General features: G+C 65.0%; 92 protein-coding genes. 47 read left to right on the top strand and 45 right to left on the bottom strand.

Annotated features, from left to right (window positions below; genetic code table 11):
- Positions 1-232 (bottom strand): transposase (locus tag G404_RS0113855; protein ID WP_028641622.1); only part of this gene is annotated, 232 nt, incomplete at its 3' end.
- A gap of 89 nt (positions 233-321) precedes the next feature.
- Between G404_RS0113855 and G404_RS20125 the strand changes: the two genes are divergently transcribed.
- The 5 genes from G404_RS20125 (at position 322) to G404_RS0113835 (ending at position 4004) form a co-directional block, all read left to right on the top strand.
- A complete protein-coding gene (locus tag G404_RS20125) occupies positions 322-474 on the top strand; it encodes a hypothetical protein (RefSeq protein WP_211230789.1) in 153 nt (50 codons plus the stop codon).
- Positions 471-686: a DUF2283 domain-containing protein gene (locus tag G404_RS0113850; RefSeq protein WP_028641621.1), complete on the top strand. Its 216-nt coding sequence runs from the start codon at positions 471-473 to the stop codon at positions 684-686. Before G404_RS20125 ends, G404_RS0113850 begins: the two co-directional genes overlap by 4 nt.
- Before the next feature lie 4 nt (positions 687-690).
- Positions 691-3051, top strand: a complete 2361-nt coding sequence (gene hsdR / locus G404_RS0113845) for an EcoAI/FtnUII family type I restriction enzme subunit R (protein WP_028641620.1) — start codon at positions 691-693, stop codon at positions 3049-3051.
- 201 nt (positions 3052-3252) lie between these two features.
- Positions 3253-3435: a Flp family type IVb pilin gene (locus G404_RS0113840; RefSeq protein ID WP_028641619.1), complete on the top strand. Its 183-nt coding sequence runs from the start codon at positions 3253-3255 to the stop codon at positions 3433-3435.
- Between the two features lie 386 nt (positions 3436-3821).
- Positions 3822-4004 carry a Flp family type IVb pilin gene (locus G404_RS0113835; protein WP_028641618.1) on the top strand — a complete coding sequence of 61 codons (183 nt, stop codon included), beginning with the start codon at positions 3822-3824 and terminating at the stop codon, positions 4002-4004.
- Between the two features lie 108 nt (positions 4005-4112).
- Here the strand turns inward: G404_RS0113835 and mutM are convergent, their stop codons facing one another.
- Positions 4113-4925: a bifunctional DNA-formamidopyrimidine glycosylase/DNA-(apurinic or apyrimidinic site) lyase gene (mutM, locus tag G404_RS0113830; protein WP_028641617.1), complete on the bottom strand. Its 813-nt coding sequence runs from the start codon at positions 4923-4925 to the stop codon at positions 4113-4115.
- 85 nt (positions 4926-5010) lie between these two features.
- On the opposite strand from mutM, the gene G404_RS0113825 reads away from it, so the two are divergent.
- Genes G404_RS0113825 through G404_RS0113815 form a run of 3 tightly spaced genes read left to right on the top strand, consistent with a single transcriptional unit; the run spans position 5011 to position 8482 of the window.
- Entirely contained in the window at positions 5011-5760 is a 750-nt protein-coding gene (locus G404_RS0113825; RefSeq protein WP_028641616.1) for a class I SAM-dependent methyltransferase, read from the top strand.
- Positions 5761-5771: 11 nt separating this feature from the next.
- Complete coding sequence (ubiB, locus tag G404_RS0113820) at positions 5772-7343, top strand: 2-polyprenylphenol 6-hydroxylase (RefSeq protein WP_028641615.1); 1572 nt, start codon at positions 5772-5774, stop codon at positions 7341-7343.
- Positions 7344-7348: 5 nt separating this feature from the next.
- Positions 7349-8482: an acyltransferase family protein gene (locus G404_RS0113815; RefSeq protein ID WP_245584533.1), complete on the top strand. Its 1134-nt coding sequence runs from the start codon at positions 7349-7351 to the stop codon at positions 8480-8482.
- Here G404_RS0113815 and G404_RS0113810 read toward each other — a convergent pair.
- A complete protein-coding gene (locus G404_RS0113810) occupies positions 8479-8883 on the bottom strand; it encodes a hypothetical protein (protein ID WP_028641613.1) in 405 nt (134 codons plus the stop codon). The two genes, G404_RS0113815 and G404_RS0113810, sit on opposite strands and share 4 nt — an antisense overlap.
- Positions 8884-8964: 81 nt before the next feature.
- Here G404_RS0113810 and coaBC point away from each other — a divergent pair, with 81 nt between their 5' ends.
- Both coaBC and dut read left to right on the top strand, forming a co-directional pair.
- A complete protein-coding gene (gene coaBC, locus G404_RS0113805) occupies positions 8965-10146 on the top strand; it encodes a bifunctional phosphopantothenoylcysteine decarboxylase/phosphopantothenate--cysteine ligase CoaBC (protein WP_028641612.1) in 1182 nt (393 codons plus the stop codon).
- The gene (gene dut / locus G404_RS0113800; RefSeq protein ID WP_028641611.1) at positions 10133-10603 is read left to right on the top strand and encodes a dUTP diphosphatase; all 471 of its coding nucleotides are present in this window, start codon (positions 10133-10135) and stop codon (positions 10601-10603) included. Before coaBC ends, dut begins: the two co-directional genes overlap by 14 nt.
- A gap of 37 nt (positions 10604-10640) precedes the next feature.
- Here dut and G404_RS0113795 read toward each other — a convergent pair whose 3' ends face one another.
- From G404_RS0113795 to secB, 4 genes are all read right to left on the bottom strand, one after another.
- The gene (locus tag G404_RS0113795) at positions 10641-11288 is read right to left on the bottom strand and encodes a DUF4136 domain-containing protein (protein ID WP_084601339.1); all 648 of its coding nucleotides are present in this window, start codon (positions 11286-11288) and stop codon (positions 10641-10643) included.
- 176 nt (positions 11289-11464) lie between these two features.
- Positions 11465-12484, bottom strand: coding sequence for a tryptophan--tRNA ligase (trpS, locus tag G404_RS0113785; protein WP_028641610.1), 1020 nt, complete (start codon positions 12482-12484; stop codon positions 11465-11467).
- A gap of 24 nt (positions 12485-12508) precedes the next feature.
- A complete protein-coding gene (gene murJ / locus G404_RS0113780) occupies positions 12509-14074 on the bottom strand; it encodes a murein biosynthesis integral membrane protein MurJ (RefSeq protein ID WP_028641609.1) in 1566 nt (521 codons plus the stop codon).
- 58 nt (positions 14075-14132) lie between these two features.
- A complete protein-coding gene (gene secB / locus G404_RS0113775; RefSeq protein WP_028641608.1) occupies positions 14133-14669 on the bottom strand; it encodes a protein-export chaperone SecB in 537 nt (178 codons plus the stop codon).
- A 303-nt stretch (positions 14670-14972) separates the two neighbouring features.
- Here secB and G404_RS0113770 point away from each other — a divergent pair, with 303 nt between their 5' ends.
- Positions 14973-15650, top strand: coding sequence for a Tim44/TimA family putative adaptor protein (locus G404_RS0113770; protein ID WP_028641607.1), 678 nt, complete (start codon positions 14973-14975; stop codon positions 15648-15650).
- Between the two features lie 4 nt (positions 15651-15654).
- Positions 15655-16833 (top strand): murein transglycosylase A, encoded by a 1179-nt coding sequence (gene mltA, locus G404_RS0113765; RefSeq protein WP_028641606.1) that lies wholly within the window; start codon positions 15655-15657, stop codon positions 16831-16833.
- Between the two features lie 73 nt (positions 16834-16906).
- On the opposite strand, the gene G404_RS21010 is transcribed toward mltA, so the two are convergent.
- Complete coding sequence (locus G404_RS21010; protein ID WP_425411649.1) at positions 16907-17053, bottom strand: hypothetical protein; 147 nt, start codon at positions 17051-17053, stop codon at positions 16907-16909.
- Between G404_RS21010 and G404_RS21005 the strand changes: the two genes are divergently transcribed.
- Entirely contained in the window at positions 17052-17408 is a 357-nt protein-coding gene (locus G404_RS21005) for a Smr/MutS family protein (RefSeq protein WP_425411648.1), read from the top strand. The two genes, G404_RS21010 and G404_RS21005, sit on opposite strands and share 2 nt — an antisense overlap.
- Positions 17409-17415: 7 nt before the next feature.
- On the opposite strand, the gene dapE is transcribed toward G404_RS21005, so the two are convergent.
- Both dapE and G404_RS0113750 read right to left on the bottom strand, forming a co-directional pair.
- Positions 17416-18564 (bottom strand): succinyl-diaminopimelate desuccinylase, encoded by a 1149-nt coding sequence (dapE, locus tag G404_RS0113755; RefSeq protein ID WP_036521459.1) that lies wholly within the window; start codon positions 18562-18564, stop codon positions 17416-17418.
- 15 nt (positions 18565-18579) lie between these two features.
- A complete protein-coding gene (locus tag G404_RS0113750; RefSeq protein ID WP_028641603.1) occupies positions 18580-19236 on the bottom strand; it encodes a glutathione S-transferase family protein in 657 nt (218 codons plus the stop codon).
- A 154-nt stretch (positions 19237-19390) separates the two neighbouring features.
- Here G404_RS0113750 and G404_RS19115 point away from each other — a divergent pair, with 154 nt between their 5' ends.
- Complete coding sequence (locus tag G404_RS19115) at positions 19391-21358, top strand: putative bifunctional diguanylate cyclase/phosphodiesterase (protein ID WP_051280702.1); 1968 nt, start codon at positions 19391-19393, stop codon at positions 21356-21358.
- On the opposite strand, the gene yihA is transcribed toward G404_RS19115, so the two are convergent.
- From yihA to G404_RS0113715, 6 genes are all read right to left on the bottom strand, one after another.
- Positions 21359-22027, bottom strand: a complete 669-nt coding sequence (gene yihA, locus G404_RS0113740; protein ID WP_036521456.1) for a ribosome biogenesis GTP-binding protein YihA/YsxC — start codon at positions 22025-22027, stop codon at positions 21359-21361.
- Between the two features lie 3 nt (positions 22028-22030).
- Positions 22031-23878 (bottom strand): membrane protein insertase YidC, encoded by a 1848-nt coding sequence (gene yidC / locus G404_RS0113735; RefSeq protein WP_028641601.1) that lies wholly within the window; start codon positions 23876-23878, stop codon positions 22031-22033.
- 75 nt (positions 23879-23953) lie between these two features.
- A complete protein-coding gene (gene yidD, locus G404_RS0113730; protein ID WP_028641600.1) occupies positions 23954-24163 on the bottom strand; it encodes a membrane protein insertion efficiency factor YidD in 210 nt (69 codons plus the stop codon).
- Entirely contained in the window at positions 24160-24558 is a 399-nt protein-coding gene (gene rnpA, locus G404_RS19110) for a ribonuclease P protein component (RefSeq protein WP_342663719.1), read from the bottom strand. The genes yidD and rnpA overlap by 4 nt, the downstream gene beginning before the upstream one ends.
- Before the next feature lie 56 nt (positions 24559-24614).
- A complete protein-coding gene (gene rpmH, locus G404_RS0113720; protein WP_028641598.1) occupies positions 24615-24749 on the bottom strand; it encodes a 50S ribosomal protein L34 in 135 nt (44 codons plus the stop codon).
- 320 nt (positions 24750-25069) lie between these two features.
- Positions 25070-25849 carry a universal stress protein gene (locus tag G404_RS0113715; RefSeq protein ID WP_028641597.1) on the bottom strand — a complete coding sequence of 260 codons (780 nt, stop codon included), beginning with the start codon at positions 25847-25849 and terminating at the stop codon, positions 25070-25072.
- Positions 25850-25987: 138 nt separating this feature from the next.
- On the opposite strand from G404_RS0113715, the gene G404_RS0113710 reads away from it, so the two are divergent.
- The 5 genes from G404_RS0113710 (at position 25988) to G404_RS20765 (ending at position 29291) form a co-directional block, all read left to right on the top strand.
- Positions 25988-26641: an HAD-IA family hydrolase gene (locus G404_RS0113710; RefSeq protein WP_211230788.1), complete on the top strand. Its 654-nt coding sequence runs from the start codon at positions 25988-25990 to the stop codon at positions 26639-26641.
- An 89-nt stretch (positions 26642-26730) separates the two neighbouring features.
- Positions 26731-27441 (top strand): CoA transferase subunit A, encoded by a 711-nt coding sequence (locus G404_RS0113705; RefSeq protein WP_028641595.1) that lies wholly within the window; start codon positions 26731-26733, stop codon positions 27439-27441.
- Entirely contained in the window at positions 27441-28076 is a 636-nt protein-coding gene (locus G404_RS0113700; protein WP_028641594.1) for a 3-oxoacid CoA-transferase subunit B, read from the top strand. Before G404_RS0113705 ends, G404_RS0113700 begins: the two co-directional genes overlap by 1 nt.
- The gene (locus G404_RS0113695; RefSeq protein WP_028641593.1) at positions 28073-28759 is read left to right on the top strand and encodes a glutathione S-transferase family protein; all 687 of its coding nucleotides are present in this window, start codon (positions 28073-28075) and stop codon (positions 28757-28759) included. Before G404_RS0113700 ends, G404_RS0113695 begins: the two co-directional genes overlap by 4 nt.
- A 151-nt stretch (positions 28760-28910) precedes the next feature.
- Complete coding sequence (locus G404_RS20765) at positions 28911-29291, top strand: PilZ domain-containing protein (protein WP_028641592.1); 381 nt, start codon at positions 28911-28913, stop codon at positions 29289-29291.
- Between the two features lie 23 nt (positions 29292-29314).
- On the opposite strand, the gene G404_RS19105 is transcribed toward G404_RS20765, so the two are convergent.
- Positions 29315-29674, bottom strand: a complete 360-nt coding sequence (locus tag G404_RS19105; protein ID WP_084601338.1) for a DUF983 domain-containing protein — start codon at positions 29672-29674, stop codon at positions 29315-29317.
- A 112-nt stretch (positions 29675-29786) separates the two neighbouring features.
- On the opposite strand from G404_RS19105, the gene G404_RS0113680 reads away from it, so the two are divergent.
- Positions 29787-30422, top strand: a complete 636-nt coding sequence (locus G404_RS0113680; protein ID WP_245584532.1) for a lysophospholipid acyltransferase family protein — start codon at positions 29787-29789, stop codon at positions 30420-30422.
- Here G404_RS0113680 and G404_RS19100 read toward each other — a convergent pair.
- The 5 genes from G404_RS19100 to G404_RS0113655 form a co-directional block, all read right to left on the bottom strand.
- Positions 30406-30801, bottom strand: coding sequence for a (2Fe-2S) ferredoxin domain-containing protein (locus tag G404_RS19100; RefSeq protein WP_051280699.1), 396 nt, complete (start codon positions 30799-30801; stop codon positions 30406-30408). The genes G404_RS0113680 and G404_RS19100 overlap by 17 nt on opposite strands.
- Entirely contained in the window at positions 30798-31232 is a 435-nt protein-coding gene (locus tag G404_RS0113670; RefSeq protein ID WP_028641590.1) for an acyl-CoA thioesterase, read from the bottom strand. The genes G404_RS19100 and G404_RS0113670 overlap by 4 nt, the downstream gene beginning before the upstream one ends.
- The gene (locus G404_RS0113665) at positions 31232-31699 is read right to left on the bottom strand and encodes a DUF2497 domain-containing protein (RefSeq protein WP_028641589.1); all 468 of its coding nucleotides are present in this window, start codon (positions 31697-31699) and stop codon (positions 31232-31234) included. The genes G404_RS0113670 and G404_RS0113665 overlap by 1 nt, the downstream gene beginning before the upstream one ends.
- An 84-nt stretch (positions 31700-31783) precedes the next feature.
- Entirely contained in the window at positions 31784-33262 is a 1479-nt protein-coding gene (locus tag G404_RS0113660; RefSeq protein ID WP_051280689.1) for a TolC family outer membrane protein, read from the bottom strand.
- A 2-nt stretch (positions 33263-33264) separates the two neighbouring features.
- On the bottom strand, positions 33265-33855 hold the full coding sequence (locus G404_RS0113655; RefSeq protein ID WP_028641587.1) for a protein-L-isoaspartate O-methyltransferase family protein: 591 nt from the start codon (positions 33853-33855) through the stop codon (positions 33265-33267).
- A 173-nt stretch (positions 33856-34028) separates the two neighbouring features.
- Between G404_RS0113655 and G404_RS0113650 the strand changes: the two genes are divergently transcribed.
- The 3 genes from G404_RS0113650 to G404_RS0113640 all read left to right on the top strand — a co-directional run bounded on the left by G404_RS0113650 (position 34029) and on the right by G404_RS0113640 (position 37725).
- Positions 34029-35552 carry a fumarate hydratase gene (locus G404_RS0113650; RefSeq protein WP_028641586.1) on the top strand — a complete coding sequence of 508 codons (1524 nt, stop codon included), beginning with the start codon at positions 34029-34031 and terminating at the stop codon, positions 35550-35552.
- Positions 35553-35725: 173 nt separating this feature from the next.
- Positions 35726-36979 carry a sensor histidine kinase gene (locus G404_RS0113645; RefSeq protein ID WP_245584531.1) on the top strand — a complete coding sequence of 418 codons (1254 nt, stop codon included), beginning with the start codon at positions 35726-35728 and terminating at the stop codon, positions 36977-36979.
- Positions 36976-37725: a LytR/AlgR family response regulator transcription factor gene (locus tag G404_RS0113640; protein ID WP_028641584.1), complete on the top strand. Its 750-nt coding sequence runs from the start codon at positions 36976-36978 to the stop codon at positions 37723-37725. Before G404_RS0113645 ends, G404_RS0113640 begins: the two co-directional genes overlap by 4 nt.
- Positions 37726-37801: 76 nt before the next feature.
- Here the strand turns inward: G404_RS0113640 and G404_RS0113635 are convergent, their stop codons facing one another.
- The 9 genes from G404_RS0113635 to G404_RS20400 form a co-directional block, all read right to left on the bottom strand.
- On the bottom strand, positions 37802-39103 hold the full coding sequence (locus G404_RS0113635; protein WP_036521477.1) for an MFS transporter: 1302 nt from the start codon (positions 39101-39103) through the stop codon (positions 37802-37804).
- Between the two features lie 46 nt (positions 39104-39149).
- Positions 39150-40136, bottom strand: a complete 987-nt coding sequence (locus G404_RS0113630) for an alcohol dehydrogenase catalytic domain-containing protein (protein WP_245584530.1) — start codon at positions 40134-40136, stop codon at positions 39150-39152.
- Positions 40137-40147: 11 nt separating this feature from the next.
- A complete protein-coding gene (locus tag G404_RS19095; RefSeq protein WP_084601334.1) occupies positions 40148-40528 on the bottom strand; it encodes an SDR family oxidoreductase in 381 nt (126 codons plus the stop codon).
- Entirely contained in the window at positions 40525-41592 is a 1068-nt protein-coding gene (locus G404_RS0113620) for an aromatic ring-hydroxylating oxygenase subunit alpha (RefSeq protein WP_051280687.1), read from the bottom strand. Before G404_RS0113620 ends, G404_RS19095 begins: the two co-directional genes overlap by 4 nt.
- Positions 41593-41604: 12 nt before the next feature.
- Positions 41605-42129 (bottom strand): 2,4'-dihydroxyacetophenone dioxygenase family protein, encoded by a 525-nt coding sequence (locus tag G404_RS0113615; RefSeq protein WP_245584529.1) that lies wholly within the window; start codon positions 42127-42129, stop codon positions 41605-41607.
- Positions 42130-42148: 19 nt separating this feature from the next.
- Complete coding sequence (locus tag G404_RS0113610) at positions 42149-42685, bottom strand: 2,4'-dihydroxyacetophenone dioxygenase family protein (protein ID WP_028641579.1); 537 nt, start codon at positions 42683-42685, stop codon at positions 42149-42151.
- 125 nt (positions 42686-42810) lie between these two features.
- Positions 42811-45366, bottom strand: a complete 2556-nt coding sequence (locus G404_RS0113605) for a TonB-dependent receptor (protein ID WP_245584528.1) — start codon at positions 45364-45366, stop codon at positions 42811-42813.
- Between the two features lie 120 nt (positions 45367-45486).
- The gene (locus G404_RS0113600) at positions 45487-46725 is read right to left on the bottom strand and encodes an MFS transporter (protein ID WP_028641577.1); all 1239 of its coding nucleotides are present in this window, start codon (positions 46723-46725) and stop codon (positions 45487-45489) included.
- A 118-nt stretch (positions 46726-46843) separates the two neighbouring features.
- The gene (locus tag G404_RS20400; protein ID WP_156906303.1) at positions 46844-46984 is read right to left on the bottom strand and encodes a hypothetical protein; all 141 of its coding nucleotides are present in this window, start codon (positions 46982-46984) and stop codon (positions 46844-46846) included.
- A gap of 161 nt (positions 46985-47145) precedes the next feature.
- On the opposite strand from G404_RS20400, the gene G404_RS0113590 reads away from it, so the two are divergent.
- From G404_RS0113590 to G404_RS0113570, 5 genes are read left to right on the top strand one after another with little or no spacing between them, the layout of a single operon-like run.
- Positions 47146-48360, top strand: a complete 1215-nt coding sequence (locus G404_RS0113590; protein ID WP_028641575.1) for a Tm-1-like ATP-binding domain-containing protein — start codon at positions 47146-47148, stop codon at positions 48358-48360.
- Entirely contained in the window at positions 48357-48818 is a 462-nt protein-coding gene (locus tag G404_RS0113585) for an acetyl-CoA carboxylase biotin carboxyl carrier protein (protein ID WP_084601332.1), read from the top strand. The genes G404_RS0113590 and G404_RS0113585 overlap by 4 nt, the downstream gene beginning before the upstream one ends.
- A complete protein-coding gene (locus G404_RS0113580; RefSeq protein ID WP_028641573.1) occupies positions 48815-50149 on the top strand; it encodes an acetyl-CoA carboxylase biotin carboxylase subunit in 1335 nt (444 codons plus the stop codon). The genes G404_RS0113585 and G404_RS0113580 overlap by 4 nt, the downstream gene beginning before the upstream one ends.
- The gene (locus G404_RS0113575) at positions 50146-51615 is read left to right on the top strand and encodes an acetyl-CoA carboxylase (protein ID WP_028641572.1); all 1470 of its coding nucleotides are present in this window, start codon (positions 50146-50148) and stop codon (positions 51613-51615) included. The genes G404_RS0113580 and G404_RS0113575 overlap by 4 nt, the downstream gene beginning before the upstream one ends.
- Positions 51612-52454 (top strand): HAD-IIA family hydrolase, encoded by an 843-nt coding sequence (locus G404_RS0113570; protein WP_028641571.1) that lies wholly within the window; start codon positions 51612-51614, stop codon positions 52452-52454. The genes G404_RS0113575 and G404_RS0113570 overlap by 4 nt, the downstream gene beginning before the upstream one ends.
- A gap of 48 nt (positions 52455-52502) precedes the next feature.
- On the opposite strand, the gene dxs is transcribed toward G404_RS0113570, so the two are convergent.
- Positions 52503-54425: a 1-deoxy-D-xylulose-5-phosphate synthase gene (dxs, locus tag G404_RS0113565; protein WP_028641570.1), complete on the bottom strand. Its 1923-nt coding sequence runs from the start codon at positions 54423-54425 to the stop codon at positions 52503-52505.
- Between the two features lie 97 nt (positions 54426-54522).
- On the opposite strand from dxs, the gene G404_RS0113560 reads away from it, so the two are divergent.
- Entirely contained in the window at positions 54523-55056 is a 534-nt protein-coding gene (locus G404_RS0113560; RefSeq protein WP_028641569.1) for a GNAT family N-acetyltransferase, read from the top strand.
- A 4-nt stretch (positions 55057-55060) separates the two neighbouring features.
- Here G404_RS0113560 and G404_RS0113555 read toward each other — a convergent pair whose 3' ends face one another.
- The 5 genes from G404_RS0113555 to G404_RS0113535 all read right to left on the bottom strand — a co-directional run bounded on the left by G404_RS0113555 (position 55061) and on the right by G404_RS0113535 (position 57557).
- Complete coding sequence (locus tag G404_RS0113555) at positions 55061-55525, bottom strand: Fur family transcriptional regulator (protein ID WP_028641568.1); 465 nt, start codon at positions 55523-55525, stop codon at positions 55061-55063.
- Positions 55526-55568: 43 nt separating this feature from the next.
- Positions 55569-55712, bottom strand: a complete 144-nt coding sequence (locus tag G404_RS20665) for a hypothetical protein (RefSeq protein WP_169719710.1) — start codon at positions 55710-55712, stop codon at positions 55569-55571.
- A gap of 255 nt (positions 55713-55967) precedes the next feature.
- A complete protein-coding gene (gene xth, locus G404_RS0113545) occupies positions 55968-56765 on the bottom strand; it encodes an exodeoxyribonuclease III (RefSeq protein ID WP_028641567.1) in 798 nt (265 codons plus the stop codon).
- Positions 56762-57094, bottom strand: a complete 333-nt coding sequence (locus tag G404_RS0113540; RefSeq protein WP_028641566.1) for a HesB/IscA family protein — start codon at positions 57092-57094, stop codon at positions 56762-56764. The genes xth and G404_RS0113540 overlap by 4 nt, the downstream gene beginning before the upstream one ends.
- A 31-nt stretch (positions 57095-57125) precedes the next feature.
- The gene (locus G404_RS0113535; protein WP_028641565.1) at positions 57126-57557 is read right to left on the bottom strand and encodes a CBS domain-containing protein; all 432 of its coding nucleotides are present in this window, start codon (positions 57555-57557) and stop codon (positions 57126-57128) included.
- Between the two features lie 129 nt (positions 57558-57686).
- Here G404_RS0113535 and G404_RS0113530 point away from each other — a divergent pair, with 129 nt between their 5' ends.
- Positions 57687-57986 (top strand): hypothetical protein, encoded by a 300-nt coding sequence (locus G404_RS0113530; RefSeq protein ID WP_028641564.1) that lies wholly within the window; start codon positions 57687-57689, stop codon positions 57984-57986.
- Here the strand turns inward: G404_RS0113530 and G404_RS0113525 are convergent.
- Complete coding sequence (locus tag G404_RS0113525) at positions 57983-58705, bottom strand: hypothetical protein (protein ID WP_211230787.1); 723 nt, start codon at positions 58703-58705, stop codon at positions 57983-57985. The genes G404_RS0113530 and G404_RS0113525 overlap by 4 nt on opposite strands.
- Positions 58706-58885: 180 nt before the next feature.
- On the opposite strand from G404_RS0113525, the gene G404_RS0113520 reads away from it, so the two are divergent.
- The 3 genes from G404_RS0113520 to G404_RS0113510 all read left to right on the top strand — a co-directional run bounded on the left by G404_RS0113520 (position 58886) and on the right by G404_RS0113510 (position 62283).
- Positions 58886-60391: a YifB family Mg chelatase-like AAA ATPase gene (locus G404_RS0113520; protein WP_028641562.1), complete on the top strand. Its 1506-nt coding sequence runs from the start codon at positions 58886-58888 to the stop codon at positions 60389-60391.
- A gap of 94 nt (positions 60392-60485) precedes the next feature.
- A complete protein-coding gene (locus G404_RS0113515; RefSeq protein WP_028641561.1) occupies positions 60486-61187 on the top strand; it encodes a superoxide dismutase in 702 nt (233 codons plus the stop codon).
- Between the two features lie 82 nt (positions 61188-61269).
- A complete protein-coding gene (locus tag G404_RS0113510; protein ID WP_245584527.1) occupies positions 61270-62283 on the top strand; it encodes a zinc-dependent alcohol dehydrogenase family protein in 1014 nt (337 codons plus the stop codon).
- A gap of 2 nt (positions 62284-62285) precedes the next feature.
- On the opposite strand, the gene G404_RS0113505 is transcribed toward G404_RS0113510, so the two are convergent.
- Entirely contained in the window at positions 62286-62978 is a 693-nt protein-coding gene (locus G404_RS0113505; protein ID WP_028641559.1) for an NnrU family protein, read from the bottom strand.
- Between the two features lie 148 nt (positions 62979-63126).
- Complete coding sequence (locus tag G404_RS0113500) at positions 63127-64917, bottom strand: peptide MFS transporter (RefSeq protein ID WP_028641558.1); 1791 nt, start codon at positions 64915-64917, stop codon at positions 63127-63129.
- Positions 64918-65237: 320 nt separating this feature from the next.
- Between G404_RS0113500 and G404_RS0113490 the strand changes: the two genes are divergently transcribed.
- A complete protein-coding gene (locus G404_RS0113490; protein WP_028641557.1) occupies positions 65238-65525 on the top strand; it encodes an integration host factor subunit beta in 288 nt (95 codons plus the stop codon).
- A 169-nt stretch (positions 65526-65694) separates the two neighbouring features.
- Here the strand turns inward: G404_RS0113490 and G404_RS21000 are convergent, their stop codons facing one another.
- The gene (locus G404_RS21000; protein WP_084601330.1) at positions 65695-66645 is read right to left on the bottom strand and encodes a c-type cytochrome; all 951 of its coding nucleotides are present in this window, start codon (positions 66643-66645) and stop codon (positions 65695-65697) included.
- Positions 66646-66965: 320 nt separating this feature from the next.
- On the opposite strand from G404_RS21000, the gene G404_RS0113475 reads away from it, so the two are divergent.
- The 7 genes from G404_RS0113475 (at position 66966) to G404_RS0113445 (ending at position 74382) form a co-directional block, all read left to right on the top strand.
- The gene (locus G404_RS0113475) at positions 66966-67856 is read left to right on the top strand and encodes a prephenate dehydratase (RefSeq protein ID WP_028641556.1); all 891 of its coding nucleotides are present in this window, start codon (positions 66966-66968) and stop codon (positions 67854-67856) included.
- Positions 67857-67925: 69 nt separating this feature from the next.
- The gene (locus G404_RS0113470; RefSeq protein ID WP_245584526.1) at positions 67926-68591 is read left to right on the top strand and encodes a hypothetical protein; all 666 of its coding nucleotides are present in this window, start codon (positions 67926-67928) and stop codon (positions 68589-68591) included.
- Positions 68588-69994: a hypothetical protein gene (locus G404_RS0113465; protein ID WP_028641554.1), complete on the top strand. Its 1407-nt coding sequence runs from the start codon at positions 68588-68590 to the stop codon at positions 69992-69994. The genes G404_RS0113470 and G404_RS0113465 overlap by 4 nt, the downstream gene beginning before the upstream one ends.
- Complete coding sequence (locus tag G404_RS0113460; RefSeq protein WP_028641553.1) at positions 69991-70947, top strand: AAA family ATPase; 957 nt, start codon at positions 69991-69993, stop codon at positions 70945-70947. The genes G404_RS0113465 and G404_RS0113460 overlap by 4 nt, the downstream gene beginning before the upstream one ends.
- A 2-nt stretch (positions 70948-70949) precedes the next feature.
- Positions 70950-72308, top strand: a complete 1359-nt coding sequence (locus G404_RS0113455) for a DUF58 domain-containing protein (protein ID WP_036521448.1) — start codon at positions 70950-70952, stop codon at positions 72306-72308.
- On the top strand, positions 72305-73387 hold the full coding sequence (locus tag G404_RS0113450) for a stage II sporulation protein M (RefSeq protein WP_028641551.1): 1083 nt from the start codon (positions 72305-72307) through the stop codon (positions 73385-73387). Before G404_RS0113455 ends, G404_RS0113450 begins: the two co-directional genes overlap by 4 nt.
- The gene (locus tag G404_RS0113445; protein ID WP_245584525.1) at positions 73384-74382 is read left to right on the top strand and encodes an RDD family protein; all 999 of its coding nucleotides are present in this window, start codon (positions 73384-73386) and stop codon (positions 74380-74382) included. Before G404_RS0113450 ends, G404_RS0113445 begins: the two co-directional genes overlap by 4 nt.
- A gap of 2 nt (positions 74383-74384) precedes the next feature.
- On the opposite strand, the gene G404_RS0113440 is transcribed toward G404_RS0113445, so the two are convergent.
- The 3 genes from G404_RS0113440 to G404_RS0113430 all read right to left on the bottom strand — a co-directional run bounded on the left by G404_RS0113440 (position 74385) and on the right by G404_RS0113430 (position 77046).
- Positions 74385-75317: an isoaspartyl peptidase/L-asparaginase family protein gene (locus G404_RS0113440; RefSeq protein ID WP_028641549.1), complete on the bottom strand. Its 933-nt coding sequence runs from the start codon at positions 75315-75317 to the stop codon at positions 74385-74387.
- A gap of 174 nt (positions 75318-75491) precedes the next feature.
- Positions 75492-76760: an ATP-grasp domain-containing protein gene (locus G404_RS0113435; protein ID WP_028641548.1), complete on the bottom strand. Its 1269-nt coding sequence runs from the start codon at positions 76758-76760 to the stop codon at positions 75492-75494.
- Positions 76761-76860: 100 nt separating this feature from the next.
- Positions 76861-77046 (bottom strand): hypothetical protein, encoded by a 186-nt coding sequence (locus G404_RS0113430; RefSeq protein WP_156906302.1) that lies wholly within the window; start codon positions 77044-77046, stop codon positions 76861-76863.
- 176 nt (positions 77047-77222) lie between these two features.
- Here G404_RS0113430 and G404_RS0113425 point away from each other — a divergent pair, with 176 nt between their 5' ends.
- From G404_RS0113425 to G404_RS0113400, 6 genes are all read left to right on the top strand, one after another.
- On the top strand, positions 77223-79481 hold the full coding sequence (locus tag G404_RS0113425) for a TonB-dependent receptor (RefSeq protein WP_036521445.1): 2259 nt from the start codon (positions 77223-77225) through the stop codon (positions 79479-79481).
- A 302-nt stretch (positions 79482-79783) separates the two neighbouring features.
- The gene (locus G404_RS19085; RefSeq protein ID WP_051280683.1) at positions 79784-80062 is read left to right on the top strand and encodes a hypothetical protein; all 279 of its coding nucleotides are present in this window, start codon (positions 79784-79786) and stop codon (positions 80060-80062) included.
- The gene (locus G404_RS0113415; protein WP_028641545.1) at positions 80059-81117 is read left to right on the top strand and encodes a type III polyketide synthase; all 1059 of its coding nucleotides are present in this window, start codon (positions 80059-80061) and stop codon (positions 81115-81117) included. Before G404_RS19085 ends, G404_RS0113415 begins: the two co-directional genes overlap by 4 nt.
- Complete coding sequence (locus G404_RS0113410; protein WP_028641544.1) at positions 81114-81602, top strand: isoprenylcysteine carboxyl methyltransferase family protein; 489 nt, start codon at positions 81114-81116, stop codon at positions 81600-81602. Before G404_RS0113415 ends, G404_RS0113410 begins: the two co-directional genes overlap by 4 nt.
- Positions 81599-83128: a DHA2 family efflux MFS transporter permease subunit gene (locus G404_RS19080; protein ID WP_051280681.1), complete on the top strand. Its 1530-nt coding sequence runs from the start codon at positions 81599-81601 to the stop codon at positions 83126-83128. The genes G404_RS0113410 and G404_RS19080 overlap by 4 nt, the downstream gene beginning before the upstream one ends.
- A gap of 85 nt (positions 83129-83213) precedes the next feature.
- A complete protein-coding gene (locus G404_RS0113400) occupies positions 83214-83813 on the top strand; it encodes a tetratricopeptide repeat protein (RefSeq protein ID WP_028641543.1) in 600 nt (199 codons plus the stop codon).
- 29 nt (positions 83814-83842) lie between these two features.
- On the opposite strand, the gene G404_RS0113395 is transcribed toward G404_RS0113400, so the two are convergent.
- Positions 83843-84251, bottom strand: a 409-nt coding sequence (locus G404_RS0113395) for an FAD-binding protein (protein WP_028641542.1), incomplete at its 5' end; no start/stop codon positions are given.

Raw genomic sequence — 84251 nt, 5'->3', positions numbered from 1 at the left:
GGCGCTTGCCGGCCTCCATGAACTCTTTCGACCAAGTGTAATACAGGCTCTGCGCAATACCTTCCTTGCGGCACAGCTCGGCGATGCTGTCCTCGCCACGCAGGCCATCGAGCACGATACGGATCTTGTCTTCAGCGGAGAAATGTCGGCGGGTCTGGCGCCGAATGTCCTTCACCACCTGCTCGGCAGGGGCTTTCGCGGGCAATTTTCTCGAGGAGGGTTGGGGCTTCATCTGCGTTCCTTCGTCACTACGACGAAGCCCCAACCCTCCTCAAATCTCAACCCCTAATCTGTGCCAAAGGCGCTGACGGGGGACAGCGCGTGGTGCAGGACGATGGCCGTATTCGCCATTGGGGCACGGTAACCTTGCCCGATGAAGCAGAATCGCGCATCTTGCGAGTGGTAACGCTGGACGACGGGGAAACGTTGCACAACGCGTTCCTTGACCGCAATTTCCGCAAGGACGAGCCATGAAGATTTTCTACTACGCCGAAACCGACAGCCTCTATATCGAATTGAAGGCCGGACCGGGCACGGAAACGCGCGAAATTGCCGATGGGCTGAATGTCGATTTCGATGCCGATGGTGCGGTCGTCGGGCTGGATATCGATCACGCATCGACCAAGCTTGATCTTGCCACGTTGGAAACCCGGGCGCTGCCGCTGGCCAATCTGAAGGCGGCATAGCCTTTTGAACGAAGCCGAAACCCGTGCCGAACTGATCGACCCGGCGCTCGAACTTGCCGGCTGGGGCACGGTGGGTGACAGCCGCACGCGGCGCGAGGTGATTGCGCCGGGGCGGCTGATGGGTCTGGGCAAGCGGGCCAAGGCGCGGGCGGCCGACTATGTGCTGGTCTATCGCAACACCAAGCTCGCCACGGTAGAGGCCAAGCGCGTCGGGCTGGACGTGGGCGAAGGCGTGGGGCAGGCCAAGGACTATGCCGAGCGGCTGCAGACCCGCTTTGCCTATGCCACCAATGGCCGCGCGATCTATCGCATCGATATGCACACCGGCCACGAGGGCCTGATCGACCGCTGGCCCACGCCGCACGAGCTGTGGGCTGAAACCTTTGCCCACGCCAATGCCTGGCGCGATCGGTTCGCCGCCGTCCCTTATGAAACCGGCGGCAAGTTCGATCCGCGCTATTACCAGTACAACGCCATCGAAAAGACGCTGGCGGCGATTGCGGCGGGCAAGGGCCGCATCCTGCTGACGCTCGCCACGGGCACGGGCAAGACCGCCGTGGCGTTTCAGATCGCGTGGAAGCTGTTCCAATCGCGCTGGAACCTGCACGATTGGCGCAGCGGGGCTGACCCTGCCCGCCGCCCGCGCATCCTGTTTTTGGCAGACCGCAACATTCTGGCCGATCAGGCCTACAACAGTTTCTCCGCCTTCGATGCCGATGCACTGGTGCGAATCACGCCCGCCGAAATCCGCAAGAAGGGCCGCGTGCCCAAGAACGGCAGCGTGTTTTTCACGATCTTTCAATCGGTGCTGACCGATGGCGGCACCGAAGAAGAACCGGCCTTCAACTATGCGGATTATCCGCCCGATTTCTTCGATTGCGTGATGATCGACGAATGCCACCGCGCCGGGGCCAGGGATGGCAGCGAATGGCGCGGCATTCTGGAATACTTCGCACCCGCCGTGCAGATCGGCCTGACCGCCACGCCCAAGCGCCGCGACAATGTCGATACCTATGCCTACTTCGGCGATCCGGTTTACACCTATTCGCTGAAAGAGGGGATCAACGACGGCTATCTGACCCCGTTCAAGGTGGTGGAGCTGGGCACCACGATCGACGATTATGTCTACACACCCGGCGACGAGGTGCAGTCTGGCGAGGTGGAGGAAGGCAGGCGCTACACCGAGGCCGACTTCAACCGGACAATCGAGATCGAGGCGCGCGAACGGTATCGCGTGAAGATTGTCCTGGAGCGGATCAACCAGCGCGAAAAGACGCTGGTGTTCTGCGCGACGCAAACCCACGCCGCGATGGTCCGCGATCTGATCAACCAGACCAAGACCAGCGCCGACCCGAACTATTGCGTGCGCGTGACCGCAAACGACGGGGCCAAGGGCGAGGAATGGCTGCGCGTGTTTCAGGACAACGAAAAGTCGATCCCGACGATCCTGACAACCTCGCAAAAGCTGTCCACCGGGGTGGATGCGCGCAATATCCGCAACATCGTGCTGATGCGCCCCGTGACCAACATGATCGAGTTCAAGCAGATCATCGGGCGCGGCACCCGCCTGTTCGACGGCAAGGACTATTTCACGATCTACGATTTCGTGAAGGCCTATGAGCTGTTCAACGACCCCGACTGGGATGGCGAGCCGCAACCACCCGATCCGCCTGGCAAGCCACGTGGCGGCAAGGACGACGGCGAGGGCGAGGGCGACAACGCAAGTGACCCGCACGGTGGTGAAGAGGGTGAGGCAGACCCGCCTCCGCAAAAGCTGGTCATCAAGCTGGCTGACGGCAGGGAGCGCGTGTTTCAGCACATGAGCGCGTCCACCTTCTGGGATGCATCGGGCAAGCCGATTTCCGCCGCGCAATTCGTGGAAAGCCTGTTCGGCAAACTGCCCGAACTGTTCCGGGACGAATACGAACTGCGCCAGATCTGGAGCGAACCGGAAACCCGTGCCGCGCTGATCGCGGGCCTTGCCGATCGGGGCTTCGACGGCGAACAGCTGTTGCAGGTGCGCACAATGATCGACGCGGATGAATCCGACCTGTTCGACGTGCTGAACTACATCGCCCACACCCGTCACCCGCTGAGGCGCGAAGAACGCGCGAACACGCATCGGGCGGGCATCCTTTCAGGCCGCGATGCCAAGAGCCAGGCGTTCCTTGACTTCGTGCTGGCGCAATATGTGGCGCAAGGCGAAGACGAACTGGGCATGGACAAGCTGCCCGATCTGCTCGAACTGAAGTATGGCTCTCCACGCGATGCGGTGCGCGAACTCGGTAGCGTAAGCGAAATCCGCAAGACGTTTCGGGGCTTTCAGCGTCAGCTCTACGACGCCGAGAATGGGCCCCAGGCATAAGTCTTGCGGACGGGTCCTGCCATGGACGACATAGCAACCCGTGCCGCCGGCCCGCACTGGAAAGCCGCGTGGCCGCCTCACCACCCCGCAGAAACACCGATGGCGGTGTTGCAGTGCCGTTAACCGCAGTTTTACGGGTTTCCCTTATCACTGTGCCCAGGATCACTGCATGGCCGTCTTACGACGCAGAGGAACCATATCATGACGCTGTTCAATCGGATTATGAAGGATGAAGCCGGCGCGACGGCGATTGAATATGGCCTGATGGCTGCGCTGATCAGCGTTGCGGCGATCACCGCGATGGGGTCGCTGGGCAATTCGCTGTCGAACACGTTCAACTTTGTGTCGGGTCAGATGACCAACGCGCAAAGCGGCAAGCTGTAGTCAGCACCGCCGTGGCCCCCGCGGGGCCGCAGTACCAGGGCACACCCGACAAGGGGGCAGGGAAACCTGCCCCCTTTGTCATGCGCACACAATCGGCATTGAATTGCGGGTGACCATTATTGTCATCGGTTCAAAATAGTGTGCGAATCGGTTGAACAGGTATTTCACCAAATACGTGCCCGGCAGAAGAATTCACCAAAACGTCCTGCTTTGGCACGAAAAACCACCAGCGCTGCAGCATTTACCCCTGCGCACCGCGCACCAAATGAAAACGTCTTGTAAAAAAGCCATGCCGGCCCGCCGTCTTTAACCAGTGGTTTACGCCCTGCGGTTAAACCCGGTCTTGCCACTCCGGGGACAACGAGCGGCATCTAAGGGGAATTGACATGAAGCTGATCAACCGCATTCTCAATGACGAAGCCGGCGCCACCGCAATCGAATACGGCCTGATTGCCGCTCTGATCGCCGTCGCCGCGATCACCGCGATGGGTTCGCTGGGCAACTCGCTCTCGAACACGTTCAACTTCGTCTCGGGTCAGATGACCAACGCGCAGAGCGGCAAGCTCTAAGTCGTACATCGAGACTACGACGTTTAAGGGGGGCAGGGAAACCTGCCCCCCTTTTCGTATGCGCCGGCCGGGCGCCGCCTGCCGCCCGGACAAGCGGCCCTGGTGCGGCTATGTCTGGCACCTGGCGCAGAAAAACGTCGATCGCCCGCCCTGCGGGATACGCTGCACCACCTGGCCGCACGCGCACGCATCGCCTTCGCGGCCATAGACCCGCCAGTCTTTGGCGAAATAGCCCAGTTCGCCGTCGGGGCGCGCATAATCGCGCAAGGTCGATCCGCCCGCGGCAATCGCTTCGTCCAGCACGGCGCGGATTTCGGGCACCAGCCGCGTCAGCGCCGCGCGCGACACTTTTCCGCCTTCGCGCGCAGGATGGATGCGCGCGCGGTGCAGCGCCTCGCACACGTAGATATTGCCCAGGCCGGCCACGATCCGCTGATCCAGCAGCAGCAGCTTGACCGCCGCGAATCGCCCCGCAAAGGCGTGCGCCAGATGCGCCACCGTCAGGCCGGGCCCCAGCGGTTCGGGCCCGAGCGCGGCAAACGGTGCAAACGTGTCCAGCGCGCCTGTGTCGACCAGATCGACCGAGCCGAATCGCCGCGCATCGTTCAGCACCAGCATGTGGCCGCGCGCGGTTTCGATCTCCAGGTGATCATGCCGATCGATCTGCGCCGGATCGATGCGCCACCGGCCCGACATGCCCAGGTGAAACACCATGGTCTGGCCGCGATCGGTGTGGATCAGGCCATATTTTGCGCGCCGTGCCAGCCCGACCACGCGCGCGCCGGTCATTGCCTGCACCAGATCCACCGGAAACGGACGGCGCAGATCGGGGCGATTGACCGCCACGCGCACCAGCCGGTCGCCATCCAGCACCGTGGCCAGGCCGCGCACGGTGGTTTCAACTTCGGGCAATTCGGGCATGCTGGGCAATTCTCTTGTACAGACAACGGGGCAAACCGACCTATCAGGCTTTGCCGCGCGCACAAACTTCACTAGAGGATCGGGCATGACCAGCAGCGATGGCACCCACGAAACCGCCTCATTCGGGTACGAGGACATTCCGGCCGAGGAAAAGGTGGCGCGCGTGGGCGCGGTGTTTTCCAATGTCGCCAAAAAATACGACGTGATGAACGATGCCATGTCGGGCGGGATGCACCGGCTGTGGAAGGATCGTTTTGTTGCGCGGGTCAAACCGCGCGAGGGCGAAGCCATCCTCGACATGGCAGGCGGCACCGGCGATATCGCGTTTCGCCTGGCGCGTGCGGGGGCCCGCGTTACCGTATCCGATATCAATCAGGATATGCTCGATGTCGGCATCGAACGCGCCGAAAAGCGCGACATTCAGGGGCTGACCTGGTCGTGCCAGAATGCCGAAACGCTCGATTTCGGCGATCGCGTGTTCGATGCCTATACGATCGCGTTCGGCATCCGCAACGTCACGCATATCGATCGCGCGCTGGCCGAGGCGCACCGCGTGCTGAAATTTGGCGGGCGGTTCTTTTGCCTGGAATTTTCGACCACGACCTGGCCCGGCTTTGCCCAGGCCTATGACCTGTATTCGCACCATGTGGTGCCGCAGATCGGCAAGATGATCGCCGATGACGCAGATTCCTACCGCTATCTGATCGAATCGATTCGCCGTTTTCCGCCGATGCCCGCCTTTGCCGCGATGCTGCGCGAGGCCGGGTTTGCCCGCGTAAAGGTCGAACCGATCCTGGGCGGGCTGGTCGCGATCCATTCCGGCTGGAAAGTCTGAAGGGCCGGTCCATGGCGCTGACAGACCTTCGTCACATTGCCCGCCTGCTGGGATGGGGCCGCGTGCTCGCCCGCCACGGCGCGCTGCGCGGGATCGAGCGCGATGCCAACACGCCGGCGGCGGTGCGGCGGCTGTGCCGGATCGCCCGGTTCGGCACGTTTCAGCCGGCGGTGCCCGATTATGCCGGGGCATTCGGCGCGATCGGCCCGGCTGCGATCAAACTGGGCCAGACGCTTGCCACCCGGCCCGATCTGGTCGGCGATGCCGCGGCGCACAATCTGCTGGCGCTGCAGGACCAATTGCCGCCGGTTGATTTCGCGCTGATCCGCCAGGCCATCGAATCGAGTTTCGAACGTCCGCTGGAAAGCGTGTTTGCAACGTTTGACCCGGTGCCGGTGGGCGCCGCGTCGATCGCGCAAGTGCACCGCGCCACCACCCGCGATGGTCGTGATGTGGCGGTCAAAGTGCTGCGCCCCGGTGTGCGCGAACGCTTTGCCCGCGATATTGCGACGTATGAATGGGCGGCCGCGCATCTTGAGGCGCTGGGCGGGCCCGAAGTGCGCCGGTTGCGCCCGCGCATGGTCATCGCCAATCTGCGCCGCTGGACCATGCGCGAGCTGGATCTGCGGCGCGAGGCGGCCTCGGCCTCGGAACTGGCCGAGGCGATGCACGCGTTTGACGGCTATCGCGTGCCCGCGATCGACTGGGACCGCACCAATGGCCGGGTGATGACGCTCGACTGGATCGACGGGATCAAGATCAGCGATGTGGCGGCACTCGATGCGGCCGGCCACGATCGCAAGGCACTGGCCAAGCGGCTGGTGCTGGCATTCCTGACCCAGGCGATCAGCGGCGGGTATTTCCATGCCGACATGCACCAGGGAAATCTGTTCGTCACCGCCGATGGCACGATCGTCGCGATCGATTTCGGCATCATGGGGCGGATCGACCGGCGCGCGCGGCAATGGCTGGCCGAAATCCTTTATGGCCTGACCACCGGCAATTACCGCCGCGTCGCCGAAATTCATTTCGAGGCACAATATGTGCCCAGTTTTCATTCGGTTGATGAATTCGCAACCGCCTTGCGCGCCGTGGGCGAACCGATGCGCGGCAAATCGGTGTCCGAACTGTCGGTCGGGCAGATGCTCGACGGGTTGTTTGCGATCACCCGCGATTTTGACATGCAGACCCAGCCGCACCTGCTGCTGCTGCAAAAATCGATGGTCATGGTCGAAGGCATCGCCACGCAGCTCGATCCCACGATCAACATGTGGGAAACCGCCGCACCCTATGTGCGCGCGTGGATCCGCGACGAACTGGGCCCCGAGGCGGCGATTGCCGAACGCCTGCGCGAAGATACCGCCACGTTGCTGCGCGTGCCCGATCTGATCCGCCGCATCGAAGACCGGTTTCCGCCCCGTGGCGGCGCGCCCGAGGCCCCCCCCCTGCCCGATGTGCCGCTGATGTGGGACCGCGCGCCGCGCGCGCCTTCGCGGCTGGGTGCATTGGCCAGCCACGCACTGGCGCTGGCCGCAGGCGCGGGCATCATGGTGCTGGCGCTGGCCCGGCACTGGTGGGGATGACAGGCGTGAACGCGCGTCTGCCCAAGCGTCATTTCAACGCGCTCGACCTGTCGCGCCTGCTGGCGGCGTGCGCGGTGCTGTTCTGGCATTATCAGCATTTCTTTGTGCCGCCGGTTGATTTCGAATTTCACGTGCGCCGCTCGATCGCGCCGTTCTATCACCAGCTGGCCTGGGCCTATGATTATGGCCATGTCGCGGTCGAATATTTCTGGGCGGTATCGGGGTTCGTGTTTGCGCATGTCTATCTGGCCGATCCTGCGGCGCGCGGCCGGTTCTGGCCCGCGCGGCTGGCGCGGCTATGGCCGCTGCACCTGATTACGCTGGGCGTGGTGGCGGTGTTGCAGGCGGTCTATACCGCGTCCAACGGCACCGCGTTTATCTATCACCATCAGGACTGGTGGCATTTCACGCTCAACCTGTTCATGGCCCAGACCTGGGGCTGGCAGGTCAACCAGTCGTACAATGGCCCGACGTGGTCGCTGTCGACCGAAATTCTGGCCTATGCCGCGTTCTGGGCGCTGTTGCCGATGCTGCGCCGGATGCCCGCGCTGCTGGCGCTGCCGGTGGCGGTGGCGATGTTTGCGCTGGTGTTCGGCAATGTGCTGCCGCCGGGCGCGCGCGCCGAAACAATGGGCGCCAAAATGGCCACGGTGGTCAACTGCATCGGCTATTTCTTTGCCGGCGTCGCGGTTTATGGCGCGGCGCTGCACGGCTGGCTGAATACGCGGCGACTGTTTGTGCTGGCCCCGCTGCTGGCGATCGCCGGGTGGGAATTGTCGGGGCTGAAAGTGCACGGGCACGATGCCGCGATCCTGCTCGGCACGCTGGCAGTGCTGGCGGCGACGCTGGCCATCGATCTGACCGACCGCGACGATGCCTTGCGCTTTGGCCGGCAGTTGGGCGATGCGTCCTATGGCATCTATCTGTGGCATTTCCCGCTGCAACTGGCGCTGGTGCTGCTGGTCGATGCGACGCTGGGCACGCGCATGGTGTTTCGCCAGCCGGTGTTCCTGGTGATTTTTGTCGGCGCGTCGGTCCTGGCCGGCTTTGCCTCGCACCGCTGGATCGAACGCCCGGCGCAGCGCATGGTGATGCGCTGGATCGATCGGTTGCGGCACGTGCGCGCGGTTGCCGCCTAGTCCACCAGTTCGGCAATGGGGTGATGCGGCAACAGGCGCCAGCCTGCCAGCAACAGGATCACCTCCACCGCTTCGACCAGCATCGGCGTCGGCCAGCCGGGATAGGGCCCGGTCAACACCAGGTCGATCGCGCGCCCGGTCAGCGTGACGGCAAACAGCAACATCGGCACCAGCAGCAGATCGGCATTGCGCCGCCATGCACCCCACAACATGGCAAACCCGGCCACCCCGAAAAACGACGTGAAATCGCCGCGGATGGTCGAAAGCCCCGCGCCAACGCCGGCATAGGGCGCCACGCCCAGCGATTGTCCGGCGGTCAGCGGTGTCAGCAGAAATGACGATGCCATCATCAGGTCGAACAGACCGATCACGAAAATCAGCGCAGTCAGGACAAATCGCATCGCGGGGCACCTCGTGGGTTTTGCAGCGGGGATGCAAAAGGATTGCGCCCTAACCCGCGCCAATGCAAGAAGCGCACGACCATGCGAATCCTGCTGATCATCGGTGGCGGCATCGCTGCCTACAAGGCGTCGGAACTGGTGCGCCTGATCCGTCGCGACGGGGGCAGCGTAACCTGCGTTCTGACCGAGGGGGGATCGCGCTTTGTCACCCCGCTGACACTGGCCGCGCTTAGCGAAAATCAGGTGCACACCACGCTGTGGGATCTGAAAAACGAAGTCGAGATGGGGCATATCCGCCTGTCGAGAGAGGCGGACCTGGTGGTGGTATGCCCCGCGACCGCCGATCTGATGGCGCGCATGGCCGCCGGCATGGCCGATGATCTGGCCACCACGCTGCTGCTTGCCACCGACAAGCCGGTCCTGGCGGTGCCCGCGATGAACGTGCGCATGTGGCAGCACGCCGCGACCCAGGCCAATCTGGCCACGCTGCGCGCGCGCGGTGTTACGGTGCTGGACCCCGATGAAGGCGCAATGGCCTGCGGCGAAGTGGGCCCCGGCCGCCTGCCCGAACCCGATGCGATCATGGCGGCAATCCGCACCGCGCTGGCGCCCGCCACGCGCCCGCTGTCGGGCCGCCATGTCGTAATCACCGCCGGTCCCACGCATGAACCGATCGATCCGGTGCGCTATATTGCCAACCGCTCGAGCGGCCGGCAGGGCTTTGCGCTGGCCGCGGCCGCCGCGCGCGCCGGGGCCACGGTCACGCTGATCGCGGGGCCGGTCCATCTGCCGACGCCGCCCGGCGTGCACCGCATCGATGTCGAAACCGCGCGCCAGATGGCCCACGCGGTCGAGGCTGCGCTGCCTTGCGATGTGGCGATCATGGTGGCCGCGGTGGCCGACTGGCGCGTGGCCGATACGGCCGCACACAAACGCAAAAAGGACGGATCCGGCCAGATCGCGCCGATCGCGCTGATCGAAAACCCCGATATTCTGGCCGGGCTTGGCCATGGCGCGGCGCGCCCGCGCCTGCTGATCGGCTTTGCCGCCGAAACCTGCGATGTGATCGCCCATGCCCGCGCCAAGCTGGCGCGCAAAGGCGCCGACTGGATCATTGCCAACGATGTGTCGGGCGATGTGATGGGCGGCGCAGACAACACCGTGCACATCGTGTCGGCCGCCGGGGTGGAAAGCCTGCCGCGCATGGCCAAGACCGACGTTGCCACCGCCCTTATCCGAAAGATTGCCGATGCATTCGCCTGATCCTGTTCCTGTCCGCGTGCGCCGTCTGCCCGGCAATGCCGATCTGCCGCTGCCCGCCTATGCCACCGCAGGCGCCGCCGGGATGGACGTGGTGGCCGCTGAACAGGTGACGATTGCGCCGGGTGCGCGCCATGCAGTGGCCACCGGCCTGGCCATGGCGATCCCGCCGGGGTTTGAAATCCAGGTCCGCCCGCGTTCGGGATTGGCGCTGAAGCACGGCATAACCGTGCCCAACACCCCGGGCACGATCGACAGCGATTATCGCGGCGAACTCAAGGTGATCCTGATCAACCACGGCCACGCGCCGTTTGACGTGCAACGCGGTGACCGCGTGGCCCAGTTGGTGCTGGCACCCGTGACCCAGGCGCAATGGCTGGAATCCGACGAACTGGATGAAACCGCGCGCGGCGCGGGTGGCTTTGGCTCGACCGGCGGGCTGTCCGCCCTGCCGGGTTGAAAATCCTCCCCGCAACGGGGAGGACCATCACGAGCAATTATTTCTTTTCCGCCGGGATCGAGATGCGCACGGTCTGGCCCGACTGCCCCGGGAATCCCTTGAACAGTGCCTCGACCAGATTGGGTACCAGATAGGACAGGCGGTTCGATGGCGACACGGCCTGCGCCTTGCCTTCGAACACGCGCTGGCCATCGCTGCGCCGTTTGATCTTTACATCGATGCTGCTGGTATAGACCGTCGTCACATCGACGTCGTTGAACCACGGGTTGTACAGCCCGTACCCCCAGCGATGGCCGTAAAAGCCGCCGCCGTAAAACCCGCCGCGATACCCGTGCCACGGACCCCAATAGGGATCGGGGCCAAACATGCTGATCTTGTCACGGCCCTTGTCGACGCCGTAATCGAATTCAACCACCAGGTTTGACGTCGCCGGATCACCCGCAACATAGCCAAGCTGGCGCAGCTGTTCGGACACCACTTGCGCATATTGGCCGAATTCCAGGCCGCCGGCGTTGCGCGGATCTTCCGCCACCACGGCAAAGGTCTGGCCCGCAGGCGCCGGCAATTCGTGGCTGAACCGCGACACGCTGGCATCGAACGGCTGGGCACAGCCGCCCAGCGCACCGGCCAGGCCGAAGGCCAGCGCCAGTGCCGCAATCCGGCCGGCAGAAAACACGTTTTTCATCGGCATGTCATCAAGCTCCCTTTCGACCCGGCGTTTGTGCCGTACCGGGCCGCTGTGCCCACCCTGCACCTTGGCAGGGTGCGCATTTTGGCCTGAACAGCGGTTGAACGCTGTCCTTGTGCACCCTGTCCACAAGGGCAGATCTGCAACAGCTTATACCGTTTGGCCAGCCCCGATCACGACCGGACCAGGCCCAGCGCGGTGTATGTGGCATCGAGCGTGGGCCGTGCCAGCGTACGCGCTTTTTGCGCGCCCGCAGCCAGGATGGTGTCCAGCGTGGTACGGTCATCGCGCAAGGTGCGGTACCGCGCGGCGATCGGCGCCAGCCGTTCGACCAGCAGTTCACCCAGTGCCGGCTTGAACCGGCCAAATCCCTGGCCCGCAAATTCGGCCAGCACCGACGCCACATCGCGCCCGGCCATCGCCGCATAGATGCCGACCAGATTGCGCGCCTCGGGCCGCGCGTCCAGACCGGCCACTTCGCCGGGCAAGGGTTCGGGATCGGTGCGCGCCTTTTTCACCTTTTGCATGATGATGTCGGCATCGTCGGTCAGGTTGATGCGGCTCTGGTCCGACGGGTCGGACTTGCTCATTTTGGCGCTGCCGTCACGCAGGCTCATGATCCGCGCGGCTTCGGGCGGGATGATAGGATCTGGCAGGGTGAACACCGGGGCGGCTTCGCTGGCGAAATCGTTGTTGAATTTCTGCGCGATGTCGCGCGCCAGTTCCAGATGCTGTTTCTGATCCTCGCCCACCGGCACGTGCGTCGCCTGGTACAGCAGCACGTCGGCAGCCTGGAGCACGGGATAGGTAAACAACGCCACCGACGCGCCTTCGCGGTTCTTGCCCGCCTTGTCCTTCCACTGGGTCATGCGGTTCAGCCAGCCCATCCGCGCGGTGCCGCTGAGCAGCCATTGCAGTTCGGCATGCGCCGGCACTTGCGCCTGGTTGAACAGCACCGACCGATCGGGATCGATGCCGCAGGCGACAAGTGCTGCCACCATGTCACGCGTGCTGGCGCCCAGATCGGCTGGCACATGCGGCATCGAAATGGCGTGCAGATCGGCCAGGAAATAGAGGCAGGTCGCGCCCTTTGCCGTCCATTCGTCCTGCATCGCCACCCAGTTGCGGATTGCGCCCAGATAATTGCCAAGGTGCAGATTGCCGGTGGGCTGGATGCCGGAAACGATACGCATGGGTCGCAAACCTTATCAACGAAATCAGCGGCGGCGCCGCAACAACAGGGCAATGTCATCGCGGGAAAATGCCCCCATGATGACAGTGGCCAGGCCATAGACGACCATTCCGCCCGAAACCAGCGCGGCCAGTGCGCCAAAGCGCATGAACCACGATCCATGGACATAGGGCATCATGTAGATCTGCCCGCGCCACAGCACCGCCCCCATCGCCAGCGCCGCCAGCACCAGCCGCGGTGCGCGCCGACGCAAACGCCGGTCGGCAATGAAATGCCCGCGCCGCACCAGCCGGTGATACAGCAGCCAGACATTGACCCACGAGGCGATCGCCGTTGCCAGCGGCGGCCCGACATGGCGCAGCGGCAGGATCAGGATCAGATTGCCCACCAGATTGATCGCGATCGAAATCATCGCAAAGCGCACCGGGGTCTGCGTATCCTGCCTGGCATAGAACCCGGGCGTCAGCACTTTGACCAGGATATAGCTTGGCAGGCCGATCGAAAACGCGGCCAGCGCCTGCGCAGTATAATGCGTGTCGGCAGCGGTGTACCGGCCATAGCCGAACAGCGCCGCCGCGATCGGTTCGCCGCACACCACCAGTGCGACCGTTGCCGGCAGCGCCAGCAGCAGCGCCAGTTCCATCCCGCGGTTTTGCGTATCAAGCGCTGCCAGGTCATCGCCTGCGCCCAGTTGCCGCGAGATCGTCGGCAACAGCACGGTGCCAAGCCCGATTCCGATCAGCCCCAGCGGCAATTGGTTCAGCCGGTCGGCCATATAGATGTACGTAACCGATCCGTGGCTGAGCAGCCGTGCCGCCAGCGCCGAGGATATCACCAGATTGATCTGCGCCGCGCCGGCGCCGGCCGCGGCCGGCACGATCAACGCCAACAGTCGCTTCACATCGGGATTGAACCGCGGCAGGCGCAGCCGCAGGCTGACCCCGTTGTGCCAGCATGACCAGCCGAGCCAGGCCAGCTGCAACGCGCCCGACACCGATACGGCAATCGCCTGGTTGCGCGCGGTGCCAAGCGGATCGGACGCGTGAAACACCACCAGCGCCACGATCAGTGTCAGATTGAGCAGGATCGGCGCGGCAGCGTTGACCCAGAACTTGTGCAGCGAATTCAGGATCCCGCCAAACAGCGATACCAGGCTGATCAGCATCAGATACGGGATCGTGAACCGCGACAGGGTCACGGCAAAGGCAAACTGGGCGGGTGTGACATCGTTGAACCCGCCCGACAGGACCATCGTCACCGGCCAGGCCAACAGTTCGAGCGCCACCGTCATCGCCAGCAGGATCGGCAGCAGCACCGCCTGCGCCTGTTCGGCAAAGGCGATGCCATCGGCCAGGCCGCGCCCTTGTGGATCGGCCACTTTCTGGTTGAACATCGGGATGAACGCCGATGCAAACGCGCCTTCGGCAAACAACGCGCGAAACATGTTGGGCAGGCGAAACGCGATCAGAAACGCGTCAGAGGCAAAACTGGCGCCGACAAAACGCGCAAACAGGCTGTCGCGCACAAGGCCCAGCACGCGGCTGATCAGGGTCAGCCCGCCGATGGTTCCTGTGGCCTTGAGAAGGTTCATGCGGCCTTCCGGATGCAGAAGCCCGGCAGACCATGGCCTGGCCGGGCTTCTGCCATGATCAGGCTTCGCCCATCGGGTTGGCAACGGCAGCCGCAACGGCATCGGCCTGCTGCTGCTGCAACTGTGCGAAATAAAGGCCGTTGAAATCGATCGGTTCGAGCATCAGCGGCGGGAAACCGGCATCGCGCACGGCATCGGCAATGACGCGGCGTGCAAACGGGAACAGCAGCCGCGGTGCCTCGGCAAACAGGAACGGATGGGCCTGGTCGTCGGGCACGTTGCGCATCGCGATCAAGCCGCAATAGGCCAGCTCGACAATGAACGCGACGCCTTGCGCGGTTTTGGAATTGGCGCGGATCTTCAGTTCGATCTCGTGCACATCGGGGCCCAGATTGCGCGCCGCGATATTGAAATCCACTGTCATTTCAGGGGTTTCTGCCCACTGAAAGCTGTCGGGCGCGTTGGGGTTCTCAACCGACAGGTCTTTTACATATTGCGAAATGAACCCGATGGCAGGCGTGGTGTCTTCGCCATTGGCGGCAGGGCCGCCCGCATCGAGGTTGATATTGCTGATGATGTTGCCTTCGTCGGCCATGGATCGTGCTTTCGTGGACATTGAACGGGACGGGCCGGCGGCACCAGCCTCCGCCCTAGGGCGCGCGACTAGCACCTGTGCCCGATCACGGCAACCGGCAGGGGCGGCGGGCCGGCGGGTGGCGGATTCCCCGATCGACACACCTTCCCATAGGGGCTTTTTTGCCTCGGAAATGCAACATTGCGTCGTCCATCGGTTGTTCATTTGTAAATCGTATCTATCTCGGGCACTATAGACAGCGGCGTAATGGCAGGACCGTTCGATTCCTGCCTTTGCCCAGGCCACCGATGCGGGAATTGACGCGTGATTTTAGAAATTGTCATCCTGGGTATGATCGCCGTGTTTCTGGGGCTGAGGCTTTACGCCGTGCTCGGCCGGCGCCAGGGAGACAGCGACGAACCGCTGCGCCGCCGCCTTGAAACCACTGACCCGCAGGCAACCCCGCGCGCCATGCCCTCAAAACTGCCCGAAAAGGCGCCGATCGCGCCGCGTACGACCAGCATCGCCGCCGAACCCACCGGTTTTGACACGAGTGCAGAGGCCGGCATTCGCGCCATCATCAACGCCGACCGCCGGTTTGACGTCACGCTGTTCCTGACGGGCGCCAAATCGGCCTATGGCATGGTGCTTGACGCGTTTTGGCGCGGCGACAAGGACGCGCTGGCGCAATTGTGCGAACGCGCTGTCTATGACAGCTTTGCCGTGGCCATCGATGCGCGTGGCGCAGCGGGCGAAACGGTCGATGCCCGCCTGATCCGCGTGAACGATGCACGGATCATATCTGCTGAATTTGCCGCCCCGCTTGCGCGGATCGCGGTGCGCTTCGTGGCCGATATTGCCACCGTTACCCGCAACGGCGATGGGACGGTGGTTGCCGGATCGCTTGACGATGCGCTGGAAAGCCGGGATCTGTGGACCTTTACGCGCGATCTGACCTCGCGCGACCCGGACTGGCAGCTCGACGAAACAGACCAGGGCTGAATTCATGCACTGGCGTGCCGTGGCCCTGGCGGGCCTGGCGCTGCTGTCGGCCTGCGGCCGGGCGGTGCCTCCTGCAACGCATGTGCCACCGGCGCGGCCGGCGGGTGCCAATGCCGCAAGCGTTGGCGTCCACCATGGTCCGCCGATCGGCGCGCTGACGCAGGCCAACGCCCGTGCCGCGCTGGTGGCGTTTGCCGCAAGTTGCCCCAGGCTTGCCCTGCGTGGCGACAGCAGCGGCCTGACCCAGCCATCCGACTGGGTCGCGCCGTGCCAGGCCGCCACCGCCTGGCCACGCAATGACGCGGCGCGCTTTTTTGCCACATGGTTCGACACGGTCGAAGTCGGCACCGGCGCCAGCTATGTCACCGGCTATTTCGAACCGGAAATCGCCGGGGTTCGCAATCATCAACCCGGGTTTGACGTCCCGATCTATCGCCTGCCGCCCGATCTGGTGCGCGCCAAGCCTGGCGATGCACGGCCGAACGCCGATGGCCGAATGCCGCTGGGGCGGTACGATGCCAACGGGCTGTTCGTGCCCTATTGGGATCGCACGCAGATCGAAAACGGCGCGCTGGCGGGCCGGGGGTTGGAAATAGCCTGGGCCGCCGACCCTGCCGAGTTGTTCTTTCTGCAGGTGCAGGGTTCGGGGCGGCTGCGGGCACCCGACGGCACGATCATGCGCATCGGCTATGCCGGGGAAAACGGCTGGGCCTATACCGGCATCGGCAGCGTGATGAATGCGCAAGGATTGATCGGCGGGGGCCCCGGCCAGTATTGGGGTTCGATGCAGGGCATCTTGCGCTACATTCGCGATCATCCCGATCAGGGGCGTGCGCTGATGCGGCAAAACCGCAGTTACATTTTCTTTCGCGATACCACCGCGATCGCCGGTGACCCGTCAACCGGGCCGGTCGGCGCGCTGGGCGTGGCGGTTACGCCGCGTGTGACGCTTGCGGTCGATCCCGCGTTCGTGCCGCTGGGCGCACCGGTGTTCCTGACCACCGACCGCCCCGAACTGGGCGGACTGTGGGTGGCGCAGGACACCGGAGGCGCGATCAAGGGCGCCAACCGGTTCGACAGTTTCTGGGGCGCGGGTGCCGAGGCGCGCCGCGTGGCCGGCGGGATGAGCGCGCACGGTCATGCGCTGATCCTGCTGCCCAAAGGCATTCCCCAACGGCGATGAGACAGGCCCCGCGCGGACTGAGCGCCGATGAGGCGGCCCTGTGGCGCAAAGTTGCGGCGACTGTTACCCCGCTTCACCCGCAGGTCCCGGTTGCGGGCGCCGCGCCGCCCGCCCCCCCGCCGACGCCCGCACCCCCTGCCCCACCGGCAAAGCGCGTGCGTGGGCGGGTGCCGGCACCGCTGCCGCCGCCGCCACCACCGCCGCCGCCTGTACGTGCCATGACCCGCGACGGGCTTGACGGCAGTTGGGATCGCAAACTGGCGCGCGGCACGATCGTGCCCGACGTCACCATCGATCTGCACGGGATGAACCTGGATTCGGCGCATGCCCGGCTGATCGGGGGAATTGCGCAAGCGCTGGCGATGGGCGCACGGGTGATCCTGCTGATCGCGGGCAAGCCGCGTCCGCACGGCGATCACGATGCGCGCGGCGAACGGCGCGGTGCGATCCGGGCAAAATTGCTCGACTGGCTGGCGCACAGCCCCCATGCCGGTCAGATCGCCGCCGTGCGCGGCGCCAGCCCGCGCCACGGCGGATCAGGCGCGGTCTATATCGTGCTCAGGAAAACGCGCTGACGGCGCATCACGCCAGCGAACGCTGCGACAGGCAACTGAGCGCGATGCGGCGATAGATCCGCGTCAGCACCGCAAGATCGGCCATCGCCACCGCCTCGTCGGTCTTGTGCATCGTCGCGTTGCACAGGCCGAATTCGATCACCGGACACACCGCGCGCAGAAACCGCGCATCGGACGTGCCGCCGGTGGTGGACAATTCGGGCACAATCCCGGTTTCGGCCAGAACCGCCTCGGACACCAGCGACGAAAACGCGCCCGGCAGCGTGATGAACGCCTCGCCCGAGATCACCGCGCGGGTCTGGATGCGGTGGCGTTCGGCCATCGCGGTGACTTGCGCAACCAGGTCGGCCCCCGCCTGCAGGTCGTTGAACCGGATTGACAGGCGCGCGCGCGCCTCGGCCGGGATGACATTGGTGGCCGGATTGCCGACGCTGATATCGGTCACTTCCAGGTTTGATGGCTGGAACCAGTCGCTGCCGTGATCAAGGTGCCAGGCATCGAGTTCGGACAACAGCGCCACCAGCCGCGGGATCGGATTGTCCGCCAGATGCGGATAGGCGACATGACCCTGGGCGCCCGGTGCGGTCAGCCAGATATTGACCGACCCGCGCCGGCCGATCTTGGCCATATCGCCCAGCCGCCGTGCCGAGGTCGGTTCGCCCACCAGGCACAGATCGGGCATCTGCCCGGTTTCGCGCAAGGCCCTGATGATTTCGACCGTGCCAAAGCGCGCCGGCCCTTCCTCATCGCCGGTGATCAGGAAACTGATCGTGCCCGCATCGGCAGGCGTCTGCGCCACCGCGGCCACCATCGCCGCAATCGCCCCTTTCATGTCGACCGCGCCCCGCCCGTACAGCAGATCGCCGCGCCGTTCAGGCGCAAACGGCCCGCTGGACCAGCCCTGCCCCGGCGGAACCACATCAAGGTGCCCGGCAAAGGCGAAATGGCGGCTGCCTGCGGGGCCGGTGCGCAGGGCGATCAGATTTTCCACTGGGCCATCGGGCGCCGCGCCGGCCACAAAGCGATGCACCGCAAAGCCCAGCGGTTCGAGCATGGCCGCCAGTTCGGCAAAGACCGCGCCCGTGGCGGGGGTTACACTGTCACAGGCAATCAGGCGTTCGGTCAGCGCAACGGGATCAAGCGTATCGGCAATCATCAACTCGCACTTTCGCTAAAATTCGTATCGTTCGATCCGCCAGACCTCCTGTGCGGCATCGGCGCGCCACTGGACGATCCAGGGGTGCTCGTTCACAGCATCGGCATAGGCCGCGGCAAAACCGGGCAGATCGACGCCATAGCTGATCAGGCGCAGCGCGACAGGGGCAAAGGCAATGTCGGCGGCGCCAAACGCACCGAACAGGAACGGCCCGCCCTGGCCAAACCGCGCGCGCGCCGCGGCCCACAGCGTCAGCACGCGATCGATATCGGCAATCACCGCGGCATCCATCGCCACCGGGGCCTGATGCCGGCCCAGATTGAACGGCAGTGCGCTGCGCAAGGGCGCGAACCCGCCGTGCATTTCCGCCACCACCGAACGCGCCAGCCCGGCCGCTGCGGCATCGCGCGGCCAGAACCGGTCCCGCCCGACCTGGTCGGCCAGATAGTCGAGAATGCCCAGGCTGTCCCACACCACCGTATCGCCGTGCCACAGCACCGGCACTTTGCCCGCAGACGGCGCGATCAGCGGCAGCGTCGCGCGCACCTGGTGCCAATCGGGCCCGAACAGCGGCACGACCGCGCAATCAAACGGCAGGCCCGATTGGCGGCAGGCCAGCCAGCCGCGCAGCGACCAGCTTGAATAACGCCGGTTGCCGATCACCAGTTTCATCGTCCGCGCTGCGTCCATGCGTATCGCCCTGGTTCGTGGATACCGGAAATTTCAACCATTTTCCTGCAGGAACCGTTTATGCGCAAGGCTTAAGCGCAAACCCGCAGGTGCGACACCCGGACTTGGCAAACCTTTGTGGCCAGAATTGCGGATCATGCCAGCGTCCCCCCCCGACCAGACCGATGCCGTCGTGCACAACCGCCTGCTGCCGCTGGCGCAGTACCAGAACCTGTCGCGGCAGGTGCCGGTGCTCTATGCACTGCTGGCGGTCAATGCGACGGCGGTCGGATGGGCGTATGTCCGGCTGGCTCCGCTGATCCTGGCGCTGGCGGTGCCGGCGCTCAGCCTGGTGCTTGCGGCTTGGCGGGCGGTGCATTGGGCGATGACGCCCGACCCGCAGTCCGACATGCTGACGCTGGCGCGAACCAATATCAGGCGGGCAGAGATATTTGCACTGCTGGTCGGGGTCGCATTCACGGTCTGGGCGATCGCGCTCGATCAATACGGCGGCCCGTTCGAGCACGCGCATATCACGCTGTTTGTGGCGATCACGGTGATCGGGTGCATTTTCTGCCTGACGTATGCACCGCGCGCCGCGCGGGTCGGGGCGGTGGCCGTGCTGGGGCTTTATCTGCCTTATTGCGTGTTGCGCGGGCCTTATGAAGTGGTGGTGATGGCGATCGACATCGGGCTGGTCGGATTGCTGGTGCTTAAAGTTCAGACCGACAGTTTTTCCGCGTTTGTGCAGTTGGAGGGATCGCAGTTTGAACTGCGCAGCCAGCGCAGCCAGGCGCAGCGACTGGGCGCGGAAAATGCCCGGCTGGCGCATACCGATGCGCTGACCGGATTGCCCAACCGGCGCCATTTCTTCAATCGGCTCGACACAATGCTGGCACAAGCAGACGCCGGCACGCGCTTTGCCATTGGCGTCATCGATCTTGACCGGTTCAAGCCGATCAACGACACGCTCGGCCATGTCTATGGCGATCGCCTGCTGACCATTCTGGGCAGGCGGCTGGCGTCGATCCGCGATGACCGGCTGACCGTGGTGCGGCTGGGCGGCGATGAATTCGGCCTGATTGCGCTTGCCGGCATCGACGCGGCCGAAGCGATCGCGGCGCGGCTGGTCGAGGTGGTGCAGCAACCGTTCGACCTGGGCGAGGCACAAGTCAGCGTTGGCTGTTCGTGCGGGCTGGCCGCGTTTCCCGATGCAGGCGATAATGCGCATGACCTGTTCGACCGTGCCGATTTCGCGCTTTATCACGCAAAAAAGCAGCAGCGCGGCGGCATCGTGCGCTTTTCGGCCGCGCTGGAGGACATGATCCGGTCCGAACAATCGCTCGAATCGGCGCTGCAGACCGCCGACCTGTCCGCCGAACTGAGCCTGGCCTATCAGCCGATCGTGCGCGCCCGTTCGCTGGAGCTGAGCGGGCTTGAGGCGCTGGCACGGTGGGAATCACCGACTTTGGGCGCGGTGCCCGCCGAAATGCTGATCGCCACGGCCGAACGGCTCGGCATGGCACGGCAGGTAACGCTGGCGCTGTTTACCATGGCCATGGCCGATCTGGCCACGATGCCCGATGGGCTGCGCCTGTCGTTCAACCTGTCGGCCGCCGACCTGGCCGATCGTGAAACGATCGATGCGCTGACCGCCATGATCGCGGGCAAATCCGGATCGCAGCGCCGGATCATTTTCGAAATTACCGAAACCAGCGTGATCCGCGATTTCGACAAGGCGCGCGCGGCGCTGGCGCGGTTGCGCGCCGAAGGCGCCGGCATCGCGCTCGACGATTTCGGCACCGGCTATTCCAGCCTGGCCGCGCTCAACCGGCTGGAGATCGATCTGGTCAAGATCGACCGCAGCTTTGCCGCACGCCTGACCGATCCGGCGGGACGGCGGCTGATGGCGGCGGTGCGCAATCTGGCCAGCGCGCTCGAAGTTGACTGCGTGTTCGAAGGCATCGAAACCGAAGGCCAGTTGCTCGAAGCAACGCTGGCCGGATTTCACTATATCCAGGGCTATTACCTTGCGCGGCCCGACAGGCTGCGCCAGGCGCTGCGCTTTGCGGTGCCTGCCGAAACCTTGGGGCAACCCGCGCCCGGCGCCGCGCGCAGCGCCTGATCAGATTTCGGAATCTTCCAGGATCGCTGCGCGCAAGGCGGCGATGCCCGCGTTCTTTTCGGCCGAGGTGATCAGCACCCCGGGATAGGCGGCGATATGCTTGCGCGCCACCGCTTCGGTTGCTGCGTGCACCGCAGCCAGCTCGTCGGCGCGCACCTTGTCGGCCTTGGTCAGCACGATGCGATAGCCCACGGCGGATTCGTCCAGCATCGTCATCATGTCGAGGTCGACCTGTTTGACCCCGTGGCGCGCGTCGATCAGCAGCATCGTGCGTTTCAGCACGACCCGGCCGCGCAGGAAATCGCGCACCAGCTTGCGCCAGATCTCGGTCACTTTGGGCGGCGCCTTGGCAAAGCCATAGCCGGGCATGTCGACCAGCCGCATCACCGTGGGATCGCCCACTTCGAACCAGTTGAGTTCCTGCGTGCGCCCCGGCGTGACCGAGGCGCGAGCAATCGACTTGCGCCCGGTCACCGCGTTGATCAGCGACGATTTGCCGACATTCGACCGGCCGGCAAACGCAATTTCGGGTTCTTCCGGATCGGGCAGGAATTTCAGCGATGGCGCAGACTTGAGGAATTCGACGCGGCCCGAAAACAGCGCGCGCGCGCGTTCCTCCAGCGCCATCAGGCGCAGACCTTCTTCATCGGGACCAGTGGGGGACGCCATCTATCAGACCTTCTTGCTGTCGCGTTTGGCCTGCCGGTCGATGTCGGTCTGGTCCTTGTCCGCCTGCGCCTTCAATTGCGGGTGGCGCGCATAAAGATACCGCTGCTGCGCGATCGTCAGGATGTTCGACGTCGCCCAATAGATCAGCAGGCCCGATGCGAACGTCGACATGACGAACATCATCATCCACGGCATGATCGCCATGACCTGCTGTTGCGAAGGGTCCATGGCCGCAGGCTGCAGCCGGAATTGCAGCCACATCGTCGCGCCCAGCACGATGGCCAGAACGCCGATGCCCAGGAAACCCGGCGGGTTGAACGGCAGCAGGCCGAACAGATTGGCGACATGCGTGGGATCGGGCGCGGACAGATCGTGGATCCACCACACAAACGGCTGATGGCGCATCTCGATGGTCAGCACGAGCACCTTGTACAGCGCAAAGAACACCGGGATCTGCAGGAACATCGGCAGGCAGCCGGCCAGCGGGTTGACGCCTTCCTGCTTGTACAGCGCCATCACTTCCTGCTGGGCGCGCGGCTTGTCGTCCTTGTAGCGTTCCTGGATGGCCTTCATCTTGGGCTGGATCGCACGCATCGCCGCCATCGAGGCAAACTGCCGCTGGGCGATGGGGAACATCATGCCGCGCACGATCAGCGTCAGCAGGATGATCGCCACCCCGAAATTCTTGACCGCGTGGAACAGCGAATCGAGCAGCCAGAAAATCGGTTTTTCAAACCAGCGGAACCAGCCCCAGTCGATCGCCAGCGAGAAATTGGCGATGCCCTGCTTTTCATACACTTCGAGCAGGCTGTTTTCCTTGGCGCCGGCAAACAGGCGCTGGTTGAGCACACTGGTCTGATGCGGCGCCACAATCACCGCCGGATAGACCAGATCGGCACGATAAAGATCGCGCCCCAACGCCCGGAAACCGCCCGAAGCCGCCGCCTTTGGATCGGCGATGAACGTGCTCATCCAGTAGATGTCGGTAAAGCCGATCCAGTCGGCCTTGCCCGGGTTCTGGAAGATGTCGGTATAGCTGCGATGCACGCAGAACATGCCGAGCAAGGCAAAGTCACAGGTCGACAGCTGGTTCTTGGCGTCCTTGGAATAGTCCCAGTCGAACGTCAGCTTGCCATCGAACGCCCCGATCGGCCCCGAATGGACCTGGGGCGTGCTGAGGCTGGCGGTGCGATCGGTGCGGTTGATCTGCGCAAACGGCTGCACCGAGATCGGCGCAGCGCCGCCATTGGTCACGCTTTGCGTGACAGTCAGCATGTAATTGTCATCGATCGCATAGCGGATCGCAAAGGTCTGGCCGGTCGGGTTGGCCCAAGTCAGCGTGACCGGGCTGGCCTGCGTCAGGCGCGGGCTGCTCGCCTGCCACAGCGTGTTGCCATCGGGCGTCTTGACGCCGTTGAGGCCCACCCAGCCGACTTGCGCAAAATGCTGCGCCGGGGTGCCGGCGGGCGAAAACAGCCGCACCGGCGGGCTGCCGGGATCGGCGGTTTCGCGATGGCGGTTGAGCGTCAGGTCATCGACCAGCGCGCCCGACAGATTGATCGACCCTTTGACCCCGGGCGCATCGATGACGACACGCGTCGGTGCGGCCAGTGCGGTTTTCAGATCCTGCGCCTGTGCGGCCTGATCGAGGCTTGACTGCAGACCGCCTTCGCGGGTCGGCTTGGCGACATCGGCAGCCGCGGGCGCCGCCTGGCCGGGGGTTGGCGATGCCGCGGCCACCACGTGCTTCTGTCCGAGGTGGGGATAGAAATAGCCCAGGCCGAACTGCCAGCCGATCAGGATGATCCCCATCAGGACCACCGCCCAGATCATGTTGCGCTGATTTTCCACTCTGCCTCGCGTCATTGAATTCGGGATCGGGTGGGTGCAGTCTGCAAACCTGCTCTGCACCCTTGTTCGCGGGTGCTAAGGAACCGGATCGAAACCGCTGCCACCCCACGGATGGCAGCGCAATAGCCGCTTCAGGGTCAACCAGCCACCCCTAAACGCACCGTGGCGTTCCAGCGCCTCGATCGCATAAGCCGAACAGCTGGGGGCAAAGCGGCAGGTCGGCAACATCACGGCCGAAGGGCCAAGCTGCCAGGCGCGCACAGCCAGGATCAGCAGGCGCTTCACCGGCGTTTGCCCGGCCCGCGCGGACTGCGCGGCGGATCGCCCTTGCCCGCGGCCACGCGCGACAATGCCGCCTGAAGCTCGGTGCGCAACAGCGCAAAATCGCGTTCGATGCCGCCTTCGCGCCCGATCAGCACATGATCGGCCCCGGCGATCCCGCTGGTCGGCAGAATTTCGCGCAGCAACGCACGCAAGCGGCGCTTCATCCGGTTGCGGCACACGGCATTGCCGATCTTCTTGGTGACCGTCACGCCGAACCGGACATCGCGCAGATCCTGCACGTCGGGCCGCACCAAAAGCACAAATCCGGGCCTTGCGACCCGGACTGCATGATTGGCGGCAAGGAAATCCGCCCGTTTGCGGATTATGCCGATGCGCAAGGCACGCGGCTGCGCCACATCTGCCGGGGCAGGGGCGCGGCCCGGTGCGGGGGCATCACCCCCCACGGCCAGGTTCAGGCCGACAGCTTCTTGCGGCCGCGTGCACGACGCGCGCGCAGGATGTTGCGGCCACCGACAGTGGCCGTGCGGGCGCGAAAGCCGTGACGACGGGCGCGAACGAGGCGGCTGGGCTGAAAGGTGCGCTTCATGAGACTGCTCTTTTTCGTGTTCGAATGGACGAGGCAGACCTTGGTCACCGCATGGACGAATCCGACAGTGCTGCGGGTCTGTGCTCGGGAATCAGGCCGCGGCGGATACGCAAACCGCGCCGCTACGTCAAGTTCGCAGTCAAAACCCGGACAGGGATCGGCCGCGGCGGCATCAAAAAAAGCCCGGCCGTTGCCGGCCGGGCTGAAAAGTTTGGGAGAGGATGCCTGAAAGGCAGGGTCTTTTTGCAGCGCACACCGATTTTGTGCAAGTGCGAAAGGCACAACGTCGATTGCAATTTCTGCAATTCAGGGCCCGCCGTTCAATGCGCGAGAAGCAGCGGAATCGTCGAACGATCAAGCAAGGCGCGTGACACCCCGCCCAGCAGCAGTTCACGCAGGCGGCTTTTGCCGAACAGGCCCATGACGATCAGTCCTGCACCCTGTTCGCGCGCGAACGCTTCGATCGAGGCGGAAATCGTGTCGTTGCGCTCTGTCTCGTGGCATTCGGCGTGGATGTCGTGGCGCGAAAGATAACTGGCCGCCTCGGCCGCGGGGAAATCATCGCTCTTTTCGCGCACCGTCAACAGATGCACCGCACTGGCCAGATGCAACAGCGGCAGCGACGCGCGCAAGGCCGCTGCGCCTTCGTGCCCGCCATCCCAGGCAACCACCACCGGATGGTCGAATGTCAGCAAGGGCACGCCTTTGGGCACGGCCAGCACCGGCACCCGCATGCCCAGGCCGATCTCCTCAAGCGTCGGGTCTTCCAGGCTGGTGACGACGATATCGGTAAAGCGCGAAGCGCTGGCAATGCCTTCGATCCGGCCTTCATCGACCACCACCACGTCAAACGCCACATCCTGCGGGGCAAGCCGGGCATCAAGATCGCTGGCAAGCTGCTCGTCACCGATGCGCACGTTGTTGATCGCATCAGCCGACAGCGCAGCGCCGCCAAACGGTTCCCACAGCGCCAGCTGGGCAAACGGCGTGGCAATCTGGAACGTGACATGGCCGCCGACCGCACGGGCCAGGGACAAAGCGGTTTCGACCCGATCGTCGAGCGTCGGGGAATTGTCGACGGGGCATAGAATTGAGCGCATGGGGGTCTTCCTTCATTGCGATGCCTGGTGATCTGCGCCCCCGCGGCCGAATCGGCCATGATCTGCATCAATTCGCCAACCATTGACCGCTTGCCAGGTTTAAGCGAGCCATTAAGGAACGTGGCCGGGAGTTTGATGATGGCACACCGGTTCGAATGCGTGATTTTCGATTTTGGCGGGGTGATCACCGCTTCGCCGTTCGAGGCGTTCAACCGGCTTGAGGCCGAACGCGGGCTGCCGCACGATTTCGTCCGGCAGGTCAATGCCACCAATCCCGACGGCAATGCCTGGGCATTGTTCGAGCGCGCCGAAATCGATGCCGCGACTTTCGACACCCGGTTTGCCGCCGAGGCGCAGGCGCTGGGCCATGCGCTGGATGGCGCGTCGGTGCTGGCGGTGCTGGCCGGTGCGCTGCGCCCGGCGATGGTCGCAGCGCTCGACCGCCTGACCGCGGCCGGGTACCGCATTGCCTGCATCACCAACAATGTGCCCACCGGCCATGGCGCGGGCATGGCCCGCAGCGGCAATCGCGCCGACGCGCTTGAGGCGGTGTTTGCCCGGTTTGAACACGTGATCGAAAGTTCCAAGGCGGGCGTGCGCAAGCCCGATCCGCGGATCTATGCGATGATGTGCGAACGGCTGGGTGTGCCCCCGCAGGCCTGCATCTATCTTGATGACCTGGGCATCAACTGCAAACCCGCCGCCGCGATGGGCATGCACGCGATCAAAGTGACCAGCGGCGAACAGGCGCTGGCCGACCTGTCGGCGGTGCTGGGTCTGAATTTGGTCTGAAATGTCGCAATTTGGATTGATCAATCGGTCCAAGCTTGCAATCGCAGACGGACCGACGGCTGCGCCGCCTTCAGACACAAGAGTGATTCATGGCCAGAAAGCTTTATCCCGATGCCGCTGCCGCGCTTGACGGCGTGTTGCGCGACGGGTTGCTGATTGCGTGCGGCGGGTTCGGCCTGTGCGGCGTGCCCGAACGCCTGCTCGATGCGGTGCGCGCCTCGGGGGTCACGAACCTGACCTTTGCTTCGAACAACGCCGGCATCGACAACGAGGGCATTGGCCGGCTGCTGCGCACGCGGCAGGTGAAAAAGATGATCTCGTCCTATGTCGGCGAAAACAAGGAATTCGAACGCCAGTACCTGTCGGGCGAGCTTGAGGTCGAATTCTGCCCGCAAGGAACCCTGGCCGAACGCATGCGTGCAGGCGGTGCGGGCATTCCCGGGTTCTACACCAAGACCGGCGTCGGCACTTTGGTGGCCGAAGGCAAAGAGGTCAAAAATTTTGACGGGCAGGATTATATCCTGGAACGCGGCATCTTTGCCGATCTGGCGCTGGTCAAGGCGTGGCGCGCCGATGAAGCCGGCAACGTGGTGTTTCGCAAGACCGCGCGCAATTTCAACGTGCCCGCCGCGCAATGCGGCAAAGTCTGCGTGGTGGAAGTCGAGGAAATCGTACCCACCGGCAGCCTTGATCCCGATGCCATCCACCTGCCCGGCGTCTATGTGCAACGCCTGATCGTGGGCGCGCCTTATGACAAGAAGATCGAATTTCGAACGACCCGCGAACGGGAGACAGTATAATGGCGTGGACCCGCGACGAAATGGCGGCCCGTGCGGCGCGCGAGTTGCAGGACGGGTTTTATGTCAACCTGGGCATCGGCATTCCGACACTGGTCGCCAATCACATCCCCGCCGGGATGACGGTGACGCTGCAATCGGAAAACGGCATGCTGGGGATCGGACCGTTTCCGTTTGACGACGATGTCGATCCCGACCTGATCAACGCGGGCAAACAGACCATCAGCGAACTGCCGCAATCGGCCTATTTCGACAGCGCGGCCAGCTTTGCGATGATCCGCGGCGGGCATATCGACCTGACCGTGCTGGGCGCAATGGAAGTGGCCGAAAACGGCGACATCGCCAACTGGATGGTGCCCGGCAAGATGATCAAGGGCATGGGCGGCGCGATGGACCTGGTCGCGGGCGTGAAACGCGTGATCGTGGTGATGGAACACACCGCCAAAGATGGCAGCCCGAAGTTCATCCCCGCCTGCACCCTGCCGCTGACCGGCGTGGGCGTGGTTGACATGATCATCACCGATCTGGCGGTGTTTGCGCGCGCCGATCATGCCAGCCCGTTCCACCTGGTCGAACGGGCCCCGGGGGTGACCGCCGAGGAACTGGCCGCCAGGACCACCGCGCATTACCTGGCATGACGCCCGCGCTGATCACCGCCAACCGCAATTATTCAAGCTGGTCGTTGCGGCCATGGCTGCTGATGCGCGCACTGGGCATCGCGTTCGAGGACCGGATCGAACCGTTTGCGCACCCGGTGAACTGGCACGCATTCCGCGCCTTTTCGCCCACGGGGCAGGTGCCCGTGCTGATCGATGGCGACACCACCGTGTGGGATTCGCTGGGCATCACGCTGCACCTGGCCGAACGCCATCCCGGGGTGTGGCCGCAGGCGCCTGACGCGCGCGCCTTTGCGCAGTGCGTGGTTGCCGAAATGCATGGCGGTTTTTCGGCGCTGCGCAATCGCTGCACGATGAATGTCGGCGTGCGCGCCACCCTGGCCGAAGTGCCGGCCGATCTGGCCCGCGACATCGCCCGGATCACCGAGATTTTTTCCGAAGCGATGGCCCGGTTTGGCGGACCTTGGTTAACCGGTGCGGCGTTTACCGCCGCCGACGCGTTCTATGCGCCCGTCGCGTTCCGTATTCGCACGTATGGCCTCGATGTCGGCACAGCCGGGGCACAGTGGGTTGCGACGATCCTGGCGCATCCTGCGATGCAGGAATGGGAGCGCGCAGCGCTTGGCGAAACCTGGCGCGAGGCCGAGCACGAGGCCGATCTGGCCCGCTGCGGCATGGTGACAGCAGACTATCGCACGGGCTGATGCGCACCGATCCCGCGCGATCATGCAACCATCGCGCAACGTGTGCGCAGCGTAACCACATCAATTCACGAAACCTGCAATGGCGCCCTTAAGAAATTGCCGTGATCTGCCGTCCTGTTGCCCGGGATAGACGCAAAAGCGGGGGCACGCGGTGTTAGGGGCAAATTTCGGTGACGAGGGATTTACGCCTCGGGCCACGCGCGTCAGTTTCGACCTGCCGGTGCGCTATCGCCTGGGGGGAAAGACCGCGCCTGTCATGCTTAAGGACCTGACCACGCATGGCGCCCGCATCGAGGGATTGGTCGGCCTGCGGTATGACGAGGTCATTACGCTGCTGCTGCCTTCGTTAAAGCCCAAGGCGGCGGTTGTCGTGTGGGTAAAGGGTGTTGCCGCCGGCCTGGAATTTCAGCAACCGCTGCATCCCGATGTGTTCAACACATTGGTGCGCAAACACACCGCCAGCCAGCGCAAGGCCGAAGCAGCGCAGGCTGCCGCGACCCACAGGCCAGGCCTGGCCCATCTCGCGTCGTGACCAAAACCGCCGAATGAGGCCTGTCAGGGCGCCTCGTTCAAATATTGCGAAACCACCAGCCAGCCTTTGAACGGGCGCAGCGAGCCAAGGCAGCCCAGCGCCAGGATCGGCACCGAAACCAGCGCATGCACCCACCACGGTGGCGACCACGTGACCTCGATCCACACCACGATGAACACCAGCGGAAACGCGGTCAGACACAGGGCAAAGAACGCCGGGCCATCGTCGGCATGGGCAAAGCTGTAATCAAGGCCGCAGGCCGGGCAGCGCGCCGCAAGTTTCAGCCAGCCATCAAACATCGACGCCTGCCCGCAGCGCGGGCACACCCCGCGCCAGCCCGAGCGCACGATGTGACGCAGCTTGTCATTTTGGATCAGTGCCATGACCTGTCTTCCGGTACGAGGTGGGTGCACCAATAGGCCAGTGCGACGGCAGGCGGCAAGCGTTCGACTTCGCCGTGCCGCGCGTGTAGATCATGCGCCTCGGGGGAGATGCATGAACCAGGATTCTGTGATGCCGCGCGACGTGACGCGGCCTGCGATCGGCACTTTGTCGCGCTGGACGCGCGCGGGACTGCTGGCGTTTTACCGCCGGCAGGGCTGGCGCGCGGTGGGCACTCCGCCCGCGCATGGCCGGTATGTGATCATTGCCGCGCCCCATACGTCGAACTGGGATTTCGTTTATTTCCTGGGTCTGGCGCAGGAATTGAAGATCGACGCGCATTTCATGGCCAAGGACAGCCTGTTCCGCTGGCCGATGGGGCGGTTCATGCGCGACATGGGCGGGATATCGGTCGATCGATCGGGTCGGCACGACATGGTCGGATCGATGGTGGCCGAATTCGCCCGCCGCGACCGCTTCGTCCTGACCGTGGCGCCCGAAGGCACCCGCAGCAAAGTGCGCGGCTGGCGTTCGGGGTTCTATCACATCGCGATGGGCGCGGGCGTGCCGATGGTGGTGGGGATGATGGATTACGCCACGCGCACCGGCGGGCTTGGCCCCGAAATCATGCCCACAGGCGATTACCGCGCCGACATGGCGCGCATTGCCGAGGCCTATCGCGACGTTACGCCGCGCCACCCGGATCGCGGCACCACCGATCTGGAAACGATGATCAGCGGGGGCCGCTAAGCGTCGGATCGCGCGTCGTGCGATCCGGCACCAGCCGGTATTCCTCGACCGGCCGGCCATCGCGGATGTGTTCAACCAGGATGCGTTCAAGCACCGCCGGGCTGCACGAATGGTACCAGACGCCTTCGGGATAGACCACCGCGACCGGTCCTGCGGCACAGACGCGCAGGCAACCTGCCTTGCTGCGCAAGACACCCGCCGCGCCGCCCAGACCGAGTTCGCCCAGCCGGCGTTTCAGAAACGCCCAGCTTTCCTGGCCTTTTTTGCGCGGCGCGCATTTGTCCTTGTCGGGATCGACGCACAGAAATATGTGCCTCCGCGGCGCAAACCCGCCCAGCTTGTGCAGCGCATGTTCGGCCTGTTCCACCGCGTCGGTCATGTCAGCATCCAGGGTTCCAGCGTTGCCACCATGGCATCGTCGAGCGGTGCGGGCCGGTCATCGATGATCGATACCAGCACCGACCGGGCCGTCGCCACCGGCACGTCGTGCTGCAACAGCAGCTGGTGCAAGGTCCAGCTGGTTCGCCCGACCGCGACAGGTGCTGCCAGGCATTCGATCGGATCGGGAAAATGCGCCTGCGCCAGGTAGTTGATTGCCACCGCGGCCACCATGAACCGCCGCCCGCCAGGACGCCGGTCGGCCCGAAACCCGATTGCAAACGAAAATCGCACCCGCGCGTCTTCGAACATCGCGGCCATCGCCACATTGTTGAGATGGTCGTTGGGGTCAAGATCGGCAAAGCGCGTGGTGATCTGCGTGCGATGGCGATAGCGCGCGGGATCGAGCAGATGCGGTTCGGGTTTAGGCATCAGCCCTTCTTGCGCGCGATCCGGGTAATTTCGGCGGCGACCATACGATCGACCATGGCCGGCAGATGCTTGTCCAGCCATTCGGCCAGCATCGGGCGCAACAGTTCGCGCACCAGGCTTTCAAGCGAAGTTTCGCCCGACCGCACGATCTGCGGCGGGGCACCGGGTTGCGACAACAGCGCGAGCGCCTCAAGCGAATCGCGCATCGCCGAGGCCGTGGCGGCGTTCAGCAGCGGGCCATCACCAGGATCGGCGGCCTGCGCATGGGCCGCGGCAACAGGGTCTGCGCCCAGCACTTGCGCGGCCACTTCGCCCAGATCGAGCACATCGCCAAACCGGTCGCGCAGTCCGGCATCGCTGCCCGGCTCGATATCGCGGCGTGTTGCTTCGACACGGTTGTCGCGCGCGATTACTTTCTTGATCGATGCAAGGATTTCCTCGACCGAGGGTTCACCAGCCTGCCGCATGCCCGTCGCAATCCCGAATTTGACCCTGCGATTCGGTGTTGCACCGAATCGCTTTCCTTCAACCGCTTAACACGCCCCCCCCGGTTACGGTAGCGGTTGCGGCGGAACCTTGGCATCCTGCGCCGGGATCGCGCTGGTCGGGGTCGATTGCCGCACCGGTTCGGGATCGCGGTGCCAGTCGTTGGCATCGCGTTCGGTGCGTTCGTAATGCACCTGCGGATCGTAGAGTGCAGCGCCCAGATCCTCGTCCAGCGCCAGGTCTTTGGCCTGCGCCTTGCCCATCGCTGCCAGCAGGTTGAACCCGGCGACATAGGCATTGCGCCGCGCGGTCACCAGATTGACCTGCGCGTTGACCAGTTCCTGTTCGGCATCGAGGATATTGAGGATCGTCCGATTGCCCACGGTGTTTTCGGCGCGCACCCCTTGCAGGCTGAGCGCGGCAGCATCGACCGCGGTCTGGTTGAGCGCGATCGAATCATTGGCCGCCTTGTAGGCGGCAAAGTCGGCGCGCACCGTGGCGATCACTTCGCGCTCTACCGAAATCTCGTGTTCGTCGGCGGCGCCTTCGTTGGCCTGGGCCTGGCGGATCTGCGCGCTGGGCAATCCGCCCTGATAAAGCGGGATCGTCGCCTGCAATCCGATCTGCGCGGTGCCGATATGCGGAAAGCTGCCGACGGCAACGGCCTGCGCGGGCAGCGTGCCCAGAAAATTGGTATAGGCGGTCGATCCCACCACGGCCACTTTGGGCAGGCGCGAGGCGTCGGCAGTCCGTACGTCATAGCCGGCCGCCTTGGTGGCCAGCCGCGCTGCGACCAGATCGGGATTGATCTCGAGCGCGATCTGCACTGCCTCGTCGGGCGTGTGCGGCAGGCCGGCCAGCGGCGGCGGCACATCCAGCGTGTCGGGCGCATGGCCGACCACTTGCACAAAGTGTTCGCGCGCGGCGATCAGCGATGATTCGGCGCTGCGCAAGGTGGCGCGCCCTTGCGCCAGCCGCGAATTCGACTGGGCCACATCGGTGCGGGTGACATCGCCGATTTCGAACCTGTCGCTTGTCGCCTTCAGGTTGATTTCCAGCACTTGCACATTGCTGCGATTGAGCGCGACGATCGCCGCATTGAGCGTGACATCGAGATAGGCCGTGACCACCGAGGAAAACACCCCCGTCTCGGTGCTGCGCAAGCTGGCCTGGCCCTGGCGCACGCGCACTTTGGCAGCATCGATCGCGCTGCGGATACCGCCGCCGGCATAGACCGTCTGGCTGAACGAGGTGTTGGCCTGGAACGTGTCGCTCGGATAGAAATCGTAGATTCCGCTGGCCTGCTTTTCAATCGTCTTGGCATAGCTGACCGACCCTTGCAGGCTGGGCAGGCCCTGCGCGCGGGCGATCGGCACATTTTCATCGGTGGCGCGCTGGGTATCGCGCGCAGAGGCCAGATCCGGATTGGTCCTGTACGCCGAAACCAGCGCCTCGCGCAGTGTTTCAGCGTGCCCTGCCACAGGCGCCAGCACCACCGCCGCACCGATCAGCGCACCGGTCCATTGTCCCCCGCCCCCAAGCAAGATCAGAAGCTCCAGCTTTTCTTCGCAGCAAACGCCGCAATCGGGGCAAAGTCGGCCTCGGCCAGTTTGGTAAACACCAGTTCGCCACCCACCCGGCGTCCGAACGCCAGACGCGCAACCCCGCGTTCGATCAGCCCGGTGACCACGCGGCCACCATCGGCCAGCACCGCCGACAGCGCCGCCGGAGCAACCTCGATCGCGCCGTCGATCAGCACCAGCGAATAGGGCGCCGCCGCGGTCCAATCGCCATCGGGCGCCACCACGGCAACCTTGGCCACAAGCTGCCTGGCCAGCGCGCCAAGATAATCACCCGGCGTGCCGATCACCAGCACGTGATCACCGGCCACCGGCTCTGCTGCGGTCAGCATCTGTCCGTGGGTCAGTGCGGGCGCCAGCACGGCACCCTGGCCCAGCGGCACGGCGCGGTCGATATAGGCAATCGCACGGCGATCCCGGGGCACGAATTCCTCACGCGGCAGCGCGGCAAACGCCGCCAGAATGGCCGGATCGTTCACGCCGCTGACGCGCAGCTGGCTGTCGATCATCGCGCGGCGTGCAGCGTCAAAGCCCACGCGTTCTTGCACCAAGGTCATGAATTCCCTCGTTAGCTGATGTCCGGACGGGCGTGCCCATGCCGCAATGCCGGATCGGATCTGAGCCAAAGCTCTAGATTATCGTTCCGCCCGCGCCAAGTTATTTGCATGTCGTCCGTCGAGGCGTAAGGGCGTTTGTCGAGTGCACGGGTTCAACAAAGGTGCGAAGACCAATGGCAGACATGGTGATCATCCGCGAGGCAGACCTGATCGACAGCGTTGCCGATGCCTTGCAATATATCAGCTATTTCCATCCGATGGATTACATCCGCGCGCTGGGTCACGCCTACGAGGCCGAACAGGGGCCCGCGGCCAAGGACGCGATTGCCCAGATCCTGACCAACAGCCGGATGTGCGCCGAAGGCCACCGCCCGATCTGCCAGGATACCGGCATCGTCAACGTGTTCGTCAAATGGGGCCAGGATTGCCGGCTGGACAGCGATCTCAGCCTGCAGGACGTCGTCGACGAGGGCGTGCGGCGCGCCTACACCAATCCCGACAACACCTTGCGCGCCTCGGTCCTGGCCGACCCGGCGTTTACCCGCCGCAACACCCGCGACAACACGCCGTGTGTGCTGCATGTCGAAATGGTGCGCGGCAACACGGTCAGCATCGATGTCGCCGCCAAGGGTGGCGGCAGCGAAAACAAGTCGAAATTCAAGATGATGAACCCCAGCGATTCGATCGTCGACTGGGTGATCGAAATGCTGCCGCAGATGGGCGCGGGCTGGTGCCCGCCGGGCATGCTGGGCATCGGCATCGGCGGCACCGCCGAACACTGCGTGCTGCTGGCCAAACAGGCGCTGATGGAACCGATCGACATGGCCCAACTCAAACTGCGCGGCGCGCAGACCGATATCGAACGCCTGCGCATCGACATCTTTGACAAGGTCAATGCGCTGGGCATCGGCGCACAGGGCCTGGGCGGATTGTCGACCATTCTCGATGTGAAGATCATGGATGCGCCGTGCCATGCCGCGGGCAAACCGGTGGCGATGATCCCCAATTGCGCCGCCACGCGCCACGCGCATTTCACGCTCGACGGCTCGGGCCCCAGCTATCTCGAGGCGCCAAGGCTGGATGAATGGCCGCGCGTGCAATGGGCCCCCGATGCAGCGGCCAAGCGGGTCAATCTCGACACGCTGACCCCCGAACAGGTGCAGGGCTGGAAACAGGGCGATCGCCTGCTGCTCAATGGCCGGATGCTGACCGGACGCGATGCCGCGCACAAACGGATCAAGGACATGCTGGCCAAAGGCGAACCGCTGCCGGTCGATTTCGCGGGCCGGGTGATCTATTATGTCGGCCCGGTCGATCCGGTGCGCGACGAAGTGGTGGGCCCGGCCGGACCCACCACTGCCACGCGGATGGACAGCTTCATGGACATGATGCTGGGCCAGGGCTTGCTTGCCAGCGTGGGCAAATCCGAACGTGGCCCGGCAGCGACCCAGTCGATCGCCAACCACAAGTCGGCCTATCTGATGGCGGTTGGCGGCGCGGCCTATCTGGTGGCGCGCGCAATCAAGCAATCGCGCGTGGTGGCCTTTGCCGATCTGGGCATGGAGGCGATCTATGAATTCACTGTCGAGGACATGCCGGTGACGGTGGCGGTCGATTCCGCCGGGCAGAACGTGCACCAGCTGGCCCCGCTGGTTTGGAAGAAAAAGATCGCCGCCGAAGGCCTGCTGCCTGTGTGAGTGGGCGTGTTCGCGGTGGCGACCGAAGACCTGCCGCCGCGAACCCGGTTCGACAAACGCACGATGGGCCCCGACCGCCGCACTGGCGCAGTCGGGGCCTTTTGTTTTAGACAATCGTCGATGGCCAGTATCTGCACGAACTCCAAAATTGTCCCCGCACCCGGGAAATTCCGTTGAGCGACATCGCTCACGTTCCCGCGCGACAGGTGCTGTGGTCGGCGGTGGCGCTGTGGCTGTGCTATTTCGTGCTGATCACGATGCGCGCGCTGGTGGTGGAATTGGGCGAATTCGGCGATCTGCTGTGGCGCCGTGCGCTCGTCACATTGGCCGGAATTGTGGTGACGATGCTGGCCTGGCCGCTGCTGCGCCGGTTTGATGGCCGGCCGACTTCGGTGCGGCTGGCTGCGGCGCTGGTGATCATGCTGCCCGCAGCGCTGGCTCTGGCCGTGGTCAACCAGCAGGCGTTCGAGCCGGTCGAGGCGCAAATGATCGCGCGGCTGACCGACCAGCCTGCCACACCCAGGCAGCCGGCCCCGCCGCACGCCCCGGTGCGCGTGCGCCACGATCTGTCGGGCAACCTGCTGATCGATATCGACGACGGCGCGGCTGCGCCAACGCCTGCGCCAGCACCCGTGCCCGCAATCACGCTGATCCAGAACCCGGTCGAACACGAAGGGCTGTGGCGGCAACTGACCGATGTGGCGCTTGGCCGTTATTTCCTGCTGATCGCCTGGGCCGCGCTGTACCTGGCGTTGGGCAATGCCGAAATGGTGCGCGCCGCGACGGTGCGCGAAGGCGAATACCGCCGCGCGGCCAAGGCCGCCGAACTGCGGTCCTTGCGCTATCAGGTCAATCCGCATTTCCTGTTCAACACGCTGAATTCGCTGTCGGCGCTGGTGATGACCGGGCGCGAGGCCGCGGCCGAGCGGATGATCCAGACAATGTCGAGCTTTTACCGGCACTCGCTGGCCGCCGATCCCACCGCCGAAGTGCCGCTGGCCGACGAAATTGCCTTGCAGCGCCATTATCTCGATATCGAGGCGGTGCGCTTTCCCGACCGGCTGAAGACGGTGTTCGATGTGCCCGCCGAACTCGCCCATGCCCCTGTGCCGGGCATGATCCTGCAGCCGCTGGTGGAAAATTCGATCAAATACGCCGTGGCGGCGACCACCCGCGCGGTCACCATCACCCTGACCGCACGCGCGCAGGACGGCCTGTTGGTGCTGACTGTGGCCGATGATGGCCCGGGCAAGACCGGCCACGAGGCGGGCAACGGCATCGGGTTGGCCAATGTGCGCAGCAGGCTGGCCGCGCGTTACGGCAGCGAAGCCGGCCTGACCTGCGGGCCGCGCCCCGGCGGCGGCCATGCCACCACGCTTGCCCTGCCGCTCAGTCCGTCCGACCAACCCGAACACGGTGCCCCATGACCGAAGACCAACGCCCGTTGCGCACATTGATCGTCGATGACGAACCGCTGGCGATCGAACGCCTGCAGATCCTGGTGGGCCGGATCCCCGCGATCCAGGTGGTGGGTACCGCCAGCGACGGCGCACAGGCGCTGCGGCTGGCCGAGGCGCTGTCGCCCGATCTGCTGCTGCTCGACATGACCATGCCCGAAGCCGACGGCCTGGTTGTGGCGCGCCAACTGGTGACCCGCAGCAATCGGCCGGCGGTGATCTTTGTCACCGCGCACGACCAGTTCGCGGTCGAGGCGTTTGACTGCGACGCGGTCGATTATGTGCTGAAACCCGTCGCCGAAGATCGCCTGACCCGCGCGGTGGAACGCGCGCTGGCCCGGCGCAGCGCTGCGGCAGAGCCTGTCGAGGATCGCCCCGCCAGCACCTGGCTGGAAGAATTCTGGGTGCCGCATCGCAGCGAACTGATCCGGCTGGCGGCAAGCGATATCGAACGGATCGACGCCGAACGCGACTATGTGCGCCTGCATGTCGGGCCGCGATCCTACCTGATGTTGCACACCATCCAGGGGCTGGAAGACCGGCTCGATCCCGAACGATTTATCCGCCTGCACCGATCCACGATCGTGCGCCGCGATCGCATCGCCGGGCTGCGCCACGACGGGCTGGGGGTATGGTCGGCCGAACTGGCCGACGGCACCGCCTTGCGCATCGGGCGAACCTACCTGCCCGGCGCCAAGGCGATGGCAGGGCGTTAGGGCGTTAGGGCGTAAACCCGCAAAAGCATCGTGCAAATAAGCGCGCACCGGTTTTGTGCATCAAACGCATCATGCTTTAGCGCGGGCGCAGATTGAACCGCGCCAGCAGGCCGAACGCCACCAGCGATCCGCATGCCATGACCATGGCCACCCCTTGCAGTCCCAGTTGCGCCTTGAACAGATATCCGGCCAGGATCGGCGAAAGCGCGCCGCCAAGCCGGCCGATCCCCAGCGCAAACCCGGTGCCCGTCCCGCGCACATGGGTCGGAAAACCGGCCGCAAAGCTGGCATAGAACCCGACGATCGCGGCATTGGCAAAGACCATCCCGAGCGAGGCGGCGATCGACCATATCAGCAGGGTTGATCCCTTGTCGTGGCTGCCGAACAGCGTGATGCCGATGACCGATCCCAGCAGCACCACCAGCGTCGGGCGCTTGATCCCGAAGCGTTGCATGAACACGCCGAACACCGCGCCGCCGATCGCGCCGCCGATGTTGGCCGAGGTCAGCACGCCTGCCGCCTCGCTTGGCGAATGGCCGAAATCGGCGATGATCTTGGGCGCCCATTTCAGGATGAAATAGAAACTGATCGCGTGGAAGAAATAGCCCAGCGTCAGCACCGTGGTCGTGCCGATCAGGCCGGGTTTGACAATGTCGAGCAGGCCGGGCCGGACGGTCTCGGGCCCGCGCGGCGCCAGCGCGGCAAGCGCGGGCAGGCGAAAACGTGCAAACGTGCGGTTGATCGCGGCCAAAGCACCCGCCGGGCGTTTCTGTTCAAGGAATGCCGGCGTTTCGGGCACGAACAGCACGACCAGCGGAATGAATACGGCCGAGGCGATCGCGCCCAGCATGAACACCGCGCGCCAGCTTTCGCCTTTCAGCAATTGCTGCACCACCAGCCCGCCGATCACACCGCCCAGCGGATAACCGATTACCATGATTGCCATGGCCAGGCTGCGGTGCTTCAGACTGGACAGCTCGGCGGCGACCGCGTTGATCGATGTCAGCATGCCGCCGATGCCGAACCCGGTGACCAGCCGCCAGACCGACAGGCTTTCGGGCCCGGTGGCGGTCGTCGCCATGGCCATGCCGAGTGCCATGACGGTGATGCACAGCAGGATCGTGCGCCGTCGCCCGGCAAGATCGGTCAATCCGCCCAGCACGATCGACCCGGCGACCATGCCCCACAATTCCATCGACAGCACCAGCCCCAGCGCCTCGCGCGAGATGTGCCATTCGCCCGCGATACCGGGCGCGGCAAAGGCGCTGGCCAGAATGTCGAACCCGTCGAGCGCGTTGAGGCCAATCGTGATGATCACTGCCACCCATTGCAGCGGATGCATCCGGCCCTGTTCGATAATGCTGCGCGCCGTCGTCAAAGGATCGTCCCCCGGTTGGTTTTCAAAACTGTATAAATCGGTGAAATCAGGGTGCAATCAGCACCTTGCAGTCGTGGCCGCGCGTGCGCAACGCCTCGAACCGCACCGGGGTCTGGTCCAGTGCTATGGTATCTGTGATCAGCAGGCGGGGCTGGGCAGCCCCTGCGTCAAGCGCGTCGAGCGCGGCTTCGTATTCGCTGCGGGTAAAGAACGCCGATGTGATCAGCCGCACTTCCTTCGACAACATGGCAAAGCTGTTGAACGTGTCGGGCCGGGTGCACAGCCCCAGCAGCACAATGGTGCCGCGATTGCGCACCTGGTCGACGGCTTGGGCAATCAGGCCGGGCCTGCCGACACATTCGAACACCACATCGGCCTTGCCCCCCAGCGCGCGTGCGGCGGCACCGACCGGGTCGGACGGATCGATCGCTAAGCCGGTGGCCCCCATGCCCAGCGCGCGCGCCTGCTGGTGCGGCGCGATATCCTGCACCACCACTTTGGCTGCACCCCGGCGCCGCGCCCAGAATGCCACGGCCAGCCCGATCGGCCCTGCCCCCAGCACCAGCACGGCGTCGCCGGTGTTGAGCCCGGCCATGTTGACCCCGTGCAGCGCCACCGCCAGCGGTTCGATGATCGCGCCGTCGGCAAGGCTGGCCGAACGCGGCAGTCGGATGCACTGGTTGGCCCGCGTCACCGCATATTCGGCAAAGCCGCCGCCCTGCAGCCCGAATTGATCGCACCAGGCCACTTCGCCCGCCAGACAGGTTTGGCACGTGCCGCACGATTGCAGCGGCATCACCGCAACCAGGTCGCCCAGCGCCAGCCCCGTGGTGTCACGGCCCAGCGCGACCACTTCGCCCGCAAATTCGTGCCCCAGCACATCGCCGGCAGCTTTGCCGTAGGCGGGGTCTTCGGTCATGTGCAGGTCCGATCCGCAGATCCCGCAACGGCCGACCCGGACAACCAGTTCCCCGGCGCCAGGCGTCGGATCGGGCACCGTCTCGATCGCCAGGGGCCGATGCAGCCCCTGCATGACCGCGGCTTTCACCGCAACTGGCCCAGTTGCACGCCGCCGTCGATCACCACGTGCGCGCCGGTCATGAAACTGGATGCATCCGATGCCAGGAGCAGCGCCAGGGGCTTGATCTGCCTGGTCTGCGCCATCGCGCCCAGCGGGATCGTCTTGTCGAACGCAGCCTTGGCCACGGGGTCTTTCTTGACCCAGCCGCCGCCGATATTGGTGATGAACGGACCCGGCGCGATCGCGTTGACGCGGATGCGGTATTCGGCAAGTTCAAGCGCGGCGTGGGGCACCATGTGCAGCACGCCGGCCTTGGCAGGCATATAGGCCAGCCCGATCCCCGAGGCGGCACCGGTGACAAGTGCCGGCCGCCCGGCAATGGCAAACTGACCCAGCGTGGTCATGCGCGCTGCGACTGTTCGGCGGCGATCATCTTGCGCAACTGGCGCCGCGCGCGGATCCCGCCGCCATCACCTTCGAGCACCAGCGGTTGCAGATCCCAGAAATCACGCCCCGCCATCAGGCGATGCGCGTCGCGGATCAACGGCATATCCTCGTGTTCAAAGGCATATTCCAGCGCACCGCGCATCGCGCCCGAAAATTCGGCATCGCCCACGGCAAAGTCGCGGCCCGTCGCCCACAGGTAATGCGTGGTGTCGGCGGTTTCGGGGGTGAAGGCGTGGAGCGAGGGCATATTGCCCATTTGCTCGAACGGCGTGCCCGGCTCTCCGGTGCGGAAATCGAATGACAGCGTGGCCGGCGCCTGCCACACGACATGGCCGTCAAACGCCTGTTTGCGCCCGGCGGTGCCCAGGATCGCCGAAATCCCTTCGGACAGGTAATCGTCGGGCTGGGCATAGTGGGCATGCACGGTTTCGCCATCCTGCCAGAACCGCCGCGCGCCCTCGGTAAAGGCGCTGGCGACCAGCGCGGGGTGGACGAAATTGGCGTGGCTGAGGTCAAGGATATTGTCCGAATAAAGCTCGTAATGCCCCTCTGCACAGGTTTGGCCGCGCACCACATCCCAGCGCGGGTCGGACAGCCAGGCAAAATCGGGAATTGCCGCGGCATCGGCGCGCGCCGGATCTCCCATCCAGATCCACAGCAACGCATGGCGTTCGACCAGCGGATAGACCGGCACCGAGACCTTGGGCACAGCGCCGCCCGGATGCGGATTGAACACGCAGGCGCCGTCGGTGCCGAACCGCAAACCGTGATAGGGGCATTGCAAGGCGCCGTCGATCACCGTGCCGTTGCCCAGCGGCGCAAACCGGTGCGGACAGCGCCCGCCGATCGCCTGGGCGATGCCATCGGCGTCGCGAAACAGCGCCACGGGTTCTTCCAGAAAAACCTTGGCCTGCGGGGTTGCGCCCAGGCCATCGGCCCAGGCCGCGACATACCAGGCATTGCGCAGATAGACGCCACGCGGGCCATCCAGCCGTGGTGTCGCAGGGCGGGTACCGGTCATCGCCGCAATCCCTTACAGATAGAGTGCCGGGTTGATCGGCAGATCGTGTTCGCGGCAATAGGTCTCGTAGTGGTTGATGAACCACCACACATCGAGCGTTTCGACATGGTTGCCGTTTTCGTCGAAGAACTCGTTGGCGCCCTGCATGTGGAACAGCGCCTTCATGCCGTTGGGGTCATCGGTCACCAGCGTGTGCGCGGTGCCCGGGGTCTCGGTGATGAATTCGCCCGGTTTGCACACCCAGTCGTATTCCAGATAGCGAAAGCTGCCTTCAAGCCCGATCGCCCAGACTTTGCCGCGATGCTTGTGCGTGCCGATCACGCCCGGGCCCTTGATCCACAGGATGTTGACGTAGATGTTTTCGCGCACGTCAAACGCCAGATGGCGGATCGCGGCGTTGTCGCCAAATGGCACCCACGGGCTGTCGGCTTCGCCGGCACCAACATACGTGCCCTCGACGCCCAGCCGTTTGATCGTTTCGCCATAAAGTTCGGGAACCGCGACGATCTTGTAGGCGCCCGAAGGTGGTGCAGTCATGGACATGGGGTCGCGGCCTTCAAATATACAATTTGGGGTTGAGCGGAATGCCGTGCGCCTTGCAGTGCGTTTCATAGTGGTTGATGAACCACCATACGTCGGTCGTTTCGACGAAATTGGCATTCTCGTCGTAGAATTCGATCGGACCCTGCATCCACCCGAACAGCTTCACGCCCTCGGGGTGATCGGTGACCAGCGTGTGGCTTTCCCCGGGCACTTCAAGGATCAGCCCGCCGGGCGAGGCGACCCAGTCGTATTCAAGGTATTTCACGCTGCCCTCAAGGCAGACCATCATGATCGTGCCGCGATGCAGATGCGTGCCGATAACGCCGGGTTCCTTGATCCACAGGATGTTGGAAAAGATCCCCTGGCGCACATCGAACGCCAGATGCTTGATTGCGGCCTTGTCGCCAAACGGCACCCACGGACTGTCCACGTCGGACTGCGCATCGATATAGCGGCCACCGGGGCTGAGCCGGGCGACGATTTCGCGATGGGCAAAGGGCACATCGACGATCGCGGCCTTGCTTGACGGCGGGGCGGTCATGGTGGTCATGGCTAATGTCCTAACGGATCAGAGTGGCGACATAGTCCGCACCGATGCGCAGATTCGGGCAAGATCATGGTCCTCAAGGAAAACGGGCGGGACCTTGCGGCCCCGCCCGTTGTGTCTGCGCGTGCTTAGAACCGCACCCCCACCCGCGCGTACCATTCGGCCGGACGGTTGTAGGTTCCGGTGATCGCGCCTGCTGCCAGGTTTGAATCGCCGGTGATCAGGTACCGGTTGTTGGTCAGGTTGGTCCCGCCTACGGTCAGATCCCAGTTGCCTTCGGGCGCCTTGTAGGTGACGCCGGCATTGAGCATGTCGGTGCCCTTGCGCATGATCAGATATGTGCCGAGCGAATCGTTCCACATGCTGGTGGTGTGGGTCCAATCGGCCAGCAGGATCACCTTGCCGTGCGGCAGGCTGATTTCGTAACGCGGCGATACGTTGATCTTCCAGTGCGGCGCCTTGGGCAGCGGCGCACCGGCATAGACGCCCGCTTCATAAGGGTTTGAGCCTGGCGCAATATAGGCGGAATTGCCGTTGCAGAAGCCCTGGTACACACCGCCTTCACCGCAGACATAGGTGTAATGCGCATCGAGGTAGGACAGCGACGATTGCACGGTGAACCCGCCCCCCGGCGCGATCGTGGCTTCGAGTTCGGCGCCCCGGTTGATCGCCTTGCCCAGGTTGAACACCGTCGGCGATGCGCCGATCTGTTCGTTCAGCTGGATGCCGTTGTACTGGGTATCGAACACCGCGGCGTTGATCTGCAGCTTGCGGTCGAGCAGCGTGGACTTGATCCCCAGTTCATAGGTGGTGGCGTGTTCCGGGCCGAATTCCGGCGCAGCCTGCAACGGCGCCGACAGACGCGTGGTCCAGCCGCCCGACTTGTACCCCTTTGACCAGCTGAAATAGGCCATCAGGTCGCGCGAAGGATGCAGCTGGATGCCGATCTTGGGGCTGAAGTTGTTGAACACCTGCGTGTTGGGCGTGGCCGGGAAATAATCGAGATACTGCGCCAGCGCGCCCAGATTGGCCCCATACTGAAAGCCTGCGCTCCAGTTGTTGGTATAGGGGAAACCCAGCGCGGCAGCGCCGGCGGCATTGGGCGACAGACCGGCCAGCTTGTAGCTCAACCCGTTGTCGTCGGCCTGGCCGCCATAATAGTTCTTGTGTTCGTGGGTATAGCGCGCACCGGCGGTAACGCTGATCAGATCGCTGAACTTGTAATCAAGCTGTGAATACGTGGCCAGCGCCACGGTGTTGATCCTGCCCGGACCGTCAACCTGCAGGATGCCGTCATCAAAGTTGACATAGTCGTGCAGATTGCCGGTTTCGTTGAAGAAATACCCGCCGAACACATAGTTCACCTTGTCATCCATCGCCTTGCCGGTCAGCTGCAGTTCCTGGCTCCACTGGTGCTGGAACACGGTGAAGTCGACCATCAGGATGTTCAGCGGCGAACCATCCTGGTTTGTCCCGGCATTCAGATCGACCTTGCGGAACGACGAGATCGATTTGAGCAATGCCGATCCGACCGGCTGTTCCAGCGTCAGGCCGACACCCAGCTGGCTGACCTTGGAATAGTTCTGACCGGTGGCATACGTCGTGTCGATATTGCCGGTGATGAACTGGTTGCCATATGTCAGATACCCGTTGGCACCCTGCCCGCCAAGACCCGGCAGCGTGTTGTAACCGTTGACCCCGCCGCGCGGGCCGCAGATGCCTGCAAGCGGCGTGGTATCAAGCACCACCACCGGCAGGCTGACGCAGGCGTTGTAGATCGACGACAGGCTGGCCGACGACGTGTCGGTACCCAGCAGTGTGCTGGCGGTCGATTCCTGGTTCACATGGGTATAATCGAATTCCAGCACGGCCTTGAAACCGTTGACCCCGGTGTACTTCAGCTTGACCCGCGTGTTCCAGCTGTTGTCGCCGCCATAGCGGTTGTCGCCGCTGATATGCGACGCGCCGGCAAAGCTGGTAAAGCTGTCGGCAACATACTGACCGGGATAGGGGATCTGGTACTGATAGCCTTCGCGATTCATGATCCCGAACGAGATCGATGACGACAGGTTGTCTGCCAGCGGCAGATCCATCGTCGCGCGCCCCTGGATGCGATTGTAGCTGCCGGTGGTGAAATCGCCGATGAAGCGGAACTTGTCGCCCGGATCATGCGTGACGATCGAGATTGCGCCGCCGATGGTGTTGCGGCCGAACAGCGTTCCTTGCGGACCCTTGAGCACTTCGATCCGGTCCACGTCGAGCAGATCCTGGTTCGCCCCGACCGAACGGCCAAGATAGACGCCGTCGACATAGACCCCGACCGCAGAATCGATGTTGAACGCAAAGTCGGCCGCGCCGACACCACGGATCGACGCACCAAGCACCGCCGACGAGCCCGAGAACGGGGTCGAGGCATCCAGCGTGACGTTGGGTGACAGGCCCGACAGCTGCGACACGTCGCCGACCGCGCGTTCCTTGAGTGCATTGGCAGTGAACGCGCTGATCGCAATCGGCACATTCTGCACGTTTTCCGACCGCTTTTGCGCGGTCACCACGATTTCCTGAATGCCGCCTTCGGCAGGCGCAGCCGCTGCGGGGGCCGCCGGGGTCGATTGTGCCTGGGCAGTGCCGGCGATCAGAACGCTGAGGGCAACGCCCGCAAGGATGCCTGTCGGTCGCTTCATATCCATCATCTCCCTTTGTGCCGGCGCAGATGGTGTCCCTGCTACCGAAATTTTTTCACGACATTTTGTATGTGTCACTCACATATTTGTATGTACAACAAACGAAGTCAATCGCGAATTTTAAACCCATGCGGTTACCGGGGCGATCCGCCGCGCCAACACGCGCGGTGCCGTCTCGCGCAGGCCACAGCCAACCATGGCTGCCGCAAGGCACAGACCGAGCATCAGCCACATCACTGCTGCGCGACCAAAATGATCGGACAGGCCACCCGCCAGCGATGGGCTGAGCACGCCGCCGATGACTTCGCCGATCCCCATCACCAGGCCTGTCAACGACGCGGTCAACCGCGGATCGACCGATTCCGAAGGGATCGTCGCCATGAACAGCGGAAACAGGCCATTGAGCCCCCAGCCGATGAAGAACACCCCCGACAGCAGCCAGGCGTTGTCTGTCAGATACAGCGCGCCAAGCGGCAGGATCGCGCCCAGCAGCGAAAATCCGACAATTGCGGGCCGCCGCCCGATCCGGTCCGACAGTGCCGCAACCGCAAAGCTGCCGATGCCCGCCGAAACACCCAGCGTGGCCATCAGCCATTTGGCGGTATCGGCAGGCCAGTGGCGCGTTTCGGTCAGAAACAGCGGCATGAACGCCCAGCAGCAGACGAGGTAGGACACCAGCAGGATCGCAATCAGCGCGCACAGTTGCACATTGCGGTCGGCAAAGGCCTGGCCCAGAGACATCCGCGGCAGATCGTCGGCATGGCGCACTTCGCGTGCCGGTTCCTGCAGGAAAAACCACAGGATTGCGGCGCTCAACAGGCCCGGCGCCGCCGCGATGAAGAACGCGTGGCGCCATCCGAACGCGATCGCCACCGGCACCAGCACCAGCGGCGCAACCGATGATCCCAGCACATTGGACCCCAGGTTCTGCGCCACCCCCATTGCCAGCCCGCGTTCGCTTTCGGAAACTTGCGCCGCGATCAGCGAATGGCTGACAGGCATCACCCCGCCTTCGGCCGCGCCCATCAGGATGCGCGCGCCCAGCAGCATCAGGAACGATTGCGCCAGACCCGACACCACCGAACAGACGCAAAAGGCCAGCGTGGCGGCAATGATGATCGGCTTGCGCGATCCCATGCGATCGGAAATCCGTCCGACCGAAAACCCGGCGATGGCCCAGGTCAGCGACAGGCCCGATGACAGCATGCCGACCTGCATGTCGTTCAGCCCCAGATCGGGGCGGACGTAGGGCATCAGAAAATTGAGCGCGTTTCGGTCGAAAAACAGGATGCCGAAATTCAGGCTGAGCAGAAGCACCAGCGCAATACGGTATCCGCTCGACCTGCCGGTCGGCGCCATAGCCCCCTCTCCCACTGTGTTGTTCTTTGTAAGTAAAACAAACAGATTTTTGGGCGGTCCGCAAGCGCAATCGGCACGGCCCCGACGCGGCGCGGATTGCCCTAAAGGGAAGGCGGGGTCAGGTGAAGGGTCGGACCGGATCCTTGCCTTGCGAAACGCGCCAGAACCGCGCGAAGGTTGCGACCATGCCCGGTGTCACCGGGATCGGTTCGATCTGCATGTGCCCGGCAAACCCGATCGCGATTGCCACATCGGCCATCTGCGTGATCTGGCCGGTCTGCTGGCCAAAGCACAGCGTTGCTGCAGCAGCGGGGTGGTTCAGCAGGCTTACCCCGGTTGTATTTTCGCTTGCGCTATCGGGCGATGGCCTGCATTTTGTATGCAACAAATACAATCAAGAAAAATTCCGGAGAGCGAGCCATGGCCGAAAAGCCCAGCGTCCTGCTGGTCATCACCCAGGACACCAAAGAGGAAGAGGCGCGCTTTGTGCGCCACGCACTCGAATCGGCGGGTGTGACCGTGGTGCATCTGGACCCCAGCGTACGCCGCACCGTGGGTGGCGCGGAAATTTCGCCCGAAGCCGTGGCCGGTGCTGCCGGGCAGACGATCGAAGCGGTGCGCGCGCTGGGGCATGAAGGCAAATGCCAGGCGGTGATGATCGAAGGATCGATCAAGGCCGCGCATGCCTGGCACGCGGCGCATCCGTTGTCGGGCATTCTGGCGGTGGGCGGATCGATGGGGTCGGCGCTGGCCGGCGCACTGATGCAATCGATGCCGTACGGCATGCCAAAGCTGATTGTTTCGACGATGGCCTCGGGCTTTACTGCGCCGTACATGGGGGTGAAGGACATCGCGATGCTGAACGCGGTGACCGATATCGCCGGGATCAATTCGATCAGCCGCGACGTGTTCCGCAACGGCGCGCTGGCGGTGGCGGGCATGGCGCACGGCTATGACCCGGCCCGCACGCAGGACAAGCCGCTGGTGCTGATGACCACGCTTGGCACCACCGAAAAGGGCACGCGCCGCATCCGCGAGGCGCTTGAGGCCGATGGCGCGGAAGTCATGGTGTTCCATTCGTCGGGATCGGGGGGCCCGACGCTCGACAGCATTGCCGCCGACCGCGACGTGGCACTCGTGCTCGACCTGTCAGTGACCGAGATCATCGATCACCTGAACCATGGCCTGGCCGATGCCGGGCCGAACCGGGGCAAGGCGGGCATGGCCAAAGGCGTGCCGACGATCTGGGCCCCGGGCAATGCCGATTTCATCATCGCCGGGCCGATCGATGCCGCGCGCCTGCAATACCCCGACACGCGGTATCACGAACACAACCCGCAACTGACCGCGGTGCGCACGCGTCTGCCCGAATTGCAGGGTCTGGCCGATCATCTGGCGGCGATCGTGGCCGAGGCCACAGGGCCGGTGCGCGTGTTCACCCCGCTGCACGGCTTTTCCAACCACGACAGCCCCGATGGCCATATCCAGGACACCAGCCTGCCCGGCCCGTTTGCCGATTATCTCAAACGGGTGATGCCCGCGCACATTCCGGTGACCGCGATCGACGCGCATTTCAACGATGTCGCGTTTTCCGATGCGATTATCGCCGCCGCCCGCGAAATGATCGCCCGATGAGCATGCCCGACCTGCCGCTGACCCCCGACGATGTCGCCGAAATCGCCGCGATCCTGGATGGCACCGCCTATGACCGCATCGACATCACCACCGCGCGGTTCCGCCTGCGCGTGGCGCGCGATGGCCAGGGCATGACCCAGGACTGGTCGCTGGCCGATGACACGCTGCCCGGCACAGCGGCCGTCGCAACCCAGGCCCCCGCAGCCGAGACGGGCCTGTGCGTGCACGCGCCGCTGCCCGGCACATTCTATCGTGCGCCAGCCCCCGGGGCACCGCCATTTGTCGAACCGGGTGCCACGGTCAGCCCCGACACGGTGGTCGGGATCATCGAAACGATGAAGCTGATGAACCCGGTCCATGCCGGGGTTCACGGCGTGATCGACGCGATCCTGGTCGACAACGCGACGATGATCGCCAAAGGCGAGGCGCTGATGCGGCTGACCGAGCCGCAGGCATGATCCGCCGCCTGTTCATCGCCAATCGCGGCGAAATCGCGCTGCGGATCATCCGCACCGCGCGCCGCATGGGCATCGTCACGATCCTGGGCGCATCGGCGGCCGATGCGCGCAGCCTGCCGGCGCGCAGCGCGGATGACGTCGCCGTGATCGGCCCTGCCCCGTCCGCGCAATCCTACCTCGATAGCGATGCGGTGGTTGCGGCCGCGGTGGCTGCGGGCGCCGATGCGATCCATCCGGGATACGGGTTCCTGTCGGAAAACGCTGCCTTTGCCCGCGCCGTGGCGGCCGCCGGCATCCGCTTTGTCGGGCCGGACCTGTCCAGCCTGACCGCGATGGGCGACAAGCTGATGGCGCGCACCGTCGGCATCGAAGCCGGCCTGCCGGTGGTGCCGGGCGGCGAAGCCGGCGACAAGGCGGCGGCGCGCGCGCAGGCCGAACGCACCGGATATCCGCTGTTGCTCAAGGCGGTGTCGGGCGGCGGCGGACGCGGGATGAAGCGCGTCGACGCGCCCGACCAGCTTGATGCGCAGATCGACATGGCCATGGCCGAGGCGCAGGCCGCCTTTGGCGACCCGCGCGTCTATGTCGAACGCTTCATCGCGCGCGGCCGCCATGTCGAAGTGCAAGTGCTGGGCGACGGAAACACCGCGATCCACCTGGGCACGCGCGACTGTTCGATCCAGCGCCGGTTCCAGAAACTGGTCGAGGAAGCCCCTGCGCCGGCGATGCCCGATGACAGGCGCGCCGCGATCGAATCCGCAGCGGTCAACCTGGCGCGCCATCTTGGCTACAAGGGCGCAGGAACGGTCGAATTTCTGGTCGATGCCGAAACCTTCGAATTCTATTTCCTGGAAATGAACGCGCGCATCCAGGTTGAACACCCGGTGACCGAGGCGATCACCGGGATCGACCTGATCGAACAGCAATTGCTGATCGCCGGCGGCGCCCGGCTCGCACTGCGGCAAAGCGATGTGCAACTGCTGGGCCACGCGATCGAAGTGCGCATCAATGCCGAAGACTGGCGCGCGGATTTCCGCCCATCGCCGGGCACGGTAACGCGCGCGGCCTGGCCTGCCGGGCCTGGCATCCGCATCGACACGCATATCGCCAGCGGCGGCGAAGTGCCGCCGTATTACGATTCGCTGTTGGGCAAGCTGATCGTATCGGCCCCCACCCGGGCCGAGGCGGTGGCCTTGCTCGGCCGCGCGCTCGATCGCCTGTGCATCGAAGGCGTCGACACCACGCGCGATCTGCACCGCGCGATTGTGCAAGACGCCCGGTTTATCGCAGGCGGGGTCGACACGCGCTTTTTCGAAGGGCTGACCGCATGACGATCCAGCTGGTCGATGTTACAATGCGCGACGGCAACCAGTCGCTGTGGGGGGCCACCGGGCTGAACACCGCGCACATGTTGCAGGCCGCCGCACTGACCGAACGCGCCGGGTTTCGCGCGGTCGATTTCACCTCGTCAAGCCATATGGCCGTCGCGGTCCGCTATTTCCGCAACAACCCGTGGGAACGCATCCGGCGGATGCGCGCCGCGATGCCCACCACGCCGCTGCAACTGATCACCACGGGTTTGCGCTTTATCGCGTGGCAGCAGGCCGATCCCGAATTCATGCGCCTGGTCTATCGTGCGTTGCAGGATTGCGGCATCCGGCGGTTTGTCGTGCTCGATCCGATGCACGAAGTCCCCGCGGTGATCGAGGCGGCGCGGATCATCAAGCACGAGGGCGAGGCCGAAGTGATGGCCGCGCTGACGTTCACGCTGTCCGACGTGCACGACGACGCCTTTTATGCAGGCTTTGCCAAAGCGCTGATGGCCAGCCCGCATATCGACCTGTTTTATATCAAGGACCCCAGCGGATTGCTGTCGGTCGATCGGGTGCGCACGCTGGCGCCGGCGGTCAAGGCGGTGATCGGCAATCGCCCGCTGGAAATCCACGCGCACAACACGCTGGGCCTGGGCGAATTGTCCTCGCTCGAGGCGGCGCAACTGGGCATTTCGGCCATCCATGTCGGCATCGGCCCGGGCGGCGACGGATCGTCGCTGCCCGAAGCGGAACGCATGGTCGCCAATCTGATCGAGGCGGGGCACGATGTCGCGATCGACCGCGCCACCTTGCGCCAGTTGTCCGACTACTGGACGCGCCTGGCCTTTGCCGAAGGACTGCCACCGGGCCGCCCCCAGGCCTTCGATGCCAGTTTCCTGCGCCACCAGATCGCCGGGGGGGTGATGACGACGACCAAGCGCCAGCTGGAAGAGCTTGGCATGGGCGACCGGCTGCCCGCGGTCATCGCCGAAACCGAACAGGTCCGCGCCGAGCTTGGCTATCCGATCATGGTCACCCCGTTTCCGCAAATGGTGATGAGCCAGGCGCTGTTCAACGTGATCGGCGATCGCCGCTACGCCCAAGTCAGCGATCAGGTGATCCGCTATGTCATGGGCAAATTCGGCAAGCCGACGCGGCCGGTCGATCCGGCGGTCGAGGCAGCGATCCTTGACCGTCCGCGCGCGCGCGAACTGGCGCAAGAAGGCGATTTTCCCGCGCTGGGCGATCTGCGCAAGACGTTCGGCCGGCACATGCCCGACGAAGAATTCCTGCTGCGCGCGGTGATGCCTGCCGACCAGGTCGATGCCATGCTGGCCGCCGGACGCAGCCGCGCGACCTATACCCCCGAAGCCGCACCCTTGTTCAAACTGCTGCGCGAATTGGCCGCGCGTCCGGCGGCGAAAGACATCGTCATCGAACGCCCCGGCCTGCGCATCGCCCTTCATGCCGGAGCCGCGCTGTGACACCCGATATCGCCGAACGCGTGCGTCATGCCAGCGCCTTCATTTTCGACATGGACGGCACGATCGCGCTGGGCGATGCAGCCAGCGGCGGGCACCAGGCGCTGCCGGGTGCGATCGATCTGCTGGCCGCGATTGCCGCCAAAGGTGTGCCGTTGACCGTGTTCACCAACGGCACGGCAAAGCCACCCGCCGCCTATGCCGCATCGTTGCGCCAGGCCGGGTTCGCTCTGGCCGATGCGCAAATGATGACGCCATCGTCATCGGCCGCGGCCTGGTTTGTCAGACGGGGCATCACGCGCGTGCGCGTGCTGGGCAATGCCGGGGTGGCTGCGCCGTTGCGCGATCTGGGCATCACCTGCATCGGCGCAGCCGAACCCGCCAACGATGTACAGGCCGTCTATACCGGGTGGCACCGCGACTTCACGTTTCCCGATCTTGAAGCCGCGTGCCATTCGGTCTGGGCGGGCGCGGTGCTGACCACTGCCAGCCATGTGCCGTTTTTCGCCACCGCAAACGGGCGGGGCATCGGCGCCAGTTTTGCCATCAACACGATGATCACCGCGATGACCGGCAAAAAGGCCAAAGTGCTGGGCAAACCGTCGCGCATCGCGTTCGAAGCCGCCGCCGATGCGATGGGCATTGCGCGCCGCGACCGCAGCCGCATCGTGATCGTGGGCGATGATCCGGCGCTGGAAATGCGCATGGCGCACAACACCGGTGCCACCGGCATCGGCATGACCACCGGCATCATGAAACCCGAAACACTTGCGATGCTGAAGCCCAATCAACAGCCCCACGCGGTGATCGACCGCCTGAGACTGCTGCACGACGCGCTTTAGCGTATAACGCACGTCAGCGTTCGCCCTTCGCGAACGCGCCGCGATCGGTCAGGCCCTGGCTTCCTGCACGCCCGCGCTGTTGTGACGCAAAGCTTTCAGCACGGTTTCGACGATATGCGGCGCGGTCAGCCCGGCGGTATCATACTGCTTGTCGGGTGCCTCGTGGTCCTGGAACGCATCGGGCAGGCGCATCGTGCGGATTTTCAGCCCGTTGTCGGTCAGGCCTTCGTCGCTGGCCATCGTCAGCACATGCGCGCCAAGCCCGCCGATCGATCCTTCCTCGATCGTGATCACGACATCGTGGCTGAGGATCAGGCGACGGATCAGCGCTTCGTCCAACGGCTTGGCAAAGCGCATGTCGGCAACCGTGGTCGGCAAACCGCGCGCATCAAGCTGATCGGCCGCCAGCAGCGCCTCGGCCAGACGCGTGCCCAGCGACAGGATGGCGACTTTGCTGCCTTCGCGCACCAGCCGCCCCTTGCCGATTTCCAGCCGTTCGGGAACCTTGGGCATCGCCGCGCCGGTGCCATTGCCGCGCGGATAACGAAACGCAATCGGCCCGGTATCGTGCATGGCGGCGGTGTGGGTCATGTGCACCAGTTCCGCCTCGTCGGCGGCGGCCATCACCACCATGTTGGGCAGGCTGGCAAGATAGGTTACGTCGAACGAACCGGCATGGGTGGCGCCGTCGGCCCCGACCAGCCCGGCGCGATCGATCGCAAAGCGCACCGGCAGGTTCTGGATCGCCACGTCGTGCACCACCTGGTCATAGGCGCGTTGCAGGAAAGTCGAATAGATTGCGCAGAACGGGCGCATGCCTTGCGCGGCAAGACCCGCGGCAAAGGTCACCGCGTGCTGTTCGGCAATGCCGACATCGAACATGCGGTCGGGATGCGCCTTGACAAAGCGATCGAGCCCGGTGCCCGACGGCATCGCCGCGGTGATCGCGCAGATCGTCGGATCGCGATCGGCCTCGGCCACCAGCGCGTCGGCAAACACCGTGGTATAGCTCGGCGCGCCGGGTGCGCTCTTGACCTGTTCGCCGGTCACCACGTTGAATTTCTGCACGCCGTGGTACTTGTCGGCGGCGGCTTCGGCGGGGGCATAGCCTTTGCCCTTTTGCGTGACCACATGGATCAGGCACGGGCCTTCGGCGGCGTCGCGGACGTTTTCCAGCACCGGGATCAGCTGATCCAGATTGTGTCCGTCGATCGGGCCGACGTAATAGAAACCCAGTTCTTCAAACAGCGTGCCGCCCATCGCCAGGCCACGGGCGAATTCATCGGTCTTGCGCGCGGCGGTGGCCAGCGGCCGCGGCAGGCGCCGCGTCAGCCGCCGGGCCAGATCGCGCAGTTCGAGGAACGGGCGCGACGACACCAGCTGCGCCAGATAGGCCGACAGCCCGCCCACCGGCGGCGCGATCGACATGTCGTTGTCATTCAGGATGACGATCAGCCGGTTGCCCGCGGCCTCGGCATTGTTCATCGCCTCGTAGGCCATGCCCGCGCTCATCGCGCCGTCGCCGATCACCGCAATTCCCTTGCCAGGCCTGCCCGACATCTTGTTGGCAATCGCAAAACCCAGCGCTGCCGAGATCGAGGTCGACGAATGCGCCGCACCGAACGGATCGTATTCGCTTTCGCTGCGGCGGGTAAAACCCGACAGCCCGCCGCCCTGGCGCAAAGTGCGGATACGATCGCGCCGCCCGGTCAGGATCTTGTGCGGATAGGCCTGGTGGCCGACATCCCACACCAGTTTGTCATCGGGCGTGTTGAACACGTAGTGCACGGCGACGGTCAGTTCGACCACGCCCAGCCCCGACCCCAGATGCCCGCCGGTCTGGCCGACCGCGGCGATCATTTCGGCGCGCAGTTCATCGGCGAGCTGTCGCAGCTGCGACGGTGGGAGCTTGCGCAGGTCGGCCGGGATATCGACCGTATCGAGAAGCGGTGTTGCCGGTTTTTCGGTCATCGGGCGACCTTACACTCTGATTCAGGACATGTCGAACGTCACGTTGTGCGCAAAAAGGGATTGCCGCAATCGTCTTCCCGGCCCAGGAAGGCCCGGCATGACAACACTTTCGTTCCGCGTCGCGGCCACCGCCGATCTCGATGCCCTGCGTGCGATCATGGATGCCGCGATCGGCCAGTTGCAACTGGGATTTCTGTCGGCAGACCAGATCGAATCAAGCCGTGCGGTCATGGGGCTGGATCAGCAGCTGGTGACCGATGGCACCTATTTCATCGCCGAGATGGACCAGGCCATCGCCGGATGCGGCGGCTGGAGCCGCCGTGCCACGCTGTATGGCGGCGATCACAGCGCAGGCCTGCGCGAACCGCGCCTGCTCGATCCCGCCACCGAACCTGCACGCATCCGCGCGATGTATACCCACCCCGCCTTTGCCCGGCGCGGGGTCGGCCGCGCGCTGCTGGCCCATTGCGAAGCGGCCGCGCGCGCCGAAGGCTTTGCGTCTTGCGAACTGATGGGCACGATGGCCGGGGTCCCGCTGTACCTGTCGGCCGGGTATCGCGTGCTTGAAGACATCACGGACGATCGCGGCGGTGCGCCCGTGCCGTTGAAGCGGATGCGCAAGGAATTCTGAAACGTCAGGCCGCGACGCAGCGGCTGCACGTCCCGCGGATTTCCACCACCGGGCGTACATCGGCAAAACCGGCGTGGTTGGCCGCATCGCGCAAGGCGCCGGTCAGCCGGTCATCATCGATATGCGTGGCGTTGCCGCACACGTCGCAGATCAAAAAGATGCAGTCGTGGCGGCAACCGGGGTGCGGGTTGGCCACATAGGCATTCGCGCTTTCCACCCGGCGGGCCAGATTGGCGCGCACGAACAGGTCGAGAATGCGATAGACGGTGTTGGCCGCCACCCGGCGCGCGCGTGCCGTGCCGACGCTTTCGGCGATGTCGTAGGCCGATGCCGGGGTGGCGCGCGCAGCCAGCGCCTCGAACACGTCGCCGCGCATTTCGGTCCACTGTTCGCCCGCCGCAACCAGACAGTCGCGTGCCGCGTCGATCAGGCGTTCGCCCGCAAGGTCATGATGAAGGTGCCCGGTCATCGCACCACGATAGGCCAGCCAGCCCGCCTGTGAAAGGGTGCAATCAGCGGTGGACGCCCGCAATCGGGCCCGCCGGCGCGGCATTGGCGTGGACCGCCAGTCCATTGGCGCTTAGCGCCATGCCCGCACACCCGATCAGGAATCCGATCACCAGCGCGCGGTAGAAATCCTTGCCGAATGGCGACATTGCGAACAGCTTTCCATTCTTGTTGCCGGCCGTTCGGGGGAAAGGCCGGGTTCGGGCCGGTGCGCGGGTGCGCCGGCCGATTGCCGCACAAGGCGGGGGTGGCCCCGCTTCGCACTTGCGTCATGCCCGACACGCGAACCATGACCGTCCCCGCCAGATGGATTTGTCGCGGCAGTTTTACAAGCGGTTATTAAGGGAAATCAGCGCAACCTGTCGATCACCAGGCACGGCAACCGGTCGTGCATGGCGCGCGGATCAGCGCGATACACGCACCCACACGGGGGCGTGATCGCTCGCCCTTTCGCGACCGCGAAACACCTTGTCGACGCCCGTGGCGATCAGACGGTCGGCCAGTTCGGGCGACAGCAACGCATGATCGATGCGAAATCCGTGATCGCGCTGCCAGGCCCCGGCCTGGTAATCCCAATATGTCCACACCCCGCCACGCGGGTTGTGCGTGGCCAGCGCGTCGGTCCAGCCCGCTGCCATCAACCGGCGATAGGCGGCGCGCGACGCGGGCTGCATCAGCGCGTCTTCGGCCATGGCGCGCGGGTCCCAGATATCGGCATCATTGGGGATCACGTTGTAATCGCCGATCACCACCGCGGGCACTTCTTGGGCATAGATCGCCGTCATCCGCGTGGCGAGGCGATCCATCCAGCGCAGCTTGTAATCGAATTTCGGCCCCGGCTGCGGATTGCCGTTGGGCAGGTAGATGCCGGCCACGCGAATGCCGAACACTTCGGCTTCAAGGTAACGCGACTGTTCGTCCTCGGGATCGCCAGGCAATCCGCGCTGCACCTCGACCGGTTGTTCGCCGCGCGCCAGGATCGCCACCCCGTTGAAGCCTTTTTGCCCCTGCCAGATCGCCTGATACCCGATGGCGGCCAGATCGGCCGCGGGAAAGCCTTCGTCCTGCGTCTTGATTTCCTGCAGACACGCGACATCGGGCCGGGTTTCTTCCAGCCATTCGATCAGGCGGGGCAGCCGCGCCTTGATACCGTTGACATTGAACGAGGCGATGGTGACCGCACCCGTGGACCTTGCGTTCATACGCTGAAGCTGGCCCCGCAGCCGCAGCCCGATGCGGCCTGCGGATTTTCCACCTTGAAGGCTGCACCGCCCAGCGATTCGACATAATCGACCGTGGCGCCGGCCACCAGGTCGAGGCTGACCGGATCGACCACCAGCCGTACGCCATCGACCTCGGCAATCACGTCATCGCCCTCGGGCGCATCGGCCAGGCCGAACTTGTACTGGAAACCCGAACACCCGCCGCCCTCGACCGACAGACGCAGGATCGCAGGCTTTGCCTGGCGCGCGGCAATCGCCGCGACGCGCGCGGCTGCGCTGGGGGACAAGATGATGGTGGGGGCGTTCATCTGCCCAAGATAGGGTGGCGCGGCGCGATGCTCAAGCGGATTGAATATATTCGCGCATGGCGTCGGCTTCGGCCTCGATTCGTTCAATGCGATATTTGACCAGATCGCCGATCGAAATGAACGCGACCATCCTGCCCCCGTCCATGACCGGCAGGTGACGGAACCGCCGCCGGGTCATCAGTGCCAGGGCCTCGAGCGCGGATTGTTCGGGGCTGACCGAAATCACCGGCGTGGTCATCACTTCGCGCACTTTGCGCGTCAGCACGACCGAGCCGTGGCGGCGCAGCGAATAGAGCACGTCGCGTTCGGAAAAGATGCCGGCCACTTCGACCCCGGCGTCCTGGACCGGAACCGCACCGATCCGCCGTTCGGCCAAAAGCCCGATCGCGCTGTCCACGGTGTCATCGGCATGAACGGTCCAGACCGGGCCCGACCGTCCGGCAATCAGCCTTGCAATCGTCATGGCATCATCCCCTTTACGCGCTTCCCAAAAGAACGGCTGTCGTTTGCGACGCGATCATGAGCATGACACAACTGCGATCGGGTGCAAGGCGATTGCCGCGCCTGCGGTATGGGCGCATGGAGTTTTCCCATGGCAGATCCCCGCTGGTCCCCGCTTGACGATCCCGCCACGGCGAAACGCGCCTGGGCGCATTATCGCCGCATGCTGCGATGGAGCGCGGAACTGTCGCTGGGCGTGATTGGCGTGGTGTGGGTCCTGCTGTATCACGAATTCGGCCTGGTCTCGATCCACCTCTATATCGCCACCGCGCTGGGATTTGGGCTGATGATCATGACGATCGGCGCGCTGATGGGGCTGGTGTTCGTATCGCACCGCAGCGGGCATGACGATGCGATCGACGACCCGCTCGACGACGAGACCTGGCGTTAACGCAGCGGTACAAAGCGGGCGATATCAGCGGTGTGCAACCAGCGCACGCCCGTATTGGGCGCCGAATTGGTCAAAGCATAGAACGCGGCGGCGGTGCGCAGGTCCATGCCCATGGCATGGTAATAGGCCAGATAGGCGCGGTTGACGGGGGCGTCGGCGGCAAAATCGCCGGGGCCGCGCCCGATATCGTCCTGCCAGGCATGCACGCCGAAATCGGCATCGGGCGCGGCATGGCGGATGATCCCTGCCACAAACAGATCGACCGCGCCCGACCGCACCGACCCGCCGCGCGGCACATCGGTTGTCAGCGCATGCGCGCGGATCATCCGGCCCAGGCGCAGATTGGCGGCATCATCATATGTGCCGGGGCAATCGACCAGTTCCAGCACACGGATCGCAGGAAACGCGCGCAGCATCGCGGCAAACCGCGCCGGGCTATGCGCGTCGGTCGCATCGACCAGCGCGGCATGCGCAGCGTCGATCACGACAAAGGGGCCGAACCGGGCGATCCCGGCATCCGCGGTTTGCGCGGCCACCCCGACCAGGCGGTTGGCGCCCTCGCCAGTTTCGGGGCCGGTTTCGACGGTGGTGGTCTCGGTCCATTGCACGCCCGCCGCATCGGTCCAGCTGCGCACCGACACCGTGGGCGCCGGCGCATCGGCAAAGGCCGGGGGGCCCATGGCACCCAGGGCCAGCACACACAGGGCGATCGCACGCATCCACATGCGCACCACGGTGACGGCAAGGTCTTGCCGGGCCGGAAAAGCTTGCAGTGAATTGCGGGTTTACCCTGTTTGGCAAGAAATTGCGCCAAATCGGCTGAGATCGGCCCCTTGGCCGCAAGGGCCTGTGCGGTCTAGGCAGGAGCTCGGGCACGAACGGGGGGCACATCGAAATCCATGGTCGCAGTCGTGGCGACAGTCGCCTATCTCGGGCTCGAGGCGCGCAGCGTCGAGGTGCAGTGCCAGCTGTCGTCGGGCCTGCCCAGCTTTCGCGTGGTCGGCCTGCCCGACAAGGCTGTGGGCGAAAGCCGCGAACGCGTGCATTCGGCGCTGGCCGCAATGGGCCTGTCGCTGCCGCCCAAGCGCATCACGGTCAATCTGTCGCCCGCCGATCTGCCCAAAGAGGGATCGCATTACGACCTGCCGATCGCGCTTGCACTTTTGAGCGCGATGGGGGTGATCGATCGCGAGGCGCTGGCCGAGCAGGTGGCGGTGGGCGAACTGGCGCTTGACGGGCGGATCATCCCCAGCCCCGGCGTGCTGCTGGCCGCGCTGCACGCAGGCGCCAGCGACCGCGGCCTGATCTGCCCCGCAGGCCAAGGCACCGAGGCAAGCTGGGCCGGGACGGCAGTGCTGGCCGCACCCGACCTGATCGGCCTGCTGAACCATTTCAAGGGGACGCAGACCCTGCCCCCGCCGCCGCCGGGCGAACCTGATCCGCCGGCGCGCGGCCCCGATCTGAAACAGGTCAAAGGGCAGGAAGTCGCGCGTCGCGCGCTCGAAATCGCCGCGGCCGGCGGGCACAACCTGTTGATGGTGGGGCCACCCGGTGCGGGCAAATCGTTGATGGCGGCGTGCCTGCCGGGCATTCTGCCGCCGCTGACCCCGGGTGAAGCGCTCGAGGTGTCGATGGTCGCCTCGGTCGCGGGCACGCTGGAAGACGGGCGGATCAGCCGCGCCCGCCCGTTCCGCAGTCCGCACCATTCGGCATCGATCGCCGCACTGACCGGCGGCGGGGCCAGGGCGCGTCCGGGCGAAGTCAGCCTGGCGCATCTGGGCGTGCTGTTCCTCGATGAATTGCCCGAATTTCAGCGCGCTGCGCTCGATTCGCTGCGCCAGCCGCTGGAAACCGGCGAAGTCACCGTGGCGCGCGCCAACGCGCATGTAACATTTCCGGCGCGGGTGCAGCTGATCGCGGCGATGAACCCGTGCCGCTGCGGGCATCTGGCCGACCCTGCGCTGGCGTGCAGCCGCGCGCCGCGCTGCGCTGCGGATTACCAGGGCCGGATCTCGGGCCCCTTGCTCGACCGTATCGACCTGCACGTCGAAGTCGACCCGGTGGCCGCCAGCGACATGGCGCTGCCTCCGCCTGTCGAGGGATCGGCCGATGTGGCAGCCCGCGTGGCCGTGGCCCGCGCGCGCCAGACGGCGCGCCTGGCGGGTACCGGACGGCGCAGCAATGCCGAACTCGATGGCGACATGCTGGAAACCCATGCCCGGCCCGATGTGGCCGGCCAGGATCTGTTGACCCGCGCGGCCACCGCGATGAAGCTGTCGGCGCGCGGCTATACCCGCATTCTGCGCGTCGCGCGGACCATCGCCGACCTGGCCGGGGCCGACCAGGTGACCCGGGTGCATGTGGCCGAGGCGCTGAGTTATCGGCGGATGGCGCCGCGCGCGTAACGCTATGCGGCGTGTGCCCGACATGGCATGATGCGCACGTCAGGTGCCGTGGGTATGATCCCTGTCAGCGCCATCAGACCGGAGTTACCCAACCATGGAAACCACCAATCGCCGCGATATCCTGCGCGCGGCCGTCGCTGTCGGCGGTGTGGCACTCGCCGCCGGCGCCGCGCCCGCACGCGCCGCCACCGCCACGATCGGCCGATCGCCGCAGACGCAGCCGCCGCTGCCCTATGCGCCCGACGCGCTGGCGCCTGCGATCTCTGCACGTACCGTCGATTTCCACTACAACAAGCACCACAAGGGCTATTTCACCAATCTGGCCAAGCTGGTGGCCGGATCGCCGCTGGCCACGGCCACGCTGGAAGAGGTGGTCCTGGCCACGGCCGACAAAGTCGATGCGCGCGCGATTTTCAACAACGCGGCGCAGGCGCTGAACCACAATCTGTATTGGCAAAGCCTGACGCCGGGTGGCAGCGCGCCGTCGGATGTGTTGTTGGCCGCGATTGCCCGCGATTTCGGCAGCAAGACCGCGCTCGAGGCCGAACTGGCCAAGGCCGCAACCAGCCAGTTCGGCAGCGGCTGGGCCTGGCTGGCGGCCAAGGCGGGCAAGCTGACCGTGGTCACCACATCGAACGCCGGCACCCCGGTGACCAGCGGCCACACACCGCTGCTGGTGATCGATGTGTGGGAACATGCCTATTACCTCGACGAACAGAATCGCCGTGGCGACTATGTCGGTGCGGTTGTGCCGCTGCTCGACTGGGCCGGAGCGTCGCAACGTTTCATGACCTGACGCGTCATTTCTCCACTAGGTCTCTCCGGGCAATTATCGTAGGTGTTGCGTACGATATTTGCCCGAAGAGGCTGGGAGAGACATGATGCGCCAGTGGATGATTGCCCAGGGGTCGACTTCGCTCGACGGTTTGCAGCTGCGCGATGCGCCCGATCCCGCACCTGCGCCCGGTGAAGTGCTGGTGCGGGTGCGCGCCTGTTCGATCAACTATCGCGATCAGGCCATTCCGCTGGGGTTGTATATGGGTGGCCCGGTGGCCAGCGATACGGTGCCCCTGTCCGACGGTGCAGGCGAAATCGTTGCGCTGGGCGAAGGGGTTTCGGGTTTTGCCATCGGCGACCGGGTGGCCGGGCTGTTTTTCCAGAACTGGATCGATGGCCCGCCCTCGCCCGGGGTTGGCCCGGCGCTGGGCGCGGCCGGCGCGCCGGGAATGCTGCAGGATCTGGTTGCGCTGCCTGCGCACGGCGTGGTGCGTATCGCCGACAGCCTGAGCTTTGAGCAGGCCGCCTGCCTGCCCTGCGCCGGGGTCACCGCATGGAACGCGCTGATGGCCGGGCCCCGCCCGTTGCAGGCCGGCGAAAGCGTGCTGGTGCTGGGCACCGGCGGCGTGTCGCTGCTGGCGTTGCAGATCGCCAAGGCCGCAGGCGCAGTCGTGGTCGCAACATCGTCAAGCGATGCCAAGCTGGAACGGGTCAGGGCGCTGGGTGCCGATCATGTGATCAATTACCGCGCCACCCCCGATTGGGGCGCGCAAGCCTCGCAGTTGACCGGCGGGATCGATCACGTCGTCGAAGTCGGCGGTGCGGGCACTTTGGCGCAATCGATCGCGGCGGTGGGCTTTGCCGGGGAAATCGCACTGATCGGCGTGCTGACTCGCGAAGGCAACACCAACCCGCATGGCCTGATGTTCAAGGGCGCGTCGATCCGCGGGATTTTCGTCGGATCAAAGGCGATGGCGCAGGGGCTGAATGCGCATGTCGATGCGCACGCGATCAAACCGGTGATCGACCAACGCTTTGCGATCGAGCAGGCGCACGCCGCATGGGCCTATCAATCCTCGCCCGATCTGTTCGGCAAAGTGGTGATCACGCTGTAACGTCAGTAGTTCAGCCCGGGAAAGACATACCACACCCCGCTGAGCGCAAAGGTGGTGCGCACCTGAATCCAGGTCAACAGCACCCACACCGGCATGGCATAGGCCCAGATCGGGCCAAGCGCGCCAAACCGCCGCAGATTGGGCCAGAACCGGGTGCGACTGACCCACATCCCCCATTCGCGGCGCGATTGGGCCAGCTTCTTGCTGTCCTGCAGGCGCGCGCCGACCAGTGCCAGCACGATCAGGCCGGTACAGCTGATCGCGTTGCGCGCCGAGGGTATCAACAGGATCTCTGCACCGGACAAGAGCGCGATCGCAAACATCATCGGATGCCGTGTGATCAGAAATGCGCCCGAGGGCGGCCGGGTCGACAGCGCCACCATATCGGCACCGACCAGCGCAGGATTGTCGATCAACGAACCGAGCAACAGCACCACGGCAAAATAGCTGATCCCATCGAATACCAACTGGAGCGCCAGGTTGTCTGCGGACCAAAGCGCCGGGCCATGCGGGGCCGCGTGATAAGCCACGGCAATCAGGATCAGCAGGACAAGCGCGATCGTCGAATAGACCACCACAAACCCGGATCGACCGAACAGGCGCACAAGCGGCGCGCGCAACGGGTGGGAAAGCAGGAAATGGCTGGCCACGAAGACAACCACAACAATCAGCAGCGCAACAAGTTCAACCGGCATTTCCTGTTATCACCCGCCCGGCTCACGGCCCCCCACAAGACCGGAACGTTAAATTGAGTTTATCGGGTTTAACCGCGTCCCCCTGCGAGGTCCAAACCAATTGTGTCCGTAATATGACCTATTACGGGCCAGTGACGCGCGCGGATGCTCAGTTTACCCCATGCATCAACCGTTTGATCGGCCACGACAGCAGCAACAGCAACGCACCGATGCCCACCGCCACCCAGCCGATCGTGGTGAACACATGCACATACGTGTCGAGGCTGAGCTTGGGATTGGTCACTTCGCCGCCCACCGTATCGACGCTGGCAACTTGCGCGATGGCGCCGGCGACATATTGCGCCACCGCGATCGACAGGAACCACACCCCCATCATCAGCCCGACAATGCGCGCCAGCGACAGCTTGGTAATCATGCTGAGCCCGACCGGCGAAATGCACAGTTCGGCAATCGTGTGAATCAGATACAGCCCGGCCAGCCACCACACCGACACCTTGAACGCCCCATCGGCAAAGTGCGTGCCCCACACCAGAAACAGGAACCCCGCGCCCACGCCCGCCAGCGCCAGGCCGAACTTGACAGGCGTTGACGGTTCCAGCCCGCGACGGCCCAGCGCGATCCACAGCATCGATACAAACGGCGCCAACAGGATGATGAACAACGAATTGAACACCTGGGTCTGCGCCGCCGAAATGCTGAAATTGCCGATGATATGCAGATCGGTGTTGCGATCGGCAAACAGCGTCAGCGAACTGCCCGCCTGTTCGAACAGAGTCCAGAACACGACATTGAAGGTGATCAGGATCATCGCGGCGACCATCATCTGCAATTCGGCGCGATTGCCGGTGAACCCCGCATAGATCAGAATGCCGGGCACCGAGATCAGGAACGTGCCGAACAGCAGCTTGCCCATCAGCGGCAGCGCCAGGACATAGCCGATGACCCCGGTGCCCGACGCTGCGGAAGGCGCGCTCATCAAATTCTGGAACAGCAGCATCACCAGGGGCACGGCAACCATCGCGCCGACGATGATCGGCACGATCCGGTCGCTGGTCCGTCCCGGTGGCGGATTGCCGAAATGGGTCAACCGCCCGCCATCAAACTGGATCAGCGCCCATGACGCCACCATGCCGATCGCTGCCAGCAGGAACCCGGCCCACCATCCGACCACATCGGCCAGGATCGGGCACAACATCTGCGAAAACCAGGCGCCCAGATTGATGCCCATGTAAAAAATCGTAAATCCAGCGTCCTTGCGCGTATCGCCCGGCTTGTACAATTCGCCGACCATGGTCGAAATGTTGGGTTTGAAAAACCCGTTGCCCACCGCAATCAGCGATATCGCCAGCAGGACCACCAGCGTGATCCACGATGACCGGTCACCGCCCGACTGGAATTGATCGGCCGCAACATGCTGCGCAACGTGGCCATCGGGTGCCACCAGCGAAACCGTACCATCCGCTTCGCCATGGATCGCCAGTTTCTGCCGGTCTATCACGACATAGCGCTTTTCGTGCTCGGACGAGGTTGGCCGGTCGGCCACGTTTTCCTGTACCACATCATGGCGCACGCCATCGATCATCGCCCAGGGCCTGGCTGCATCGCCCCCGAAGCACAGCAGGAAATAGCCCAGCGCCATGACCAGAGCGCCGAATTTGACCGACCGCTTGGAGCCCAGATAGCGGTCTGCGATCAGCCCGCCGGCCAGCGGGGTCAGATAGACCATCGCGGTAAACCCGCCATAAATCCCGTTGGTCGTGTGGTCACTGAACAGGAAATGCTTCGTCAGATACAGCGTCAGCAGCGCCCGCATGCCGTAAAAACCAAAGCGTTCACCCATTTCGGTGGTGAACAGGCGGGCCAGTTGGCGCGGTTGACCAAACCAGTCGCGCTCGGGGTTCGTTGCGGGCAAACCGGGCGCGGAATTCGGGGTGTTCAAGGCTTTGCTCTCCTGTCCGGTCGTGGCCGGTTCGTTGCGCGACTCCTAACGGTGGTGCGATTGCGGGCAAAGGGCAAATTGCGCAATGTCTGTGACAAACCGCCCGGATATGCCGAAATCACCCCGGAAAATGTCGCAGAACGGGCCAATCGGTTCAAATCGCGCCCAAAAACGGGCGCTTTTTGGCTTTGACACAATTGTCTTGCGCGCGGCGCTCTGGCATTGTCGCAAGGGCAGGGCGAATTGGGGCGCCGTGCCGGGGACAGGGTTTTCCTGAAAAGACGGGGGATGCCAATGGCATCCGGTGGAGGGACAGACGGATGATACGATCCGAATTGCTGCAGGCGCTGGCCAAGGAAAGCCCGGACATGCGCGGCGAAGAAATCGAACGCGTGGTCGAAGTGTTCTTTGACGAAATCGGCAAGCGGCTGGCCGATGGCGGTCGCGTCGAGCTGCGCGGTTTTGGCGCATTTTCGACCCGCACGCGCGATCCGCGCAAAGGGCGCAACCCGCGCACCGGCGAAAATGTCGATGTGCCGGGCAAGCGCGTGCCCTATTTCAAGCCGGGCAAGGAAATGCGCGTGCGCCTGAACGCCGACGAGGAATAGGCCGACCTTTCACGGCCTATCGGGTACCGATCAGGACCCTCGGCACGGTCAGCGACACGTGCCGAGGGTTTTTTCGTGTGCGCCATCAGGCGCCATGCGGGCACGGCCCGTCACAACAAAAAAAGGGGGCGCCAGGCGCCCCCTTTTTCATGGCGTTGTCCGCAGGCGCTTACTTGGCTGCAGCCGCCGGGGCAGGAGCCGCCCCAAGAGTCAGCTTGCCGCCCTTGGAATTGAGATAGGCGATCACGTCGGCGCGCTGCTTGGCATCGTCGAGACCGGCAAAGCTCATCTTGGTGCCGGCGGCAAACTTGGCAGGACCCGACAGCCACTGGTTCAGCGTTGCCTCGTCCCAGTTGCCCTTGTGCGCCTTCAGCGCATCGGAGAAGGCATATCCGCCCCGACCTTCGGCAATGGCATCGCCGGCAATGGCGTAGAGATTGGGACCGATGCCGTTGGCGCCGCCCTGGTCGATCGTGTGGCAGGACTTGCACTTGGCAAAGACCTTTTCGCCCGCCGCCGCATCGCCGACGATCGCGGCAACCGCCGTCGTGGGCGCACCGGCTGCGGGTGCAGCGGCTGCGGCAACCGGCGCCGGCAGCGGCAGGTTCGAACCCTTCGAGTTCAGGTACAGGATCACGTTGGCGCGATCTTCCGGGCTGGTCAGCCCGGCAAACGACATCTTGGTGCCTTCGGCAAAGGCCTTGGGGTTGGTCAGCCAGGTGTCGAGCGTCGCGAAATCCCACTTGCCCGATTTGCCTTTCAGCGAATCGGAAAAGGCAAAGCCGGCACGGCCCTGGCCGATGGCATCGCCGATCACAGCCCACAGATTGGGGCCAATGCCGTTGGCGCCGCCCTGGTCGACGGTGTGGCACGCCTTGCACTTGGCAAAGATCGCCTCGCCCTTGGCGGCATCCGCCTTGGCCAGGCGGTTGGCAATCGGTTCGACCGCGACGGCCGCACCGCCCGCCGCATCATCGGCGCCGGCAATGGCATAGCCCATGGTTGCCGGACGTTCGTGCTTGTCAGCCAGGAAATAATGGCCCGACAGGCTGTTCAGCCCCAGCGCCAGGATACCGCCAAACAAGACCCAACCGGCGATAGTGTTAAAACGGTCGTCCATGCCTTTCCCCGAATCCTAAAATAAGCGTGCCGAACCGGCATTTTTCGAAGGATGATCACCTCGAATTTGCGGTTCGCTCTAGTGATCCCCCCGCAGCCGCGCAAGTGCGATTGCACACGGATCGGACGGGCCCTCTGCAAAGGGTTTCAATGCGGTAAGCGCACGGCGCCCGCGGCATCGAATGCCCGATCCTTGCGATGATCGGCGGCAGCCCGCAGACGAACGCGCCGATCATGCCCGACGATGCGCGGCGTTTTCACGCAGGCCACCGGCGCAACGGGCTTGTCGAACCTGCTGCCCCGGCCTAATCGCGTCGGTCCATGGCCAGTTTTCCCGCCCCCGCGCTCGCGCTTGTCGAGCAGATGACCGTCGCTGCCGCAGCCGAGCCCGACCGTGCGGTCGCGTTTCAGGGCGCGCCCGGTGCCAATTCGCATCGCGCGGCGATCGAGGCCGTCCCGGACGGTCTGCCGCTGCCCTGTTTCAGCTTCGAAGATGCGCTTGATGCGGTGCGCGAGGGCCGGGCGGGGTGTGCGATCATCCCGATCGAAAATTCGCAGCACGGCCGCGTTGCCGACATCCATTTCCTGCTGCCCGAATCCGGGCTGTCGATCGTGGGCGAACACTTTCTCGATATCCACCACTGCCTGATGGGGCTGGGCAGCGGCCCGTTCACCGCTGCATACAGCCACCCCCAGGCGTTGGGCCAGTCGCGGCATTATCTGCGGACGCGCGGGATTACCCCGTTGAGCCATGCCGATACGGCGGGCGCGGCGGCGTTTGTTGCCGAACTGGGCGATCCGGCCGTCGCTGCGCTGGCGCCGATGATCGCGGCAGAACTCTACGGGCTCGACGTGGTGGAGGAAAATGTCGAAGACACGCACGACAATACCACCCGGTTCGTGCGGCTGGCGCGCAAACCGCTTGATGTGGCAACCATCCCCGGCGAGGCGATCACCACGTTCATTTTCGAAGTGCGCAACATACCCGCTGCACTGTACAAGGCGCTGGGCGGCTTTGCCACAAACGGCATCAACATGACCAAGCTGGAAAGCTATCAGCAAGGTGCCAGCTTTTCGGCAACCACATTCTTTTGCGATGTGGTGGGCAAACCGGGCGAACGGCCGCTTGATCTGTCATTGGAAGAACTGGCGTTTTTCGCAAACAACCTGCGTATTTTGGGGACCTATCCACTGGAACGCGAACGCGGTTGAAGCGATTAGGCGCCAAAACGGCAATGTGGGCGCTTGCTGCTGACGCAATGGCGTGCCAGCATGCCCTTTGTGACCGATAGCGCCGCACCCCCTGCCCCCCTTCATGCATCCGGCGCGGGCGAAGCCGCCTGGAACAAAGTGCGGGCAATGGGCGATATCCAGTTCACCCCGCTGACCCCGCCCCCGCGCAAAATTGCCGAAAATCCGCGCTGGCTGACCGCAACGGTCGAGTGGCTGTCGCGCCACATGGCGCCGTTCGGCAACTGGCTGGCCGAACATTTCCGGGCTGTCGAAATCGGCGGGGCCGTCCTGCTGGTGTTGCTGGTTGTGTGGATGATCTGGGGTTCGCTGCGCGGGTTCAAGCGCACCGGGCGCGCCGCGCAGACCGCCGAGGCCGGCATCTGGCGACCCGACGCAGCGATGGCCACCGCGCTGCTGTCCGATGCCGACCGGCTGGCGGCAGAGGGACGGTTTGATGAAGCGGTCCACCTGCTGCTGCGTCGCAGTTTCGACGATATCGCGCTGACCCGGCCAGACTGGCTGACCCCTGCCAGCACCGCGCGCGAGATTGCGCGTCTGGGCGCGCTGCCGGCGGCCGCACGCATGGCCTTTGGCGTGATCACGGTCGAAGTGGAACGCAGCCGCTATGCCCTGCATCCGCTTGGCCAGCCCGACTGGAGCCGCGCGCGCGCCGCCTATGCCGATTTTGCCGTCCCCGGCAGGGGGCTGGCATGAAGGGCGCTGACAACCCCGCCGCGTTCGGCGCGCGCGGCACCTTGGCGATTATCGCGATCGGCTTTGTGTCGTTTCTGGCCCTGTTGTTCTGGATCGGCACGGGCGAGGCGCCGGCCAACAACGGTGGCGCCCACGGCCAGGGCAAGGGCATTGCAGGCTATGCCGCGCTGGCAGCACTGCTGACCGCAGATGGGCACCAGGTCGGTTTCAACCGGGTACCGAAACACACCGGCGGCGATGAGCTGGTCGTGCTGACACCGCTGCCTTATGCCGAGATCAAGGATCTGGCATCCGCGGTGCAGGCCCGTCGCAATGGCCTGGGCCCGACAATCATCGTCACCCCCAAGTGGGAAACGATACCGCTCGACAAGGATCCCCGGCAGCCCCGCGGTTCCTCGGGCAAGGCCTGGGCCGGGGTGTTCGGCGCGCCCGCCGCGCCATCGGGCTGGACCACGATTGTCGGCGCCGATCTGCCCCAGTGGAAAGGGTTTCTCGACAAGATCGGGGTTGCGCTGGGCACAAAGACCTCGCCCCCGGCACATGGCTGGCACAGCGCTGACGGCGCATCGGGTCCGCTGCCCGATGACCGCGTGGTGCTGTCGGGCGGCGGGTCAGACGATGCCGGCGCACCGCTGGTGCCGCTGGTGCGCAGCGGCGACGGGCGCATCCTGGCCGGCTATTTCGCCGATGGCGGGTCCTATCCCGAACTCGAACGGATGGCCGGGGTCGATCCGGCCCGCCCCACCGGCGACCCGTCCACCAATGACGACACCACCGCCTATCGCAAGCCGCTGGTGATGGTGTTCGAACCCGATCTGCTGAACAACCGCGGGCTGGCCGACAAGGCAACCGCGCTGATGGCGCAGCGGCTGATCACCGCCAGCGCCGGGCACGGGGTGCAGCGGGTGGTGTTCGATCTGTCGCTGGCGGGGCTTGGCGCATCGCGCAATCTGTTGACGCTGGCGTTCGAACCCCCGTTTCTGGCCGCAACCATCTGCCTGATCCTGGCCATGGCGGTGGCGATCTGGCGCGGGTTCAACCGGTTTGGTCCGGCGCGGGTGGGCGATCCGTCGCTGCCCGCGGGCAAGGCGGTGCTGGTGGCCGGCGGCGCCGCGCTGTTGCTGCGCGCACGGCGCCATCATCTGATTGCCGCGCCGTATGTCGATGCCGCGCGCGAACGGCTGATCGTGGCGCTGGGCCTGCCGCGGCGGCGTCCGACCGCCGAAACCGATAGTGCGATCGCGCGCATCCAGCATGCGGTGGCCCCCGGCACCACGCCGTTTGGCGAAGTGGCCGCGCGCCTGGCCGCGGCGCGCAAGGCGCCCGCGATCGCCACGCTTGCCGCCGAACTCCATTCCATCGAACAGGCACTGGGCCACGACGGCCGAAAAGGGGAACCATGACTCCAGACGATTTGCGCGCGCTGGCCAGCACGATCCGGGGCGAGGTGGCCAAGGCCATCGTCGGACAGGACACGGTGGTCGATCATCTGCTGATCGCGCTGTTTTCGGGCGGGCATGTCCTGCTCGAAGGCCCGCCGGGCACCGCCAAGACGCTGCTGGCGCAAAGCTTTGCGGCAACGCTGGGGCTGGATTACGGGCGCATCCAGTTTACGCCCGACCTGCTGCCGGGCGATATTCTGGGTTCGAATCTGTTCAATTTCCAGACCAGCCAGTTCACGCTGACGCGCGGCGCGATTTTTTGCGAGCTGTTGCTGGCCGATGAAATCAACCGCACCCCGCCAAAGACGCAGGCCGCCCTGCTCGAGGCGATGCAGGAACGGCGTGTCACGCTGGATGGCGTAGGCCATGCGCTGTCGGACCGGTTCACCGTGATTGCCACGCAAAACCCCATCGAAAGCCAGGGCGTCTATCCTTTGCCCGAGGCGCAGCTTGACCGGTTTCTGTTCAAAGTGCTGGTCGATTATCCCGATGCCGACCAGGAGGCGCAGATCGTGCGCCGCTATGCCACGGGCCAGGGCACCCCGCGCCCGGCCGAGCTGGGCATCGGCGCGGTGATCGGCAAAGACCAGCTGGCGCAGGCAATTGCCGCCACCGGCGCGGTAACGATGGCCGACAGCGTGGTCGATTATGTCGTGCGCCTGGTCCGCGCCACGCGCGAAAGCGGCGATCTGGTTTCGGGCGCAAGCCCGCGCGCCGCCGTGCTGCTGGCCGGTGCGGCACGCGCCCGCGCCGCGCTTGATGGCCGCGACTATGTCGTGCCCGACGATGTCAAGGCGCTGGCCACCGCGGTGCTGCGCCATCGCCTGTTGTTGTCACCCGCTGCCGAAATCGAAGGCCGCGCGGTCGAAGCGATCGTGGCCGATCTGGTTACCCGCACCGAGGCGCCGCGCTGACCATGGCCGCCGGCGCGATCCTGCCCCGCTGGCGGCTGGCCGCTTTTGCGCCCAGCGCGCGGGCGATCCAGCTGCTGGTGATGCTGGCGCTGGCATCGCTGGTGGTGGCCGCGGTCGCGCCGCGCATGTGGACCGTGGGCCCGGCGGCGGGGATGACGCTGTTGCTGCTGGTTATCGCCGATGGCGTGCTGGCCGGCGGGATGGTGGTGCTGCGCGTGATCGCGCCCGAAGATGGCGAAGTGGGCGAACCGCTGCCCATCCGGATCGAGGCGCACCTGGCGCGTGCCGCGCGCTGGACCCGGCCGATGGTGGCGCTGTCCACCGATCCGCGGCTGTGCCCGGGCGGGCGGCTCGACATCGCACTTGCGCCCGATGCGTTGGCCGGACACTGGACGGGCACCGGCGCGCCTGCGCCCGGACGGCGGGGGACGGGCACGATCGCCCGCGGCTGGCTGCGGTGGCAGGGGCCGCTCGGTCTGGCGCATCGCCAGATCACGCAAAGCATCGCGGCCGATGTGCGGGTTTGGCCCAATCTGGCACCCGCGCGGGGCAAGGCGCTGCAGATCTTCCTGCGCGAGGCCAGCTTTGGCCTGGTGGCGCGGCGCATCCGCGGCGACGGCAGCGAATTCGAGGCGCTGACCGAATATCAGCCGGACATGGACCGTCGGCGGATCGAATGGAAAAGCTCTGCGCGCCATGCCCGATTGCTGGCGCGCGAATACGAGATCGAACGCAACAACCAGATCGTGCTGGCGTTCGATTGCGGACAGGCGATGTGCGAACCGATCGCCGGCCTGGCGCGGATCGATCGCGCGGTGACCGCCGCACTGACCACCGCCTGGGTCGCGCTGAAAGCCGAGGACCGGGTATCGCTGTTCGGCTTTGCCGCAAGGCCGCTGGTGATGAGCCCGTTCATCACCGCGCCCAGCCAGTTTCACCGCCTGCAACAGGCCGCGGCCGAGCTGGATTACCGGCACGAAGACGCCAATTTCACGCTGGCCATGGCCACATTGGCCACGCGGCTGCAGCGCCGTTCGCTGATCGTGCTGTTTGCCGATTTCACCGATCCGACAGCGGCCGAAATGATGATCGAGATGTGCGCGGGCCTGGTGCGACGCCACCGCGTGCTGTTTGTGGTGATGCGCGATGAAGATCTGCACGATCTGGCCGGAGGCGCCGTCACCACGCCCGGCGATGTCGCGCGCGCGGTCGTGGCACAGGGCCTGATCCGCCAGCGCGCCCTGGTGCTGACCCGGTTGCGCCAGGCCGGCGTGCGGGTGATCGAAACGCCGTGGTCCGCGATCGGCACGCGCCTGCTCGAAACCTATCTGGCGATCAAGCGCGAGGGCAGCATCGGATGAGCAGCAGCGCACCCGCACGATTCGGCAGCACGGTGACCGGGTGGTTTTCCCGGCGGCAGGGCGCGGCGATTGCCGCCGCCGAGGATGCAACGCTGCGGTCGGACCGGTTCCGGCTTGAGCGAGAAGCCGACTGGCGCCGACTGGAGGCGATCGTTTCGCGCATGGAATCCGGGCGCATCGGCGCGATCGCGGATGACGATCTGGTGGCCTTGCCGGTGCTGTACCGCATGCTCGTGTCCAGCCTGGCGGTGGCGCGCGAGACCACGCTCGATGCCGCAACACTCGCCTATCTCGAAGGGCTGGCACAGCGCGCCTGGTTTGTCGTCTATGGCCCCGAAGTCGGGTTTCGCGGCTGGGCGGCGCGGTTTTTCGGCGGGGGCTGGAGTGCTGCGGTGCGTTCAATCGGGTTCGACATCGCAATTGCCTTTGCGCTGATGGTGGCGGGCACGGTGGTCGGCTGGCTGCTGGTGGCGGGCAATCCCGACTGGTATTATGCGCTGATGCCGGCGCAGCCCGGCGATGTGCGCGTGCCGGGCGCCAGCCATGACGCCTTGTACAAATCGCTGTTTGGACGGACGCACGAAACCGGGCTGGCGGTGTTTGCGGCATCGCTGTTCAGCAACAACGCGCAAGTGTCGATCCTGTGTTACGCGCTGGGCTTTGCCTTTGGCATCCCGGCGATCCTGCTGCTGATCCACAACACCGCGCTGCTGGGTGCGCTGCTGTGGCTGTATCATGGGCAGGGCCTGACGCTGGAACTGGTCGGATGGCTGTCGGTGCATGGCACGACCGAGCTGTTTGCGATCATGCTGGCAGGCGCGTCGGGCATCCATATCGGCCGGGCCATGGCTTTTCCCGGGCAGCGCGCAGTGCTCGATGCCGCAGCGCAGGCCGGACGACGCACCGCCACGGTGATGACGGGGGTCGTGCTGATGCTGATCGTGGCGGGCATTCTGGAAGGGTTTTGCCGGCAACTGATCGATGCCACTGGCCCGCGCCTGATGCTGGGCGGCGGGATGCTGGCGTGGTGGCTGATCTATTTCTTTGTCTTTCGCAGGCAAGGCACGGTTCAGCGATGAACGCATCAACCGCATCCGCCGATCGCGGCACCGGCATGATCGGACGCTGGCGCCAGCGGCGGCGCCAGCGCCGCGCGATCAGCCCGACCGAGCGGCGCAAACGCACGATCCTGACCGCCGAGGGCCTGCGCCTGCCGATCACGCTGGCGTCGCGCGGCACACGCGCGGCGGCGCTGATGATCGATCTGGGCATGATCGTGGCAACCATCATCATCACGACACTGCTGATCGTGCTGTTTGCCCGCTCGATCGGCATAGACAAGTTCAAGGATGGCACCCCTGGCGAGGACCTGCTGGAATTCCTGCTGGTCATCTGGATCATCGCGGTGTTTCTGGCCCGCACCGCCTGGTTCTTGTGGTTCGAACTGGGATCGCGCGGGGCCACCCCGGGCAAACGGCTGACCGGCATCCGCATCGCGGCCCGCCCCGGCAGCGATGGCACCGCCGGGCGCCTGACCGCCGAGGCGGTGATTGCGCGCAACCTGCTGCGCGATATCGAGCTGTTCCTGCCGCTGGTGTTCATCGGCGGCGCGTTGGGCACCGGTGCCGACACCACGATGGCGGCATGGGCTGCGGTGATCTGGTTCTGCATCTTTGCAGGTTTCCCGCTGTTCAACCATGACAGCCTGCGCTGCGGCGATGTGATCGCCGGCACCTGGGTGGTCGAAGCACCACGCCGCAAGCTGGGCCAGGCGATGTCGGTTGGCAGTGGCGCGCAAGGGGTCAGCATGCTGACCGGTGCGCAATACCGCTTCAGCGACGAAGAGCTGGCGATCTATGGCGAATTTGAATTGCAGGTGCTGGAACGCGTGCTGCGCGACAACCGCGACGATGCGCTGGCCGAAGTGGCGCAGGCGATCTGCCGCAAGATCGGCTGGTCGAGCGGCGCCGGTGACGAACGCGCGTTCCTGCAGGCCTATTACACGCAGCTGCGCGCCCGGCTGGAAACGGGCATGCGCTTTGGCCGGCGCAAGGCCGACAAGCACACCGGGTAAATCTACCCGTCGCCGAAAATCGCCACCTCGTGCGCGCCTGTGCTGTCGGCACGGGCGCGGAACATGCCGGGCGTGGTGAACGCCATCGACGTTTCGCCCGTGGGCGTTACCACGATCACCCCGCCAACCCCGCCCATTGCGCCAATTTCGCCCAGCACCGCGCGCGCCGCCCGATCCGCGCTATCGCCGGTCAGGCGCATCCGTGCACAGATCTCGTGCGCGGCGCCTGCGCGGATGAACTGTTCGCCCGATCCGGTGCAACTGACCGCGCCGGCGCGGTCGTCGGCATACGTGCCCGCACCGATCAGCGGCGAATCGCCGATCCGGCCCCAGCGCTTGCCGGTCAGGCCGCCTGTCGAGGTGGCCGCCGCGACATGGCCGGCCGCATCGCGCGCCACCGCACCGACCGTGCCGTATTTCATATCGGCATCGAACCAGGCTTGGGGATGCGCTTTCAGCTCTTCGAGCTGGCGCAGGCGTTCGGGCGTGGCAAACCAGGCGGGATCGACCGGGGCAATGCCGTGATCGCGCGCAAAGTCCTCGGCCCCCGCGCCCGACAGGAATACGTGCGGGCCTGCCTCCATCACCGTGCGCGCCAATTGCACCGGGTTGCGCGTGCGCGTTACCCCGGCAACAGCCCCCGCGCGGCGGGTTTGGCCATCCATGACCGCCGCATCAAGCTCGTTGGTGCCGTGATAGGTGAACACCGCGCCGCGCCCGGCATTGAAATGCGGATCATCCTCCAGCGCGGACACGGCCACGGTTACGGCATCGATGGCGCTGCCACCATCCGCCAGCACCGCGCGCCCGGCATCGAGCGCAGCGGCCAGCCCCGCCCGATGCGCGGCGATCGCGGCGGCATCCAGGGTGTCGCGGGTCATCGATCCGGCACCGCCGTGGATCGCGATTGCCCAACAAGGTGGTGTATCGGTCATGGCGCGGGCCGATACCAAGTTTCCGGCAAAGGGGCCATGCCGGATTGGACGATTGCCGGGGACGACCTGTCGGGGACGACCTGTCGGGTTAGGCGATCCGCGCGCTGGTCGCGCTGCTCCCGGCAGGGATGCAGGCGCAACCTCTGGGCTTTGCCGATGATGGCGCCTGTGGGTTCAGCCGGTGCATGACACTGGCACACGCATCCTGACCCGCGCGCCGTCGACCATCCGTTCCGCCAGCGCCTCGATCGCGGCGCGGTCGGTGCCTGCGGTGATCACCATGGCCAGCCGGTCGGCATTGTCGAGCGCAGGGCGCACGCCATCCCCGGGCCGCGCATTGGGGACGATGCCGATCAACGCCGGATCGTTGCATACTGGCCAGTCGATTGCCCCCAGCACGCCCGGCTCGGCGGCCAGCGCCCAGCGCGCCGCAGCGTGGCGCGGTGTCGTGGCCAAGGGCGGCAGGGCACCGGTCAGGTACAGGTCGATCAGGTCGGCATGAACCGGGCGGCCCAGCGCCGCATCGATCTGCCGGGCGATCCGCGCGCCGACCAGACGCGGGTTCACCTCGATCAGTTGCGGGCCATCGCCGGTCATCACCAGTTCGACATGCGCCGCGCCGCAATCGAAACCCACGGCATCGAGCACCCGCCCCACCCATGCATCGAGCGCGGCGAACTGGCCGCAATGGGTGGTGAAAGTCCCGCCCCGTATCGCAAACGACGGCGGCGGCATCATGATTTTGGCGGTCACCCCCAACAGCGACTGACGCCCGCGCGCGCGCAGGACATCGCAGGCCATGATGGGGCCCGCAATCAGGCGTTCGACCAGCAACGCGCCACCGGCGGCATTGCCCAGCCCGTAATCACCCGGCCCTTGCGCCACCAGATCGGCCAGGCTGTGCGCAATCGCCAGATCGGCGGCGTTGCGCAAGGCAAAGACATGCTGCGACCCGAAGCCGTCGACCGGCTTGATGATGGCCGGCAAACCGATGCGCGATATGGCCGCGATCAGGCGTTCGCCGGCATCCGGTCCGGGATCGACCCGCACGAACGGGTGCTGCGCAATCCCGGCCTCGGCCAACCGCGCGCGCACCGCGGCCTTGTCGCGGCACAACCGTGCGGCAGCGGGGGCAACCTGGGCCAGACCCAGCGCCCGCGCGACGCGCGCGGCCTCGACCAGCCGCAGATCCTGCAAACACAGCACCGCGTCGAACGGATCGGTTTGATGCACCTGGCCCAGCACCGCATCCCACGACGCGCCGTCTGGTGGCAGCGCCAGAATGCGCGTCGCCGCATGCAGCATTGGCCCCAGATCCCGTTGCGCGCGATAATGGCCCGGATCGGCCGTGGCGAAAGTATAGCGATGCCCCAGCATCAGTGCGGCAGCCAGGATGTCGCCATCATTGCCGCCGGGCAACTCCACGATCAGCAAATGGCTCACAGCGGGCCGTGCGCACGGTACAGGCCGGAAAACGCCTCGGCCAACAGGGCTTGACGACACATTTTCCGGCCTTTCACCATGAATTCCAGCGCGCGCTCGGTCAGGCGTGGATGCTGAAACTGCTGCCCACAGCCTTTGACTGCATGTCGGCCTTGATCTGGCCGGACCCGGCATTCGGGGCCGCGGCCGGGGTGCTGCCCGATGCCGCAGCCGGGGCGCTGGCGGCCTTGGCCTGCCATGCCGCAGAGGCAGCGCCCGCTTTGGCGCCTTCTACACGCATACCCATCATCATTCTCCTGCAGGAACGCGGAAGTGGTCCCCGCCGCAAAGAACGGCACGACAGCGCGGCAGTTCAGCTGCGCGGGCCCGATCATAGATTGCCGATTTGTGATCAACGGCCGCAGGACTGTCACAGGTGATTGCTAGCCGACCCCAAAGAACCCTGGTGCCGGAGGCTTGACCATGACCAGATTTACTGCGCTTTCGTGCTGTTCGGTCCTTGCCGTCATCATGGCGACGCCCGCGCTGGCCGCCGATGCGGCACCCGCTGCGGCAAAAACCGATGTCAGCACCTCCACCGGGACCGAAGGCACCGATGTGCGCCAGATTGTCGTGACGGCAGAGCGCAACCGTGCAGCGACCGATGCGCCGACCAAGGCCTCGATCCTGGAAACCCAGCCCGAATCGCTGATCACGCACAAGTTCATCGAACAATCCACGCCCGAAAGCGGCGATTATACCACCATCGTCTCGATCGCGCCGTCGGTGAACAGTTTTGGCGCCAATGGCGGCGGTGTCGGCGATGTCGGCAGCGCGACCATGCGCGGGTTCCAGGACGGGCAGTTCAATATCACCTATGACGGCATTGCCTTTGGCGATGCCAATGACACCACGCACCACCCTGCCGCGTTCTTTCCCAGCTCGACCATCGGCACCGCGGTGGTCGATCGCGGTCCTGGCGCTGCGGGCGACATGGGCCAGGCCAATTTCGGCGGCGCGCTGCATCTGTTTTCGCCCGTGGTCTCCGACAGCTTCGGCGTCAGCCAGAAAGTGACTTTCGGCACGTTCAACACCGAATCCTTTGTCACCACGCTGCAAACCGGCGCGATCAAGGAACTGGGCGGGGCCAAGCTGCTGGTGAGCGGGGATTTCCGGTCTTCGGACGGGCAATTGAACAACATGGGCGGGATCGGGCGCAATTTCCTGGCCAAGCTGGTCGTGCCGATCGGCAATGACATCACGCTGACCGCGTTCAGCTCGATCAACCACATCCGGTACAATCAGACCGACAACACGTCGGGCACGATCCTGGGCTTTGGCATCACGCCGCAGCAGCAGGCCGCCTATGGCATCAACTTTGCGCTGAACACCGATCCGACCGACGAACATTTTGTCGGCTACAATTACGTCACCAAGAATACCAGCTTCAACTATCTGAACCTGAAATGGGATGCCGGGCACGGGATCACGGTCGAGGACCACCTGTATTACTATTATTACGACAATCAGACCGTATCGGCACAGAGCGCCGCGGATCTGCTCAACCCGCCCACGTCGGGGCCCAATGTGGGCACCAGCTATTATTCGCCCGACGGTGGCACCACGTTCACCTCGGATATCGCCGGGTATCTGAAGCAGAACAAGTACGACACTTATGGCAACATTCTGCGCGTCAACGCCGATCTGGGTATCGGCACGCTGCGCGCGGGCGGGCTTTATGAACATTCGAATGCCACGCGGTACATCTACAATTACGATTTTACCAACAACACGCCGGATACCAGCGGGACTTATGGCACGGCCCCCGGTTCGAATGTGGAATATTACGAACCCTCCAGCTGGAACCAGTACCAGCTGTTCGCCGATTTTGAATGGCGGCCATTGCACAATCTGACCATCACGCCGGGCATCAAGCAGCTGCATTTTACCCGCAACGTCGACAACGCGCAGGAATATATCGCTGTGCCGGCCAGCGGGAACAATCCCGGCGGCAATACGCTGGTCACGCAAAATGGCAGCCGCACCTACAGCAAGACGATGTGGTTCATCACCGCCAATTACCGCGTGCAACCCAACTGGTCGTTCTATGCCCAGGCGGCCACCGGGTTCCTGGTGCCGCCGGTCAAGACCGTTGCGGCGGTGGCCAATGGCACCGTTTCCCCCACCGCGCCGCAGACCACCACGACTTATCAGATCGGATCGGTCTATACCGCCGGCAATCTGACGCTGGACGGCGATTTCTATCATATCGATGCCAACAATGTGCTGGTCGCCAGCAAGCACAGTGGCTGCTTCTGCTATCTCAACACCGGCCAGGGCCGCTATTACGGCTGGGAAGCGCAAGGGGCATACCATCTAGGCTATGGCTTTACCGCCTTTGCCAACGGGTCGATCAACATTGCACGCGATATCGGCAACGGGGTCGATTACACCAATTCGCCCAAGCGGACTGCCGCGTTCGGCCTGATCTATGACGATCATCATTTTCAGGCGAGCGTGTCGGACAAGATCATCGGGCCGCAACTGGCCAGCGACGGGGCGACGTTCCTCAACTCCTACGCCACGGTCGATGCCTCGGTATCGTATGATCTTGGCCGGGTGAAATTCAAGCTGGCCGGGTTCAACTTGTCCAACAAGCGCCCCCCGATCGATTTTGACGGCACGTTCTCGGTCTATCAGGTCGGTCGCCAGATCCAGGGCACAATCCAGGTCAAGTACTGAGCGGGGCCGTTCCCGACACGCACGGGGGCGGCCGATCAAGGCCGCCCGGCTGGTGTTTGCGTGCGTGTTTGCGCGCGTGCCCGCTTGGGCATGAAACAATGTGCTGGCCTTTGCCGGGGCTGCGGGTAAACACTGTGTTCACGGCGTGGGGGCCATTGCGCAATCCTGATGTGTGGATTCGATGGGGTGTTGGCCATTCGCAATTCTGAAAACGGGGGCGTCTATGGCCCTTGCGACAGCGCCACCCCTGCCACACCAGACCCCGGCTGCGCACCCGCGCCCGATGCGATCAAGGAGCGTTCATGACGATTGTCGCAAAAACCGGGAAAGGATCGCTGATCCTGGCCCTTACTGCCGTGCTGGCCAGCGTGCCCGCCCATGCGGCCGATCCCGCAAAGCAGGCCTGTATCGGCGATGCCAAGCGGCTGTGTGCGCCCGAAATGCGGACATGGAGCCGATCGCGCGTGCGTGCCTGCCTGATCATGCATATCGAACAAACCTCACCCACTTGCCACGACTTTATGGTCAAGGCGCGCGCGCAGGCGCTGTCGGGGCACAAACCGGATCCATCAGCACAATGATCGCTGCCCGCTTGTTGGGCCTTGGCCGCGCCACGCCCGCCCACGATCTGCCCCAGGATGTGGCGCGCGAATGGGCGCGCGAACATTTCGCCGACCGGTTGCCCGCGTTCGAACGGATGGCGCCGGTCTTCGCCAATGCCGGGATCGCGCATCGCCAGATCGCGATGCCGGTTGAATGGTATCTGCAACCACAGGACTGGTCGACGCGCACCGCCGCCTATCGCCAGGTGGCGCGGCGCCTGTTCATCGATGCCGCGCGCGACGCGCTGAACGCCGCGGGGCTTGCTCCGCCCGATATCGACATTGTCGTCACCGTGTCTTCGACCGGCATTGCCACCCCCAGTCTGGAGGCGCTGGCGCATGCCGAAATCGGGTTTCGCCCCGATATCGCGCGCGTGCCGGTGTTCGGCCTGGGCTGTGCCGGCGGGGTCAGCGGGCTGGCGCTGGCGGCGCGGCTGGCAGCCGCGCAACCGGGTGCCCGCGTGCTGCTGGTCGCGGCCGAACTGTGTTCGCTGTCGTTCCGCGATGACCAGATCAGCAAGGCCAATATCGTTGCCACCGCGCTGTTTGGCGATGGTGCCGCGGCCGCGGTGTTGTGCACCGCGGGCCCGGCGCAAGTCGCCGTGACCGCTGCGGCCGAACATCTGTGGCCCGAAACGCTGGACGTGATGGGCTGGGATGTTGCGCCGCACGGGTTTGGCGTGATCTTTGCCCAGTCGATCCCGGCGCTGGTGTCGCGCCACTTGCGCACCGCGCTCGATGGCCTGTGCCTGCAGATGGGCGTAGCCCACGACGACATCGGGCGGTTTGTCTGCCATCCGGGCGGTGCCAAAGTGATCGAAGCGCTTGAGGCCAGCCTGCCGCTGGCGCCGGGCACGCTCGATGCCGAACGCGCGATCCTGGCCGATCATGGCAACATGTCGGCGCCGACCGTGCTGTTCGTGCTGCAACAATTGCTGGCCGATGATGCCCTGCCGGTCGACCGGCCCAGCGCGATGCTGGCACTGGGGCCGGGTTTCACCCTGAGCGCTGCGCTGCTATCGCCGGTGGCATGATTGCACTGCTGGTTCTTGGCTATGTGACCCTGGCGCGGCTGGTGGAAATGCGAATTGCCCGCCTCAACACCGCGCGACTGCTGGCCGCCGGCGCGCACGAGGCATCGCCCGGGCACTATCGGGTGATCATTGCGATGCACGTCGCATGGCTGGGCTGCCTGTTCTGGCTGGCTCCGGGGCGGACAGTGGTGCGCGGGTGGCTGGCCTTGTTTGTCCTGCTGCAGCCGCTGCGGGTGTGGGTGATGGCGGCGCTGGGTCCGCGCTGGACCGCGCGGATCGTCGTCGTGCCCGGCGAAACACTGGTGACGACCGGGCCCTATCGGCTGATGCGCCATCCCAACTATGCGATCGTGGTGGGCGAAGTCGCCAGCCTGCCGCTTGCCTTCGGGCTGGTGTGGGTGGCGATCGGCTTTTCCATCGCGAATGCGGTGATGCTGACCATCCGCATCCGCGCCGAAAACCTGGCGCTGGCGTCGTTGCGATGACGGGCGCACGCGCATCTGCCGCCATCTGGGCGGGATTTGCGCTGATGTGCGTCGCGCTGTTCATGTCGGTGCTCGACGTCCAGATCGTGCTGACCGCGCTGCCGACTATCCAGCAGGCGCTGCACATCGATGCCGAAGCGATGAGCTGGATCCAGACCAGCTATCTGACCGCCGAAGTGATCTCTATACCCCTGTCGGGGCTCTTGGTGCGCGCGCTCAGCTTGCGCTGGTGCATGGTTTTCGCCGTGGCAGGTTTTACCCTGGCCTCGCTCGCCTGCGGCATCAGCACCGGGTTTGCCATGCTGATCGTGGCGCGCACCGTTCAGGGGCTGTTTGGCGGGGTCATCATACCGTGCGTGTTCAGCGCGGTGTTCCTGTTGTTTGGTCCGCGCGACGAACCGCTGGCAACGGGGCTGGCCGGGATTGCCGCGATGCTGGCCCCAACGCTTGGCCCCTGGCTGGGCGGATGGCTGACAGTGCATGCCGGATGGACATCGCTGTTCTTCATCAATCTGGCGCCCGGCGTGATTGCCGCGATCGGCATGATGTGGCTGGTGCCACAGGCAAACGCGATGCCCGGCCTGCTGCGCGAACTCGACCGGTGGGGCCTGGTCATGCTGGCGCTGGCCATGATCGGGATCGAAGTCGCGCTGAAACAGGCGCCGCAGACCGGCTGGGGCGGGATGGCAACCGTGCTGCCCGGCCTGGGCGGTCTTGCCCTGCTGGTCGGATTTGCCGCGCGCTGCATGCGCATTGCCAAACCGCTGGTCGATCCCGTGGCACTGCGCGACTGGCGCGTGGCGCTGGGCACCGGGTGCAACGCGGTGCTTGGCGCGACGCTGTATGGTTCGACCTATCTCATGGTGGTGTTCCTGGGGCTGGTGCGCGGACTGGATGCGCTGGCCATCGGCGAGACGGTCATCCTGACCGGCGCGGCGCAGCTTGCAACGGCACCCATCGCGGTCTGGGCCGAACGATGCGTGCCGCCGTTGCCGTTCTGCGTGGCGGGGTTTGCACTGTTTGGCCTGGGCTGCTGGACCGACACCTGGCTGACACCCGACAGCGGGTTTGCGACGTTGTTCTGGCCACAGGTGCTGCGCGGGGTGGCCCTGATGATCTGCATTCTGGGCACGACGCGGCTGGCGCTGGGCCATCTGGCGCAATCGGCCGTGGCCAATGCCAGCGGATTGTTCAATCTGGCGCGCAATCTGGGCGGCGCGCTGGGCATCGCGTTGATCGACAGCGTGCTGTATGGGCAGACCCCGGGGCGGATCACCGCGATCGCCAATGCGCTGCGCCACGGCGATGTGGCGATCGCAACCGCGCTGCACCTGCCGATCGACGATTTTCTGGCGATGCACGATCAGCCGCTCGATGCCGACACCCGCACACTGCTGGAACCCCTGATCACCCATCTGGCGCTCAGCCAGTCGATCAATCTGACCTGGTTGCTGCTGGCGCTGGCGTGCATCGCGCCCATCGCTGCCTGTTCATGGCCGTTGTTCAGGCGCCGGGGCCGGCTTTAAGCCGTGTGGTCGCGATCACCACGTGCTTGCATGCGGTCAAAGGCTGGGGCACGGATGTGGCCGTGCTCGGATCCTTTGCCTTGCGATGACCGCAACGCCCGACCAGATGCTGGCGGCGGGACTGGTCCATCACCGCGCAGGCGAACTGCCGGCTGCGGCACGCTGTTATCACCATGCGCTGCAACGCGCGCCCGGCCATGCCGGGGCGTGGCACCTGCTGGGGCTGGTGCACGCGCAGGCGGGTGATCATGCCAATGCAATCGTGCTGATCAACCGCGCCCTGTCGATCGCGCCGCGCCACGCCGCGGCGCATTGCGATCTGGGCGATGTGCATCGCCAGTTGGGCGAACTCGATCAGGCCATCGCCTGCTATCGCTGCGCCATCGACGCCGATCCCACGATGGCCAAGGCATGGAACACTCTGGCCACGGCCTTGCGCGATGCAGGCGAAACCGAGGGCGCGATTGCGGCCTGTCGTGCCACACTGGCGCTCGATCCGGGCCGGATCGAGGCGTGGTACCATCTGGGCTGTGCGCTGCAGGATGCCGGACAAACCGGGGCGGCCATTGCCGCCTATCGTGAAACGCTGGCGCGACAGCCGCGCCATGCCGATGCCCGCATCGGCCTGGCCGATGCGCTGCTGTCAGCAGATCGACTGGCGGCGGCAACCCCGCCTGGCCTGTAATCCTCCCCCCTTGCGGGGGGAGGATGGGGTTACAGCTTGGCGGTGAGTTCGGGCACCGCGGTGAACAGGTCGGCGACGAGGCCGAGGTCGGCGACCTGGAAGATCGGCGCATCTTCGTCCTTGTTGATCGCGATGATGGTCTTGCTGTCCTTCATCCCCGCCAGATGCTGGATCGCGCCCGAGATGCCGACCGCGACATAGATTTCGGGCGCAACGATCTTGCCCGTCTGGCCCACCTGGTAATCGTTGGGCACATAGCCCGCATCGACCGCCGCACGGCTGGCGCCGATCGCCGCGCCCAGCTTGTCGGCCAAAGGCGTGATCGTTGCGGCAAACGTGCCGGCATCCTTCAGCGCCCGGCCACCCGACACGATGATTTTCGCAGAGGTCAGCTCGGGCCGCTCGAGCCTGGCGATTTCAGAGCCCAGATACGTCGAC

The organism is Novosphingobium acidiphilum DSM 19966, from assembly GCF_000429005.1.
Taxonomy (GTDB): Bacteria; Pseudomonadota; Alphaproteobacteria; order Sphingomonadales; family Sphingomonadaceae; genus Novosphingobium; species Novosphingobium acidiphilum.
This window is presented reverse-complemented; position numbering and strand designations above follow the sequence as displayed.

What these genes read in the sequence shown, in the direction of transcription:
- G404_RS0113850 (WP_028641621.1), top strand. Translation starts at nt 471, where the DNA reads ATGAAGATTTTCTACTACGCCGAAACCGACAGCCTCTATATCGAATTG.
- G404_RS0113840 (WP_028641619.1), top strand. Translation starts at nt 3,253, where the DNA reads ATGACGCTGTTCAATCGGATTATGAAGGATGAAGCCGGCGCGACGGCG.
- G404_RS0113835 (WP_028641618.1), top strand. Translation starts at nt 3,822, where the DNA reads ATGAAGCTGATCAACCGCATTCTCAATGACGAAGCCGGCGCCACCGCA.
- mutM (WP_028641617.1), bottom strand. Translation starts at nt 4,925, where the DNA reads ATGCCCGAATTGCCCGAAGTTGAAACCACCGTGCGCGGCCTGGCCACG.
- G404_RS0113825 (WP_028641616.1), top strand. Translation starts at nt 5,011, where the DNA reads ATGACCAGCAGCGATGGCACCCACGAAACCGCCTCATTCGGGTACGAG.
- ubiB (WP_028641615.1), top strand. Translation starts at nt 5,772, where the DNA reads ATGGCGCTGACAGACCTTCGTCACATTGCCCGCCTGCTGGGATGGGGC.
- G404_RS0113810 (WP_028641613.1), bottom strand. Translation starts at nt 8,883, where the DNA reads ATGCGATTTGTCCTGACTGCGCTGATTTTCGTGATCGGTCTGTTCGAC.
- coaBC (WP_028641612.1), top strand. Translation starts at nt 8,965, where the DNA reads ATGCGAATCCTGCTGATCATCGGTGGCGGCATCGCTGCCTACAAGGCG.
- dut (WP_028641611.1), top strand. Translation starts at nt 10,133, where the DNA reads ATGCATTCGCCTGATCCTGTTCCTGTCCGCGTGCGCCGTCTGCCCGGC.
- G404_RS0113795 (WP_084601339.1), bottom strand. Translation starts at nt 11,288, where the DNA reads ATGAAAAACGTGTTTTCTGCCGGCCGGATTGCGGCACTGGCGCTGGCC.
- trpS (WP_028641610.1), bottom strand. Translation starts at nt 12,484, where the DNA reads ATGCGTATCGTTTCCGGCATCCAGCCCACCGGCAATCTGCACCTTGGC.
- murJ (WP_028641609.1), bottom strand. Translation starts at nt 14,074, where the DNA reads ATGAACCTTCTCAAGGCCACAGGAACCATCGGCGGGCTGACCCTGATC.
- secB (WP_028641608.1), bottom strand. Translation starts at nt 14,669, where the DNA reads ATGGCCGACGAAGGCAACATCATCAGCAATATCAACCTCGATGCGGGC.
- mltA (WP_028641606.1), top strand. Translation starts at nt 15,655, where the DNA reads ATGCACTGGCGTGCCGTGGCCCTGGCGGGCCTGGCGCTGCTGTCGGCC.
- G404_RS21005 (WP_425411648.1), top strand. Translation starts at nt 17,052, where the DNA reads ATGACCCGCGACGGGCTTGACGGCAGTTGGGATCGCAAACTGGCGCGC.
- G404_RS21010 (WP_425411649.1), bottom strand. Translation starts at nt 17,053, where the DNA reads ATGGCACGTACAGGCGGCGGCGGTGGTGGCGGCGGCGGCAGCGGTGCC.
- dapE (WP_036521459.1), bottom strand. Translation starts at nt 18,564, where the DNA reads ATGATTGCCGATACGCTTGATCCCGTTGCGCTGACCGAACGCCTGATT.
- G404_RS0113750 (WP_028641603.1), bottom strand. Translation starts at nt 19,236, where the DNA reads ATGAAACTGGTGATCGGCAACCGGCGTTATTCAAGCTGGTCGCTGCGC.
- G404_RS19115 (WP_051280702.1), top strand. Translation starts at nt 19,391, where the DNA reads ATGCCAGCGTCCCCCCCCGACCAGACCGATGCCGTCGTGCACAACCGC.
- yihA (WP_036521456.1), bottom strand. Translation starts at nt 22,027, where the DNA reads ATGGCGTCCCCCACTGGTCCCGATGAAGAAGGTCTGCGCCTGATGGCG.
- rpmH (WP_028641598.1), bottom strand. Translation starts at nt 24,749, where the DNA reads ATGAAGCGCACCTTTCAGCCCAGCCGCCTCGTTCGCGCCCGTCGTCAC.
- G404_RS0113715 (WP_028641597.1), bottom strand. Translation starts at nt 25,849, where the DNA reads ATGCGCTCAATTCTATGCCCCGTCGACAATTCCCCGACGCTCGACGAT.
- G404_RS0113710 (WP_211230788.1), top strand. Translation starts at nt 25,988, where the DNA reads ATGGCACACCGGTTCGAATGCGTGATTTTCGATTTTGGCGGGGTGATC.
- G404_RS0113705 (WP_028641595.1), top strand. Translation starts at nt 26,731, where the DNA reads ATGGCCAGAAAGCTTTATCCCGATGCCGCTGCCGCGCTTGACGGCGTG.
- G404_RS0113700 (WP_028641594.1), top strand. Translation starts at nt 27,441, where the DNA reads ATGGCGTGGACCCGCGACGAAATGGCGGCCCGTGCGGCGCGCGAGTTG.
- G404_RS0113695 (WP_028641593.1), top strand. Translation starts at nt 28,073, where the DNA reads ATGACGCCCGCGCTGATCACCGCCAACCGCAATTATTCAAGCTGGTCG.
- G404_RS19105 (WP_084601338.1), bottom strand. Translation starts at nt 29,674, where the DNA reads ATGGCACTGATCCAAAATGACAAGCTGCGTCACATCGTGCGCTCGGGC.
- G404_RS0113680 (WP_245584532.1), top strand. Translation starts at nt 29,787, where the DNA reads ATGAACCAGGATTCTGTGATGCCGCGCGACGTGACGCGGCCTGCGATC.
- G404_RS19100 (WP_051280699.1), bottom strand. Translation starts at nt 30,801, where the DNA reads ATGACCGACGCGGTGGAACAGGCCGAACATGCGCTGCACAAGCTGGGC.
- G404_RS0113670 (WP_028641590.1), bottom strand. Translation starts at nt 31,232, where the DNA reads ATGCCTAAACCCGAACCGCATCTGCTCGATCCCGCGCGCTATCGCCAT.
- G404_RS0113665 (WP_028641589.1), bottom strand. Translation starts at nt 31,699, where the DNA reads ATGCGGCAGGCTGGTGAACCCTCGGTCGAGGAAATCCTTGCATCGATC.
- G404_RS0113655 (WP_028641587.1), bottom strand. Translation starts at nt 33,855, where the DNA reads ATGACCTTGGTGCAAGAACGCGTGGGCTTTGACGCTGCACGCCGCGCG.
- G404_RS0113650 (WP_028641586.1), top strand. Translation starts at nt 34,029, where the DNA reads ATGGCAGACATGGTGATCATCCGCGAGGCAGACCTGATCGACAGCGTT.
- G404_RS0113640 (WP_028641584.1), top strand. Translation starts at nt 36,976, where the DNA reads ATGACCGAAGACCAACGCCCGTTGCGCACATTGATCGTCGATGACGAA.
- G404_RS0113630 (WP_245584530.1), bottom strand. Translation starts at nt 40,136, where the DNA reads ATGCAGGGGCTGCATCGGCCCCTGGCGATCGAGACGGTGCCCGATCCG.
- G404_RS19095 (WP_084601334.1), bottom strand. Translation starts at nt 40,528, where the DNA reads ATGACCACGCTGGGTCAGTTTGCCATTGCCGGGCGGCCGGCACTTGTC.
- G404_RS0113620 (WP_051280687.1), bottom strand. Translation starts at nt 41,592, where the DNA reads ATGACCGGTACCCGCCCTGCGACACCACGGCTGGATGGCCCGCGTGGC.
- G404_RS0113615 (WP_245584529.1), bottom strand. Translation starts at nt 42,129, where the DNA reads ATGACTGCACCACCTTCGGGCGCCTACAAGATCGTCGCGGTTCCCGAA.
- G404_RS0113610 (WP_028641579.1), bottom strand. Translation starts at nt 42,685, where the DNA reads ATGACCACCATGACCGCCCCGCCGTCAAGCAAGGCCGCGATCGTCGAT.
- G404_RS0113605 (WP_245584528.1), bottom strand. Translation starts at nt 45,366, where the DNA reads ATGAAGCGACCGACAGGCATCCTTGCGGGCGTTGCCCTCAGCGTTCTG.
- G404_RS0113600 (WP_028641577.1), bottom strand. Translation starts at nt 46,725, where the DNA reads ATGGCGCCGACCGGCAGGTCGAGCGGATACCGTATTGCGCTGGTGCTT.
- G404_RS20400 (WP_156906303.1), bottom strand. Translation starts at nt 46,984, where the DNA reads ATGGCCGATGTGGCAATCGCGATCGGGTTTGCCGGGCACATGCAGATC.
- G404_RS0113590 (WP_028641575.1), top strand. Translation starts at nt 47,146, where the DNA reads ATGGCCGAAAAGCCCAGCGTCCTGCTGGTCATCACCCAGGACACCAAA.
- G404_RS0113585 (WP_084601332.1), top strand. Translation starts at nt 48,357, where the DNA reads ATGAGCATGCCCGACCTGCCGCTGACCCCCGACGATGTCGCCGAAATC.
- G404_RS0113580 (WP_028641573.1), top strand. Translation starts at nt 48,815, where the DNA reads ATGATCCGCCGCCTGTTCATCGCCAATCGCGGCGAAATCGCGCTGCGG.
- G404_RS0113575 (WP_028641572.1), top strand. Translation starts at nt 50,146, where the DNA reads ATGACGATCCAGCTGGTCGATGTTACAATGCGCGACGGCAACCAGTCG.
- dxs (WP_028641570.1), bottom strand. Translation starts at nt 54,425, where the DNA reads ATGACCGAAAAACCGGCAACACCGCTTCTCGATACGGTCGATATCCCG.
- G404_RS0113560 (WP_028641569.1), top strand. Translation starts at nt 54,523, where the DNA reads ATGACAACACTTTCGTTCCGCGTCGCGGCCACCGCCGATCTCGATGCC.
- G404_RS0113555 (WP_028641568.1), bottom strand. Translation starts at nt 55,525, where the DNA reads ATGACCGGGCACCTTCATCATGACCTTGCGGGCGAACGCCTGATCGAC.
- G404_RS20665 (WP_169719710.1), bottom strand. Translation starts at nt 55,712, where the DNA reads ATGTCGCCATTCGGCAAGGATTTCTACCGCGCGCTGGTGATCGGATTC.
- xth (WP_028641567.1), bottom strand. Translation starts at nt 56,765, where the DNA reads ATGAACGCAAGGTCCACGGGTGCGGTCACCATCGCCTCGTTCAATGTC.
- G404_RS0113540 (WP_028641566.1), bottom strand. Translation starts at nt 57,094, where the DNA reads ATGAACGCCCCCACCATCATCTTGTCCCCCAGCGCAGCCGCGCGCGTC.
- G404_RS0113535 (WP_028641565.1), bottom strand. Translation starts at nt 57,557, where the DNA reads ATGACGATTGCAAGGCTGATTGCCGGACGGTCGGGCCCGGTCTGGACC.
- G404_RS0113530 (WP_028641564.1), top strand. Translation starts at nt 57,687, where the DNA reads ATGGCAGATCCCCGCTGGTCCCCGCTTGACGATCCCGCCACGGCGAAA.
- G404_RS0113525 (WP_211230787.1), bottom strand. Translation starts at nt 58,705, where the DNA reads ATGCGTGCGATCGCCCTGTGTGTGCTGGCCCTGGGTGCCATGGGCCCC.
- G404_RS0113520 (WP_028641562.1), top strand. Translation starts at nt 58,886, where the DNA reads ATGGTCGCAGTCGTGGCGACAGTCGCCTATCTCGGGCTCGAGGCGCGC.
- G404_RS0113515 (WP_028641561.1), top strand. Translation starts at nt 60,486, where the DNA reads ATGGAAACCACCAATCGCCGCGATATCCTGCGCGCGGCCGTCGCTGTC.
- G404_RS0113510 (WP_245584527.1), top strand. Translation starts at nt 61,270, where the DNA reads ATGATGCGCCAGTGGATGATTGCCCAGGGGTCGACTTCGCTCGACGGT.
- G404_RS0113505 (WP_028641559.1), bottom strand. Translation starts at nt 62,978, where the DNA reads ATGCCGGTTGAACTTGTTGCGCTGCTGATTGTTGTGGTTGTCTTCGTG.
- G404_RS0113490 (WP_028641557.1), top strand. Translation starts at nt 65,238, where the DNA reads ATGATACGATCCGAATTGCTGCAGGCGCTGGCCAAGGAAAGCCCGGAC.
- G404_RS21000 (WP_084601330.1), bottom strand. Translation starts at nt 66,645, where the DNA reads ATGGACGACCGTTTTAACACTATCGCCGGTTGGGTCTTGTTTGGCGGT.
- G404_RS0113475 (WP_028641556.1), top strand. Translation starts at nt 66,966, where the DNA reads ATGGCCAGTTTTCCCGCCCCCGCGCTCGCGCTTGTCGAGCAGATGACC.
- G404_RS0113465 (WP_028641554.1), top strand. Translation starts at nt 68,588, where the DNA reads ATGAAGGGCGCTGACAACCCCGCCGCGTTCGGCGCGCGCGGCACCTTG.
- G404_RS0113460 (WP_028641553.1), top strand. Translation starts at nt 69,991, where the DNA reads ATGACTCCAGACGATTTGCGCGCGCTGGCCAGCACGATCCGGGGCGAG.
- G404_RS0113455 (WP_036521448.1), top strand. Translation starts at nt 70,950, where the DNA reads ATGGCCGCCGGCGCGATCCTGCCCCGCTGGCGGCTGGCCGCTTTTGCG.
- G404_RS0113450 (WP_028641551.1), top strand. Translation starts at nt 72,305, where the DNA reads ATGAGCAGCAGCGCACCCGCACGATTCGGCAGCACGGTGACCGGGTGG.
- G404_RS0113445 (WP_245584525.1), top strand. Translation starts at nt 73,384, where the DNA reads ATGAACGCATCAACCGCATCCGCCGATCGCGGCACCGGCATGATCGGA.
- G404_RS0113440 (WP_028641549.1), bottom strand. Translation starts at nt 75,317, where the DNA reads ATGACCGATACACCACCTTGTTGGGCAATCGCGATCCACGGCGGTGCC.
- G404_RS0113430 (WP_156906302.1), bottom strand. Translation starts at nt 77,046, where the DNA reads ATGGGTATGCGTGTAGAAGGCGCCAAAGCGGGCGCTGCCTCTGCGGCA.
- G404_RS0113425 (WP_036521445.1), top strand. Translation starts at nt 77,223, where the DNA reads ATGACCAGATTTACTGCGCTTTCGTGCTGTTCGGTCCTTGCCGTCATC.
- G404_RS19085 (WP_051280683.1), top strand. Translation starts at nt 79,784, where the DNA reads ATGACGATTGTCGCAAAAACCGGGAAAGGATCGCTGATCCTGGCCCTT.
- G404_RS0113415 (WP_028641545.1), top strand. Translation starts at nt 80,059, where the DNA reads ATGATCGCTGCCCGCTTGTTGGGCCTTGGCCGCGCCACGCCCGCCCAC.
- G404_RS0113410 (WP_028641544.1), top strand. Translation starts at nt 81,114, where the DNA reads ATGATTGCACTGCTGGTTCTTGGCTATGTGACCCTGGCGCGGCTGGTG.
- G404_RS19080 (WP_051280681.1), top strand. Translation starts at nt 81,599, where the DNA reads ATGACGGGCGCACGCGCATCTGCCGCCATCTGGGCGGGATTTGCGCTG.
- G404_RS0113400 (WP_028641543.1), top strand. Translation starts at nt 83,214, where the DNA reads ATGACCGCAACGCCCGACCAGATGCTGGCGGCGGGACTGGTCCATCAC.